Source organism: Micromonospora psammae, assembly GCF_036902725.1.
In the GTDB taxonomy this organism is placed as follows: domain Bacteria; phylum Actinomycetota; class Actinomycetes; order Mycobacteriales; family Micromonosporaceae; genus Micromonospora.
Genome location: NZ_JBAKHM010000009.1, coordinates 1 through 114577 on the forward strand (window position 1 = coordinate 1; position 114577 = coordinate 114577).

Sequence of the window (114577 nt, forward strand, 5' to 3'; positions counted from 1 at the left end):
CAGCCAGCGGGCCCGGCCGAACCAGGTGCCGACCAGCAGCCCGAGGCCGATGGTGGCCAGCGCGGCCGGCTACTTCGCGGCGGCGAGGCGGCGTACGGCCCGCGCGGCGCGAACGGCGCCCGGTAGCCGCCGGGCGCCGGCGCCGCGACCGGCGGCACCGGGGGTACGGAGAGCGGCGCGCCCGTCGTCGCCTGCGCTCCGGCGGTGGGCGGCCAGACCGGCGCCGGGGCGGACTGCCGGTCCGCCGGGGCGGGGAAGCCGGTGGGCGCCGGGGACCAGGCGGGCAGCTCCGCGGTGCGGTCCAGCGGCGCCGGGACGGGCAGCGGGACGGCCGGCGGGACCGGGTCGGGCGCGGGCGCGAAGAGGCGGGGTGCCGGGTAACTGACCGGCGGCACCGGGCCGGGCGGGGTGGCCGCCGGGGCCGGCGGGCCGCCGTCCGGGGCCGGCACGCCGCCGGGCCGGCCGTCCCGGTTGAGCAGGAGCGCGCCGCCGATGAGGATCGCCGTGCCGAGCAGGACGGCCCGGAACGCGTCCGTGACGATGTAGCCGAAGCTGACCGCGACCAGGATGCTCAGCACGATCACGGTGACCGGGGACATGCTGGACCGCCCCCGGCCGAGCATCGACTCCACCGGTGAGGCGCTGTCGCCCTCGCCCGGGATGACCAGCCAGGCGGCGACGTAGACCAGGATGCCCACCCCGCCGAAGAAGCCGAGCACGGCGAGGATCACCCGCCACAGCACCGGGTCGGTGCTGGTGGCCCGGCCGATGGCGGCGCAGACGCCGGCCAGGTAGCGGCCGTCGCGGGGACGGACCAGGCCGTACCGCGAGGTGAAGCTGGCCCCGCCCGACGGTGGCGGGGTGACGTGGTCCCCGGGTGGCGGCGGCGCGGCGTCCCCACCGAAGGGCGACGCCGACCAGGCCGGGCCGGCGGGGGCGGGCGGTGGCCCGGCCGACCCGCCCGCGCCGGGGCGGTGCGACTGGGCAGCTTCCTCGGTCATGTCTCGATCCTGCTGCGTCGTCCGCCCGAGCGTCCTCAGGACCCGACCCTGACCCCACCCTGAGATCCGCGGGGGACGAATGTCGGGGGCGTCCCCGTGGTCGGGGACGCGGGCCGCGTGTGACGATCGGACCCGACGCCGGTACGCACCGGTGCCGTCCACCCCACCCTCCGTGACAGGGGAGCCGACATCAGCACCGTGATCCAGCCGCCCCGCCTCTACCGGGCGCCCGAGCGCCGGCTGGCCGCCGGCGTGGCGGCCGGCATCGCGGACCACCTCGGCATCTCGGTGCTGCGGGTACGGGTCGCGTTCATGGTCCTGCTCGGGCTCAGCGGGTTGGGGCTGCTGCTCTACGCCGCCTTCTGGGCGGTGGTCCCGCTGCGCCCCGGTGACACCACCGTGCCGCCCCGGCGGGACCTCGGCCAGCTGCTGCCCTTCGTGGCGATAGGGCTGGGCGTGCTGCTGCTCCAGGTGCTGGTCTTCGACTCGGTGGGCGCGGCGGGCACCGCCGGCTGGCTGGTGGCGATCATCGCGGTGGGCGCCGGGGTGATCTGGCACCAGTCCGCGCCGGAACGCCGCCGGCAGTGGGGCGACTCGATGCCGGTGCCGTGGCTGGGCGCGGTGGTGGAGGAGAGCGACCGCCGGGCGTTCGTGCTCCGCTTCGTCGGCGGCGGGGTGCTGGTCGCGGTCGGCATCATCGGCGTCGCGGCGGTCTACTCGCCGGTGCAGAACTTCGACGCCGTGGTCAACGGCGTGATCTTCGCGCTGGTCGGCCTGGCCGGGGTCGGTGTGGTGGCCGCCCCGGTGGTGTGGCGGACGTACAACCAGCTCCGCTCGGAGCGGGAGGGGCGGATCCGGGAGCAGGAGCGCGCCGAACTGGCGGCGATGGTGCACGACCAGGTGCTGCACACCCTCGCCCTGATCCAGCGCAACGCCACCGACGTCAAGACGGTGCAGCGGTTGGCGCGGGGGCAGGAGCGGTCGCTGCGCAACTGGCTCTACAAGCCCACCGCCTCGCCGACCGAGCGCCTCGCCGCCGCGCTGGAGCAGGCCGCCGCCGAGGTGGAGGACACCTTCGCGATCACCGTCGAGGCGGTGGTGGTGGGTGACCGGGAGACCGACGAGCGGGTCGGCGCCCTGGTGGCGGCGGCCCGGGAGGCCCTGGTGAACGCCGCCCGGCACGCCGGGGTGCAGACCGTGTCGCTCTACGCCGAGGTGGAGCCGGAGCAGGTGAGCGTCTTCGTCCGGGACCGGGGCAAGGGCTTCGACCCGGATACGGTGGAGGATCACCGGCACGGCGTCCGCGGGTCGATCGTCGGGCGGATGAAACGGCACGGCGGTCGGGCCGAGATCCGGTCCGGGCCGGGGGAGGGGACCGAGGTCCGGCTGATCCTGCCGATCACCGGCAACGGCTCCACGGCGGAAAGGGACAGATGATGGCGGAGCAGTCGATGGAACCGGTAGCGGAGGCGGGCGCGCGGAGCGGGCGGCTGCGGGTGTTCCTCGTCGACGACCACGCCATGTTCCGGGCCGGCGTCCGGGCCGAGCTGGGCGCGCACGTCGAGGTGGTCGGTGAGGCGAGCACGGTGGCCGAGGCGGTCAGCCGGATCGCCGCGACCGGGCCGGACGTGGTGCTGCTCGACGTGCACATGCCCGACGGCGGTGGGCGGGCGGTGCTGGACGCGATGCGGCGTACCCACCCGCAGGTCAAGTTCCTGGCGCTCAGCGTCTCGGACGCGGCCGAGGACGTGATCGGGCTGATCCGGGCCGGTGCCCGCGGGTACGTCACCAAGACCATCTCCCCGGACGAGCTGACCGCCGCGATCCGTCGGGTCGCCGACGGGGACGCCGTGTTCAGCCCGCGGCTGGCCGGGTTCGTGCTGGACGCCTTCGCGGCCCGCCCGGACGCCCCGGTCGCCGACCCGGAGCTGGACCAGCTCACCAACCGGGAACGGGAGGTGCTGCGCCTGCTGGCCCGCGGGTACGCGTACAAGGAGATCGCCAAGGAGCTGTTCATCTCGATCAAGACGGTCGAGACGCACGTGTCGAACGTGCTGCGCAAGCTCCAGATGTCCAACCGGTACGAGTTGTCCCGTTGGGCGGCGGACCGGCGGCTGGTCTGAGTTCCCCGCAATCGGGACGCAAGGTCCGACAGACCCCAGGGGCTGACAAGAGATCAGTTCATGTCGCATAATGCCCCGTCGCGTTCTCGCGAGCGGGTGGTGCGACACCCCGCGGGAACGGCGACTGATGCCGGCCCGCCGGGAGCGGGCCCACCCCTGGGGAGAGGTGCACGAATCTGATGTTCGGACAACGTGGACGGCGCTGGGCGGGGATCGCCACGGCGCTCGTCGCCGGCGGCGCGATGGTGCTCGGGACGGCCGCTCCGGCCGCCGCCGAGGAGCCGACCAAGGGCGTCGCGCGGGCGGTGGAGGGCACCGGCGTGGTGCTGAAGCTGGCCGGGAAGACGCTGCCCACCTCCGCGCTGGCGCTCGAGCTGAAGGACGGCACCGTGCCGGTCTTCTGCATCGACTTCCACACCCCGGTGGCGCGCAACGGTGAGTACACCGAGGGCACCTGGGGTCAGTCGGAGGTGAAGAACCTCGGTCGCGTGCAGTGGGTGCTCACCCACGGCTACCCGAACGCCGAGCGCGCCGAGCTGCTGGCCCGGGCCGGGGTCACCCTGCCCGACGGGTTGGCGGAGAAGCGCCGGGACACCCTGCTGTACTTCGGCACCCAGACCGCCGTCTGGCACTTCAGCGACGGCGTCGAGCTGGGCGACTGGGAGCAGGGCCTGACCACGGCCGCCGAGTACGAGGTGATCGAGAAGATCCACGACTACCTGGTGAAGAACGCGACCGACCAGCCGGAGCCGAAGGCCGAGCTGACCCTCGACCCGGCCGCCGCCGCGAGCGCCACCGCCGGCGGCCGGGCCGGGCCCTTCACGGTCAAGGGCCCGGCGGGCGACATCGCGGTGCAGGTCTCCGGCGGCAGCGCCGTCGACGCCGAGGGCAAGCCGGTCACCACGACCACCAACGGTGCGCGGTTCTGGCTGACCTCCGCCGACGCCGGCAAGGTCACCGTGACTGTTTCCGCCCAGGATTCGGTCTCCTTCGGCCGGGTCTTCCTCTTCTCCGGCGGCAAGGACGCCAAGCAGAAGCTGATCCTCGGTGGCAGCGCCGGGTCCACCGTGACCGCCAGGGCCACCGCCGACTTCGCCGCCGCCCCGACCACCCCGGCGGCCACCCCGTCGACCCCGTCGGCGTCCCCGTCGCCGGCCACGCCGGTCGAGTCGGCCTCGCCGTCGGCCCCGGTCGAGAGCCCGGCGCCGTCCACCTCGCCGGCGAGCAGCGGCGGTGGCCTGCCGCTGACCGGTTCGCCGATCGCCGCCGCCGCCCTGGCCGGGGTGGCGCTGCTCGCCTTCGGCGCGGTCGCCGTGCTCCTGGTCCGCCGCCGTCGGGTGCGCTTCACCGCCTGACCCGTTCGTCCCGGCTCCGGCCCCGGCACCCGTGCGGTGCCGGGGCCGGCTGCGTCGGTGGGACCGGAGCGGGGTGTCCGGCCCGGATCAGGCCGGTGGTCGTCCCGCCCGGAGGGTCCGCGTGGGTTGCCGGCGTCGTCCCTGGTGAGAATCAGGTACCGGACCTCGGCGCTCTCCTCCACCCGGCCGGCGATGGTGCCCGCGCAGCCGACACCGGCATCCCCCGGATGGGCGAAAACGGCCGCCGCCCGGTGGACGTCCCAGGGTGCCCGGAACGGCGGCGGGGGAGCCCGCCGGACCTCGGCGCGGGGGTGACGAGTCGATGTGGTGATGTACTGTCGTACCTGCTCAGAGGGGTGCGACCGGGGCACTTCATGATCTTTTCTCAAGTATCGGCGACGTGGCGGCCAACTAACGGCTTGATAACGGCACCTTCACGGAACCGGCCGATCAGTGTCACAGTGGCAGCACCTCACCCTTGGCGCGAGGCACCCCGCATGTTCCGCCGATCACGACGCCGCTTCTCGAGGCGGCCCGTGATGGTCGAGCCTGCGTGGCGTTCCGCGCGAGGGGTGTGGCCGCCCGGCGAGTCGGCACCCCAGGGGTGTCCCGATTTCTCTGCGGTGAAACCGGTGATCCGTGTCACAGGATCGCCGGAAGGCGTCACCCCATACGTGCGTGAAACCCACGACGGTTCCAGGTTCAGAAAGAGGAGGCCCCTCGGAATGAGAGTCTCGAAGCGGGCGACCGGCGCCCTCGCGGTCGGCGTTGCCGCCGCGCTGGTCGCCACCGGTTGCTCGAGCAGCGAGGGTGGCGACGGCAACGCCGCCGCGACCAAGGACGGCGCGATCTCCGTTCACGGTGTCCAGCCGGAGAACCCGCTGGTGCCGGCGAACACCACCGAGACCGGTGGCGGCAAGATCATCGATGTCCTGTGGACCGGTCTGGTCGAGTACCCGAACGACGGTGGGGCCCCGCGCAACGCGCTGGCGGAGTCCATCGAGACCAAGGACTCGAAGGTCTTCACCATCAAGATCAAGAAGGGTACCAAGTTCCACGACGGTACCGAGGTGAAGGCGAAGAACTTCGTCGACGCCTGGAACTGGGCCGCCTACACGCCGAGCGGCGCCGCGAACGGCAGCTTCTTCGCCGACATCGCCGGCTACGCCGACGTCACCTCCGAGGACCCGGACGCCGAGGGCCCGCAGAAGGCCCCGGAGCCGAAGGCCAAGACGATGTCCGGCCTGAAGGTCGTCGACGAGCAGACCTTCGAGGTCACCCTCTCCGCGCCGACCGCGGTCTTCCCGACCAAGCTCGGCTACAGCGCCTTCATGCCGCTGCCGGACGCGTTCTTCACCCAGAAGGCCGAGGACTTCGGCAAGAAGCCGATCGGTAACGGCCCGGTGAAGTTCGTGGCTTGGGAGGACAACGTCCAGATCAAGCTCACCCGCTTCGAGGACTACACCCTGCGCGACAAGGTGAAGGTCAAGGACGTCACCTTCAAGCTCTACCAGAGCGAGGACGCGGCCTACGCCGACCTGCTCTCGAACAACCTGGACTTCATGGAGGTCCTCCCCACCGCGGCGCTGGCCGGCGACAAGTGGAAGACGGACCTGGGCGAGCGGGCCCGTTCGACGGTCACCCCGACGACGGCCTTCATCGCCTTCCCGATCTACGACAAGCGCTTCCAGAACCCGAAGCTGCGCAAGGCCGTGTCGCTGTCGATCAACCGGCAGGACATCTCCGACAAGATCTTCTTCGGCACCCGCAAGCCGGCTGACAGCTGGGCCAACCCGCTGACCCCGGGCGCGCCGTCCGGCAACTGCACCGCCTGCAAGTTCGACGTCGCGCAGGCCAAGCAGCTGCTCCAGGAGGCCGGTGGCTTCCAGGGCGAGATGGTCTTCTACTACAACGCCGACTCCAGCCACAAGGACTGGATGGAGGCCGTCGCGCAGCAGGTCAAGACCAACCTCGGCATTCAGGCTCGCGCCGAGGGCGTGCCGACCTTCGCGGTCTTCCGCCAGAACATCAACGCCCACAAGATGACCGGTCCGTACCGTGCCGCCTGGCAGCAGGACTACCCGGACATCGAGAACTGGGTGAACCCGCTCTACGTCAAGGGCGGCTCCTCGAACGACGGTCTGTACAGCAACACCGAGGTCGACGCCATGGCCAAGGCCGCCAGCGGTGCCCCGAGCCTCGAGGCCTCGCACCAGCAGTTCGCCGAGGTGCTCAAGAAGGTCGACGCCGACGTGCCGACCATCCCGGTGTACTTCTACGGGCAGCAGTCGGGCTTCTCGGAGAAGATCAAGAAGCTCGAGCTGACCAACGTCGGCGAGCTGGACCTCTCCTCGGTCGAGCTCTGATCCGAACGGTCTGACCCCGGGTCGGGCTCGCCACATCCGGTGGGCCCGACCCGGGGCCGTTCCGCGAGCGGGTGTTACAACATCCTCCCTCGCACTTGTCTCCATCGTGTCGGCCGTCCGACGCGCCCCCTGTCTGGAGGACCACCCCATGGGCCGTTATCTGGTGAGACGGCTGCTCCAACTCGTGCCGGTCTTCCTCGGCACGACGTTCCTGATCTACTGGCTCGTCTGGTCCGTGCCCGGCGACCCGTTCGCCGGCAAGTGCGGTGAGCGCCGCTGCCCGGACGAGTACATCGCGACCCTGACCGAGAAGTACCAGCTCGACCAGAGCATCTTCGTGCAGTACGCCACCTACATGAAGAACCTCCTCCAGGGGGACTTCGGTACGACGTACAGCGGTCGGTCGATCAACGACATCATCGCGACGGCGTACCCGAACACGCTGAAGCTGGCCCTCGTCGCCCTGGCGATCGAGGCGATCATCGGCCTCACCGCGGGTGTGCTGAGCGGCCTGCGTCGCAACGGCTTCCTGGACAACCTGGTCCTGGTCTCGTCGCTCTTCCTGATCGCGCTGCCGGTCTTCGTCGTGGGCTTCGTGCTCCAGTGGACGTTCGGCGTGCAGTGGGGCATCGTCAGGGCGACCGTCTCCGCGGAAATGCCGTTCTCCGAGCTGATCATTCCGGGCTTCGTGCTGGGCAGCGCCTCGATGGCGTACATCGCGCGGGTGGCGCGGACGAGCATCGCCGAGAACCGGCGGGCCGACTACGTGCGCACCGCGATCGCCAAGGGTCTGCCGATGCGCCGGGTGGTCGGGGTGCACCTGCTGCGCAACTCGCTGATCCCGGTGGTCACCCTGCTCGGCACCGACCTCGGCGCGCTGATGGGTGGCGCGATCATCACCGAGGGCATCTTCGGCATCAACGGGATCGGTCGACAGGTCTACCGGTCGATCGTCACCAAGGAGAGCGCTACCGTTGTCTCCATCGTGGTGGTGCTGGTGCTGGTCTACCTGCTGATGAACCTGCTGGTCGACCTGCTCTACGCCGCCCTGGACCCGAGGATCCGTTATGAGTGACCCGTCTGCCGCGTCGATCGTCAGCACCCCCCGGCCGGAGCAGCCGACCGAGATCGGTGCCCCCACCAACGCCGGGCTGCCGGAGAGCGCCCGCAAGGAGAAGCCGCGCGGCCTGCTGGGCGACGCCTGGCGCGACCTGCGCCGCAAGCCGCTCTTCTGGATCTCCTCCGCGTTCATTGTCCTTTTTGTGGTGATGGCCGCCTTCCCGTCGCTCTTCACCTCCGGTGACGCCGTGAACGGGTCGCTCTCGCGCAGCCTCGGCAAGCCCTCGTCGGAGGCCCTCTTCGGCTACGACGTGCAGGGCCGGGACGTCTTCGCCCGGACCATCTACGGCGCCCGCGCCTCGATCCTGGTGGCCCTGCTCTCCGTCATCGGCACCATGTTGATCGGCGGGATGATGGGCATCATCTCGGGTTACCGGGGTGGCTGGGTGGACGCGCTGCTCTCCCGGATCGCCGACGTCTTCTTCGGCCTGCCGTTCGTGCTCGGCGCCATCGTCATCCTGACCACCTTCAACGGGTCGGGCACCAGCAACAGCGTCTGGCAGATCGAGGGCCTGGTCATCGCCTCCCTGGTCGTGCTGAGCTGGCCGGTCGTGATGCGGCTGATGCGCTCCTCGGTGCTGGCCACCAAGCAGGCGGACTACATCGTCGCCGCCCGGGCGCTCGGCGCGGGCACCGGCCGGATCATCCTGAAGCACCTGCTGCCCAACTCGCTGGCGCCACTGCTGGTGTACTCGACGATCATGGTGGGTTCGTTCATCGGCGCCGAGGCGACGCTGTCGTTCCTGGGGGTCGGGCTGAAGAGCCCGGTGGTCTCGTGGGGCATCATGATCAGCGAGGCGCAGAACTACCTCCGGGTCGCGCCCAACCTGCTCTTCTTCCCCGCCGCGTTCCTCGTCACCGCCGTGCTGAGCTTCGTCATGCTCGGTGAGGCCGTCCGCGAGGCCCTCGATCCGAAACTCCGCTAGGGGAGATTGAGTTGTCCGACATTCTCGTGTCCGAGCAGTCCGCGCCCGGCGCCGACGGATCCGGCCGCCCGTCCGGCCGGCTGCTCGAGGTCGACGACCTGCGGGTGGAGTTCCGTACCCGGGACGGCGTCGCCAAGGTCATCAACGGAGTCACCTACCACGTCGACGCGGGTGAGACCCTCGCCGTGCTCGGCGAGTCCGGCTCCGGCAAGAGCGTCACCGCGCAGACCATCATGGGCATCCTCGACATGCCGCCCGGGTTCGTCACCGGCGGTCAGGTGCGCTTCCACGGCAAGGACATGCTCACCATGTCCGACGAGGAGCGCCGCCGCATCCGCGGCGAGGGCATCGCGATGATCTTCCAGGACTCGCTCTCCGCGCTGAACCCGGTCTTCACCGTCGGGTTCCAGATCGCCGAGCAGTTCCGCATCCGCCGCGGCATGAGCCGCGCGGACGCCAAGAAGCGCGCGATCGAGATGCTCGACCAGGTCAAGATCCCGAACGCCAAGGGCCGGTTCAGCAACTACCCGCACCAGTTCTCGGGTGGTATGCGGCAGCGCGCGATGATCGCGATGTCGCTCGCCCTCGACCCCGAGGTGCTGATCGCGGACGAGCCGACCACCGCGCTGGACGTGACCGTGCAGGCCCAGATCATGGACCTGCTCGGCGAGCTCCAGCGGGAGCGGCGGATGGGCCTGATCCTGATCACCCACGACCTCGGCGTGGTCGCCGACGTCGCGGACCGGATCGCGGTCATGTACGCCGGTCGGATCGTCGAGGAAGCCGACGTGTACGACCTGTACGCCAAGCCGGCGCACCCGTACACCCTCGGCCTGCTCGACTCGATCCCGCGGATGGACGAGAAGGGGCAGGAGCTCCGGACCATCAAGGGCCTCCCGCCGAACCTGATGAACATCCCGCCGGGCTGCCCGTTCAACCCCCGCTGCCCGATGGCGCAGCCGGTGTGCCGGGAGAAGGTCCCCCCGCTGCTGCAGATCGGCGCCGGTCGCGCCAGCGCCTGCCACTTCGCCGAGGAGCTGGTGAACCGTGACTGAGAACATCCTCGAGGTCCGTGACCTGGTCAAGCACTACCCGGTCACCCAGGGCATCGTGTTCAAGAAGACCGTCGGTCACGTCAAGGCCGTCGACGGCGTCTCGTTCGAGTTGAAGGCCGGCGAGACCCTGGGCGTGGTGGGCGAGTCCGGTTGCGGCAAGTCGACGCTGGCCCGGGTCCTGATGAACCTGGAGAAGCCGACCGCCGGCAACGTGCTCTACAAGGGTCAGGACATCTCCAAGCTGTCCGGCGGCGGGCTGCGTCGGCTGCGCCGGCAGATCCAGCTGGTCATGCAGGACCCGTACACGTCGCTGAACCCGCGGATGACGGTCGGCGACCTGATCGGCGAGCCGTTCGAGATCCACCCGGAGGTGGCGCCGAAGGGCAGCCGCCGGGACAAGGTCAAGGAACTGCTCGACCTGGTCGGCCTCAACCCGGAGCACATCAACCGGTACCCGCACCAGTTCTCCGGCGGTCAGCGCCAGCGCATCGGCATCGCCCGGGCGCTCGCCCTGCGGCCCGAGATCATCGTCTGCGACGAGCCGGTCTCGGCCCTGGACGTGTCGATCCAGGCGCAGGTGATGAACCTGCTGGAGAAGCTCCAGGCGGAGCTCGGCCTGTCGTACATCTTCATCGCCCACGACCTGTCGGTCGTGCGTCACCTCTCCGACCGGGTCGCGGTGATGTACCTGGGCAAGATGGTGGAGGTCGGCACCGAGGACGAGATCTACGAGCGGCCGACCCACCCGTACACCCAGGCGCTGCTCTCGGCCGTGCCGGTGCCGGACCCGACGCTGCGGGAGAACAAGGCGATCATCCGGCTCACCGGTGACGTTCCCTCCCCGGTCAGCCCGCCCTCGGGCTGCCGGTTCCGCACCCGCTGCTGGAAGGCGCAGGACGTCTGCGCCGAGCAGGTGCCGCTGCTGGAGATCCGGCCGGGCTCGGACCACACGAGCGCCTGCCACTTCGCCGAGAAGCGGGAGATCGTCGCCACCCACGGCGCGTGACACCCTCCGGACCGCCTGCCGCCGTCGACCCGACGCCGGCAGGCGGTTCGGCGTATCCGGGCGGCTCGCCCGGCCGGCGCCGACCGGCGACGGTCGGGTGGGTCAGGCCCGTCGTGGGCGGCCCCCGGTACGCCTCACAGCGGTCCCCGCCCCGCGCGGAGCAGCAGCAGCGCCAGCTGGGTGCCGTCGGCCCCCAGCTCCCTGCGGAACCGTTCCAGGATCTCCCGCTCCCGGGAGAGCACCAGTCGGGTGCCGCCGGAGGCCATCCGGGTCGCGCCGACCTGCTGGGAGAGGCCGGCCCGCTCCTGCCACAGCTCGATCAGGGTGCGGTCGATCTCGTCGATCCGCTCCCGGATTGCCACGATCCGTTCGGCGGCGGCCGCGTCCTCGGTGCCGGTCCGGGCGTCCACCGGACGGGCCGGGGCGGCGGACGCCGCCACCTGCGGGTTGGAGTCGCCCTCCGGCCGGGACTGCGTCACGCTGCCGCTCTGCTCCGCCACGTCTGTCATCATCGCCGTACCCCTCGGGTGTCGGGCCCGGTGCCCGGATCCCGGGACGAAAAAGCCCCGGGCTCTCCGAGCCCGGGGCTTTTCGCAGGTCTGTCGATCAGGCGCGACCTACGGCTGCCGGACTCCCGGTGCCGTAGTAAAAGTAGAAGCGCTGACCGAACACGCCGTCGAGTATGCCGCGCGGGGCGCGACCCCCGCAAGCAATCCCGTCAGCCGAGGCGGGTGATGCGGTCGGCCGGCCCCGGGGCGACCGGTGCGGCGGCGAGGTACGCGATCAGCGCGTCGACGTCGAAGCCCCGCGCCGTGGTCCGGCCGGTGCCCGCCGTCAGCTCGGTGAAGCCGTCCCCGCCGTTGGCGAGGAAGTCGTTCGTGGTGACCCGGTAGTCGGCCGCCGGGTCGACCGGGGCGCCGTTCAGCGCGAGCGCGCTGACCCGGGAGCCGGCCGGGGCGGTGCTGTCGTACGAGTAGGTCAACCCGGCGGAGACCTGGAGGATCCGCTGGGTGGTCTGCCCGTTGAAGCCGACGAACTGCTGCTCCAGCACGTTGCGGAGCTGGGCTCCGGTGAGGGTCTGGGTGACCACCAGGTTGTTGAACGGCTGGACGGTGAACGCCTCGCCGTAGGTCACCTCGCCCGGCGCCTCGCCGCCGGGCGACGCCCCGTACGACAGGGAGGCCCGGATGCCGCCCGGGTTCATCAGCGCGACCTGCGCGCCGTCGCCCCTGGTGTACGCCAGCTGCGCGTCGGCGATCACGTCACCGAGCGGGCTCTCGCCGTTCGGGCGGGCGTCCCGGACGATGTCCGCCGAGATCCGGCCGACCACCCGGTTGGCGATCGGCGCGACCGCGGCCCGGTACTTGTCGGCGAGCGCCTTGGCGCCCGGGTCGACCAGCTCCGGGTTGCGGACGTAGACGCCGGGGGCGCTCTGCTGCCAGGTGCCGTCGGCGTTGCGGACGCCGTTCTCGACGACCACGTTGCGGGCGGAGATGCCGGTGAACCGGCCGCTGTCCCGGTCCAGCGAGTAGTCGATGTCGGTGACCAGTTGGCCGTTGCTGCCGGCGCTGGTGACCACGCTCCGCGCGCCCGAGGAGTTCGGCAGCGAGCAGGAGTAGAAGCGGTGCGTGTGCCCGGAGACCACCAGCCCGAACTCCGGCCGCAGGCCGCGCACGATGTCCACCACCGGGCCGGAGAAGTTGGCGCAGTCGGAGACGCCCGGGGGGCTCGGCGGGGGCGACTGGGCGCCGCCCTCGTGCACCAGCAGCACCATCGCGCGGACGCCGAAGAGCTTGAGCAGGCCGCCCCACCGGTTGGCGGTCGCCACCTCGTCCCGGAACTCCACCGAGGTGATGCCGGCCGGGTTGACGATGCCGGGGGTGCCCTCGAGGGTGACCCCGACGAAGCCGACCGGTACGCCGTCGACGAAGCGGACGTCGACCGGCGGCAGGATCGGCAGCCCGGTCTTCTTGCTGATCGTGTTGGCGGCCAGGTAGGTGAACCTCGCGCCGGCGAAGCCGTCGCCGTCGGCGCAGCCGTCGACCGGGTGGCAGCCGCCCTTGTCGATCCGGATCAGCTCGTCGACGCCCTCGTCGAACTCGTGGTTGCCGACCGAGCTGATCTCCAGCCCGATCTCGTCCATCAGTTCGATGGTGGGCTCGTCGTGGAAGGCGGCGCTGACCAGCGGGGTGGCGCCGATCAGGTCACCGGCGCCGACGGTGGTGGTCTCGCGGCCCTCGGCGGTGGCCTCGGCGCGTAGCTTCTTCAGCCAGGTGGCGAGGTATTCCACGCCGCCGGCGGGGGTGCCGTTGACCGTGGCGCCGCTGCCGCCGGGCGGGTCGATGGCGCCGTGGAAGTCGTTGTAGCTCAGGAAGTTGCCCTTGACCTCGCCACCGGTCGCGGCGGCGTAGGAGACGGCGACCGGGGTGAGGGCGGTCGCCGGGTCGGCGCCGACGGGTTGCGGTCCGGGGCGGCCGGTGCCGGGCAGGGTGGCCACGACGGCCAGCGCGAGGGCCGGTACGGCGAGATGGCGCAGCACGGCCCGACCGCGCGAGCGCGGTTGACTCATGGTTGTTCTCCCAGGTCCGTTGCGGGGGAGCGGGCGGGGGTTTCACCGTCATCGTTCCCGTTCGGTGACGAACGCGCCAGGGGTGGCGCCGTGACAGGTTTCGTCCCACCTCCGCCGGGCCGGTGACGGTGACCTCGCCCGGGCGTGCGCGGGCGGGAAGTGTCCGGCCGGCGGCATAGACTCGCCGTGCGATGCATCCTCTCTTCGACATCCCCGTGTCCCCGCCCGCGCCCGAGCCGGCCCGTGCCCCGTCGCGCCGGCCGGGGTCCGCCGCCGCGCACCTCGACCCGCAGGCCCTGGTCGAGGGTCTCAACGGCCCCCAGCGGGACGCGGTGACCCACGCCGGCTCGCCGCTGCTGATCGTGGCCGGTGCGGGCTCCGGCAAGACCCGGGTGCTCACCCACCGGATCGCCTACCTGCTCGCCGCCCGGGACGTGCATCCGGGCGAGATCATCGCGATCACCTTCACCAACAAGGCCGCCGGTGAGATGAAGGAGCGGGTGGCCCACCTGGTCGGGCCGCGCGCCCGGCTGATGTGGGTGTCGACCTTCCACTCCGCCTGCGTACGCATCCTGCGCGCCGAGCACGAGCACGCCGGGTTGAAGTCGACCTTCTCGATCTACGACGCGGACGACTCGCGCCGGCTGATGCAGATGGTCGCCCGCGAGCTCGACCTCGACCCGAAGCGCTACCCGGCGCGCGGCCTGGCCGCCCAGGTCTCCAACCTCAAGAACGAGCTGGTCGACCCCGAGGAGTTCGCGACCCGGGCCAAGGGGCCCAACGAGCGGGCGCTGTCGGAGGCCTACACGCTCTACCAGCGGCGGCTGCGCGAGGCGCACGCGCTGGACTTCGACGATCTGATCATGACGACGGTGCACCTGCTGCAGTCGCACCCGCACGTCGCGGAGAGCTACCGTCGCCGGTTCCGGCACGTCCTCGTCGACGAGTACCAGGACACCAACCACGCCCAGTACACGCTGATCAAGGAGTTGGTCTCCGGCACCGAGGGGATCGAGCCGGCGGAGCTCTGCGTGGTCGGTGACGCCGACCAGTCGATCTACGCGTTCCGCGGTGCGACCATCCGCAACATCCTGGAGTTCGAGCGGGACTTCACCGACGCCCGGACGATCCTGCTGGAGCAGAACTACCGCTCCACCCAGACGATCCTCAACGCGGCGAACGCGGTGATCGACCGGAACACCTCGCGCAAGCCCAAGCGGCTGTGGAGCGACGCCGGGGCCGGCGAGCAGATCGTCGGCTACGTCGCCGACACCGAGCACGCCGAGGCGGACTGGGTGGGCCGGGAGATCGACCGGCTGGTCGACGACGGGGAGACCCGCCCCGGCGACGTCGCCGTCTTCTACCGCACCAACGCCCAGTCCCGGGTCTTCGAAGAGGTCTTCATCCGGGTCGGCCTCCCCTACAAGGTCGTCGGCGGGGTGCGCTTCTACGAGCGCAAGGAGGTTCGCGACGCGCTGGCCTACCTGCGCGCGGTGGTCAACGACGACGACACGGTCAGCCTCCGCCGCATCCTCAACACCCCGCGTCGCGGCATCGGCGACCGGGCCGAGGCCTGCGTAGAGGCGCTCTCCAGCCGGGACCGCATCTCCTTCGGCGCCGCGCTGCGCCGGGCGAAGGACGCGCCGGGCATCTCGACCCGGGCGGCCAACGGCATCGGCGACTTCGTCGCGCTCCTCGACGGCGCGCGGGAGCTGGCCGAGACCGGCACCCCGGAGGAGGTGCTGGAGGCGCTGCTGACCCGCTCGGGCTACCTGACCGAGCTGGAGGAGAGCCTGGACCCGCAGGACGCCGGCCGGGTGGACAACCTCCAGGAGCTGGTCAGCGTCGCCCGCGAATACACCGAGCGGGTCGAGGCGACCGGAGCCGAGGGGGAGCGGGCCACCCTGGCCGGCTTCCTGGAGCAGGTGGCGCTCGTCGCCGACGCCGACCAGATCCCCTCCGACGACCCGGACCATCAGGGCGTGGTCACCCTGATGACGCTGCACACCGCCAAGGGGCTGGAGTTCCCGGTGGTCTTCCTGACCGGCCTGGAGGACGGCGTCTTCCCGCACCTGCGCTCGCTGGGCGACACCCGCGAGCTGGAGGAGGAGCGCCGGCTGGCCTACGTCGGCATCACCCGGGCCCGGCAGCGGCTCTACCTGTCCCGGGCGGTCACCCGCTCGGCCTGGGGGCAGCCGGCCTACAACCCGCCGTCGCGGTTCCTGGAGGAGCTGCCGCCGGAGCTGGTCCGCTGGGAGCGCACCGAGGGGTCGTACACCTCGTGGGCCGGCGGGGGCGGCGGCGTCGGTGGCCGCGCGGACCGCGCGCCCGGCGGGCGTGGCGGCTTCGCCGGGGGTACGCCGAAGGCGGCGCAGCTGGCCAAGCGGCTCGGCGTCGACGGCAGCCGGTTGGCCACCGCCAGCGAGCTGCCGCAGGGCCCGAAGGTGTCCGCCGGTGACCGGGTCAACCACCAGCGGTACGGGTTGGGCCGGGTGCTCGCGGTGGAGGGGCACGGGCCGGGCGCGCGGGCGCAGATCGACTTCGGTGACCAGACCATGTGGCTGGTGCTCCGGCACGCCCCGATCGACAAGCTCTGACGACGGAGGGGCCCGACCCGGCACAGCCCGGGTCGGGCCCCTCTTCGCGTCGCCGTGGCTCAGCAGCCCACTCTGAGGCCCCGGGCGCGCAGGAACGGGCCCGGGTCGATCTGGTTCCACATCTGGCCCTGGTGCACCTCGAAGTGCAGGTGCGGGCCGGTGGAATCGCCGGTGGAGCCTTCCAGGCCGAGGGTCTCCCCGGCGCCGACCTTCTCACCGACGCTGACCTTCGCGGTGCTCAGGTGCGCGTAGTGGGTCAGGTAGCCGTTGCCGTGGTTGACCACGACCGAGATGCCGTAGCCGTCGCCGACGTCGCCGGCCTTCTCCACGGTGCCGCGGAAGGCGGCGCGGACCGGCGTGCCGGCGGGCATCGCGAAGTCGATGCCGGCGTGCAGCGTGCCCCACCGCGGCCCGTAGCAGGAGGTGATCTCGGCGCCCTTCATCGGCATGACCCAGGACGGTCTCGGCTTCGCCGTCCTGGTGGCGGTCGGCCTCGGCGTGCGCGTGGCCTTGCGCGAACGGGTGGCCGACGGGCCGGGGGTCGGGTCGGCCGTGGTGTGGCTGGGCCTGGCCCACGGGCGGTCCGGGGTGGCCGACTCGCGGGTGGAGCGGTCGGCCCGGTCGGCGGCCTCGGCGCGGGTCCGGGCGTCGAGGGCGACGGCAGTGGGGGTGGGGGAGTCCTCCCGGTCGAGCACGACGGTCGAGACGCCGACGAGGCCGAGGCCGACCAGCGCGACCGCGCCGAGGACGAGGCTCCGTCCTCCGGGCCGGCGCCGCCCGTGCCGGGCCGGGACGGACAGGGTCTTCTCGTTCGGGGTGTTGCTGTCTTCCTGCACGACGGACCTTCAGTCTGGGGGGCGGGGACCTGCCCATCCTGGGTGTCGGCCGGGTCGTCGGCGGGTACGGGTGCGGGTGGGCGACCGACGGACGCCGGGGCCGGTGTCATGGTTCCTGCCGCTCTCGGCCCGGACGCCCCGGATCGTCATCCTGTCGGCCTGTGCCCCCGGTCACATCGCTCGGTGTGACCCAGCAGACTTCCGGCAAAGAAGAACCGCCCGGATCGTTCGATCCGGGCGGTCAACGGGCGATACGTAGCGTCAGGAAGCCGCTACCTCGCTGTAATATGCCTCGACTTGCAGCTTGATGTCCACTCCGCGCTCCTGGAGCCACGGCACCGGGTCCAGCGGCTCGCCCTTGACATGGATCTCCAGGTGGAGGTGGGAGCCGTACGAGTGGCCGGTGTTGCCGACCAGTCCGAGCTGGTCGCCGGCCTTGACCTGCTGCCCCTCCTGGACGCTGACCGACTGGGAGTGGCCGTAGATGGCCTCGCTGCCGTCCGCGTGCTGGACGATCACGGCGTAGCCGTAGCCGCCGAACCAGCCGGCCTTGGTGACGGTGCCCGAGTGGATGGCGACGTACGGGGTGCCCTCCGGCGCGACCAGGTCGATGCCGGTGTGCAGCTTGCCCCAGCGCATGCCGTACGGGGAGTTGAAGTCGTAGCCCTGCAGGGGCAGCAGCCACGGGTCCTGCTCGGTGGAGCTGACCTGCGCGTCCCGGTTGGTGTCACGGGTGGCGCGGTCGGCCGCGTCGGCGCGGGCCGCCACGTCCTGGTTGGTGATCGACGCCTGCTTGAGCTCGTCGAGGACCGACGGGCTGACGCTCTTGGCGTCGGGCATCGCGCCCGCGCCGAGCGCGACGATGCCGGCGCCGACGAACGCGGTGGTGACGACTGCGGCGTAACGGCTCCGCGGGGGGGTGGGTACGCGGCGGCGACCGCGATATCTATCGGGCTCAGACGACAGGCGCTGGCGCACGCACACCCTCCGTTGTCGGGGATCCGATGCGGTCGGCCGGCGTCCGGGGAAAGCCCCGGTGAACGTCGGTCGGCCGCGTCGTCACCCGTCGGTGGACCTGATGACAACCGTGGACACGTTAGCCGTCCGCCGCTCCCGTCACAAGCGCAACCGCCGAAACGTCGAGTCTTTCTGTCCCTTTCCGTCCTTCCTTGTCATAGCTTGGGGCACCGGACGGCTGTCCCTGCAACTGCCCGTTCGTTGCCCAGAGTGACCGATCGGCGGAGGTGTCCGCCTTTTCGCGGGGCTGGCCGGGAGGTAAGGGTGCGGGGCGGATTTCCCGCCCCGCGCCGGGCGGGTTACCGTTCGTTCAGGTGATAGCCGCGGAGCCCGCGAAAGGTGTGCTGATGAGCTCTCGTATCCGGGTCGTCGTCGCGAAGCCGGGCCTCGACGGCCACGACCGCGGCGCCAAGGTGGTGGCGCGCGCACTCCGCGACGCCGGCATGGAGGTCATCTACACCGGCCTGCACCAGACGCCGGAGCAGATCGTGGAGACCGCCATCCAGGAGGACGCGGACGCGGTCGGGCTCTCCGTGCTCTCCGGCGCGCACATGACGCTCTTCCGCCGGGTGCTGGAGCTGCTCGGCGAGCGGGACGCCCGCGACATCGTCGTCTTCGGTGGCGGCATCATCCCGGACGCCGACATCCCCGAGCTGGAGCAGCTCGGCGTCGCCAAGATCTTCACCCCGGGCGCGACCACCGGGTCGATCGTCGAGTGGGTCCGGGCGAACGTGGCCCAGGCCGTCGCCTGACCCACCCCCGACGTACCGAAATGGCGGTGTCCCGAACCGGGACACCGCCACCTCGCTGTTCTAGGGTCGATCACGGCGTGGGCCGGACCCCGGACAGGGGGAAGGGCCGGACGCACCCCTCACACGCCCGGCCCTTCTATGCACGATGCCCCGCCGCCACCCCTCGACCGACAGGGCATCGGCCGCTCCCGTCTTCGCGCTGTTCAGCGCTCCGACATCAGACTCAACGACGCCCCCACGGTGGGGTTACGCGGCTTGCGCGACAACCTCCGCCGCGGCCCGCGGGCCCGGCGGGTCGCGCCCGACGCGCTGTGCATTACCGCACACCGTGCACCCGCTCGGTTGCCTGCGGTGCCCATCTCGCTAGGCTGCCGCCAACGGCCTGTTCCAACTGTTGGCAGGCGTCAAGGAAGTTTCCACAACGCTGGTGAGCGGCGCGACGGCGCGCCGCGGAGACGGGACGGGACGCGCAATCGTGGACCTGTACGAGTACCAGGGGCGGGACCTGTTCGAGCGGCACGGGTTGCCCGTGCTCGCCGGCGGCGTCGCCACTACCCCGGAGGAGGCCCGCGCGATCGCCGAACGCCTCGGCGGTCGGGTGGTCGTCAAGGCGCAGGTGAAGGTCGGTGGCCGAGGCAAGGCCGGCGGCGTCAAGCTGGCCGAGGGCGCGGAGGAGACGGTGGCCCGCGCCACCGACATCCTCGGCATGGACATCAAGGGTCACACCGTCCACAAGGTCATGATCACCGTGACCGCGGACGTGGCCGAGGAGTACTACTTCTCCTACCTGCTCGACCGGGCGAACCGCACCTTCCTCTGCATCGCCAGCGTCGCCGGCGGCATGGACATCGAGCAGGTCGCCGCCGAGACCCCCGACAAGGTGGTCAAGGCCCCGATCGACGCCGTCAAGGGCGTCGACGAGGCGAAGGCCCGCGAGATCGTGACCGCCGCCGGCTTCCCGGCCGAGGTCGCCGACCAGGTGGTCGACGTCGCGGTCGGGCTGTGGAAGGCGTTCGTCGCCGAGGACGCCACGCTGGTCGAGGTGAACCCGCTGGCGAAGACGGGCGACGGCGAGCTGCTGCTGCTCGACGCCAAGATCACGCTGGACGAGAACGCCGCGTTCCGGCACCCGGACCACGAGGCCCTGGTCGACCAGGCCGCGGTGGACCCGCTGGAGCAGGCCGCCAAGGAGAAGGACCTCAACTACGTCAAGCTCGACGGCGAGGTCGGCATCATCGGCAACGGCGCGGGCCTGGTCATGTCCACTCTCGACGTGGTGGCCTACGCGGGCGAGCGGCACGGCGACGTCAAGCCAGCCAACTTCCTCGACATCGGCGGTGGCGCGAGCGCCGCGGTGATGGCCAACGGTCTGGAGATCGTGCTCTCCGACCCGTCGGTCAAGAGCGTCTTCGTCAACGTCTTCGGTGGCATCACCGCCTGCGACGAGGTCGCCAACGGCATCATCCAGGCGCTGGCCCTGCTCGAGCAGCGCGGCGAGAAGGTCACCAAGCCGCTCGTCGTCCGCCTCGACGGCAACAACGCCGAGGCCGGTCGGGCGATCCTCGACAGCGCGAACAACCCGCTCGTGCAGCGGGTCGACACCATGGACGGCGCGGCCGAGCGGGCCGCCGAGCTGGCAGCTGCGGGGGTCTGAACATGGCTATCTGGCTGACCAAGGACTCGAAGGTCATCGTTCAGGGGATGACCGGTTCCGAGGGTTCGAAGCACACCCGGCGGATGCTCGCCGCCGGCACCAACGTCGTCGGCGGCGTCAACCCGCGCAAGGCGGGCCAGACCGTCGACTTCGACGGGACCGAGCTGCCGGTCTTCGCCTCCGTCGCGGACGCGATGAAGGAGACCGGGGCCGACGTCACCGTCATCTTCGTGCCGCCGCAGTTCACCAAGGGCGCCGTGGTCGAGGCGATCGACGCCGCGATCCCGCTGGCCGTGGTGATCACCGAGGGCGTCCCGGTGCACGACACCGCCGCCTTCTGGGCGTACAACGTGTCGAAGGGCGAGCAGACCCGGATCATCGGGCCGAACTGCCCGGGCATCGCCTCGCCGGGCGCCTCCAACGCCGGCATCATCCCGGCCGACATCACCGGCTCCGGCCGGATCGGCCTGGTCAGCAAGAGCGGCACGCTGACCTACCAGATGATGTACGAGCTGCGCGACATCGGCTTCTCGACCTGCGTGGGCATCGGCGGTGACCCGATCATCGGGACCACCCACATCGACGCCCTCGCCGCCTTCGAGGCCGACCCGGAGACCGACGCCATCGTGATGATCGGCGAGATCGGCGGCGACGCCGAGGAGCGGGCCGCCGAGTTCATCAAGGCCAACGTCACCAAGCCGGTGGTCGGCTACATCGCCGGCTTCACCGCGCCCCCCGGCAAGACCATGGGGCACGCCGGCGCGATCATCTCCGGCTCGGCGGGCACCGCCGAGGCGAAGCAGGCGGCCCTGGAGGCCGTCGGCGTCAAGGTCGGCAAGACGCCGACCGAGACCGCCAAGCTGATGCGGGAGATCATGTCCGGCCGCTGAGCCGGGCGGACCGGCCGCTGGGCGGACGGCTGGACGAACCAGCCGGCCGCCGGGGCGGCCGACAGGGCTACCGAGGGGGTCGACCGGCGACGGTCGGCCCCCTCAGTTGTCGTCCCAGAGCGGGTAGGTGCCGGTGGCCCGCCAGACCGCGGAACCGATGATGTTGATCACGCCGAAGGCGATCGCCAGGTAGCCCAGCACCGGTGACTGGTGGAACCGTTTCGCGTCCCGGATCGACAGGTAACCGAAGACGATGCCGAGGATGCCGCAGCAGAGCAGGCCGGTGATGATGCCGAGCACGCCCCAGAGCGTGGTGCGGTCCCGACCGGCCGCCGGCGGTGGCGGGGGCGGCGGGTACGGAGCGTTCACGGCTTCCTCCCAGCGGTCGGTGCCGCGACTTCGGTCGCGTCCTGCGCCGAGGCTAGACCGGGTCGGGGCCCTGAAACCGGTGGATCACGGAACTCGCCGGGGCCGCCCGGGGCCGCCGGGCAGCCGCCGGCCGCCCGGCGTGCCAGAGTAGACCCGATGTCCTCGGTCACCCCTGATCAGCCCCGCCGCGCCGGCCCGGTCGTCCGCGCCGACGCCCGACCGACCGACCGTGCCGTGCCGGGCCCCCGGGTGCCGGCCCCCCGCCGGCCGGAGCCGTCGCGCGGCCGCGCGCCGCTCGCTGTGGCCGCCGGGGTCGCCGCCGGCTGGGCCGCGCTCACCTCGTACCTGCCGGTCGCCCTGGTGCTGGGGCTCGTCCAGCTCAGCGAGGACGCCGGCTCGGTGACCGGCGCCCTGCGCGCGGGGCTCGCCGGCTGGCTGCTCGGCCACGGGGTGCCGCTGGAGACCGGCGCCGGCCCGCTCGGCCTCGTCCCGCTGGCGCTCAGCGGGCTCGCGTTCTGGCGGCTGACCCGGGCCGGCGTGCACACCAGCCGGGCCATCGGCGCCCGCGGCGGCCGCTCACCCCGCCAGGCACTCACCGCCGCGGGCGCGGTCGGCGTCGGGTACGCGCTGCTCGGCGCCCTCGCCGCGGTGCTGGTCGGCACGGCCGGCCTGAGCGTGTCCCCGATCCGGGCCGGCGGGACGTACGCGATCTTCGGCGCCCTGGCGGCGCTGATCGGCGCGGGCCGCACCACCGGGGTCGCCGGGGTGCTCGCCGCGCGGACGCCGACCGTGCTGCGCGACGGGGTGCGCACCGGACTGGTGGCGGGGCTGCTGCTGCTCGGCGCCGGTGCCGGAGCGGCCGGACTGGCCGTGGCGACCGGCGGGGGAGACGCCGCCGACATGATCGCCGCCTACCGGACGGGGGTCGCCGGCCAGGCCGGCATCACCCTGGTCAGCCTGGCGTACGCGCCCAACGCCACGGTCTGGTCGACCGCCTACCTGCTCGGGCCCGGATTCGCCGTCGGCGCCGGCACCGCAGTCCGCACCAGCGAGGTCTCGGTGGGCGCGCTGCCGGCCGTACCGCTGCTCGCCGGCCTGCCCAGCGGCCCGGCCGACGGGTTCGGCGCCGCGCTGCTCGCGGTGCCGGTGCTGGCCGGCATGGCGGCGGGCTGGCTGCTCGGCCGCCGGCTGCTCCGCCCGGCCGCCCGGCCGGAACCCCCCGCCGCCCGACCCGACCGCACGGAGCTCGGCTGGCCGGCGCTGCTCGGCCCGGCGGCGCTCGCCGGCCCGGTGGTCGGCCTGCTCGCCGGTCTCGCCGCCGCCGCCTCCGGTGGGCCGCTCGGCGGTGGCCGGTTGGCCGAGATCGGCCCGGTGCCCTGGCAGGTGGCGGCCGTGGCGACCGCCGTGGTGATGGCCGGCGCGCTGCTCGGCGCCGCCGCCGCCAAGGTGCTCGACCGGCCCGGCCGCGGCTGACCCGCCCGACCGGGCGTCGTGCGACCTCGGCATGCCGAAGGGGCGCCCCGGGACGACCCGGGACGCCCCTTCGCGTGGCGCCGACTCAGGAGTTCGGCAGGGCCAGGCCGAGGGCGAGCAGCCCGATGTGCAGGATGCCCAGCAGCAGGCCGACGCCGCCGCAGATCAGGCCGGTGAGGGCCTGACCGGGGTTGGTCGCCAGCCCGCGGGTGGCCTTCTGCCGAGCCAGCCCGCCGGTGACCAGCCCCGCGATGCCCAGTGGAATGCCCAGATAGCAGCAGACCAGCGGGATCGAGGCGATGCCCAGGATCATCGACACCAGGCCGAGGGTGTTGTCGCCCTGCTGCGGGTACCCGGCATTCGGATAGATCGGCAGGCCGTACGGCTGCTGGCCGTACGGGTCCGGGTAGGACGGCTGCCCGTACGGCGGCTGCTGCCCGTAATGCTGCTTCGCGACGGCGTACGGGTCGTACGGTTGCTGGGCCCAGGGCGCCTGCGGCGGCGCGTACGGGTCCGGCTGCTGCCCGTACGGCGGCTGACCGTACGGCTGCCCCGGAGCGGGCTGCTGACCGTACGGGTCCTGGCCGGGGTGTCCGGGCTGCATGTCGGGTGCTCCTCGGTCCGGGATCGTCAGTAGCTGCTGCTGGTGCTGCCGCCCATGGCGCCCAGCGCGCCGCCGAAGATGCAGCAGAGCAGGACGATGACGAGCCAGATGCCGCCGATGATGAAGGCCAGCTTCGACCACTTCTTGGACTCGGCCGCGGCAGCCTGCGCGCCGGCGTAGTCACCCTGCTGGAGCAGCGGGTTGACCTTGGAGGCGTTGATGATCGCCGGGATGGCCAGCGGCCAGAAGAGGAAGATGGCGACGATCGACGGCGTCATGTTGTTGTTGATCGGCTGCGGCTGCTGGGGGTTCGGGTAGCCGGGCTGCATCGCGGGGGTGCTCCTCGTCGACATCGGTACGTGTGGCGTACCGGTTCAGTGGTGAAGGGTCACGGCGACGGGCGGGTGCCGGCCACCGGGCGACGGGCAGCGTATCGCGCCGGGGCCACCCGGGAGATCACCCGAATCGTCGCTGCCCGACCGATGGGCGGGCCGACCTGCCCGATAGGGTTGGCCGCGTGACCGAGCCCGCGTCCGTCGCCCGCCTCGTCGTCCTCGTCTCCGGGTCCGGCAGCAACCTCCAGGCCCTGCTCGACGCCGCCGCCGACCCCGCGTACGGGGCCCGGGTGGTGGCGGTCGGCGCCGACCGCGAGGGGATCGCCGGCCTGGACCGGGCGGCCGCCGCCGGGGTGCCGACCTTCGTCGAGCGGGTGAAGGACCACCCGAGCCGGGAGGACTGGGACGCCGCGCTCACCGCGCACGTCGCCGAGCACAAGCCGGACCTGGTGATCAGCGCCGGCTTCCTCAAGCTGGTCGGGCCGCACTTCCTGGCCGCCTTCGGCGACCGCTACCTGAACACCCACAACACCCTGCTGCCGGCGTTCCCCGGCATCCACGGCCCCCGGGACGCGCTCGCCTACGGCGTCAAGGTCACCGGGGCCACCCTCTTCTTCGTCGACGCCGGGATGGACACCGGTCCGATCGTCGCGCAGGTCGCCGTGCCGGTGCTGGACGACGACGACGAGGAGGCGCTCACCGAGCGCATCAAGGAAGCCGAGCGGCGCCAGCTCGTCGAGCAGGTCGGTCGCCTGGTCCGCGAAGGTTGGACCATCACCGGAAGAAAGGTCACGGTTCCGTGAGTTCCACTCAGGACGAGCGCCGCCCGATCAGGCGGGCACTGGTCAGCGTCTACGACAAGAACGGTCTGGTCGAGCTGGCCCGGGCGCTGCACGACGCCGGAGTGGAGATCGTTTCGACCGGTAGCACCGCGTCGACGATCTCCGGCGCGGGTGTGCCGGTGACCCCGGTGGAGCAGGTGACCGGCTTCCCGGAGATCCTCGACGGCCGGGTGAAGACCCTGCACCCGAAGATCCATGGCGGCCTCCTCGCCGACCTGCGCAAGGACTCGCACGCCGCCCAGCTCGACGAGCACGGCATCGCCGGGATCGACCTGCTGGTCTCCAACCTCTACCCGTTCCAGGCCACCGTCGCCTCGGGCGCGTCGCAGGACGAGTGCGTCGAGCAGATCGACATCGGCGGGCCGGCGATGGTCCGGGCCGCGGCGAAGAACCACGCGTCGGTCGCGGTGGTGACCGACCCGGCGGCGTACCCGGCGCTGCTGGCCGCGCTCGCCGAGGGCGGCTTCACGCTCGCCCAGCGCAGGGCGCTGGCGGCGCGCGCCTTCGCCGATATCGCCGAGTACGACGTGGCGGTCGCCGAGTGGTGCGCCCGGGAGCTGGCCCCCGAGGCCGACGGGTGGCCGCGGTTCGCCGGGCTGACCCTGCGCCGGCAGGCGGTGCTGCGCTACGGGGAGAACCCGCACCAGGCCGCCGCCCTCTACGCCGACCCGGCCAGCCCGTCCGGGCTGGCCCAGGCCGAGCAGCTGCACGGCAAGGAGATGTCCTACAACAACTACGTCGACGCGGACGCCGCGTGGCGGGCGGCCAACGACTTCCCCGACCAGCCGGCGGTGGCGATCATCAAGCACGCCAACCCGTGCGGCATCGCGGTCGGCGCCGACGTGGCCGAGGCGCACCGCCGGGCGCACGCCTGCGACCCGGTCTCCGCGTTCGGCGGGGTGATCGCGGTGAACCGGCCGGTGAGCGTCGAGCTGGCCCGGCAGGTCGCGGAGATCTTCACCGAGGTGCTGGTCGCGCCGGAGTTCGAGACCGGCGCCCGGGAGATCCTCCAGGCCAAGAAGAACATCCGGCTGCTGCGGGCACCGGAGTTCCGGCCGCTGCCGGCGGAGTGGCGGCAGGTCACCGGTGGCGTGCTGGTGCAGCTGCGCGACCGGATCGACGCCGAGGGCGACGATCCGGCCAACTGGCGGCTGGCGACCGGCGAGGCGGCCGACGAGGCGACCCTGCGGGACCTCGTCCTGGCCTGGCGGGCGGTCCGCGCGGTGAAGAGCAACGCGATCCTCCTGGCCCGGGACGGCGCCTCCGTCGGCGTCGGCATGGGCCAGGTCAACCGGGTGGACTCGGCGCGGCTGGCGGTCAGCCGGGCCGGCGCGGACCGGGCCCGCGGCGCGGTGGCGGCCTCGGACGCGTTCTTCCCGTTCGCCGACGGCCCGCAGATCCTCATCGACGCGGGCGTGAAGGCGATCGTGCAGCCCGGCGGCTCCATCCGCGACGAGGAGACCATCGCCGCCTGCAAGGAGGCCGGCGTCACGATGTACCTCACCGGCACCCGCCACTTCTTCCACTGATACCGGCTCCGAGCGGCCCCGTCCCCGACCGGGGACGGGGCCGCCGCGTTCCGGCGTTCTTCACCCGTTCGCCGGCCCGCAGGTCCTCGCGGGGCAGGACCAGCATCACGGCGACCCGGATGTGCCGGACCACCCGACAGGTCGTGCGCGACGAAGATGTACGACAGCCCGAACGGAACGTCACCGTCGCCGTCGGCGAACCGTCGGCCGCCCGACATGAGACGATCTGGTCGTGACGGCGACGATCCTGGACGGCAAGGCCACCGCGGCGGAGATCAAGGACGAGTTGCGTACCCGGGTGAAGGCGCTCGCGGAACACGGCGTCACCCCGGGACTGGGCACCGTCCTGGTCGGCGCCGACCCCGGCTCCCAGGCGTACGTCAACGGCAAGCACCGGGACTGCGCCGAGGTGGGCATCGCCTCGATCCGCCGGGAACTGCCCGCCGACGCCACCCAGCAGCAGGTCGACGAGGTGCTCGCCGAGCTGAACGCCGACCCGGCCTGCCACGGCTACATCGTCCAGCTACCGCTCCCCGGCCACCTGGACACCCAGCGGGCGCTGGAGATGATCGACCCGGACAAGGACGCCGACGGCCTGCACCCGGTCAACCTCGGTCGGCTCGTGCTCGGCTACGACGGCCCGCTGCCGTGCACCCCGCGCGGCATCGTCGAGCTGCTCCGCCGGCACGACGTCGCGCTGCGCGGCGCCACGGTCGCCGTGGTGGGCCGGGGCAACACGGTCGGCCGCCCGCTCGGCCTGCTGCTGACCCGACGCAGCGAGAACGCCACCGTGACCCTCTGCCACACCGGCACCCTGGACCTCGTGGCGCACACCCGGGCCGCTGACATCGTCATCGTCGCCGCCGGCGTCCCCGGCCTGCTCACCGCCGACATGATCAGTCCCGGCGCGACCGTCGTCGACGTCGGCATCACCCGGGTGATCGGGCCGGACGGCAAGGGCCGCTACACCGGTGACGTGGACCCGGAGGTCGCCGAGGTGGCCGGCAAGGTGGTGCCGATGCCCGGCGGCGTCGGCCCGATGACCCGCGCCATGCTGCTGACCAACGTGGTGGAGCGCGCCGAGCGCGGCTGACCCGGGCCGAACCGGGCGCGCGTGACATCCGCCCCATCCCGGCGATGGCCGCCGCCCCTGGCCCGATCGGTGCCACGATGACTGATACGGTCCGGAAAACCGACTGGTATCAGGGAGTGGGACGACCATGGGTAAGAAGGTCACTGTCGTCGGGGCCGGCTTCTACGGCTCCACCACCGCACAGCGCCTGGCCGAGTACGACGTCTTCGACACCGTCGTGATCACCGACATCGTGGAGGGCAAGCCGGCGGGTCTCGCGCTGGACCTCAACCAGTCCCGCGCGGTCGAGGGCTTCGAGACCAAGGTGGTCGGCGTCACCACCGGCCCGAACGGCGAGGGCTACGAGGCCATCGAGGGCTCGGACGTCGTCGTCATCACCGCCGGCCTGCCGCGCAAGCCGGGCATGAGCCGGATGGACCTGCTGGAGACCAACGCCAAGATCGTTCGGCAGGTCTCCGAGAACGTCGCCAAGTACGCCCCGAACGCCGTCGTCATCGTCGTCTCCAACCCGCTGGACGAGATGACCGCGCTGGCCCAGCTCGCCACCCAGTTCCCCAAGAACCGGGTGCTCGGCCAGGCCGGCATGCTCGACACCGCCCGGTTCACCAACTTCGTCGCCGAGGCGCTCGGCGTACCGGTGAAGTCGGTGAAGACGCTGACGCTGGGCTCGCACGGCGACACCATGGTCCCGGTGCCGTCGAAGAGCACCGTCAACGGCAAGCCGCTGCGTGAGGCGATGCCGGCCGAGCAGATCGAGGAGCTGGTCGTCAAGACCCGCAACGGTGGCGCCGAGGTCGTCGCGCTGCTCAAGACCGGTTCGGCGTACTACGCCCCGTCGGCCGCCGCCGCCCGGATGGCCAAGGCGGTCGCGGAGGACTCCGGCGAGGTCATGCCGGTCTGCGCCTGGGTCGACGGCGAGTACGGCATCGCCGGCGTCTACCTGGGCGTCGAGGCCGAGATCGGCGCCCAGGGCGTCAAGCGCGTGGTCGAGACCGACCTGGACGCCGACGAGCTGGCCAGCCTGAAGGAGGCCGCCGAGGCGGTCCGCGCCAAGCAGGCCGACGTCGCCAACATGTGATCCACCAGCACCACCCGAAGGGGGCACGCCGGCACACCCGGCGTGCCCCCTTCCGCATCCCCGTTGAGGCGCGGGCGCGGGCGCGCGGCGCGGAGGCGCGGCGCGGGCCGCGAAGATCACGCTCGAACATGGAAGTAGTGGCCTCCTGTCGCCTGGGAGGCCACTACTTCCTGGAACGAGCACGATCTTGCGGATGCCCGGACCGCTCCCAGCGTTGATCAAGAAGTTTGCGTCGGAAACGCGGCCTGGGACGACGCAAACTTCTTGATCAACTCGAAGGTTCGCGGTGCGCGCGGTGCGCGGTGCGGGGGTGCCGGGGGTCAGAGGGGGGTGAAGGGGGTGCCCAGGTGGGGGGTGGCCAGGTGGGTGGGGCCGGGGGTGGTGGCGAGGGTGTGCAGGAGGGTCGTACGGGAGGTGCGGGCGGTCGCCGGGTCCTCCTCGTGGGCGTAGGCCAGGGTGGGGTCGACCAGCTGCACGGCGTGCACCAGCAGGTCGCCGGTGAGCAGGAGCCGTTCGTCGCCGGCGTCGACCAGCACCGACTGGTGGCCGGGGGTGTGCCCCGGGGTGCTCAGCAGGCGTACCCCGGGGGTGAGCGGGGTGTCGCCGTCGACCACCCGGAGCCGGCCGGCGGCGCGCAACGGCGCGACCAGGCCGGCCGGTAGTCCCGGGTTGATGGTCTCCATCACGTCCAGCTCGGCCCGCTGCACCAGGTAGTCGGCGTTCGGGAAGTACGGCCGGCCGGGGGTGCCGGTCACCGCCCAGCCGATGTGGTCGCTGTGCAGGTGGGTGAGGACCACGGTGCCGACGTCGGCCGGGTCGATGCCGGCGGCGGCCAGTTCGGCGGGGAGCCGTCCCGGCACCGGGGCCCAGCTCGCGGCGGGAGACCCGGCCGGGCCGATGCCGGCGTCGACGAGGGTCACCGGCCCGTCCCCGACGCGCAGCGCGAAGCTGCGGAACGGCAGCCACCACTGCCCGTCCGCGGTGACCGACGCCGGATCGCGCCGGTCGGCCTCCCGCCAGTGCGCTTCGGTGGCGTCCGGGAACGCCTCGGTGCGGGATTGGAAGAACGGCCCCTCGCCGTCGGTGAGTGCGGTGACCGTGATAGACCCGAGGTTACGGCTCAGTGGCATCGGGCGATGGTGCCAGTGATCCCCGCGCCGGGCATCCGGTTATCCGCCTCGACCGAGGCCGGCTGGGGGCCGCCGGCGAGTTTCCAGTACGCTCGTACTGCTTGAGCACGTGTCCCCCGAGAGGAGCGCCGGCCGATGGCGAAGATCAAGGTAAACAACCCGGTCGTGGAGCTCGACGGCGACGAGATGACCCGGATCATCTGGAAGCAGATCCGGGAGCAGCTGATCCTGCCCTACCTCGACGTCGACCTCCACTACTACGACCTGTCGATCCAGCACCGCGACGAGACCGACGACCAGGTCACCGTCGACGCCGCCAACGCCATCAAGCAGCACGGCGTCGGCGTCAAGTGCGCGACCATCACCCCGGACGAGGCCCGGGTCGAGGAGTTCGGCCTGAAGAAGATGTGGCGGTCGCCCAACGGCACCATCCGCAACATCCTCGGCGGCGTCGTCTTCCGTGAGCCGATCATCATGTCCAACGTGCCGCGGCTCGTCCCCGGCTGGACCAAGCCGATCATCATCGGCCGGCACGCCCACGGTGACCAGTACAAGGCCACCGACTTCGTCGTCCCCGGCCCGGGCAAGGTGACCGTCACCTACACCCCGGCCGACGGCTCCGCCCCGATGGAGATGGAGGTCGCCAACTTCTCCGGCGGCGGCATCGCCATGGGCATGTACAACTTCGACGAGTCGATCCGGGACTTCGCCCGCGCCTCGTTCCGGTACGGCCTGGACCGCAACTACCCGGTCTACCTGTCGACCAAGAACACCATCCTCAAGGCGTACGACGGCCGGTTCAAGGACATCTTCGCCGAGGTGTTCGAGAACGAGTTCAAGTCCGACTTTGAGGCCGCCGGCATCACCTACGAGCACCGGCTGATCGACGACATGGTCGCCGCCGCGCTCAAGTGGGAGGGTGGCTACGTCTGGGCCTGCAAGAACTACGACGGTGACGTGCAGTCCGACACCGTCGCGCAGGGCTTCGGCTCGCTCGGCCTGATGACCTCGGTGCTGCTCTCCCCGGACGGCCGCACCGTCGAGGCCGAGGCCGCCCACGGCACCGTCACCCGGCACTACCGGCAGTGGCAGAAGGGCGAGAAGACGTCGACCAACCCGATCGCGTCGATCTTCGCCTGGACCCGTGGCCTGGCCCACCGGGGCAAGCTGGACGGCACCCCGGCGGTCACCGAGTTCGCCGAGACCCTGGAGCGGGTCTGCGTCGAGACCGTCGAGGGCGGCCAGATGACCAAGGACCTCGCGCTGCTCATCTCGCGCGACGCCCCGTGGCTGACCACCGACGAGTTCATGGGCGCCCTGGACGAGAACCTGGCGCGCAAGCTCGGCGCCTGATCGCCGTACCGCTTCACCGACCGAGCCCGCCGGCGTCCGCCGGCGGGCTCCGTCGTACCCGGGACCCGGCGGGTCGCGGGGTTCGCGCGGGGGGACGGCCCGACAGGCCGCAAACGGTGGGCGCGGATCGCCCCGGCGTCACCGTCGGGGAGGTGGGTCGTTGAAGCGGGTGGACGTGATGCCAGTCGCGTCCCGAAGGGTTGACTTCGGTCGCCTCGCGGCAAGAGTGCCGACCAGCCAGCCTTCCCGGCTGTCGTGCACAGCCAGCCGTCCCTTCCCTGCGGGGGGCCCTGTCCCGGGCCCCCCGCGCCCTGTTTCCGGGCGCGACGTTCCGCCTCGGCGCGGGGTCAGGCGGCGCGGAGCAGTTCCGCCGCCCGCTCCGGGGCGATGTCGTTGATGAAGACGCCCATGCCGGACTCGGAGCCGGCCAGGTACTTCAGCTTGTCCTTCGCCCGCCGGATGCTGAAGAGCTGAAGATGCAGGTGGCCCAGCTCCCGGTCGATCCGCACCGGCGCCTGGTGCCAGGCCGCGATGTACGGCATCGGCATGTCGAAGAGCGCGTCGAAGCGGCGCAGCACGTCCAGGTAGAGCGGACCGAAGGCGTCCCGCTCGGCGTCGTCGAGCGCCGGGATGTCCGGCACCGGCCGGTGCGGCGCCACGTGCACCTCGAACGGCCAGCGGGCCGCCGCCGGGACGTACGCCGTCCAGTGCTCGTTCGAGGCGACCACGCGCTCCCCGGCGGCGCGCTCCGCGGCGAGCACGTCGGCGTAGAGGTTGCCGCCGCCGGTGCGCTCGGCGTGCCGGCGCGCCGCGGCCAGCAGCGACCGGGTCCGCGGCGTGACGAACGGGTACGCGTAGATCTGCCCGTGCGGGTGGTGCAGGGTCACCCCGATCTCCACGCCCCGGTTCTCGAACGGGAAGATCTGCTCCACCCCGGGCAGCTCGGAGAGCGCCGTGGTCCGGTCGGCGAGCGCCTCCAGCACCAGCCGGACCCGCGCCGGGGAGAGGCTGGCGAACGCGGCGTTGTGGTCGTCGGTGAAGCAGACCACCTCGCAGCGTCCCTGCCCGGGCCGGACCGGCGTGAACGGGGTGATCTCGGCCGGCTCCTCGGTGATCCGCTGGCTCAGCGAGGGGAAGCGGTTCTCGAAGACGGCCACGTCGTAGTCCGGCGCGGGGATCTCACTGAGCCGGTCGCCGCGCGACGGGCAGAGCGGGCACTGGTCCGCCGGCGGGAGGAAGATGCGGGTCTGCCGGTGCACGGCGACCGCCACCCACTCGTCGGTCAGCGGGTCGTACCGCAGCTGGGAGGCGTGCGGGGGAGGGGGCAGCTCGCGGCGGTCGGGCTGATCCCGGACCGCGTCGTCCCGCTCGTCGAAGTAGATCAGCTCGCGGCCGTCCGCCAGCTCCATCGCCGTACGCTTCACTGCGTCGTCCCTTCCGTGGTCGTCCGGCCCGTGCTCGGCACGATCACCAGCTCGCCCACCTTCTCGTCGAGTGTCCGGCACGCCTCGGGTGCCAACCGGTCGTCGGTGATCAGCACGTCCGCCGCGGCGAGCCCGACGATCGAGGAGATGCCGACGGTGCCCCACTTGGTGTGGTCGGCCAGCACGACCAGTCCGTCGGCGGCGGCGACCAGGGCCCGGTCGGTCTCCGCCTCCATCAGGTTGGGCGTGGTGAAGCCGGCCCGTTCGGTGATGCCGTGCACGCCGAGGAAGAGCAGGTCCAGGTGGAGCGAGCGGATCGCCTCGACCGCCAGCGGCCCGACCAGCGCGTCGGACGGGGTGCGCACCCCGCCGGTCAGGATCACGGTCTGGTCGGGGCGCCCGCCGGCGTGCAGGATCTCGGCCACCGGCAGGGAGTTGGTCACCACGGTCAGGCCCGGCACGTCGACCAGCCGGCGGGCCAGCTCGGCGGTGGTGGTGCCGGCGGAGAGGGCGATCGCGGCGCCGGGGCGGACCAGCTCGGCGGCCCGGGCGGCGATGGCGGCCTTCTCGGCGGACTGCCGGACGGACTTGGCGTGGAAGCCCGGCTCGTCGGTGGAGCCCGGGCCGGTGAGCGTCGCGCCGCCGTGCACCTTGGCCAGCAGGCCCTGCTCGTGCAGCGTCTCCAGGTCACGCCGGATGGTCATGTCGGAGACGCCGAACTCGGCGGCGAGGTCGGTGACCCGTACGCCCCCGGCCGCGCGGACCCGGTCGAGGATGGCGTCCTGCCGTTGCCGTGCCAGCACCGCTCCACCCCTCCGGCCGCCCGCGCACTCTCACGCGGTCAAACGTGTTCCAACAAGAATGAACACTAGCGCGCAGGAGTCACCAACGGAAGGAACCCCCTCCCGGGGTGATCAGGCGGACTGCAGCCGCGGCTCCACCCATCCGGTCTCGGTCAGGTGGTGCATCACCGACTGGACCGCCTCGTCGACGCTCAGCTCCGAGGTGTCGATCACCAGCTCGGCGTCGGTCGGCTCCTCGTACGGGTCGTCGATGCCGGTCATCCCGGTGAGCAGGCCGGCCCGGGCCCGCGCGTACAGGCCCTTGCGGTCGCGCCGCTCGCAGACCTCCAGCGGGGTCGCCACGTGGACCAGCAGGAACCCGGCCCCCGCCGCCAGCGCCATCTCCCGGGCCGCCGCCCGCGCCTGGGCGTACGGCGCGATCGGGCAGCAGATGCCGACCCCCCGGTGCCGGGCGATCTCCGCCGCGACCCAGCCGATCCGGCGGACGTTGGCGTCCCGGTCGGCCCGGCTGAAGCCCAGCCCGGCGGAGAGCTCCCGGCGCACGACGTCGCCGTCGAGCAGGGTCACCGTCCGGTCGCCCTGCTCACGCAGCGCGTCCGCCAGCCCCCGGGCGATGGTCGACTTGCCGGAGCCGGAGAGGCCGGTCAGGAAGACCACCAGGCCCCGGTACCGGCGCGGCGGCCGGGCCCGGGTCAGCTCCTTGGCCACCGCCGGTGGGGTGTGCCACTCGGGCAGCGGAAAGCCCCGGTCGAGCAGGTCGTCGATCTCGTCCTGGCTCAGCGCCAGCCGCCGGTTGCGCGGCGGGATGTCCTCCCGCCAGCGCCACTGCCCGTCCCGGTTGTCGTAGGCCAGTTCGCGCGGCACCAGCACCCGCAGCCCGGCGCCGGAGAGCATGCCGTCGGTGGAGAGCAGGTGGGTCACCCCGTACGAGGCGGAGATCCGGGCGCGCAGCAGCGCGTCGCCGATGTCGTCCCGGCCGCGGGGCATCGGCACCACGATCAGGGTGGCCGGGGGCATCCGGTCGCGGGCCGCGAAGACGCTGCGCACCAACGCCTCCGGCGGCAGCGCGCCGACGCCGTCCGCGCCGACCGGGATCATCACCAGCAGGTGGGCGGCGAGGGTACGGGCGGCGTGCGCGATCTGCGCCAGCTGCGGCCGGTGCAGCGGCCGGTCGGCGATCACCCCGAGCACCCGGCCCGGGGGCAGCAGCGCCCGGACCTCCTCCGGGGTGCGGCGCAGCCGCTGGAACGGGCCGTGCCCGCCGTCACCGAGCCGGCGTACCGTGCCACCCACCCCGGCCACGCCCTCGCGGGCCGTCCAGACGTCGGTGACCTCCAGCGCGGCCAGCGGGGCGCCCTCGCCGTCGGTCAGCACCAGGGCCCGGCGCAGCGGATCAGCCGGATCGAGCTTCTCGCCCAGCGCGGCCGGCACCTGGAGGGTCACCGGCACCGGCCACGGCGTGCCGTCGGCCAGCCGGCCCCGGCGCTGCAGCGAGACCAGGTCGGCGCGGGTCATGAAGCCGGTCAACGGGGCGTACGCCCCGGTCAGCAGCAGCTCCAGATCGGCCAGTTCCCCCAGGCGCGGCAGGTACGCCGGAGCGTCCCGAAGCACCTCGTCGGGCAGCACCCAGCCGTTGCTCATCCGCACCCCTCACTCGCCGACCGGCACACAGTTTCTCAGTCGACCGGCGATCGGTCGAGAGCGCCACTCCACTGGTGTCGGTCGGGCTTGGTCGCGGGGTCAGCCGACCGGGGTCAGCGGGGCGGCCCCGAACGACACCGAGAACCGCTTGCACCAGATCGAGACGCTGGTCAGCCCGGTCAGGTCAGTGCCGGCCGGGACGGCGTACGCCTGGTCGCCGCGGTTGCCCTTCAACCGGCCCAGCTCCACCCACCGGCCGTCGTCGAAGACGCCCCAGCCGGCCCGGCCGGTGCGGACCGGCTGGTCGGTCAGCCAGACCCGCAGGTCGGGACCGTTGGAGGTGTCCAGCCCGACCAGCTCCAGCCGGTGTCCGCCGTCGGCGCCCCGGACGATCCGGGCGGCGCCGGAGGTGTCGTGCTCGTGGGTGACGAAGTCGCCCCGGCTGACCAACGTGGGTCCGGCCGGCGCCGCAGCCGTCGCCGTCGGCGTCGTGGCGCCGGTCGACGGGGTGGCGCCGGTCGACGGGGTGGCGCCGCCGTCCACCTCGGTCAACTCCTCGCTGACCCGGGTGTCCGTCACCGCCTTCCACGGCTGGAACCAGTAGAGCCCGAGGGCCGCTCCGGCGCCGAGGACGGCGACGGCGACCCAGGTCAGCGGGGTGCGAAGCAGACGGGAGATCACCCGTCCAGTCTCCCGGGCCGCCGGCTCGGGGCACCGCACCGGCGGCCTTACGAACTTCTTACCCCTACTGGCGACATCAGGGGCGTGCCTGATGCGTACGGGTGCGTCCACTTCCTACGCTGTGACTCGTGACACTGATAGCGACCGAGTCGCTGACCAAGACGTACGGAGGCCGGGTCACCGCGTTGGCCGACCTCACCGTCGAGGTCGAGCCGGGGATCATCGGCCTGGTCGGCGCCAACGGCGCCGGTAAGTCCACTCTGATCAAGATTCTGCTGGGTCTGCTCGCGCCGACCAGTGGACGGGTCTCCGTGCTCGGCCTCGACCCGACCACCGATCCGGGGGCGGTCCGGGCCCGGGTCGGCTACATGCCCGAGCACGACGCGCTCCCGCCCGACCTCTCCGCCGCCGAACTCGTCACCCACCTGGGCCGGATCAGCGGCCTGCCCCGCACGGTGGCCCGCGAGCGGGCCTCCGAGGCGCTGCGCCACGTCGGCCTCCACGAGGAGCGGCACCGCGCCGTCGGCGGCTACTCCACCGGCATGAAGCAGCGGGTGAAGCTGGCCCAGGCCCTGGTGCACGACCCGGACCTGCTGCTGCTCGACGAGCCCACCAACGGCCTCGACCCGGCCGGACGCGACGCCATGCTCGCCCTGATCCACCGGATCGGCACCGAGTTCGGCATCTCCGTGCTGGTCTGCTCGCACCTGCTCGGCGAGGTGGAGCGGATCTGCGACACGCTGGTGGCCATCGACGGCGGCCGGCTGCTGCGCGCCGACCGGATCGACGCCATGACCTCGGCGACCGACGTGCTCGCCATCGAGGTCAGCGAGGGCACGGACGACCTGGCGGCCCGGCTCGACGCGCTCCACCTGCCGGTGACCCGGGACGGCCGGATGCTGCTCGTCCCGCTCGCCGACGAGGCGACGTACGACCTGATCCTCAATGCGGTCGCCGAACTGGACCTGCCCCTGCACCGGCTGGACCAGCGCCGGCACCGGGTGGCCGAACTCTTCGCCACGAGGGAGCCCAGCCATGTCTGAGCCGACCGGCGTCATCCACGACATCGGGTACCAGCGCTACACCGGCCCCCGGCTGGGCCGCCGGCACGTCTTCGGCGCGCTCTACCTGCACGGCCTGCGGACCGTCTTCGGGTTCGGGCGAAGCGCCAAGGCGAAGATCTTCCCCTGGCTGGTGGTCGCGATCGTCACCGTGGTGGCCGCCGGGGTGACCGCGGTACGCACCCAGATCGGCGAGGTGGTGATGACGTACGCCCAGTTCGCCGACGCGATGAGCTGGCTGGTCATCTTCTTCGTCGCGGTGGCCGCCCCCGAGCTGGTCTCCCGTGACCTGCGCAGCGGCGTGCTGCCGCTGTACTTCTCCCGGCCGCTGCCGCGCGGCGACTACGCGCTGGCCAAGCTGCTGGCCCTGGTCTCCGCGCTCTGGCTGCTGCTCGGCGGCCCGCAGCTGGTGATGTTCCTCGGCGCCGCGTTCACCACCGGCAACGGGATGCGCGGCGTCTGGGACGAGCTGCTCGACCTGCTGCCGGGGCTGCTCTACGCCGGGCTCTGGGCGGCGGTCTTCGCCTCGATCGGCCTGCTGGTCGCCTCGATCACCGGCAAGCGGGCGTTCGCTGCCGGCGGCATCGTGGCGGTCTTCCTGATGACCACCCCGATCGTCGGCACGCTGTCGATCATGCCGTCCCGGACGGTGAACGAGCTGGCCCTGCTCGCCTCGCCGTCCACCCTGGTGCAGGGCGTCGGCATGTTCACCCTCGGCGACCTGCTGGTGCCCGCCGGCGAGGCCGACCGGATGATCGGCGACTTCGGCCCCGTCTACATCCTCGCCGCTGTGCTGCTGGTGGCCGGCTGCGTCGCCCTGCTGCTGCTGCGATACCGGAAGGTGGCCGCCCGATGACCACGCTCAGCGCCGGCGCCCCGCCGGTCGCCGTCTCCAGCACCCTCGACCTCGCCGGCGTCTCCCGCTGGTACGGCAACGTGGTGGCGGTCAACGACGTCACCATGCGGCTCGGTCCCGGGGTGACCGGCCTGCTCGGCCCGAACGGCGCCGGCAAGACCACCCTGCTGCACATGATGGCCGGGTTCCTCGCCCCGTCCCGGGGCGCGGTCACCCTGGACGGCGAGTCGACCTGGCGCAACCCGGAGGTCTACCGGCGGCTCGGGCTGGTCAGCGAGCGGGAGGCGGTGCACACCTTCCTCACCGCGTACGAGTTCGTGCTGGCCAGCGCGAAGCTGCACCGGCTGCCCGACCCGGCCGCGGCGGCCCGGCGGGCGATCGCCCTGGTCGAGATGGAAGGCGCGCAGGACCGGCGGATCGGGACGTACTCCAAGGGCATGCGGCAGCGCGCGCGGGTCGCCGCGGCGCTGGTGCACGACCCGCAGGTGCTGCTGCTCGACGAGCCGTTCAACGGGATGGACCCGCGCCAGCGGCTGCACATGATGGCGCTGCTGCACTCCCTGGGCGACGCCGGCCGGACGATCCTGTTCAGCTCGCACATCCTGGAGGAGGTCGAGCAGGTCTCCGGCACGGTGCAGGTGATGGTCGCCGGCCGGCTCGCCGCCTCCGGCGACTTCCGGACCATCCGCCGGCTGATGACCAACCGGCCCCACGTCTTCCTGGTCCGCTCCACCGACGACCGGGCGCTGGCCGTGGCGCTGATGGCCGAGCCGTCGGTGTCCGGCGTCGAGCTGGACCGGACCGGCCTGACCGTGAAAGCCGGCGACTACGGGGCGTTCACCCGGGCGCTGCCGAAGTTGGCGCTGACCAACGGCATCCGGGTCCGTCAACTGTTGCCCGAGGACGAGTCGTTGGAGAGCGTCTTCTCCTACCTGGTGGAGGCCTGATGTCGACCGTTACCTGGATCACCGCGCGCGGGCTCTTCGGCCGCCGGCGGTTCCTGCTGCTGCTCCCGTTGCCGCTGCTGCTGGTCGGGCTCGCCGTGCTCTGCCGGGCGCTGGCGGTGCCGGCGGCCGACTGGGGGCCGCCGGTACTGGTCGGTCTCGGCCTGGCCGTGGTGCTGCCGGTGGTGGCGCTGGTGATCGGCACCGGCGTGCTCGGCGCCGAGATCGACGACGGCACCGTGGTGCACATCCTGACCAAGCCGCTGCCACGCTGGCAGATCGTGCTGCCGAAGCTCGCCGTGGCGACCGGGGTCACCGCGGTCACCGTCGCCGTGCCGCTGCTCGTCGCGGGCGCGCTCGCCGAATCGGTACGCCTCGGCCTGGGGCTCGCCGCCGCCGCGGCGCTCGGCGCGCTGGCGTACTCGGCGCTGTTCCTGGCGCTCAGCCTGGTGACCCGGCGTCCGGTCCTGCTCGGCCTGGTCTACGTGCTGATCTGGGAGGGGCTGCTCGGCAACTTCGTCGGCGGCACCCGGGTGCTGTCGATCCAGCAGTGGGTGATCGCCCTCGCCGACCGGCTGGCCCCCACCGAGCTGCTGTCGACGACCGTCTCCGTCCCGGTCGCCGCCGTGCTGACCGGCCTGGTGGCGGTGGGCTTCACCGTGCTGGCGATCGACCGGCTCCGCTCCTACTCGATGGCCGGCGAGACGAGCTGACCGTCGGGCGCGGCGGGTCCGCGACCGGCACCGCGAGGCCCGGTGTGCCGGTGGCACACCGGGCCTCGCGGTCAGGCGGCTGTCAGGTGGTCACGGAGACGGTGACCGTGCCGATGACCACCCGGTGATCGGAGCAGGGACCGCCACAGGTGGTCGGAATGGCGAGAGAGTCGCCGCTGTACGTCCCGGCGATCCGGTCACCTCGGACGAAGATCAGGTCGATCTTCTTGCCCTGGTCGCAGAGCCCCTCGGTGTTGCCGTCGTAGACGGTGGTCTCGCCGTATCCGGGGCACCGGCCGTCGGTGTCGTCGAGTTCCCGGTAGTTGCCGGTGTTGCCACTGTTGTTCGGCGTGTTCAGGCTGGACGAGTACCAGGTGTTCAGCCGCCCGTAGTGCGGCTGCGCGTTGAAGTCACCCGCGATGAGGACGGTGTCACCGGCGGCGGCGAAGTTCTCGAGCCGGCTACGCACCTCGTCCAGCTGGGTCACGTTGATGTTCCGGCCGTTGATCACCGCGTTCGACGGGGTGATGTGTGTCGTGCAGAACCTCAGGTGCGGGCGGGCGGCGAGTGGCGCGCAGAGCAGTTTGCGCCGCTCGCTGGTGCCGTCCTCGGCCAGCGCGTAGCGGTTGGCGGCACCGAGCGGCGCCCGGCTGAAGATGGCGAGCCCGAACGGTTGGCCACCGCACGCGGTGTCGCTGTGCGTCTCGAACCGGGCGAAGTTGGTGTCGTCCTGAGGCCAGCCGGAAGCGAGCAGGTTCGCCTGCACGGCCTTGTACTGGTCCCAGCAGAGTTCGTTGAGTGCGGCGAAGTCGGCGGCCCGGTTCCGGATGGAGTCGGCAAGGGCCGGAATGAGGCCGTCGTTGGTGACGCCTCGGTGGAGGGTCCAGCCGGCGACGTTCCACGTCCAACTGGTGTAGCTGGCGTTGACCGTCGCCGCCCTGACCGGGGCGGCCACCCCGAGGACGACGAGCAGCCCGGCGGCGAGCCCGGCGACGAGTGTGCGAATGCGCATGATCCCCGTATTCAACGTGGTGAATGGTGATCGGAGATCATCGCACGCGTCGGTACCCTCGTCCACCCCGCGACGACCGTGGTCGCTGGCGGCTACGTCCCGCCCGCCTGCGCCTGCTGATTCCTCAGAAGGCGCAGGCGATGACGAGTTCCGGGGTGCGGTCGGGCAGCAGGTCCAGCTTGGCGATCCGGCCGGCCGCCTTGACGTCGTCGGCGACCAGGGTCAACCGGTCCAGCAGGTCCGCCGGGCCGAGCGCCTCGGCCAGCGGCACCTCCGCCTTCATGGAGAGCTTCCGCTCCGACTTGGCCCGGCGCACCTGGCTCAGCGCGTCGGCGGCCAGCCGCAGCAGCTCCGGCTCACCGGGGCTCTGGATCGCCCGGCCCACCTCGTAGGTGGTGGGCCACGTCGCGCGGTGCACCGAGCCGTACCGCCACCAGGACCAGACCTCCTCGGTCACGTACGGCAGGACCGGGGCGAAGAGCCGCAGCTGCACCGAGAGCGCGGTGGCCAGGGCGGCCCGGGCCGAGTCGGCTGCCGGCCCGGTGCCGTAGGCGCGTTCCTTGACCAGCTCGATGTAGTCGTCGCAGAACCGCCAGAAGAACGCCTCAGTGGCCTGGAGCGCCGCCGTGTGGTCGTAGGAGTCGAGGGCGGAGGTGGCGGTGGTGACCACGCCGGAGAGCTCGGCGAGCATGGCGGTGTCCAGCGGGGTGGTCGCCGGGGCGCGCAGGGCGTCCGCGGCGCCCAGCCCGAGGGCGAACTTCGACGCGTTGAGCAGCTTGGTGGCGAGCCGGCGGCCCACCTTCAGCTGCGCGGTGTCGAAGGCCAGGTCCATGCCGGGCCGCCCGTTGGCCGCCCAGTAGCGGACCGCGTCGGAGCCGTGCTGCTCCAGCAGGGCCAGCGGGGTGACCACGTTCCCCTTGGACTTGGACATCTTCTTGCGGTCCGGGTCGAGGATCCAGCCGGAGAGTTCGACGTCCCGCCAGGGCAGCGCGCCGAATTCCAGGTGGGAGCGGAGCACGGTGGCGAAGAGCCAGGTCCGGATGATGTCGTGGCCCTGCGGGCGCAGGTCCATCGGGAAGACCCGGCGGAACAGGTCCGGGTCGGTCTCCCAGCCGCCCACGATCTGCGGGGTGAGCGACGAGGTCGCCCAGGTGTCCAGCACGTCCGGGTCGCCGACGAAACCACCGGGCCGGCCACGTCGGGACTCGTCGAATCCGGGCGGCGGGTCACTGGACGGATCGACCGGCAGCATCGACTCGTCCGGTGTGAGAGGGTGGGCGAAGTCCGGCTCGCCAGCGTCGTCGAGCCGGTACCACACCGGCACCGGCACCCCGAAGAAGCGTTGCCGGCTGACCAGCCAGTCGCCGGTCAGCCCGCCGACCCAGTGGTCGTACCGGTGTCGCATGTGCTCCGGCAGCCAGCGCAGCTCGGCGCCGCGGGCCAGCAGCTCCGCCCGCAGGCGCTCGTCCCGGCCGCCGTTGCGCAGGTACCACTGCCGGGTGGAGACGATCTCCAGTGGCCGGTCGCCGCGCTCGTAGAACTTCACCGGGTGGGTGATCTCACGCGGCTCGCCGACCAGGTCGCCCGCGTCGGCCAGCAGCTGCACCAGCGTCCGCCGGGCGCCGTTCACGGTCTGCCCGGCCAGTGCCGCGTAGGGCTCCGCGGGCACGCCGGCCGGCGGCTCGGGCAGCAGCCGGCCGTCGCGGCCGATCACCACCCGGGTCTCCAGGCCCAGGTCCCGCCACCAGGTCACGTCGGTCAGGTCGCCGAAGGTGCAGACCATCGCGATGCCCGTGCCCTTGGCCGGGTCCGCCAGCGGGTGCGCGCGCACCGGCACCTCCACCCGGAAGAGCGGGGTACGCGCGGTCGAGCCCACCAGGTCCGCGTAGCGCTCGTCGTCGGGGTGGCAGACCAGCGCCACGCAGGCCGGCAGCAGCTCCGGGCGGGTGGTGTCGATCAGCACCTCGCGCCCGTCCGGCCCGGCGAAGCGCAGCCGGTGGTACGCCCCCGGCCGCTCCCGGTCCTCCAGTTCGGCCTGGGCGACCGCGGTGGCGAACCCGACGTCCCAGAGGGTCGGCGCCTCCGCCTGGTACGCCTCGCCCCGGGCCAGGTTCCGCAGGAACGCCCGCTGGCTGGTGGCCCGGGCGACCCGCCCGATGGTGGTGTACGTCAGGGACCAGTCGACGGAGAGGCCGACGCGCCGCCACACCGTCTCGAAGACCTGCTCGTCCTCGGCGGTCAGCTTCGCGCAGAGGTCCACGAAGTTGCGCCGGGAGATCGGCGTGGGGTTCCTCCGGGCCGCCTCGTCCACACCGGCGGCGGGCGGGACCCACGACGGGTCGTACGGCAGCGTCGGGTCGCAGCGCACCCCGTACACGTTCTGCACCCGGCGCTCGGTGGGCAGGCCGTTGTCGTCCCAGCCCATCGGGTAGAAGACCGTCCGGCCGCGCATCCGCTGGAACCGGGCCACCACGTCGGTGTGCGTGTACGAGAAGACGTGCCCCATGTGCAGCTCGCCCGACACGGTCGGCGGCGGCGTGTCGATCGCGTACACGTCGGACCGCTCCTTGGAACGGTCGAACGTGTACGTGCCCTCCTCCTGCCAGCGGCGCGCCCAGGTCTCCTCGAGCCCGTCCAGAGTCGGACGCTCGGGGACGCCGGTGCGGGCCGTCCTCGCCGTGTCGGTCATCCGTCGATCCTAGGCAGCGCGGATGCCGGGCAGCCACGAATTCGTCCCGTGTCCGTGACAGGTCGCGGACACCGCGCGACGGGGTGGGCCCGCCGGCGGCGCCGACCCCGACGAGCGGCCGGGGCGCGGCTAGACCAGCGAGTCCCGCCACTGCCGGTGCAGGGTGGCGTACCGGCCACCCGCGGTGGCGAGGAGGGCGGGCGGGCCGTCCTCCACGATCCGGCCGCCGTCGAGGACGAGCACCCGGTCGGCGGTCTCGACGGTGGAGAGCCGGTGCGCGATCACCAGCGCGGTGCGGTCCCGCAGCACGGTGGCGAGCGCCCGCTGGACCAGCCGTTCGGTGGGCACGTCCAGCGACGAGGTCGCCTCGTCCAGGATCAGCACCCGCGGGTCGGCCAGGAACGCCCGCGCGAACGCGACCAGCTGCCGCTGGCCGGCGGAGAGCCGGCCGCCGCGCCGGTGCACCTCGGTGCCGTACCCGTCGGGAAGGGCGGCGATGAAGTCGTGCGCGCCGATCGCCCGCGCGGCGGCCTGCACGGCCGCGTCGTCGGCGGCGGGGCGGCCGAACCGGATGTTCTCCGCGACCGTGCCGCCGAACAGGTGGTTCTCCTGGGTCACCAGCACCACCGCGCGGCGCAGCTCCGGGTCGGCGACGTCGCGCAGGTCGACCCCGTCCAGCAGCACCGCGCCGGCGTCCGGGTCGTGGAAGCGGGCGAGCAGCTTCGCCACGGTGGACTTGCCGGCGCCGGTCGGCCCGATCAGCGCGACCGTCTGTCCGGCCGGCACCACCAGGTCGAGCGCGGCGAGGATCGGCGCCTGCGGCCGGTAGCCGAAGGAGACCGATCGGAACGCCACCGCGCCCCGGCCGGGCCCGGGGGGCAGCGGCACCGGACGCACCGGTTCGGGCACCCCGGGCGGCTCGTCGAGCACCCCGGCGAGCTTCTCCAACGCCGCCGTCGCCGACTGCAACGAGTTGTAGAACTGGCTCAGCTCCTGCATCGGCTCGAAGAAGCGACGCAGGTAGAGCAGGAACGCGGCGAGCACCCCGACCTCCATCCCGCCGCCGAGCACCCGCCAGCCGCCGTACCCGAGCACCACCGCGACGGTGACGTTGCCGATCACCTTGATCCCCGGCGCGTACGTGGCGATCAGCCGGAACGCGCGCAGCGTGGCCCGCCGGTGCTCGTCGTTCACCGCCACGAAGATCTGCTGGTTGCGCGGCTCCCGCCGGAACGCCTGCACGGCGCGGATGCCGCGCAGCGACTCGACGAAGTGGACGATGACCAGCGCGACCGCCTCCCGGCTGCGCCGCCAGGCGTCGGCGGAGGCGCGGGCGAACCAGCGGGACAGCAGGAACAGGAAGGGGAACGCCAGCAGGGTCACCGCGGCCAGCGGCAGGTCCAGCCAGAGCAGGATGCCGGCCACCGACAGCACCGTCAGCGCCGCCACCACCAGGCTGTCCAGCCCGCCGTCGACCAGTTCGGCGATCGCGTCGAGGTCGCTGGTGAGCCGGGAGACCACCCGTCCGGAGGTGTAGCGCTCGTGGAAGGCGACGGAGAGGGTGAGGAAGTGGCCGTACACCCGCTGGCGCAGCTCCAGCAGGACGGCCTGGCCGATCCGCGCGGAGAGGGTCAGGAAGCCCCGCCGCGCGGCGTACTCGGTGCCGGCCGCGACGGCGAACGCGGCGGCGACGGCGGTCAGCGGTCGCGGGTCGCCGGCCCGCAGCGGCGCGATGGCCCGGTCGATGCCGAGCATGACCAGGTACGGCCCGGACATGGCGGCGGCGTTCTGGGCGAGCAGCAGCGCGGTGGCCAGCCCGAGCGTCCGTCGGTGGGGGCGCAGCAGGTCGGCGAGGAGGGCCCGGCTGTGGCCGCGCAGCCGGGCCACCGCCTCGGGTGAGGTGTCCTCGGCGCGGCTGCGGTCGGCCTCCGGGTCGGTGGCGATCCCACGCCACCGGGACAGGTCCGTCCCGGCGGGCGGCGGTGGGCCGGGTGGCGCGGCGGGGGCGCGTTGGCGGGGCGGCCGGGCGCTCACGAGCACACCAGCCCGCGCTCCCCGGCCGACGGTTCGGCGGAGAGCACCGCCCGGTACGCGGGCACGGTGGCGAGCAGTTCGGAGTGCCGTCCGACCGCGACGATCCGGCCGCCGTCGAGCAGGGCCACCCGGTCGGCCAGCGCGACGGTCGACGGGCGGTGCACGACCAGCAGCGCGGTGGTCTCCCGCAGCACCCGCCGCAGCGCCGCCTCGACCAGCGCCTCGGTCTGCACGTCCAGGGCGGAGAGCGGGTCGTCCAGGACGAGTACGGCGGGGCGGCCGAGGACCGCCCGGGCCAGCGCGAGCCGTTGCCGCTGTCCGCCGGAGAGGGAGAGCCCCTGCTCGCCGACCCGGGTGGCCAACCCCCACGGCAGGTCGTACGCGAAGTCGGCCTGGGCCAGCGCGAGCGCCGCCCGGACCTCCTCCTCGTCGGCGTCCGGGCGGCCCAGGGTCAGGTTCTCCCAGACCGACATGGAGAAGAGCGTCGGCTCCTCGAAGGCCACCCCGACCAGCCGGCGCAGCGAGCCCAGCCGCAGCTCGCGCAGGTCGCGCCCGTCCAGGGTGATCCGCCCGCCGGTGACGTCGTGCAGCCGGGGGACCAGGGAGAGCAGGGTGCTCTTGCCGGCGCCGGTCGCGCCGACCAGGGCGAGCGTCTCGCCCGGCTCGACGGTCAGCTCGATTCCCCGCAGCACTTCGTCGGCGCTGCCCGGGTAGCGGAAGGAGACCTCCTCGAAGCGCAGCCGGCCGCGGACCGCGGCGCGCGGCAGGGGCGCCGCGTGCGGCGCGTCCACGATGGTCGGTGGGGCGTCCAGCACCTCCTGGATCCGGTCGGCCGCGGTGGCGGCCTCCTGACCGTTGGCGATGATCCAGCCGAGCGACTGCACCGGCCAGGTCAGCATGAGCTGGAGGCTGACGAACGCGACCAGCTCGCCGATGCTGAGGGTGCCCCGGGCGGCCAGCGCCGCGCCGCAGACCAGCACCACGCCGAGGGTCAGGTTGGGTACCAGGTCGAACAGCGCCGAGGTGCGCGCCAGCAGCCGGGCCTTGCCGATCCCGGTGTCGTGCAGCGCCCGGGCCCGCCCGGCGAACCGTTCGGCCAGCTCCGGCCCCCGCCCGTACGCCTTCATGGTGCGCAGCCCCTGAGCGGTCTCCTCGACCAGGGTGGCCACGTCGCCCTGCTGGTCCTGCATCCGGCGCGACGCCGCGTGGTAGTGCCGGGCGAACCGCCGGCTGACCAGGAACAGCGGTACCGCGCTGGCCGCCACCAGCAGGCCCAGCGGCGCGTGCAGCCGGATCAGCAGCACCACCACGGCGACGTAGGTGGCCACGTTGAGCACGAGGAAGAAGAGCCCGAAGGAGAGGAACCGGCGGATCACCGACAGGTCGCTGATGGCGCGGGAGAGCAGCTGGCCGGAGTGCCACCGGTCGTGGAAGCCGGCCGGGAGGCGTTGCAGGTGGGCGTAGATGTCGGCGCGGATCGCCGCCTCCATGCCGACCGAGGAGGAGGACTGCGTCCACCGCCGGATGAAGATCAGCACCGCCTCGGCGAGGCCCAGCAGCAGGGCGAGGGCGCCGAGCCGGAGCAGGCCATCCGCGTCCTGCCGGGCGATCGGCCCGTCGACCACCCGCTGCACCACCAGCGGCACGGCGAGGCTCGCGGCGGTGGCCGCCAGGCCGGCGAGCAGCAGCCAGCAGAACTGGCCCGCGTACGGGCGCAGGTAGGGGCGCAGCCGCCAGAGGTTGCGCAGCGGGCGCGACCGGACCGCCGCCCGGGGGGTCGGGTCGCCGTCGCGCTGCGCGGGCACTACCCGACGGTAGCGTCAAGTGGGAGCGGTGCCACTGTCAGCTTCCCGTCAGCCGCCCCTCATGGGCGAGGAGCCAGCGCTTAACCTCCAGCCCCCAGCGGTAGCCGCCGAGGCTGCCGTCGGTGCGCAGCACCCGGTGGCAGGGGACGAAGAGCGCGGCGGCGTTGCGGGCGCAGGCGGCGGCGGCCGCGCGGATCGCGGCGGGCCGCCCGGCCAGCCCGGCGAAACCGGTGTACGTCACCGGCTCGCCCGGTTTCACGTCGCGCAGCACCTGCCAGGCGTGCGCCATGAAGACGCCGCCGGTGTGCTGCTCCACCGGCACCGCGTCGATGGCGGTCAGGTCGCCGGCCAGGTACGACCGGACGGCGACGGTGACCGCGCCGAGGTCGGCCCGGTGCCGCAGCGGCCCGCGCAGCCCGGGGTGCACCAGGGGGAGCAGGCTCTCCGGCTCCGGGGTGAAGCCGGCGGCCCGGACGGCCCCGTCCGGACCGGCCAGCACGGCCAGCGGACCGGTGGGGGTGTCGATGAGGGTGCTGTCGATGGTCATGCTGCTCTCCAGAGTCGGATCACCGCGTACGACCGCCAGGGGCGCCAGCGGTCGGCGTACGTGTCGAGGGTCTTGGGGTCGGTGGGCAGGCCGAGGGCGGCGGCGCCGCGGCGTACCGCCAGGTCGGTGGGGAGCAGGACGTCCGGGTCGCCGAGCGCGCGCATGGCCACGTAGCCGGCGGTCCACGCCCCGATGCCGGGCAGCGCGGTCAACCGCCGCACGGTCTCCTCCCGGTCCCCACCCGGCTCCAGGTCGATCTCGCCCGCCGCGACGGCCCGCGCCAGCCCCCGAACCGTCTCCCGCCGCGCCCCCGGCATTCCGAACGCCCCATCCGGCAACCCCACCACCTCCCCGGCGCTGAGGAACCCCCGCAACCCCCCGCTCCCACCCCGTTGATCATGAAGTTGTCGCCGCGACACGCCGCCGTCGTGGGCGACAACGTCATGATCGACCGGGAGGGGGGAGGAGGCGGCGGCGGTGAGGAGGCGGGTGAGGGTGGTGCGGGCGGAGCGGACGGAGACCTGCTGGCCGATGATCGCGCGGAGCGCCATCTCGAAGCCGTCCACGGCGCGCGGGAGGCGCACCCCGGGCTCCGCCGCCACGGCGGGGGCCAGGGCCGGGTCCGCGGCGAGGGTGGCGTCGACGGCGTGCGGATCCGCGTCGAGGTCGAACAGGCGGCGGCAGCGGGCCACCGCAGGGGCAAGGTCGCGCATGTCGGCCAGCCGCAGCGTCGCCCAGACGTGGCCGTCCGCGGGGGCCAGCGCCGCCTCCGCCGGGCCGTGGGGCAGCCGCAACCCCCGGCGGTACGTCCCGTCGCGCACCTCCTCCACGCCCGGCAGCGCCCGGTGCGCCAGGAAGTCCAGCAGCGCCTCGGCGTGCAGCGGCGGCCGGTACGCCAGCCGCAGCGTGATCGTCCCCGCGCCGCCGGCCGCCGGTTGCCGCCCCCGTGCCGTGCGCAGCTCGGAGGGGGAGGCCGCGTACACCTCCCGGACCGTGTCGTTGAACTGCCGCACACTGCCGAAACCCGCCGCGAAGGCGATCTCCGCCAGGCCCAGCCCGGTCGTCTCGATCAGCGTCCGCGCGGTCTGCGCGCGCTGCGCCCGGGCCAGCGCCAGCGGGCCCGCACCCAGCTCCGCGCTCAGCATCCGGTGCAGGTGCCGCTCGGTGTAGCCGAGCCGGGCGGCCAGCCCCGGCACGCCGTCCCGGTCCACCACCCCGTCGGCGATCAGCCGCATGGCCCGGCCGACCACGTCCGCGCGGACGTCCCACTGCGGCGAGCCGGGCGCGGCGTCGGGACGGCAGCGGCGGCAGGCGCGCAGCCCGGCGCCCTGCGCTGCGGCGGCCGACGGGAAGAACCGGACGTTCTGCCGCTTCGGCGTCATCGCCGGACAGGACGGCCGGCAGTAGATCCCGGTCGACGTGACGCCGGTGTAGAACCAGCCGTCGAAGCGCTGGTCGCGGCTGTCCACGGCCCGGTAGCACCGTTCGAAGTCCAACTCCACGCCACCGATGATGCCCGCAGCTCAGGGCGGGTGGCTCGCGGGAATCGGACCTGAGCGTGGTGACGCCCGACGCCCCGGGCCGTGGTCGGCCCGGGGCGTCGTTGGGCGATCAGCGTGGCGACGGGCTGCCGGGTGGCACCGGCGACGGCCTGCCGGGCGGTACCTCGGTGCCGACCGGGCTCGGCACCGCCGTCGGTGGGGTCGGGGCGGGACGGGCGGGACGGGCCGGACCCGACGGCTTCCCCGGCGCGGGCGCGGCGGGGCTGGGTGTCGCCGCCGGCCGGGGTGCCGCCGGAGTGGCCGGGCCGGGAAGCGGTGGCCGTGGTGCGGGTGTCGCCTCCGAGGTCGGCTCGGCCGGGCGGGGCGGCGGGGCGGTGGGGGCGGCCGGCTGCGGCGTCTCCGAGCTGGTCTGGGCGACGGCGAGCGGGGCGGCGATCAGGACGGCGGCGAGCGTGCCCACCGCGCCCATCGTCACCGTGGCGCGGCGACGGGTCCGGGCCCGTCGTTCCGCCGGCTGCAACTGGTCCTGCACTGTCGGTGCCTCCTCGGCAAGGTCGGTCAGGGTGGTGCGGATCAGGTCTTCGAGGGGGGACGTCATCGCCGTACCTCCAGGAGTTCGACGTCCGGCAAAAGCTGGCGCAGCCGGGCCACCGCTCGGTGCGTACGGCTGCGGACGGTGCCGACCGAGCAGCCCAGCGCCTGGGCGACCTGGGTCTCGGTGAGGTCCTCGTAGTAGCGCAGGACCACCACGGTCCGCTGCGCCGGCGGCAGGTGCCGCAGCGCCGCCCGCATGGCCAGCCGCAGGTCGGTGCCGCCGCTGGGATCGGCGGCGGGCACCTCGTGCGCCCCGGTGAGCAGCGACTCCCGGTACCGGCGCAGCCGTCGCCACCAGCTCACCTGCTCCCGGTACATGACCGTGCGCAGGTAGCCCTCCGGGTCGGCGTTGCGCAGCGTGCGCCAGCGCGGGATCGTCCGCGCCAGCGCCGACTGGAACAGGTCCTCGGCGGCGTGCCGGTCCCCGGTGAGCAGGTACGCGACCCGCATCAGGGCCGGCGTCCGGCTGGCCACGAACTCGGCCAGCCGGGCCCGGTCGTCCTCGTCCACCCGGCCTCCCCGATTTTGGTTTGTCACAGATACAGACGCCGCAGGCCAGCGCGGCTATCCATTGCGGGGCAGAGGATTCCGGCCCGGAAAAGTGTCGGTAGTGGTCGGTAGCGTCCCGCCACCAACTCCAGAAGGGTGCGGCGATGGCGAGCGTGGCCGGGCGAGGAGCCTCCCGGTCCGGGCGGGCGCGGCTCGACCGGTCGGTGGCGCAGGGCCTCTATGACCGGATGCGGGTGGTGGCCCCGGCCGCCTTCGGCGCGATCGAGCGGGACCGGGCGGACGACCCGGCCCGGCCCTTCGCCGACACGGCCTGCGGGCGGCTCGCCGCGTCCCTCGACGCGCCCGGCCTGCGGGCCCTCGGCATGTGGGCGCACCACTGGTGCATGCGGCACTACGACGACGACACCCGGGTCGGCCTGCGCCTGGTGCGCGAGATTGCGGGCCGCCCCGGCCTGGGCTGGACGGTCGACGAGGTGCGCTGGATGCTCGGCGAGTCGGAGCTGGCCGGCCCGGCCGCCGCGCACCGGTTCACCCTGCCGGTCGCCGCCGCCGCCGAGCTGCCCGCCGGGGTCGACCTGCCCGCCAGCGCCGGGCCCGAGGCCGGGTCCACCGGGAGCGGCTGGCGCCTGGCGGGCTGACCCGCCGGCCGGTCGCGACGGGGCCTCGACGGCGACCAGGACGGCGTCATCAGCGGCCCTGGCGGCTGCTGCCCGCCACCGCCGGGGTCGCTTCCCGACCGGGCCGCGTCCGCTGCCGCACGATGGCGCAGGATGGGGTGCCACCCGTCCCGCCGGAAGGATCGACGTGCCCGCCAGCGAACCGACCATCGTCGCCACCAGCATGGGCTTCTCCAGCCGCCGCCGTGGCCCCTGGGACGCGCGGCCCGGGCCGGTCTTCGACCTGATGGCGGAGCTGGCGCAGGCCGGGGACGCGCCGAAGATCTGCTACCTCAACCAGGCGGTCGGCGACCAACCCACCTCGTTCACCGTCTTCCACGGCGCCTTCGCCGGCACCCGGTTCCGCCCCTCCCACCTGGCGCTCTTCCCGATGCCGAACGTCGACGACGTCCGCGCCCACCTGCTCGCCCAGGACGTCGTCTGGGTCGGCGGCGGCAGCGTAGCCAACCTCTGCGCGGTGTGGCGGGCGCACGGCCTGCCCGAGATCCTGCGCGAATGCTGGGAGGCCGGCGTGGTGCTCGGCGGGGTCTCCGCCGGCTCGATCTGCTGGCACGCCGGCGGCGCCACCGACAGCTTCGGCCCGAAGCTGCGCGGCTTCACCGACGGGCTGGGCTTCCTCCCGTACGGCAACGGGGTGCACTACGACAGCGAGGCGGAGCGCCGCCCGCTGATGCACCGGCTGGTCGGTGACGGCACGCTGCCGGTCAGCCACTGCACCGACGACGGGGTCGGGCTCGTCTACCGGGGCACCCGCCTGGTCGAGGCGGTCGCGGACCGCGCGGGGGTCTCCGCGTACGAGGTCGCGCCGGACGGCGACGGCGGCGTCCGGGAGACCCGGATCGAGCCCCGGCTGCTGACCGGGCCGGCCTGACGGTCAGGTCGTCTCGGCCCGCTCGGCCCGCTCGGCCCGCTCGGCCTGGCGGCGCCGGGCGGCGTCGAAGACCTGGGCCAGCTCCGCGGCGTCCTCCCCGGCGTGGTGGGTGTGCGGCACGTCGGTCAGCCCCAGGTGGTGCTTGATGCTGCCCTTGCGGCTGGCCGCCCACTCGCCGCCGGTCAGACCCATCCAGAAGCTGCGCAGGTCGACGCCGGAACCGGTCGCGCCGAACGGGCTGCGGCCGGTGAACCGGACGAAGTACCAGTGCACGAACATCCCGTCCCACACGGCGGGCGCGGCCAGGAAGACCGGGCGGCCGATCCGGCGCAGCCCGTTCACCCACCGCGCGGCGGCGCTCATCGCCTCCTCCGCGGTGGGCGCCTCCCGCAGCAGGCGGTCCCGGTCGAGTCCGGAGACGGCCAGCGCCGCCGGCACGAACTCGTCGGAGATCGGCTTCAGCTCGGTGTAGAAGGTCAGGTCGGGCCGGCCGGCCACCGCCATGCCGAGCGAGATCATGCTGTACGGGCCGGGGATCGGGCCGTCCGCCTCGACGTCGACGGCCACGTACAACTCGGGCAGCTTGTCGGTCACCCGCGGAGGCTAGCAACGCGCCGAGGGTTCGCGGTCGCCCTTTTCCGCCCGATGCCGGGCCTGCCTGCCCGCGGCCGGTGGTGACCGGCGTAAGCTGGCCCGTCGTGAGTCTCTCCATCGGCATCGTCGGCCTGCCCAACGTCGGCAAGAGCACCCTGTTCAACGCGCTGACCAAGAACGACGTGCTCGCGGCGAACTACCCGTTCGCCACCATCGAGCCCAACGTCGGTGTCGTCGGGCTGCCGGACGAGCGGCTGGGGAAGCTCGCCGAGATCTTCTCCTCGCAGAAGGTGCTGCCCGCGCCGGTGTCGTTCGTCGACATCGCCGGCCTGGTGCGCGGCGCCAGCAAGGGGCAGGGCCGGGGTAACGCGTTCCTGGCGAACATCCGTGACGCCTCGGCGATCTGCCAGGTGGTGCGCGCCTTCTCCGACCCGAACGTGGTGCACGTCGACGGCAAGGTCTCCCCGGCCGACGACATCGAGACGATCAACACCGAGCTGATCCTCGCCGACCTCCAGACCCTGGAGAAGGCCCTGCCGCGGCTGGAGAAGGAGGCCAAGCTCCGCAAGGACCGGGCCGCCGCCGTCACCGCCGCGAAGAAGGCCGTCGACCTGCTGGACAGCGGGGTCACCCTCTATGCCGGCGCGGCGCGCGCCGGCATCGAGCTGGAGCACCTGCGCGAGCTGCACCTGCTCACCACCAAGCCCTTCCTGTACGTCTTCAACGTCGATGAGGCCGAGCTGGCCAACGACGAGTTCCTGGACGAGCTGCGCGCGCTGGTCGCCCCCGCCGAGGCGGTCTTCATGGACGCCAAGATCGAGTCCGAGCTGGTGGACCTGCCCGAGGAGGAGGCCCGCGAGCTGCTGGAGTCGATCGGGCAGCACGAGCCGGGCCTGGACCAGCTGGTCCGGGTCGGCTTCCGCACGCTCGGGCTCCAGACGTACCTGACGGCGGGGCCCAAGGAGGCGCGGGCCTGGACCGTCCCGGTGGGCGCGACCGCGCCGGAGGCCGCGGGCGTCATCCACAGCGACTTCCAGCGCGGCTTCATCAAGGCCGAGGTGGTCTCCTACGCCGACCTGGTCGAGGCCGGATCGATGGCGGCGGCGAAGGCCGCCGGCAAGGTCCGGATCGAGGGCAAGGAGTACGTCATGCAGGACGGCGACGTGGTGGAGTTCCGCTTCAACGTCTGAGTCCGGCCCGTTCCCGGAGGCCAGGACGGTGTGGCATCGCTCTGGGGCACGTCGGGGGCACAGCCCCCACGCGTCATCGACCGCGCGGCGGGTGCGCTCCTCCGAGTCCGGCGGCGTAGTCGACGTCCTGGACGCGCAGCGCGAGCAGCTCGCCGAGACGGAGCCCGAGGCCGGGCGAGCACTTTGGATCGGTCAGTCGCCCACGCCGGTACCTCGGAGGGCACGACGGCGGCGAGGCGGCGCGAGCAGACCGGCGATGCAGCTACGCGGCCGCCGAGGTGAGGCCGACTGTCGGTAGTCGTTCCCGTCGGCTTGAGGGAGGCCGTAATGCCGCTGGGTTCTGGCTCGGTCGGTTGCCGGTGGCACAGCGGCTTGCAGCACCGGTTCGTCGTCGGGACGTAGGCTCCCGGCGTGACCGTCTACGACATCGCGGCGCGGCTGCCTTCCATCGATGTGTTGCGCGAGCGCTGCAAAGCCCTGGCGATGCTCGATGCGATCGTCGGGGGCGACTACTACGCCTACGACCGCGAATGGGGCGAGGACGAGGCGGCGTCGATGCGCAACGGCAGCGGCGAGGAGTACGACATCGTCTTCACCGCCGACGGGGTATTCGTCAGGGGTGTCTACCACGAGTCGCCGATGTTCAACTACACCGACGGGCGGCTGTGGCCGGGCCTCATCGACGGACTGCCTGAGCAGTTCCAGACGCAGGTACACGAGCCTGCGTTCTGTCGGCAGGACGGCACTCTCGATGCCACCTTCGTTCTCTGGCGGCGCACGAACGACGAGCGGTGGCATGTCGGCAACGACATCGACTTTTCACCTGCCGACGACGATGAGGTCGACCCGGACGGCTCATGGCTGCTCGAGATCCTCTGCGACGACATCGTCTCGGAGTACATCGAGCACGCCAAGGATGTCTACGAAGTCGACTTGGATCCCGCTGGGGTTGAACACGTCGTTGCGCTCCGCCCACTGACCGACGCAGCCGTCAGCGCGCTCAATCCGGAAGTTGAACTGGCCGACCTGCGCGAGAAGGCAGAGGAGTACGGCTACCCGACCACGGCGGGGTAGACCCCCGGCTCCACCCGCACGAACCTGCCGCGATCGCCGTCCTGTCACCGGAGATGAGGGCTGCGGCCAAGCGGTGGAATCGCCTGTCAAGCATCTGGTGGGACGCCACTCCGTCTCTCTACGTTGTTCCCGAGCCGGCAGCTGACCTGCTCGGCTATAAGCACGGCTTGGCACACTTCCCGGCGACTCCGAACCGGCCCCGAATCCTTCACCGGCTGACTGGGCGGCGTCCGGCTATGCCATGAAGGGCTCGCCTCGCCGAGGAGTTCTTCGACGGCCGCGCGCCGGCGCAGCCAGCACCGGCCGACACGCTGCTCGCCGCGCCTTCTTCACAGCCACGGTCCTATCTCACCTCAGTAGAAACCGGATTGAGCAGGAAGAGGTCTGCGTACTCGTGCCCGGTATAGCCCTCTACCTCAGCAGTGATACGAAGCTTCTGCCCCACGCCAATGGTGTCGGGGATGTTCGAGCCCGTGAGGCGCAGATCGCTGGTGATGTTGACGTCACTGAACCTGAAGTTGGGCCCAGTCACTCCCGACCCGATGCTATCGCCGGCGAAGACCAAGATGTCGTACCGCGTCTTGGAATCGCCGAGACGGTTCATTGCAGCGATGGTGCCATCGAACTCGATGGTTCGGCCCTGGTACTTGGCCCCGAACTCCTTGAACAGGTCGTAGTCATCAACCGCTGCCAAGAGCGCTGCGAAGTCCTCGTTGTTTTCCACGGTCAAGACCGCCTCGGCCTCGGGCTCGGCAGACGCAGGTTTCGGCTCAGGCGCGGCCTCTACCGGCTCTTGCCCTGCCGAGGCTTCCGTCGTGGCGGCAGCCGGCGGCGTCGGCGCGTTCTTCTCGTTGATCGCTCCGATAGCGATGATGATGGCGAGAACGGGCAGCAGACCAGCCGCAACCCGAAACCCGATCTTCTGCTGCTTCGTCAGCGGCGGCCTTTGCTTGCTCACATTTGGAGCCTAGCCGCGTTGTCAGCGGCCCATCTGCGGCCCTTCCGGCGAGCTGTCGGGGCTCTGAGCGCTCGTCGCATCTCCTGCGCCCTGTTCCGCTTCAATGTAGGACCCACCGCCGACCGTGCAGGTTGTTGGAGCTGGTCAAGCACCTGTGTCACGTGGAACTGCGCTGGATCGAGTGGGCGCCCCTGACCGGCGAGTAGGCGCGCGGGCCGTCAGGCTGGCGGGCGGGTCAGTTCGACCTCGTCGGCAGGCAGGATCTCGACGTCGCCCTTCGCGTCGCGGATCTCCAGCACGGGTACGCCCTCGTCGAGCTGCATCGCCCGGCGCTCCCTGCCGCTGGGCATTCGCGCGACGACCGACGCGCCCGGCGGCACCTCCACCTGCCGGCGCTGCGGCATCTGACGTACGCGAGTTCCCATCGGCCGGCTGGTCGTGACGACGCCCTCCGACCTCAGCAGCGCGATCGCCATCCGTACCGCGTCTCGGCCGATTCCAAACTCCTGAACGAGGCGGGTCTCGCTTCCGACGGACGCGCCAGGCGGGAGTTCGCCGGACTCGATCCGCTCGCGCAGCAGATCAGCGAGCTGCACGTAGACAGGCGTGTGGGAACGCGGATCGATGGTCATGGCATCAGCCTTGGGGGCCCTGTGGCCTTGGTGCCTTGTGGCTATATGGCTACATCGCTATAGTCGCAGTGACGGTCGGTGCTCGGGTGGAAACTCCAGGGTGCCGTCGAGCGGCCCTGCTGTCGTATCGCTGAAGCTGCGGTGGCAGGGCGGGGTGGTCCGCCCGCGCGCGGCGGGCGGGTGCGGCCACCCCTTCCATGTCCCAGGACGGAGAGGTGGACGAGCGTGCGTGTCCTGTTCCGACGGCGCGGCCGGAACCAGCGACCGGAGCGAGCCGGCCGGCCCGGCGGCAACTACCGCTCCTCGTCGTGCGTCCCGTTGCTGCCCTGGCAGGTACGGCAGCGACGGTTCCGGCTGACCGGGTTCGGCCGGCGTGGACTCGACCCGGACGAGGTGCGGCTCTTCCTCGACCGGGTTGCCGGCGACCTCGACGCCGCCCACCGGGCACTGCGGGAGAGCCGGCTGGAGACCGCCCGGATCAAGGACGCGCTGCGCCGCTGGCAGTCCGAGCAGGCGCGGCGCGCCAACGCGGGCCGGCGCTGATGGCCGACCGGGAGCGGTTCGTCGTACACCTGCCGGTGCGGGCGGCCGACCTGGCCGGCGCGGTCCGACTCGCCCGGGTGGTGGCCCGGTGGGCGTGCGTGCTCGCCCCGGCCGACCCGGGGGAGACCACGGTGTCGGCCGAGGACGAGCAGGGCGTACGCCATCGGGTCTTCTGCGACCTGCGAATACCCGGTGGCCGGCGGTGCCTGCTCCGGGCCGACCACGATGGACCGTGCTCCCGGCGACTTGCCCGACGCTGACTCCGGGGGGTCGGCGGGGGTTCTCGCCACCCGGCTAATCTCGGCGTGATGCGCGTCCTCTTCTTCAACAATCCGATGCCCGGGCACTTCCTGCCCCTGCTCCCGTTGGCCCGTGCCCTGCGGAGGCAGGGGCATGCCGTTGCCTTCGTCAGCGCCGCCGGCATGGCCGCCGCCGTCGAGCCGGAGGGTTTCGAGCTGATCACCGCCGGTCCGACGGCGGACGTGGTGATCGGCGAGCTGGCCCGCCGTACCGGCACCAACATCCTGGTCAGCAGGACACCCGAGCTCGTCGGGGAGTTCTTCGCCGGGGTGCGCGTCGACCTCTCGGTGGACGAGGCGCTGGCCGGCGCGCGCACCTGGACGCCCGATCTGATCGTCTCTGAGCACCTCGACTTCGTGGGGCCGCTCGTCGCGGCCATGCTCAAGGTGCCGTCCGCGGTGCTGGCCATCGACCCGGCGCTGGAACCGGACGCCCTGGCCGCCCTGGCCGCGGCGGCGCACGCCCGGTATCTCGAGCGCGGTCTGGAGGCGCCGGACCACGCGCCGTCCGGCCGCTGGCTGCTGGACCTCTGCCCGCCGAGCCTGCAGCGCGGCGGTGCCCTGCCGCCCCTCGACCGCATCGCGCTGCGGCCGGAGCCGCACCAGGCTCCCGAAGGCACGCCGCGCGCGCCCCGGGTTCCGGGTACCGGCCGGCCCCGGGTACTGGTCAGCCTCAGCACCGCCCCGGGGGCACCGTCCACGCTCGGCCCGATCCTCCGGTCGCTGAGCGCCCTCGACATCGATCTGGTGGCGACGACCGGCGGTCGCCCGGCCGAGGAGTTCGGAGTGGAGCCGGGACGGGTCGAACTGGTCTCCTTCCTGCCGGCGGCGGAGCTGCTGGACGGCGTCTCGGCCGTAGTGCACCACGGCGGCTCCGGCACCACCTTCGGTACGGCGGCCCGCGGCGTCCCCGCCGTCGTCGTGCCCGGAATGGAAGGGCAGGAGCGCCAGGCGAGACGCCTACAGGCCGCCGGAGCCGGGCATGCCCTGCCGATCGGGGAGCAGGAGCCGGAGGCCGTCGCGGACGCGCTCGCCCGGCTGCTCGCCGAGCCCGCGTTCACCGTCGCGGCGCAGCGCCTCCGTGACGAGATCGCCGCCATGCCGTCGGCTTCCGAGGTGGCCGAACGCCTCACCGCGTACGTCTCCGAATAAGGGGCGGTGGCGCGCGTCGGCACGGCCGGGCCGGCGCGCGCATCGACCCAAGCGAAGATCCGCGACATTCTGTACGCCTCGAAGGCAGCCAGCCCGCAACGGGCCGTAGGCGTTGCCGCCAGGCCGCGCCGGCCGCTGCTCCATCGACGATCATGTCGGCATGAATTCACCTGGCCCGGATTGCGACCGGCTCGGGCAACTGCGCGGTCAGAACTCCGCCGATTCCCGACGGCCCGTCTGCCTCCGGTGGCGATGGACTCGCGTTACCACTTCTCCCGCCACCACACCGCTAGCATCGCCGCGGCCCCTACGAAGACTGTGCATCCAAGACCACTGCAGAGCAGTAGAGCAACGGCGCCGAAGAAGCCGAAGTCCCCGTAGTCCACGGCCCGACCATACGCTCACGGCAAGGTCGTGCCCGACCCGTGCCCGTACTGGTCAACGCCATGTCGATTTCCATGCCTCCGGATGCCGTCCCGGCATCGCCAGCGAAGGCCCGAGTGAGGACGCGACCATGATGAGCGGCAACGACGCGTGGGTGGCGAGCCTGCCCTTCTCATCGGGTACCTCGCTTGCCGGACGGCTCTCCATGCTGGGCGGGACGCTCGCCCTGACCGACGAGGACGTCACCTTCACGCCACTGGCCGGCCTTGGACGCGTCCGACGGATCGCGCTGACGGACATCGAGAGTGTCACCGCCTACGCGGACAGGCCACCACGGCTGCGCATCGCCACAAAGAGGAACAGAGCCGTGGTGCTGATGGTCGCGCCAACCCGGAAGACGGCGGTGTGGTCGCAGGACACCTCGGCCCGGGATGACGCGATCGCCGCGATCAACGCTCGCCTCGCTGGCAACTAGGTGCGTACCGGCGTACTGGTGATCGGAGGCGGCGGGTGGACGACGCGATCGAGGCCCGCCGCCCCGAGCCGGTGGAGTACTACGACGCGTGCATCGAGCGGCTCGGCGACCTCGCCGACTGGTTCTCCCGAGGCTGGCACGCCTATCAGGAGCCACACGTGTGGGCCGACCTCTGAGCCGCTCGGCCGTCGGGGACCGGTGACGCCGGGCGGGCTACTCCCCGGTGAGTCCGTCCACCGACTCCCGGATGAGGTCGGCGTGGCCGACGTGCCGGGCGTACTCCTCGATCAGGGTGATCAGGATGTAGCGCAGGCTGGGTGACTCACCGCGCGAGTTGACGAACCGGCCCAGCTGGTCGAGGCCGCCGTCGGCCAACGCCTCGTCGATGGTGACGCGGGAGCGGGCCACCGCGTCCCGCCAGAGCGTACGGAGCTGCTCGGGGGTGTCCTCGGCGGCTGAGCGCCAGTCCCAGTCCGGGGCGGCGTCCCAGTCCACCGTGTTCCACGGGGGGCCCGGCTGCGTGCCCTTGAGCCACTGCGCCAGGGTGGAGTCCTCGACGTTGGCCAGGTGCTTGAGCAGCCCGCCCAGGGTCATCGACGATGCGCCGACGGTCGCCCGCAACCCGGCCGCGTCCAGTCCGTCGCACTTCCACGCCAGGGTCGCGCGCTGGCGCTCCAGGAAGCCAAGGAGGGTGGCGGCCTCGTCGGCCGCGAGCGGAGGCTTCGGGCGGCCCTGTTCGTCCCGGTGGGTCATGGACGGTGAGTGTAGGTGCCGGGTCCGACGATCGGTGTCCCTGCTCTGCCTGCTCAAAGCGCCGCCGTCGGGCGCGTCACGAGGTCGCCTTTCGGGCCAGCGACTTCGGCGGCACGAGCACGTGGTCGACGCCGGGCAGCCGGCAGACCTGCTCGGCGAGCTTCTCGTCGTTGGCCCGTACGACCGCCGGGCGGTCGGCCAGGGTCAGCACCAGCACCTCCGGCAGGTCCGCCGGCTTGGCGGACGCGACGATCTCCGGCTTGATGTCCTGGTACATCTCCTTGAGCCGCTCGTACCCCTCCTCCCGGCTGCGCAGGCGGACGCCGCTCGCCCCCGGTACCGCCCGCAGCCGGGCCTCGATCGCCTGCTTCTCCCGCGCGGAGGCGCCGTCGGTGAGGAACACGTCGACGTCGAGGACGACGTGGGTCGCCACCCGGCCGCCGTAGTCGACCACGCAGTCCTTCACGGACTCCTGGATCTTCTTTCCCCGGAAGACGACCGAGTCGACCCCGTCGAGGGCGCGCAGGTCGGCGCGGAGCGGCCCGGAGTAGGTGTGCTCGAAAGCGGCCCGGTCGGGCAACCGGAACCTGAAGGACTCCGGCAGGCTTTCCGGCTTGACCGAGTCGAGCAGGTCCGGCTCGTCCGCCAGGTCCTTCCTCATCGCCTCGTACGCCTGCTGATGGTCGACGAAGGTGAGGTCCGTGATGTCCGGGACCGCCCGCAACCGCGTCTCGACCGCGCTGGTCTGCGACGCGGTGGCCTCGGGATCCAGGAACACCGCGACGGTCAGGTTCTCCGGCCGGTCCTCGATCGGCGTCTCGCCGGGGGTGCAGCCGGAGAGCTGCGCGGCTGTCAGGAGGCCGACCAGGAGCAGAGCCGATCTACGCATGACGGGCACCCTAGCGAAGCGTCGGCCCGCCGTGGGGTTCGCGACACCTCGACCAACGTGGAGGACGGCGGGCACTCAGCCGCGTCGACTACTCTCCGACTGCCCGCCAATGCGGACACGGGAGAGGAAACAGGCGTGACCAGGGAACGGAGCAGGCCGACGTCCACGGAGGAGCACCGCCCCGCCCCACCCGGAACGACGGAGCCGACCGGGGACGAATGGGAGCCCTGGGCGCGGCCCGAGCAGCCGCGCGGCCGGTTGAGCCGGTGGGCCGTCGCCACCTTCCTCCTCGGTCTGTTCGGCGGGGTGCTCGCGCCGATCGCCGGGGCCGTCGCCCTGCGCCGGATCGCCCGTACCGACATGCGGGGCCGGGGCCTCGCCGTCGCCGGCCTGCTGCTCGCCGGGGTCTGGGCGCTCGCTTTGGTCCTGGTCTGGACCCAGGCCGGCCCGCGCGTCGACCCCGCGGCCGGCGTCCGGGGGCTGCGGCTGGGGGAGTGCTTCCGCGCTCCGAACACCCCCACGGGTACGCCGACCGCGCCCGACACGATCACCGAGGTGCGCTGCACCGAGCCGCACGACGCGGAGATGATCGGCGACTTCCCGGCCTACGAGCGGTACGCCGACGAGCCGTACCCGGGCACGGCCGTGCTGTCCCGGCGGGCGGAGGCGACCTGCGGGCAGCGGCAGCGCAGCTACGTGCTCGACCCACTCTCGCTCCCGACGGACGTGCGGCTGCGCTGGTACGTCCCCTCCCGGGTCCAGTGGGCGTCGGCGCCGAAGCTCACCTGCTACCTCGCCGTCCCGGCGTCGTTGACCCGGCCGCTGCGGGCGGACGCCACCGTGCTGCGGCCCGAGCAGCTCGCCTACCTGACGGCGGCGCGGGACTACACCGAGTTGCGGGCGGACCTGGTCGCCCGGGCGCCGTCCGCCCCCGTCACCGAGCTGCGCGAGGCGGTGCGGCGGATCGAGGTCGCGCACACCCGGATGGGTTTCCAGTTGCGGGCCGGGAGTTGGCCGGAGCCGGCGCGAGCGGCCGTGGCGACGCTGATCGCCGGGATGGAGCAGGCGGAGCCGGCCTGGCGGGACGCCGAAAAGGCGGCCGGACGCGACGATTTGCTCAAGGTGGTCACGGAGATCCAGCGGCACCCGGCTCCGGAGGTCGAGTCGGCCGTGCGGCAGGCCCTGGGGCTGCCCGTTCAGCAGGGTGATCCGGTCCGGTGACGCGGCGACCCCGCCGCCCGTGGTGCGGGTGGCGGGGTCGACAGGACCGGCTGGTTCAGTGGTTGGCGCGCGGGTCGGCGTCGCGGCTGCGGCTGCCGGACTTGGCCAGGCCGCGGCTCACCAGGTAACCGATGGTCAGCAGGGTGATGTACCACCAGGCCTTGTCGGCGGCGAAGTAGTCGCCGCCGTCGTTCACGGAACGGTCACCGACGGCGTTCGAGGCGATCAGCACGCCGATCACGGAGAGCAGGTAGACGGCCAGCTCGGTGGTCTTCCACGAGGGCTTGGTCTCGTCGCCGTGCCGGTGCGCGGGCCGCACGTCGTGCCCCACGTGGTCGGCGTGGTGGTCGGCGGTGCGGGTGGTGCTCGTGGGCGTGGTCATGATCAGCTCCAGAATATGTTGTTTCGAGGGGGTCCGTCCTCTACGGGCTGGTTGTTCCCTCCCGCGCCGAAACAACTACCCTGGGCGGGTTATTAGAAACATCAATTCTCAGGAAGTTCACAGAGCGTCGCCCGGGTGGGTGACGGCCGCTCGGCCGGCGTGAACCAGGACGTTCCGCCGAGCGCGCCGAGGGGCGCCCGGCTCTAGGCTGAGGTCACGCCGGCGGCCGGTCGGCGGGAACGGGGGCCGGGATGGGCGGTGTCCGCGCGTTGTCGCAAGCCTGCCGCACCGGTGCCCACGGGCGGCGGGACCGGCCCGGGTCCGATCAGGATGCGGTGACCGCGCGGTACGCGTCCTCGATGCGGGCGGCCAGCAGGACCTCGCCCTCGCTCAACGGCTCACCGTCGCCGTGGCCGACCCGGATCAGGGTCTGCTCGTCCCGGCGGCTGATCTCGGGACGCAGCCGCAGCGCGTCCGCGACCACCTTGACCCGTTCGGTCAGCGCCGCGTGCTGGGTGTCGTCCATGACGAGGACCCGTCGGATCTGCTCACCGTCCCGGGTCCACCCGGTGAGGAGGGTGAGCGCGTCACTGAGGTAGTCGTGCTTCGCCCGGCTGCTGAACAGCACGCGCATCACCGCACCTCCCAGGCGTCGTTGCCGGCTTGTGGCCAAATCGTCGCCGTCCCGTGTCCTCGTGGTGTTACACAGTCTGTCCGCGCCCGGAAGGTGTGTCCACGGCCACACTTCCGAACTCTGCTGACCTACCGGTCGGGGACGGTACCCAAACCGACGATTGATCTGGCACGCTGGACGGCCGTGCAGACCGAACAGGTAAGCGGTAACGGACATGCCGAGCGGCGTGAGCCGAAGGTCGTCGTCGGGGCGGCGATCATCTCCGACGGACGGGTGCTGGCCTGCGCCCGTACCGCGCCACCGGAGGTGGCCGGCAGATACGAGTTCCCCGGCGGCAAGGTCGAGCCGGGCGAGAGCGAGACGGCCGCGCTGATCCGCGAGTGCGTGGAGGAGCTGGACGTACGCGTCGAGATCGGCGACCGGGTCGGCCGGGATGTCCGGATGGCCCACGGCCGTTCGGTGCTCAAGGTGTACGCGGCCCGGCTGCTGCACGGCGACCAGCCGCGGGCGCTGGAGCACTCCGCGATGCGCTGGCTCTCCGCCGAGGAGCTGGACACGGTGCCCTGGCTGCCCGCCGACGAGCCCATCGTCGCCGCCCTCCGTCCCCTGCTCATCCGCGACTGACCCACCGCTGTCGGCCCCGGCCGCCGCGACGGCGGCGGGGACCCGGACGCGCGGGGGGAAAACGGACGGGGGCCGGCGGCAGTCGCCGCGGCCCCCGTCGATGCTGTCCCGGTCAGTGCTTCTCGTCCTGGCTCGGGTGCGCGAAGTTGAGGTGCTCCGGAGGCAGCGGGAAGGTGACGTCGTCTCCGAACGGCGACGGGGCCGCCGCCCGGTCGAAGGTCAGCTCCGTCAGGGGCAGCTTGCCGCTGCCGTCCACCGCCGGGGCGGTGGGGTGCGGAACCTCCCGGTGCCAGTTGACGCCCTTCTGCGCCTGGACCTCGGCGCGCGAGTCATGCGACCCTCCCGCGTGCGAGTGAACCCCAGCCTGACCAGCGCCGCTGTGCACCACGGACCCCTTTCCCGCGCTGCCCGCGGTGCTCTGCCGGGGCGTCTCGCCCCGCCGGAAGATCTTGCTACCAAGCCACACAAGGGGATCGTACCTGCGGTCGACGACCCGCTCCTTCATGGGGATGATCCCGTTGTCAGTGATCTTGATGTGCTCCGGGCAGACCTCGGTGCAGCACTTGGTGATGTTGCAGAGACCCAGTCCCTGCTCCTGCTGCGCGTACTCCTTGCGGTCGGTCCGGGTGTCCAGCGGGTGCATGTCCAACTCGGCGGCGCGGATGAAGAAGCGCGGCCCGGAGAAGGCCTGCTTGTTCTCCTCGTGGTCGCGGATGACGTGGCAGACGGTCTGGCACAGGAAGCACTCGATGCACTTGCGGAACTCCTGCGAGCGCTCCACGTCGACCTGCTGCATCCGGTAGTCGCCGGGGGCGACGTCGGCCGGCGGCGCGAAGGCGGGCGTCTCCCGGGCCTTCTCGTAGTTGAACGAGACGTCGGTGACCAGGTCGCGGATCACCGGGAAGGTGCGCAGCGGGGTGACCGTCACCGTCTCGTCCTCCTCGAAGGTGGACATCCGGGTCATGCAGCTCAGCCGCGGCTTGCCGTTGATCTCCATCGAGCAGGAGCCGCACTTGCCCGCCTTGCAGTTCCACCGGCAGGCGAGGTCCGGCGCGTCGGTGGCCTGGAGCCGGTGGATGACGTCGAGGACGACCTCGCCCTCGTTCACCTCGACCGCGTAGTCCTGCAGGTCGCCGCCGGTCTCGTCGCCCCGCCAGATCCTGAACTGTCGCTTGTCTCCCATTACTTGCCCGCCTCCTCAGCGAGGGCGTCGAAGTCCGCGAGCTCCTCGTCGGTCAGGTACTTGGACAGCTCGGCGCGATCGAACAGGCCGATCAGCTCCGCTCGCATCTTCGGCAGTGGCTTGTGGTCCAGCCGGACCGTGTCGCCGTCCAGCGAGCAGACCAGGTTGAACCGCCGCCACTTCGGGTCCATCGCCGGGAAGTCCTCCCGGGTGTGCCCGCCGCGGGACTCCTGCCGCTCCAGCGCCGCCTTCGCGGTGCACTCCGAGACCACCAGCATGTTGCGCAGGTCCAGCGCCAGGTGCCAGCCGGGGTTGTAACGCCGGCCGCCGGCCGCGCTGACCTTGGCCACCCGCTCGCGCAGCTCCGCCAGCCTGCTCAACGCGTCGACCAGCTCGTTCTCCCGGCGGATGATCCCGACCAGATCCCCCATCACCGCCTGGAGGTCCTGCTGGAGGGTGTACGGGTTCTCGCCGGTGTCCCGCTGCAACGGCGCGAGGGCCGTCTCCACCGCCGCCTCGACCGCGCTGATCGACACCTTCGGGCGCGCAGGCAGCAGGTCGGCGTACGACGCCGCGTGCCCGCCCGCCCGCTTGCCGAAGACCAGCAGGTCGGAGAGGGAGTTGCCGCCGAGCCGGTTGGAGCCGTGCATGCCGCCGGAGACCTCACCGGCGGCGAAGAGCCCGCGCACCGTGCCGTACGCGGCGCCGGAGTCCGGGTCGACCTCCACCCCGCCCATCACGTAGTGACAGGTGGGGCCGACCTCCATCGGCTCCTTCGTGATGTCGACGTCGGCCAGCTCCTTGAACTGGTGGTACATCGACGGCAGGCGGCGGCGGATCTCCTCGGCCGGCTTCCTGGTGGCGATGTCCAGGTAGACGCCGCCGGCGGGCGTACCCCGGCCGGCCTTGACCTCGCTGTTGATCGCGCGGGCGACCTCGTCCCGGGGGAGCAGCTCCGGCGGGCGCCGGTTGTTGTCCGGGTCGGTGTACCAGCGATCCGCCTCCTCCTCGGTCTCCGCGTACTGCTTGCGGAAGACGTCGGGGACGTAGTCGAACATGAACCGCTTGCCGTCGGAGTTCTTCAGCACGCCGCCGTCGCCGCGGACCGACTCGGTGACCAGGATGCCCTTCACCGAGGGCGGCCAGACCATGCCGGTCGGGTGGAACTGGAGGAACTCCATGTTGATCAGCGTCGCCCCGGCGCGCAGCGCCAGCGCGTGACCGTCCCCGGTGTACTCCCAGGAGTTCGAGGTCACCTTGTACGACCGGCCGACCCCGCCGGTGGCCAGCACCACGGCCGGCGCCTCGAAGAGGACGAACTCGCCGGACTCCCGGTAGTAGCCGAACGCGCCGGCCACCCGGTCGCCGTCGAGCAGCAGCTCGGTGATGGTGGTCTCGGAGAAGACCTTGATCCGGGCGTCGTACGAGCCGAGGTCCCGCTTGTCCTCCTGCTGAAGGGAGACGATCTTCTGCTGGAGGGTGCGGATCAGCTCCAGGCCGGTGCGGTCGCCGACGTGCGCCAGCCGCGGGTACTCGTGGCCGCCGAAGTTGCGCTGGGAGATCTTCCCGTCCTTCGTACGGTCGAAGAGCGCCCCGTACGTCTCCAGCTCCCAGATCCGCTGCGGCGACTCCTTCGCGTGCAGCTCGGCCATCCGGAAGTTGTTGAGGAACTTGCCGCCGCGCATGGTGTCCCGGAAGTGCACCTGCCAGCTGTCCCGAGGGTTCACGTTCCCCATGGCGGCCGCCGCGCCGCCCTCGGCCATCACGGTGTGCGCCTTGCCGAAGAGCGACTTGGAGATGATCGCGGTCTTCTTGCCGGCCAGCCGGGCCTCGATCGCCGCGCGCAGGCCGGCGCCGCCGGCCCCGATCACGACGACGTCGTAGTGGTGTCGTTCGATTCGCGTCTCAGTCATGTCCAGGGGCCCTTAGTTGATGAACCGCAGGTCGGTGATCCAGTTGGCGGCCACCGCCATGACGTAGAAGTCGGTCAGGGCGAGGGTGCCGAGGGTGATCCACGCGAGCTGCATGTGCCGGACGTTCAGCCAGGACACGCCGGTCCAGGCGCGGTAGCGCAGCGGAGCCTTCGAGAAGTGCTTGAGCCGCCCACCGATGATGTGCCGGCAGGAGTGGCAGGAGATGGTGTACGCCCAGAGCATCACCACGTTGACCAGCAGGACGATGTTGCCCAGCCCGAACCCGAAGCCCTTCGGCGAGTGGAAGGCCAGGATCGCGTCCCAGGTGTTGATCAGCGAGATGATCGCGGCGGCGTAGAAGAAGTAGCGGTGCAGGTTCTGCCCGAGCAGCGGGAACCGGGTCTCGCCGCTGTACGCCTTGTGCCCGTCCGGCACCGCGCAGGCCGGCGGCGACAGCCAGAAGGACCGGTAGTACGCCTTGCGGTAGTAGTAGCAGGTCAGCCGGAACAGCAGCAGGAACGGCAGGGTCAGCGCGGCGTCCGGGATGATCCACCAGCCGGGCAGGAACCGGCCGAAGTGCGAGGCGCCCTCGATGCACCGCTCGGTCACGCAGGGGGAGTAGAACGGGGTCAGGTAGTGGTAGTCGTCGACCCAGTACCACTTGTGCATGAAGACCCGGACCGTCGCGTACGCGACCCAGGCGCTGAGCCCGAGGAAGGTGAGCAGTGGGGCGAGCCACCAGCGGTCGGTCCGCAACGTCTTCGCCGCGATGGCGGCGCGCGCCCGCGCCAGCGGCCTCGTTGCCGTTGATGTCATTCGAGTCGTCTCCCTGACGGCGCCCTCGCGGGCGGCGGATCACGTTCCATTCGGTCAGCGGACCGGTGGGACTGAGGTCCACTGTCACGTCTTTGCGCACACCAACGACCGCTCCGACGAATCGGCGCAGCTAAGTGACACACGTTACGCCGATCTTCGCGGGCCGGCCGCGCAACGCAGTGTCCCGTGTGTCCCGCGGGTTGGAAAGACCCGCACCATGATCAATGTCGGGAGGCGGGGAGAGATCGCCTCCGCTCGACACCCGGGGGTCCGCCCCGACGCCGGCGGCGACCGGTCAGCCGGAGGCGCCGCCGGTGAAGTTCCAGGACGCCAGCCGCAGCGCCGGGGACTCCCACCACGCCCCGTCGAGCCGGTCCGGCTGGCGCACCGGCCGGCGGCCCAGGCCGCGCACCGCGCCCGGCGCCAACGCCCGGGAGTACGCCTCGGTGAACCGGAGGTCGCGGACCGCCCGGGTCGGCACACCGTCCTCGACCAGCCACACCCCGTTGCGGGTCAGGCCCGTGATCACCAGGGTCTTCGGGTCCAGCACCCGGGTGTACCAGAAGTCGCTGACCAGCAACCCCCGCTCCACCCCGGCCACCAGCGCGGCGGTGTCCGGGTCGGCCACCGCGCCGGCCACGCCGACCGGTCCCGCCCCGGCGGCGCCGCCGGTCGGCTCACTCGGCGGGTCGCCGGCGTCGTCGTCGGTGGCGCCCAGGAGGCGGAGGTTGCGGGGGAGCGGACCGAAGGTGGCCGCGCCCGGCATCCCGTGCCCGGTGGACTCCGCCCCCACCTCGGCGCCGCTGCGCCGGTCGTGCGCCACCGCGCGGGTCACCCCGGCCTCGACCAGCGTCACCGCGCGGCGGGCGGTGCCCTCCAGGTCGTACGGGAGGGCGGAGCCGTGCAGCGGGTCGTCGACCAGGGTCACCGCCGGATCGAACTGGGCCGCTCCCGGCCGGGCGAAGGACTGGCGCTCGGCGTACCGCTTGCCGTTGAAGCCGTACCAGGCGAGATTCTGGAGCAGGTCGGCGACGGCGGCCGGTTCGAGCACCACCTCGTACCGGCCCGGGGGCAGTTCGACCGGGTCGGCGGCGGCGCGGGCCTTCGCCGCGGCCCGGGCGCCGAGGGCGGCGCCGTCGAGGTCGGCGAGCCGGTCGACGCAGAGCCGGGCCACCCCGTCCGCGCCACCGGTCCGGGCGATGCCGTCCATCGCCGCCTCGGCCGTGCGGCCGATCGCGGTGTGGCCCGCGGAGTTGGCGAACGCTCCCCGGCGCGACGAGATCCGGCAGTAGCCGGCCGCCTCCAGGCCGCCCACCGCGTCCACGAAGGCGCGGACCCGCTCGGCCAGGTCGGCGGGTTGGGCGTGCTCCGTCGGGCCGTCGGTCGGTGGGGCGGACGGCACCGGCGTGGGTGGGGTCAGCCCGGGCCAGGCCGGGTCGGGCGGGCAGAGCCGGGCGGCCGCCAGGGTCCGCTCGACCAGCCCGGTCAGCCCGTCGGCGTCGACCCGGCTGCTGCTGCCGGCGGCCGTCCGGCCGTCGACGTGCAGGTGCAGCCGCACCGCCCGGCCCACGTCGGAGACGTTCTGGTGGATGAACGAGTTGGCGAACCGGGTCAGCGCCTGGTGGTGCTCGACGACGGTGACCTCGGCCTGCGCCCCGGGGCCGGCGAGGCGGCGGACCAGCTCCACCACCCGGGCGGCGTGGTCCGACCCGGTCCCGGTCATGCGCGTACCCCCACCCGGACGTCGCGGAACCGGGCCGGCGCCGACGGGTGGCCGGTGTGTCCGATCTGGCCCGGCTGGCCCTTGCCGCAGTTGGGCGTCCCCCACGGCACGATCTCCGAGGAGAGCATGTCCATCGAGCGCCAGAAGAGCGGGCCGATGCCGGTGTAGGTGGGGTTGCGCAGCATCCGCCCGCGCCGCCCCTTCTTCACCTCCCAGCCGACCTCGCAGCCGAACTGGAAGTTGAGCCGCCGGTCGTCGATGGACCAGGACCGGTTGACGTCCATCAGCACCCCGTCGTCGGTCGCCGCGATGATCTCGTCGAGGGTGTGCGGGCCCGGTTCCAGGCCCACGTTGGTCATCCGCACCATCGGCAGCCGGGCCCAGCCGTCCGCCCGTACGCTGCCGCCGTGATCGAGGCCGGCGACGGCGGCCGAGTCCCGCCCGGCGAGCACGCCCACCCAGCGCCCCTCGCGGACCGCGTCCCGCCGGACGGCCGGCGAGCCCTCGTCGTCGAAGCCGAAGCTGCCCAGCGCGCCCGGGATGGTCGGGTCGATGGTGACGTTCATCAGCTCGGAGCCGTACCGCAGCGAGCCGAGCTGGGCCAGGTCCAGCCAGGAGGTGCCGGCGAAGGCGGCCTCCCAGCCGAGGATCCGGTCCAGCTCGATGGCGTGCCCGACGGACTCGTGGATCTGGAGGGCGAGCTGCTCGCCGCCGAGGATCAGGTCGGTCTCGCCGGCCGGGCACTCGGGCGCGGTGAGCAGCTCCCGGGACTCCTCGGCGATCCGCGCCGCGTGCGCGGCCAGGTCCAGCGACTCGACCAGCTCCCAGCCGGTGGTGCCGTACTGGCCGCGGTAGCTGGGGTAGGAGCGGCGCTGGGTCTCCCGCTCGCCGATCGAGGTGGCGGAGACGCCGCCGCCGCACTCCCGGATGCGCTGGTCGATCCGGTGCCCCTCGCTGGAGACGAACCACTTGACGGTGTCCCAGATCTGGTAGAGCCCCTCGGCGAGGTCGGCGCCGTGCGCCCGCATCGTGGCGGTCGCCCCGACCAGCAGGTCGCCCTTGTCCGACAGCGCCACCCCGAGCGGGTCGACCCGGCACTGCGAGGCCCAGGTCGCGATGGTCGGCTCGCTCGGGACCAGGTCGATCGGCGGGCCGGGGACCCGCGCGCTCGCGGTGGCGGTCTCCGCGGCGCGCCGGCCGGCGTCGCGGACCATCCGCTCCGACAGCTCGGGTACGGCGTGGAAGCCCCAGCTCGACCCGACCAGCGCCCGGACGCCCAGCCCGATGCTCTCGTCCTGGGTGAGCTCCTCGATCTCGCCATTGCGGGCCGACATGGACTCGTAGCGGCGGTGCATCACCCGGGCGTCCGCGTACCGGGCGCCCGCGTCGAGGGCGGCCTGCACGGCGGCCGACGCCGCATCGAACTCGGTCATGTGCCCGACCCTAGGCGAGCGGACCGACATCCGTCAGGGCAGCAGCTCCTTCGGCCGAATGGTGGCCCGAACCGGTTCGGTCAGCTCCAGCGTCTCGCCGACCTTGGCCACCGACTGCTCCACGTAGTGCCGGCCCTGCCGTCGGTAGAGGTGCAGGGTGCCGTTCTCCTGCTCCACCAGGAGGTACCACTCGATACCTGCGGTGGCGTAGTAGTGCATCTTGAGCACCTTGTCGGTGGCCGCGTTGCTCGGCGAGATGATCTCGCAGACGAGGCGGACGTCGTTCGCCTCGATGTTGACCTCGTCGAAGTCGATCTCACCGGTGATGACGAGGTCGGGGATCGTGATGCGGCCGGGCTTGAGTCGGACGTTGACCGCCTCCAGGACCCGGAGTCGCGCTTCGCGAGCCGGCTGTCGCAGGACGGCGCGAAGCTCGCCGGAGATGTTCTGGTGACGTGGAGTCGGGGCTGGGGTCACGTGGAGGCTCCCGTCGAAGAGTTCGACGCGCTGTTGCGTCTCGCCGAGGGCGAGGTACTCCTCTTCGGTCCACGGTCCCTCGTGGTCGAACACCGCCGCGGTCATGGTCACCTCCACCTCGTGCCGGCGGGAATCCTCCCGTGGGTGCCGCCTCCATGGTCGCACCCGAGGTGCGACCGTGCGGGCACGACATCGAGTCGCCGGGGTGGATGTCCTGGTGAGGACTGTTCACGCCCGTTGTCGACTCGTTACGCTGTGGCCCGCTGACAGCTCCGCCTTTGTAGCTTATTTTCGCCCTCGTGAGTTTGTTGTAGGTTATCTACAACCCGAGGGAGGCGGTCGTGGACAGTCCGGAACCGGCGCCGTCCGGCCGATCCGACGTGCCGGAACAGCGCGCCGCCGAGGGCCCCTACCTGCGGGTGGAGGACCTGCGGGTGCGCTTCGACACCGAGGACGGCGTGGTCCGCGCGGTCGACGGGGTGTCCTTCTCGGTCGAGCGGGGCCGCACCCTCGGCATCGTCGGCGAGTCCGGCTCGGGCAAGAGCGTCACCTCGCTGGCCGTCCTCGGCCTGCACGACCCCCGGCGGACCACCATCACCGGGGAGATCTCCCTCGGCGGCCGGCAACTGGTCGGCCTCCCCGAGGAGGAGGTGCGCCGGCTGCGCGGCCGGGACATGGCGATGATCTTCCAGGATCCGCTCTCCGCGCTGCACCCCTACTACACCGTCGGCAGGCAGATCGCCGAGGCGTACCGGGTGCACCACCCGAAGGCCGGCAAGCGGGAGGCCCGCCGGCGGGCGGTGGACATGCTGGGCCGGGTCGGCATCCCGCAGCCGGCCAAGCGGTTCGACCAGTACCCGCACGAGTTCTCCGGTGGCATGCGGCAACGGGCGATGATCGCGATGGCCCTGGTCAACGACCCGGACCTGGTGATCGCCGACGAGCCGACCACCGCGCTGGACGTGACGGTGCAGGCGCAGATCCTGGACCTCCTCGCCGATCTCCAGGCCGAGTTCCGCTCGGCGATCATCCTGATCACCCACGACCTGGGCGTGGTCTCCCAGGTGGCCGACGACGTGCTGGTGATGTACGGCGGCCGCGCGGTCGAGCAGGGCAGCGTGGAGCAGGTGCTGCGACGTCCGCAGCACCCGTACACCTGGGGGTTGCTCTCCAGCGTGCCGTCGTTGCACGGCGACGCGGACGCGGACCTGGTGCCGATCCCCGGCAACCCGCCCTCGTTGATCAACCTGCCGTCGGGGTGCGCGTTCCATCCGCGCTGCCGCTACGCCGACCGCAACGGCGACCGGTCGTCCACCGAGGTCCCCGAGCTGCGGCCGGCGGGCGCCCCCGGTCACCTGGTCGCCTGCCACCTCTCCGCCGACCAGCGGACCGTGCTGTACGCCGAGGACGTCGCGCAGGTGGGGGTGGCCCGGTGAGGAACGCAGCGAAGCGGAGTCCCGCAGTCGCGAACGAAGGGCTGCTCCCGTGAGCGCGAGGAACGCAGCGAAGCGGAGTCCCGCAGTCGCGAACGAAGGGCGGCTCCGATGACCGGGACCGAGACCGAACCGCTGCTGCGGGTGCGCGGGCTGGCCAAGCACTTCCCGGTGCGCAGCGGCCTGCGGAGCAGGGGACTGGTGCGGGCCGTCGACGGGCTCGACTTCGACGTGCGGCCGGGGGAGACCCTGGGCCTGGTCGGGGAGTCCGGCTGCGGCAAGACCACCACCGGCCGGATGCTGGTGCGGCTGCTGGAGCCGACCGCCGGCTCGATCGAGTTCGCCGGGCGGGACATCACCCACGCCGGGCGCCGCGAGCTGCGTCCGCTGCGCCAGGACCTCCAGATCATCTTCCAGGACCCGTACGCCTCGCTGAACCCGCGCCACACCGTCGGCCGGATCGTGGCGATGCCGTTGCAGGTCAACCGGATCACCCCGCCCGGCGGGGTGAAGAAGCGGGTGCAGGAGCTGCTGGAGCTGGTCGGGCTCAACCCGGAGCACTACAACCGCTACCCGCACGAGTTCTCCGGCGGGCAGCGGCAGCGGATCGGCATCGCCCGCGCGCTGGCGCTGCGGCCCCGGCTGATCGTCGCCGACGAGCCGGTCTCGGCGCTGGACGTCTCGATCCAGGCGCAGGTGGTCAACCTGCTGCGGGACCTGCAACGCGAACTCGACCTGGCGTTCGTCTTCATCGCCCACGACCTGGCCGTGGTCCGGCACTTCTGCCAGCGGGTCGCGGTGATGTACCTCGGCAAGATCGTGGAGATCGGCGACCGGGACGACATCTACGAACGGCCGCAGCACCCGTACACCCGGGCGCTGCTCTCGGCGATCCCGGACGTGACGGCGCTCGGTCCCGGCGGCCGGATCCGGCTCACCGGGGACGTGCCGACGCCGCTGGACCCGCCCTCGGGTTGCCGGTTCCGCACCCGGTGCTGGAAGGCGCGGGACGTCTGCGCCACCGAGGAACCCGCCCTGGTCGCCCGGGACGGCGGCCGACAGTTGACGGCCTGTCACTTCCCGGAGAGCGGCCCGGTCGGCGCGGCCGATCCGGTCGGCCCGGTGGACGTGAGCGGCGTGAGCGCCGAGGAGGTGGCGAGGTGAGCCTGTCCCCGGTCGAGGGCGTGGCGCTGGCCGAGATCGAGTCCGGCGGCGACGGTGCCGCCCCGAAGCAGAAGGCCGTCGTCGGCCGCTCGCCCGGGCAGCTCGCCTGGCTCCGGCTGCGCCGGGACTCCACCGCGGTCGTCAGCGGGTCGATGCTGGTCTTCTTCGCGCTGGTGGCGCTCGCCGCGCCGCTGATCGAGCTGCTCTACGGGATCGGGCCGGGCGACCAGTTCCAAGGCAAGCTGGACGGGTTCGGGATGCCGCTCGGCTACGCCGGCGGGGTGTCGGCGGACCACTTCTTCGGCCTGGAACCCGGGCTCGGTCGGGACATCTTCATCCGGATGGTCCACGGCCTGCGGACCTCGCTCTTCATCGCCTTCACCGCGGCGGTGGTCACCACCACGATCGGCGTCGCGCTCGGCGTCCTCGCCGGCTACCTGGGCGGCCGGGTCGACGCGGTGATCAGCTGGATCACCGACCTGGCGCTGGCCATGCCGTTCCTGATCGTCGCCCTGGCGTTGACGCCGACCCTGGTGCTGCGCTTCTACGGCGAGCGGGAGGAGGTCTCCTCGGTCTTCGGGGTGGTGGTGCTGATCGTGGTGTTCGCGGTCTTCGGCTGGACCAGCACCGCCCGGCTGGTGCGGGGCCAGGTGATCACCTTGCGCGAGCGGGAGTTCGTGGAGGCGGCCCGGGCCAGCGGCGCCGGGCTGGGGCACATGCTCTTCCGGCAGTTGCTGCCGAACATCTGGGCCCCGATCCTGGTGGCGTTCTCGCTGGCGGTGCCGCAGTACGTCACCGGCGAGGCGGCGCTGTCCTTCCTCAACGTCGGCCTCGGCGAGGAGACGCCGAGCTTCGGAAAGATGATCTTCCGGAGCCTGAGCTACCTGGAGACCGACCCGGCGTACGTCTTCTTCCCGGGCATCACGATCTTCGCGCTGGTGCTGGCCTTCAACCTCTTCGGGGACGCGCTGCGCGACGCGCTCGACCCGAAGTCGTCGCGGTAGGGGTGTGCCATGGCCCGGTTCCTGATCAAGCGGATCTTCTCCGCCGTGCTCACCCTCTTCGTGGTGAGCGTGCTGACCTTCCTGATGTTCTTCGCGCTGCCCCGCGACCCGGTCAGCGGCATGTGCCCGAAGAACTGCAACCCGGAGCGGCTGGAACGGGTCCGCCAGGAGTTGGGTCTGCGCGACCCCCTGGTCACCCAGTACGCCGGCTACATGAAGGGCATCTTCACCGGTCGGGACCTGGGCAGCGCCCAGGGTGGCCGGTGCGACGCCCCCTGCCTGGGCTGGTCGTACGTCACCAACGAGGCGGTCTCCGACACGATCGCCCGGGTGCTGCCGGTGACGCTGAGCATCGTGATCCCGGCGGCCGTCCTCTGGCTGCTGCTCGGGGTGGGGCTCGGCATGGTGTCCGCGCTGCGCCGGGGCACCTGGCTGGACCGGGCCGCGATCGGCTTCTCGCTGGCCGGCGCCTCGTTGCAGATCTACTTCGTCGGCGCGGTGCTGATGCTGGTCTTCGTCTACACGCTGGCCTGGCTGCCGGTGCCCGGCTACACCTCGATCTTCACGGACCCGCTGGAGTGGGCCTCCGGGCTGGTGCTGGCCTGGCTGGCGCTGGCGTTCCTGTTCTCCGCGATCTACGCCCGGTTGTCCCGGGCGCAGATGCTGGAGACGCTGTCGGAGGACTTCGTCCGGACCGCGCGGGCCAAGGGCCTGGCCAAACGCACGGTGTACGGGCGGCACGCGCTGCGCGCGGCGATCACCCCGGTGGTGACCATCGCCGGCCTCGACGTCGGCGGGGCGCTGGGCGGCACGGTGATCACCGAGACCACCTTCGGCCTGAACGGGATGGGCCGGACCGCCGTCGAGGCGGTCCGCGCCGGCGACCTGCCCACCATCATGGCCACCGTGCTGATCGCGGCGGTCTTCGTGGTACTGGCCAACCTGCTGGTGGATCTGCTGTACGCCGCGATCGACCCGCGGGTCCGGCTGGGCTGACCGTCGTCCGTCCTCGTCCCCGTCGGACGTCGACCGGTCGGGCGCGTTGAAAAGTATCGACAACTGTTACACAATTCGTAGGTTTTTTTCTTTACGATCCTCGGGACGTCGGCGGTACACCCGCCGGACCGGACGGGCACAGGTGGAGGAGGCAGGAGATGCGACCACGCGTGACGGCCGCCGCGGGCGGTGCGATCGCCCTGGTGGTGGCGCTGGGTGCGTGCTCGAAGAACACGGGCGAGGGCACCACGGTGGACACCAACCGGCAGCAGACCGGGGTCATCGCCACGGACCCGAAGGAGTCGATGGGGCCGGCCGCGGAGGTGAGCGGCGCGCAGAAGGGCGGCACGTTCACCATCATCCGGGAAACCCCCATCACCCACCTGGACCCGCAGCGGACGTACTCCTTCGCCGGCCTGATGGCCAGCCCGCTCTTCTCCCGCTACCTGACCACGTGGAAGGACGACGGCAAGGGCGGCCTGGTCCTCGTCGGTGACCTGGCCGAGACGCCTGGCACCAACGTCAACAACGACTGCAAGGTCTGGGAATACAAGATCAAGGACGGGGTGAAGTTCGAGGACGGCAGCCCGATCACCGCCAAGGAGATCGCGTACGGCATCGCCCGCTCCTTCGACCCCGACCTCTCCGGCGGCCCGACCTACCTGCAGGAGTGGCTCGCCGACAGCCCGCAGTTCGACACCAAGTGGGACTTCAAGAAGAACAAGACCTCGCTGCCGCCGGGCCTGACCACCCCGGACGACAAGACGCTGCGCTTCGAGTTCGCCAAGCCCCGCTGTGACCTGCCGTTCGCGGTCTCGCTGCCGACCACCGCACCGCTCAAGCCGGAGAAGGACACCGGGGTCAACCTGGACACCCAGCCCTTCTCGTCCGGGCCGTACAAGGTGGCGAAGAACCAGGTCGGCGTGCAGCTCACCCTGGACCGCAACCCGAACTGGGACCCGAAGACCGACCCGGTGCGCCACCAGTACCCGGACCAGTTCGTCTGGAGCTTCGGCCCCACCGAGGACGCCGCCAACAACCGGGTCATCGCCGACAACGGCGCCGACCAGAGCGCGCTCGCCTGGAACTTCGTGCCGGCCTCGCTGGTGGCCAAGGTGGCGGGGGACGCCTCGCTCAAGTCCCGCACGATCCTCTCCCCGACGCCGAGCGCCAACCAGCTGGTCATCAACACCCAGCGGGTCAAGGACCTGAAGGTCCGCCAGGCGCTCAACTACGCCATCGACCGGGACGGGCTGATCAAGGCGCTCGGCGGCCAGACCGTCGCCGCCCCGCTGACCACCCTGATGCCGCCGGCCACCATCGGCTACCAGGCGTACGACGCCTACCCGGCGGGTGCCAACGGCAACGTCGACAAGGCCAAGGAGCTGCTCGGCGGCCAGACGCCGGAGCTGGTCCTGGGCGCGGCGGACAGCACCCGTGAGCAGCAGGAGGCCGTTCAGGTCAAGGCCAACCTGGAGCGCGCCGGCTTCAAGATCACGATCCGGAACATCCCGGACGACGCGAAGCTCGACGAGATCAAGAAGAAGGACAACCCGTGGGACCTGTACTTCGGGTCCTGGGCGGCCGACTGGCCGAGCGGCGCGTCCATCCTGCCGGTGCTCTACGACGGCCGCACCATCAAGGCCGAGGGCAACAGCAACCAGTCGTACGTCAACGACCCGGCGATCAACGCCGAGTTCGACCGGATCCTCGCCCTGGAGCCGGCGAAGCAGGGCCCCGAGTGGGCCAAGCTCGATCAGCGGATCATGAAGGAGCTGGCCCCGGTGGTGCCGCTCTACGTCGACGTCGCCTACAACGTGCACGGGTCCAAGGTCGGCGGAGTCTTCATCTCCAGCGTCTTCGGCTACCCGTCCTTCGTGAACGCGTACGTCAAGCAGTGACCTGCCACTGACGAGGCGCGCCGCAGGCCAGGGTCCTCTCCCGACAACGTGGTCGGGAGGGGACCCTTCCGCTTGACGAGCCGGGGCAACGGTACGGAGAAGCTGACCTGCCTCTTGTCCGCGAAGCTCGCACCGACCGATTCACCAGCGGCCAGCAGGCCGATTGCGCTGGCTGAGCCATCCGCAAAGCGTCGGCCCGCGCGGTTGGTGACATGATCCAGCGGTGGTTGAGGCGGTTCGATGGTTCCCGGACGAGGTCGGTCGTAACGAGGGGGAAGTCGCTTTCCTGGAGCGGCTTCGGCGGGAAGCATCCGGCTGGGACGTCGAAGGGCTCTCGCCGGAGGACGACACGTCGTCGCAGCTGTGGCTGGTGCCGCTGTACCTCGACGTTGATGTTCCAGGGCTCACCATCCGGCGCCGCACCCTGCAGGTTGGCTACTGGACGGGTGGGCCGCTCGGACAGGCACTCCAAGGTGTCTGGGGCGACGACTACCTTCTGGATGACCACGACGGCAACGATCCCGAGGACCTGACCGTGGTCGGAGTGCGGGCCAGCCATGAGGACTACGCGGAGTGGGCCGGCGCCTGGCTGCTGCGCCAGTTGCAACGACCTGTCGTGCGGGAGGAGTGGCTGGCCGGGGATCGCGTGGTCGCTGCCACCTGGCGGCTGGACGATACCGGCCGTGTCCTCGCCCGTCATGGCAGCAGTTCCCGCCGCTTCCTGCGCCGCCGCGCTGACCGTGTTGTCGCGGTGAGGTGAGCTTCGCGATGATCGCCGAGCCGGGATGGTCTGCCGGGCGTGGGTTCAATGAGCCGGCAGCAGCGCTGCTTGACGGATATGTCCTTGGTAAGGCTGTTCCGCAGGCTTTTCGCGCCGGTGAACAGCAGGATGCGGCGGCAATCCGGTTGGGCGCCGGCTTCGGCGGTGCGTAGCAGCCACCGGCCCAGCCCCTGACCTCGCAGGTCGGGCACGACGGCGAGCCGACCTAGCCGGCCCTCACCAGGTGGGTGCGGAGGAAGTCCAGCTCCAGCCGGAGCAGGCGCTCGGACAGCCCGTCGGCGGCCTGGTGGGTGGCGCCGGTCAACGGCAGCACCGCGTGCGGACGGCCGGTGGCCAGCAGCGCCGCCGACAGCCGCAGCGTGTGCGCGGCCACCACGTTGTCGTCGACCATGCCGTGCACCAGCAGCAGCGGCCGGGCCTGCTCCGTGGCGAGGACCGGCTCGGCGGCCAGCTCCACCAGCGAGTGGTGCCCGTAGACGTCGATCCCGTCGTCCGGCAGGCCCAGGTAGCGCTCGGTGTAGGCGGTGTCGTACAGGTGCCAGTCGGTGACCGGGGCGCCGGCGATGCCGCACCGGAACAGCTCCGGGTGGCGCAGCACCGCCAGCCCGGCCAGCCAGCCCCCGAACGACCAGCCGCGCACCGCCACCCGGTCGAGGTCGAGGTCCGGGTGCTTGCCGGCCAGCGCGGTGAGCGCGTCCACCTGGTCGGTCAGGATCACGTCGGCCATCCGCCGGTGGATCGCCTTCTCGAACGAGGGCGCCACCCCGGGGGTCCCCCGGTTGTCGATGGTCACCACCGCGAAGCCGGAGTCGGCCCACCACTGCCGCTCCAGCCAGGCCGACCGGGCCGCCACCACCTCCTGGTGCCCCGGCCCGCCGTAGATGTCGAGCAGCACCGGCAGCCGGGTGCCCTTGACGTGGTCGGTGGGGTAGAGCACCGCCGTCGGCAGCCGCCGGTCGGTCACCCGCACCAGCACCGGGCGCGGCGCGTACGGCGGGCTGGCGGCGAACGAGCGGAGCTGGGCCACCTCGCGGTCGCCGCGCCAGACCGACCAGCGGGTCCCTGGGTCGTCCAGCGACGCCGTGCCGACCACCAGCACGTCCGCGCCGACGGCGGCGGTGTGCCAGCCCGGGGTGCTGCTCATCCGGCGGGCCTCCACCCCGCCGCCGATCACCGTCCGCACCCGGTACAGGTGACGCTGGCTCGGCTCGCCCTCGCTCGCCTCGACCAGCAGGTCGGCCGGGCCGTTGCCGACCGGCAGCCGGCCCACCACCCGGCGTACGTAGAGCGAGGGCGGGGTGAGCAGGGTGCCGTCGGCGAAGAGGCAGCGGGCGTCGTACCCGTCGTGGGCCAGCTCGCCGCCGACCAGCACCCGCCCGTCCGGCAGGTGGGCCGGGGTGCCCGGGATCGGCTCCACCCAGCGCGGGTCGGCCAGTTCGGCGTGCACCTGGGTCTCCCCGGTGCGGTGGTCGATCGCCAGCACCAGGCCGTGCTGCTGCGAGCGGCGCAGCACGGTGATCAGCGGCCCGCCCTCGGCCCAGCCGACCGACGCCAGGTAGGGGTAGGTCTCCCGGTCCCAGTGCACGTCGACCCAGCCGCCGTCGAGGTCGAGCAGGTGCAGGCTGACCTCCGCGTTCGGGCCGCCGGCCAGCGGGTACGCGACCGAGGTGGGCGGACTCGCCGGGTCGGCCGGGTCGTGCAGGTGCCAGCGGGGCAGGCGGGACTCGTCGACCCGGGCGGCCAGCACCGAGCGGCCGTCGGGCGCCCACCAGTAGCCGCGGAACCGGTGGAACTCCTCGGCCGCGACGTGCTCGGCCAGCCCCCACGTCACGCCGGAGTCCTCGCCGGCCAGCATGGTGTCGGTGCCGTCCGACTCGACCACCCGCAGCTGGCCCCGGCGTACCCCCTCGGCGGCGTCGGTCACGTACGCCAGCCGCTCCCCGGTGGGGTCGGGCCGCGGGTCGATCACCGGCCCGACGGTGGCCACCTCGACCACGTCGCCGTGCACCAGGTCCGCCCGGAACAGCCGCCCGGCCAGCGGGAACACCGCCACCCGACCGGCCGCGTCGAGGGCGTACGAGCCGATGCCGGCGGCGCTGAGCCGCTGCCGCTCGCGCAGCGCCCGCTCACCCGGGGCGAGCGCCGTCGGGTCGGCCTCCGGGCCGAGCAGCGCGGCCGGCTCGGCCACCAGCCGCTCCTCGCCGGTGGCGACCTCCAACGACCAGAGGGCCTCCGCCGGGTCCTCCGGGCCACCGGACCGGAGGAAGACCACCCGGGAGCCGTCCTCGGCCACGGAGACGGCGCGCGGGGCCCCGTGGCTGAACCGACGGGTGCGGGCGGCCAGCTCGGGAAAGTCCACAATCCGGATCGTAGAGCGGCGTCGGGCGTGATGTGGCCGACCTGGGCGGACGCGTCGAGACCGGCGGCCGGGGACCGCCGGTTAGAGTGACGGGCGTGACGACGCTGCCCGACCGCCGCCTCCTGCTGGTCCACGCGCACCCCGACGACGAGTCGATCGGCACCGGGTCGACGATGGCCCACTACGCCGCCACCGGAGCCCACGTCACCCTGGTCACCTGCACCCTCGGTGAGGAGGGCGAGATCCACGTGCCGGAGCTGGCGCAGCTCTCCGCCGCCGAGGCCGACCAGCTGGGCGGGTACCGGATGGGTGAGCTGGCCGCCGCCTGCGCCGCGCTCGGCGTCACCGACCACCGGTTCCTGGGTGGCGCGGGCCGCTACCGGGACTCCGGGATGATGGGCCTGCCGACCAACCAGCACCCCCGGGCCTTCTGGCAGGCCGATCTCGACGAGGCCGCCGGGCACCTGGTGGAGATCATGCGGGAGGTACGCCCGCAGGTGCTCGTCACGTACGACCCGAACGGCTTCTACGGCCACCCCGACCACATCCAGGCCCACCGGGTGGCGATGCGGGCGGTGGAGCTGGCCGCCGCCGAGGGCGTGGCCCCGGCGAAGGTCTACTGGACGGCGATGCCGAGCAGCGTGCTGGAGGCGGGCATGACGCACTTCGCGGAGTCGGCGGACAACCCCTTCGCCGGCATCGACAGCGTCGAGGACCTGCCCTTCGGCACCCCGGATCCGCAGATCGCCGCCCGGCTCGACGCCACCGAGCAGCACGCCGCCAAGGAGGCGGCGATGCGGGCCCACGCCACCCAGATCCCGGCCAACTCCTGGCTCTACTCGATCGCCGGCAACTTCGGCGCCGAGTTCATGGGCGTGGAGTACTTCACCCTGGCGGTGGGGGAGAAGGGGCCCGGCAGCGGCCCGTACGGCTGGGAGGACGACCTCTTCGCCGGGATCGTCACCGGCGGGGCGGACCGGTCCCCCGTCGCGGCGGCCGGCCTCCGGTGACCCTGCCCGCCCCGCCGATGCCGGTCGTCGAGGAGGAGAGCCCCCCGCCCCCGCCCCCCGGCCGGTTCACGCGGCTGTTCGACCTGGCCCTGCGGGTGGCCGGTGGCCTGGTCTCCCTGCTCGGCGGGGTGCTCGCCGCCCTGCTCGGGCTGCTCTTCTCCACCGTCCGGGTGGGGGGACAGCTGGTCGGGGTGTCGGTGCCGGTCACCATCGCCGCCGCGATCGCGCTCAGCTGGTTCGCGTACGCGACGGTCGGCCGTAAGTGGGCGGTGGCGCTGCCGGCGCTGCCCTGGTTCGTGCTGATGTCCGTGGCGGCGGTCCGCTCCGACGAGGGTGACCTGCTCGTCGCCGGTGACAACTGGGTCGGGCTGGGGATGATCACCGCGGGGGCGATGACCTTCGCGGTGATGGCGTTCCGGCAGATCCTGGGCCCGCCGCAGCGACGTCACGACGGGTGATGACGGGGCGCCGGTGGTGGTGGTAGATATTCCTGCCAGGAGGCCCGCCGACGGGGCGGCCGGTACGGCGGGAGGCGTGCGATGAGGGAGCGGTGGCGCGCGATCGGTGTGCTCGCGGGAGCGCTGTTCGCGGTCAACGTGGTGGCCCGGTTGACCACCGAGTTCGGCTTCGACGGGAACGACACCGCCCAGTCCGTGGTCTCCCTCATCATGTTCCTGGTGATCGGGGCGATCCTCGCCGGGGTGGTCTTCGTCCGGGGCCGGGTCGAGCCGGTCGCCGAGTGGGGCGGCGTCGTCGGCGCGGCGATCGGGGTGGCGCTGCTGCTCACCATCCTGGTGGGGCCGCTGCTGGTGGGTGACAGCCCGATCCCGGACAACGGCGGTCTCTTCTTCGCCCAGTTCGGCCTCTACCTGCTCGCCACCGGCGCGGGGGTGGCCCTGGGCTACCTGGTGCTCACCGCCCTGGGGTGGGACCACCGTTCGCAGCAGCTCAAGCGGTACGCCGAGCGCACGGCCACCAAGCCGCCCCGCGTCGTCCGCCGCTGACCCGCCGGGCCGCCCCTCAGTCCGGGGCGACGCGGGTCAGGTAGGTGTGGTGGGTGGTGAAGCCGAGCCCCTGGTAGAGCGTCACCGCGGGGGTGTTGCGCTGTTCCACCTGAAGGAAGGCGTGCGTCGCCCCCTCCGCCACACCCCAGTCGACCAGGGCGCGGACCACCCGGCCGGCCAGCCCGCGCCGCCGGGCCTCGGGTACCACCTCGATCAGGCTGAGCCCCAACCAGCGGCGCTGCCCGGTGACCGTGCCCCGGCCGATCGCGACGAGCCGGCCGTCGGCGTACACGTGGGCGAAGCGGACCCGGTCCACGGCGGTGAGCACGTGCCGGGCGGCGTCCGGCAGGCCGCCCTTGCGGCCGGCGGCGATCGCCAACCAGTCGTCGGACGGCGCGGCGGCCAGCCCGACCGGCGGCGCGTCGACGGGGGCCGGTGCCGCCGGCGGCAGCGCGGCCAGCGCCACGGTCTGCACCAGCACCGGCGGGCGGGCGCCCCAGCCCCGGGCGTCCAGTTCGGCGCCGACCGGCGCGGCCAGCGGCAGCGGGGTGTTCACCATCGCCTGCTGGCCGTGGTCGGCGTACCAGCTTTCCACCGCGTCGAGCGCGGCGGGCAGGGGACGGTCGGGGTCGCCCACGGGCAGGGCCGAGTTGGCCCGGCCCGACCAGCCCGCGGCGGCGCGCAGCAGCCAGTCACCGAGCCGGCCCCGGACCGGGGCGGGCCACGCCTCGTCGGAGGCGCGCTCCAGCTCCACCACGGCCCCGGCGGTGGGCCGCCGGGTGGGCGGCACCCGCTTGGCCCGGTGCACCTCCGCCACCGGCACCCGCAGCCGGCCGCGCGCGGTGGCGAGAGTGAGATGGGTCTCGGTCAGCTCGACCAGTTCGCCGAGGGCGTCCGTGAAGAGGGGCCGGCCCTCGCGAATCCCCACAATGCGGCGGACCACGATCCGGTGTCCCACGTCCTGCTGTCTGAGCACGATCGACCTCCTCCCCGGCGAGATACTAGGCTCTTAGCGTCGCGGTGATCGCGACGAGTCTTGCGGAGGAGAAGACCGGTGACCTACATCATCGCCGAGCCGTGCGTGGATGTGCTCGACAAGGCATGCATCGAGGAGTGCCCGGTCGACTGCATCTACGAGGGCAACCGGATGCTCTACATCCACCCCGACGAGTGCGTCGACTGCGGTGCCTGTGAGCCGGTCTGCCCGGTCGAAGCCATCTTCTACGAGGACGACGTCCCGGAGCAGTGGAAGAACTACACCGGGGCCAACTACGAGTTCTTCGAGGACCTGGGCTCGCCGGGCGGGGCGTCGAAGATCGGCAAGGTGGAGAAGGACGCGACCTTCGTCGCGGCCCAGCCGCCGCGCGGAGAGGGCCACTGAACCGGCCCGCGCCGGTCTCGTCGCGCCTGCCCGAGTTCACCTGGGACACGCTGGACGCCGCGGCCGCCCTGGCCGCGGCGCATCCGGACGGTCTGATCAACCTCTCGATGGGCACTCCGGTCGACCCGGTGCCCCCGGTGATCCGGCAGGCGCTGGCGGACGCGGCCGACGCACCCGGCTACCCGCTGACCGCGGGCACCCCGGCGCTGCGTGACGCCATCGCGGCCTGGGTCGCCCGGGCCTGCGGCGCGGGCGTCGACGGGCTGGGGGTGCTGCCCACGATCGGCTCCAAGGAACTGGTCGCCTGGTTGCCCACCCTGCTCGGCGTCGGCCCCGGCGACGTGGTCGTGGTGCCCTCGGTGGCCTACCCGACGTACGAGGACGGGGCCCGGCTCGCCGGCGCCACCACCGTCCGCGCCGACTCGCTGACCGCGGTGGGTCCGACCTCCCGGGTACGCCTGGTCTGGGTCAACTCGCCCGGCAACCCGACCGGTCGCGTGCTGCCCGCCGTCCACCTGCGCAAGGTGGTGGACTGGGCCCGGGAGCGGGGCGCGGTGGTGGCCAGCGACGAGTGCTACCTGCCGTTGGGCTGGTCGGCCGAGGCCGAGCCGGTCTCGGTGCTCTCGCCCGAGGTCTGCGGCGGGTCGTACGACTCGGTGCTGGCGGTGCACTCGCTCTCCAAGCGCTCCAACCTGGCCGGTTACCGGGCCGGCTTCGTGGCCGGCGACCCGGCCCTGGTGGCCGAGCTGCTCAAGGTCCGCAAGCACGCCGGGATGATCGTGCCGGCGCCGGTGCAGGCGGCGATGGTGGCCGCGCTGGGCGACCAGGCGCACGCCGACGAGCAGCGGGAACGCTACCGGGCCCGGCGGGAGACGCTGCTCGCCGCGTTCACCGGGGCGGGCTTCACAGTGGAGCACTCCGAGGCCGGTCTCTACCTCTGGATGACCCGGGGCGAGGACTGCTGGGACACCGTCGACTGGTTGGCCCGCCGGGGCATCCTGGTGGCCGCCGGGGTCTTCTACGGCCCCGGTGGCGCTCGGCACGTCCGGGCGGCGCTGACCGAGTCCGACGCGCACGTCGCCGCCGTCGCGGCCCGCCTCGCCGGATCCTGACCGCGGTCCGGGCGGCCGACCCACGGGGCCGGCCGCCCGGCGGCGTCAGCCGTTGATCCGGCGGAAGACCCGCAGCAGGGTGTCCCGGCTCTGCTTCTCCAGCAGCTCGCTGGCCATCAGCTCCTGCATGGTGACCACCCGCCCGTCGTGCAGGCTCAGCTCCGCCTTCAGCGGCACCTCCCGCTTGACGTCCACCGAGACGATCTCCTCGTACGGCAGGAAGGCGTGCCGGGTCGCCAGCTCCGCGATCGGCACCGAGCCGACCAGCGCGCGCAGCCGCTTCTCGCCCTGGCTCGCCTTGCCCGGGTTGACGATCAGGATCAGCCCCCGGTCGAGGATGAGCACGTCGTGCTCCTTGCCCTCGATCTTGATGTTGGCCAGCGCGCCGATCAGGTCGGCGTCCCGCCCGGAGACCCGGTCCTCCACCACCGTCGCACCACCCGGGTCGATGCCCAGCGCGGCGAGACGGGCCAGCGCCTCGTCCAGGGTCTGCGGCGCGACGGCCAGCTTGGCGACCTCGGCCAGGTCCCACGGCTCCCCGTCCGCGCCGACCAGCTGGGCCGGGCCGGACCAGGAGAGCTGCCAGTGCGCGCGGCCGGAGCGGATCGCCGCGTTGTCCAGCAGCGTCTCCATCGGGCCGGCGAACCGGACCGCGGCCTCCTTGCGGGTGGCGTCGCCGAAGAACTGCTCGGCGAACTCGCCCAGCCGACCCGAGCGCACCAGGTCCAGCACCGTCGTCAGGCCGGGCCCGGTCACGCCGGTGAACCGGCCCGCCGCCCGGTAGATGCCGTCCGCCTGCTGCTGCACCGAGGCGGCCAGCGCCGCGGCGATGAACTGGGCCCACGGCAGCACCTGCCGGCTGCCGTGCTCGACCACGGCACCCTGAAGCTGCCGACCCGCGGTGGCGATGTCGGCGAGCAGCAGCGCGGCCGGCCGGTCGTCCGGTGCGACCGCTCCCGCCGGCAGGGCCGTCATCGCGGCGACCCGGATGCCGATCGGCGGGTGGGTGTCCCACGGCGACGGCTCCCCGTCCGGGGCGTGTTCCCGCAGCTCGGCGATCTCGTCCCGGCGGGCGTGCAGCAGCTGGCCGAAGCCGCCGAAGAGGTCGTCCGGCGCCAGCCCGGCCGACCAGCCCGGCTCCACGTACCGTCGCATGTAGAAGCCCCAGGCGGCGTCGAGCGCGGGCAGCGTGCGCAGCGCCGAGGTGGCGGCCTCGTGCCCGGCCAGCAGCACGGAGGACCGGTCGGCCTCCAGCTCCTGCCGGCGCGACGCGGCGTTGTCCACCATCAGGTAGAGCTTCGAGTAGCCCCGGAAGACCCAGCCGATCGGGTTGCCCCGGCCGATCCGCTGGACGGTCTCCTCGATTGCCAGCCGGCCCCGGTACGCCACCCCGCCGAGCCGGGTGTGCTTGCCGGAGTAGTGGCCGAGCTCGTGGGCGAGCACCGAGCGGAGCTGGTCCAGCCGCATCGCCTGGAGCAGCGGCAGTCCGACGTAGAGGGTGCGCCGGCCGCCGATCAGGCCGAGCAGTCGACTCTGCTCGCCGACCGCCGCGTTCACCTCGGGCACCAGCCGGATCTCGTCCGGGGCGCGGGTGCCCACCGCGGCGGCCAGCTCCCGGACGGTGCTCCACAGCCCCGGCGCGTCGCGTTCGGAGAGGATCAGGCCGGGCGCCGGCTCGTTCCGGGTACGGATCGCGCGCCAGAGTCCGACGGCCACCGCTCCCAGCGCGATGACCAGGGGCAGCAGCAGCTTGCCGGTGAGGGCGCCGCTGGTGTGGCTGTACAGCCAGGCCCCGAGCGCTACGACGGCGGCGAGCTGCAACAGTGCGACGACGTAGAAGCCGATCAACATGACCACCGAGGCGAGCGCCCGGTACGTCGCGGACATCTTGGTTCCTTCCCCCGCTGTGAGGCCGCCTCGGATTGACGGGCGGCGGAGGGGACCGTACGACGTGGATCTTCGCCGGACAACCCCCTTCCGGTCCGCCCGGTCCACCTCTACGATCTGCCGGGTCGTCACCTCGCCGGTGAGAGGACGCCCTGGCCGCCGAGGACTGACCGGCGTACCGGCCGGGCCGATATCCTCGGCCCGGACCTGGTGGAGGCCCGAGGGCCCCGCACCCCCTAGCCGGAACAGCGAGGTGCGCCGATGGTGGACAGGGTCGGTGCGCCGGTGCGGGCCGCGGTGGTGGGCACCGGCCTGATCGGCGGCTCGGTGCTGCTGCGGTTGCGCGCCGCCGGCCTCGACGTGGCCGGCTGGGATCCCGACGCGGCCACCCGGGAGCAGGCGCGCCGAGCGGGCGTACCCGCCCCGGACCGGCTGGTCGACGCGGTGGCCGACCGGGACGTGGTCTTCCTCTGCGGGCCGCTGCCCACCCTGCCGGAGACGCTGGTCGCGGTGGCGGCGGCGACCGGTGCCGGGTGCGTGCTGACCGACGTCGGCAGCACCAAGGGCGAGGTGGCCGCCTTCGCCGCCGCGCGTGGGCTGACCGACCGGTTCGTGCCCGGCCATCCGATGGCGGGCACCGACCGGGCGGGCCTCACCGCGGCGGCGCCGGACCTCCTCACCGGGGCGGCCTGGGTGCTCTGCCCCGCCCCCGGGCCGGCGCTGGCCGCCTTCCGGTGGCTGACCGCCCTGGTCGTCGACGTCTTCGCCGCCCGGGTGGTGCCGATGCCCGCCGACCGGCACGACACCGTGGTGGCGCTCGCCTCGCACGTCCCGCATCTGCTCGCCGGCGCGCTGGCCGGGGCGGCCGACCGGTCGCCGCTGCGCGACGCGGTGCTCGGCCTGGCCGCCGGCAGCTTCCGCGACGGCACCCGGGTCGCCGGCGGCCCGCCGGAGCGCACGGCGAACATGCTGCTGGCCAACCGGGCGGAGACGCTGGCCGCGCTGGGGTCGGTCACCGCCGTCCTGGACGAGCTGGCCGCCGCCCTGCGCGCCGGTGACCGGGACGCGCTCACCGCCCGGCACGCCGAGGGTCGGGCCGCCCGGGCCGCGCTGGCCGGTCGCCCGACGGTGTCGCTGCGCCGTCGCTTCCCGCCGGGCGGCGGGGACGAGGAGCTGGCCTTCCTGCTGGAGTTGGGCGCGTCCGGCGGGCACCTGGACGGGTGCCGCGCCGACGCCGACGGGGTGACGTACTCGGCCCGCCGGTTGCCCGAGGGCGCGGGCGGCCCGGCGGCCCCGCCGCTAGGGTGAGGGCGTGACGGACGGACCGGTCGTGGCGGTGCGCGGTGCGGCGTACCGGGAGGTGCCGCCCGAGCTGGCCCGGTTCCACGTGACCGTGCGGGCCCGCGAGCGCGACCGCGAGGCCACCCTGACCCGGCTCGCCGAGCGGTCCGCCGCGGTGCGGGTGCTGCTCGCCGAGCACCAGCCGCCGGTCGATCGCCGGGAGACCGGCGAGCTGTGGGTACGTCCCGAGACCAGCCGGTCCAATGAGCGGGTGGTCGGCTACCGGGGCAGCGTGACCACCACCGTGACGGTCACCGACTTCAGCACCCTCGCCGAGCTGATGCTGCGCCTGGCCGACCAGGAGCAGGTGGAGGTCGCCGGCCCGCAGTGGTCGCTGCGCCCCGACAGCCCGGCCCACCGGGAGGCCCGGCACGCCGCGATCGCCGACGCGCTGCACCGGGCCCGGGAGTACGCCGAGGCGCTCGGCGCCCGGGTCACCGCCCTGCTGGAGCTGGCCGACCCGAACGAGGAGTACGGCTTCGCGTCCGCCGGCGGCGCCGCGTGGCGGGCCAAGGGTGAGCCGGCCGAGCTGGAGCTGGATCCGCCGCCGCAGACCGTGCACGCCGTGGTGCGGGCCCGGTTCGCCATCAGCGAGCCGGTCCTGGGCTGATGGCCGAGGTGCGTAGCGTCTCGCTCGACGAGCTGGTGGCCCGGGCGAGGGCCCTGGCCGACGCCGGTCCCCGGCAGCTGCTCGGCATCACCGGGCCGCCCGGTGCGGGCAAGTCCACGCTGGCCGAACGGCTCGTCGCCGCGGTCGGCCCGGCCGCCCGGCTGGTGCCGATGGACGGCTTCCACCTGGCCCAGGCGGAGCTGGTCCGGCTGGGCCGCGCCGACCGCAAGGGCGCGGTGGACACCTTCGACGCCAACGGGTACGTCTCGCTGCTGCGCCGACTGCGCCGGCTGGAGCCGACCGCGGTGTACGCACCGCTGTTCCGCCGTGACCTGGAGGAGCCGATCGCCGGCGCGATCGAGGTGCCGCCCTCGGTGCGGCTGGTGGTCACCGAGGGCAACTACCTGCTGCTCACCGACCCGCCCTGGGACGAGGTGCGGTCGCTGCTGAACGAGGCCTGGTTCCTCGACCTGGACGTCCAGCGGCGGCTGCACCGGCTGGTGGCCCGGCACGAGGCGTACGGACGGTCGCCGGAGGCGGCGGTGGCCTGGGCGCACGGCAGCGACGAGGCCAACGCCGCCGTGGTGGCCGGTTCCGCGGGTCGCGCCGACCTGGTGGTCCGCCTATCCGACCCGCTGCCGGGGTGACGGGGCGGTCCGGCGCAGCAACCGGGCCACCAGCGCCCGCTCGCGGACGAACTCCGGCGACTCCGGGTAGCCGCTGTGGTTGCGGATCGGCGGGTCGACGACCTCGCCCCCGCTGGGGTGCAGCGCCTCCGGGTCGGCGACCGGGACGTCCCGTTCGCCGGCGCTGACCGGCCAGCCGAGCGGGTCGGTGTCCCGCCAGAAGTTGGTCCAGGCGACGGGGCCGGAGGGCCAGGTCAGGGTGGTGGCCAGCGCCCGGAGCCGCTCCGGCCCGAAGTACGCCGGGAAGACCCGCCCGTAGAGCCGGGTCAGCTGGCAGCCGTACGAGAAGAACCAGATCCGGCGCCGCCAGCGGGACGGCAGTTGGAGCAGCGTCGCGGCGCAGATGACCGTTCCCTGGCTGTGCCCGGAGAGGATCACCCCGTCCACCCGGCGGGGGTCCTCGTCGGCCAGCGACAGCAGGCCGGCGACGCGGGTCTGCAGCTCGGGCACCGCCCTCTCGGCGTAGCTCGGTGGGGCGAGCGGGTGGGCGGCGCGGGGCCAGAAGGTGCCGATGTCCCAGATCACGCCGGCCGAGCGCCGGACGGTGTCGTTGCGGTAGACCAGCAGACCGAGGGCGGCGACGACCGCGGGCAACCAGCCCAGCATGGTGCCGCCGATGTCGGCGACGGTGTGTACCACGTCCCGCCAGTCGCCCGTGCTCTTCGGGCTGGGCCGGTTGCGGGAGAGGGCGGCGGCGCAGCAGAGGGTCACCAGCACCGCCGACACGGTGGCGAAGCAGCCGATCAGCCGGACGGCGTGCTCGCCGACCAGCCGGTGCAACGCCTGGAACTTGCTGACCTCACGGCAGCGCCGCAGGTCGTGGGCGGAGAGCACGGTGCCGGGGGTGGTGAGGGCGGCGTACTCCTGGCGGCGCAGCCGGTGGAAGAGGAGCCCGGCGCGCAGCCCGGTGACGGCGACGGCGAGCGCGGCGACGGCGAAGGCCAGGCCGGCCCAGAAGACGGCCAGGGGCGGCACGATCGTGGAGTACCGGCTGGGTGTGCCCCCGTTGTCGAGCCGGTCGGTGACCCAGTAGAGCAGGCCGGCGCAGTAGGAGATGGCCATCATCCAGCCGAATCCGGCGAGCAGGGCCGCGCCGCGGCCACCCCAGGCCAGGTCGGTGTGTGCGCCGAGCGGCTGCTCCTCGGTCTGGGGCCGGGTACGGGGGAGCAGCAACCCGGTCGCCGCGATCCCGATCGCCAGCACGGCCAGCATCCAGGTCCGCAGCCCCGTCGGGGCGGGTGGCGCGAAGGGCGGCGCGGCGTCGACCCAGACCGCCCCGAGGGGCAGCAGGACGGCCCCGGTCAACGGGGCGAGCAGCCCTCGGCGCCCGGAGCGGGCGACCGCGCCGATCGTGATGAGCAGCAGCACCTGGTAGGTGGCGAGCCAGGCGACGCCCGGGTCGTACCCGGGCAGCGACCGGTCGGTGAGGCAGCCGGCGATCCCCGGGTCGCGGACACACCCGGCGGGGGGCCGGTACTCGGCCAGTGGTCGGCCGGCGGGACCGTCGGGCAGCAGCAGGAGGGTGAAGGTGCCGGCCACTCCGAGCCCGGTGAGCAGGCCGACGGCCGCGCTCCACCGGCCCAGCGGGGTGGCTCCGCCGCGCCGGCTCAGCCAGGGGTGGCCCACCGCGACCACCGCGATCACCACGACCGCGGCGAGGGCGGTGACGGTCGGCCAGGCGACGGCCGCGCGGACGCCGCGCGGTGGGTCCATGGCGAGTGCCGCCCCGAGCGGCACCGCCGCGGCGATCACCGCTCCGGTGCACAGGTGGAGCACGGCGGCCCGCCGCAGCTGGCCCTCGCCGCCCCAGAAGGTGGGGTCCTGGAGCGGGCTGGTGGCGGGTTCCCGCCGCTCCGGTTCGGGCTCGCCGTCGCCGGGCCCGGGGTGGGGTTCGGCGGGCAGTTCGGCCTCGTACTGGTAGGTGCGCCAGGCCACGACGCCGAGCACCGCGAGCATGGCGAGGGGGAGGAGCAGGCCGACGGCGAGCGCCCGGCTGCCCTCCCGCCACCAGGCGTGGGCGAGGAACTCCCACGGGCCCGGCAGGTGGCGCAGGCAGTCCCGGTCGACGCACTGCCAGGCGACCAGGTCGACCCCGATGCCGGTGGCGGTGACGACCAGGGTGCAGGTCAGGCTGAGACAGAAGAGCCGGATCAGCCACGCGGTGATGCCGGACCGGCTGCCCCAGCGCTCCTGGTCGGGGTCGGGCGGGATGCCGGGCCGCGCGTAGAGCGCGACGTTGGCCAGGGTGAACGGCAGCAGCAGGGTCCACAGGGCACGTTCGACGTCGCGCACGGTCCGCGCGCCGGAGGTCAGCTGCCCCCAGCTGTACGCCTCGACCGTGCTCGCGTCGTCCGGGTCGGCCGCGGTGGACCGGTAGAAGCCGGTGACCGCGTCCCCGGCGACCAGCCGGGGTTGCGGGCCGTTGCCGCCCGGTTCGGGGCGCAGGCCGAGGAGCTGATCGGGTGGGGTGTTGGAAACGCCGTGCACCCGTAGTTCGAGCACCCGTTCGTCCATGCCTGCCCCCTGGTGAAACCTCCACTACCCAGGGTGCCTGACGATGACGGTATCGCCCACTGTCGGAATTACTGTTTTGCCAGCTCAAACCCCCTATTCGAGGGTGCGTACCGGCTTGGCCGGGTTGCCCACCGCGACCACGTTGGGTGGCAGGTCCTTCGTCACCACGGCGCCCGCGCCGACCACGGTGTTCGCCCCGATGGTGACGCCGGCGAGCACGATGACGCCGCCGCCGAGCCAGACGTTGTCGCCGATGGTGATCGGCTTCGCCGCCTCCCACTTGTCCCGACGGGGTCCCGGCTCGACGGGGTGGGTGGGGGTGAGCAGTTGCACGTTGGGTCCGATCTGGACGTCCGCGCCGATGGTGATCCGGGCGACGTCGAGGAAGACGGCGTTGAAGTTCACGAAGCTGCGCGGGCCGATGTGGGTCTGCCAGCCGTAGTCGCAGTGGAACGGTGGGCGGATCCAGGTGTCCTCGCCGAGCGAGCCGAGCAGTTCGCGCAGCGCGGCCAACCGTCCCTGCGGGTCGGTGGCGGGGCTGGTGTTGAAGCGTTCGGTGAGCTGGGCGGCCCGGTCCAGGTCGGCGATGATCTCGGGCTCGTTGGCGATGTACGGCTCGCCGGCGAGCATTCGTTCCCTCATGGACGTCACCGGCCGATCATCCCTGACCGAGCCGGCGCCGGATGCCGGGACCGTCATATTCCGGACTTCATTTTGCATACCCGGTATGTAATCCTAGTTCCGTCAATGTGACTCCCGTCTATAACGACGCCCTACGAGGAGGATCCGTTGCACCGAAGCAGAAGAAGAACCGTCGCGCTCGGTCTGGTGTTCGGCCTGGCGCTCGGCGCCCCGGGCACCGCATCGGCCGCCGTACCATCGGCCCCGGCCGATCCCGCCCGATCGGCCCGGCCCGCCGGGTCGCCGCCGACGGCGACCGGGGCGTCGACCACTGTCACCCTGCTCACCGGGGACCGGGTCACCGTCACCGCCTCCGGCGACGCCGCCGTCCGGCCCGCCGCCGGCCGTGGTGACGTGCGCTTCGTGGTACGCCGGGAGCGCGGCCACCTCACCGTCGTGCCACAGGACGCCCTGCCGCTGGTCCGCTCCGGCAAGGTGGACCGTCGGCTCTTCGACGTCACCGAGCTGATCTCCGCCGGCTACGACGACGCCCGCCGCGACGACCTGCCGCTGCTGGTGTCGTACGCCTCGGGCGAGGCCCGGCGCGGTGGGGCCGCGCTGCCCGGCACCCGGGTGACCCGGGACCTGCCGGCGATCCGCGGCGCGGCCCTGACCGCCGGCAAGTCCAGCACCAACGCCGTCTGGGCGGCGGTCACCGCCGGCTCCGCCGGCAGCCGGCTCGGCGCGGCGGGGGGCGTCGAGCGGATCTGGCTCGACGGCCGCCGTCGGGTCACCCTGGACCACAGCGTCCCCCAGATCGGGGCGCCCACCGCCTGGTCGGCCGGCTTCACCGGCAAGGGGGTCTCCGTGGCGGTGCTGGACACCGGCGTCGACGCGGCCCATCCCGACCTGGCCGGCAAGCTGGCCGAGGCGCGCAACTTCACCGAGGCCCCCGACGGCCGGGACACCGTCGGGCACGGCACCCACGTCGCCTCGACCATCGCCGGCAGCGGCGCCGCGTCGGGCGGCAAGTACAAGGGCGTGGCGCCGGACGCCACGCTGCTCGACGGCAAGGTCTGCGAGGACCTGGGGTGCACCGAATCGGCGATCCTGGCCGGCATGCACTGGGCCGCCGTGGAGAAGCGGGCCGCCGTGGTCAACATGAGCCTCAGCGGCTGGGACTTCCCGGAGGTCGACCCGCTGGAGGCGGCGGTCGGGACGCTGACCGCGCAGACCGGCGCGCTCTTCGTCACCGCCGCCGGCAACGACGGCTCCGACGGCTCGGTCGGCTCGCCAGCCAGCGCCGACGCGGCGCTCGCCGTCGGCGCGGTGGACCGGGACGACCAGCTCGCCGACTTCTCCAGCCGCGGGCCCCGGGTCGGTGACGACGCGATCAAGCCCGACATCACCGCGCCCGGCGTGGACATCGTCGCCGCCCGGGCGGCCGACGGCTTCATCGGCGAGCCGGTGGGGGAGAAGTACCTCCGGCTCTCCGGTACCTCGATGGCCACTCCGCACGTGGCCGGCTCGGCGGCGCTGCTCGCCCAGCAGCACCCGGACTGGAAGGCCGGCCAGTTCAAGTCGGCCCTGATGGCCGCCGCGAAGCCGCACCCGGCGCAGACCACGTACCAGCAGGGGGCCGGCCGGGTCGACCTGACGCGGGCGATCGCCCAGCAGGTGACCAGCGACCCGGTGAGCGTCTCCTTCGGCCGCGCGCTCTGGCCGCACGACGACGACACGCCGATCACCCGCACGGTGGCCTGGCGCAACGCCGGCCCGACCGCCGTCACGCTCGACCTGACCACTGAGATCACCGGTCCGGGTGGCCGGCCGGCGCCGGCCGGCATGTTCCGCCTCGGCGCAACCCGGGTGACCGTGCCGGCGGGCGGCCGGGCGGAGACCACCATCACCGCCGACACCCGGCTCGGCGGCGTCGACGGCTACTGGACCGGCCGGGTCGTCGCCCGCTCCGGCGCCACCGTCGCGGTGACCCCGGTGGCGGTGCACCGGGAGGTGGAGAGCTACACCCTGACGCTGACCCACCGCGACCGGTCCGGCAAGACGACGGGGGACTACCACACCAGCCTGGTCGGGCTGGACCGCTTCGACGTCCGGGACGCCTACGACCCGGACGGCGTGGCCCAGGTGCGGCTGCCCAAGGGGCGCTACGGCCTGAGCGCGCTCATCTTCGAGCCCGCCCCCGAGGGCGAAGCCGGCGGGCTCACCATACTGGCCCAGCCCGAGCTGACCGTCGACCGCGACCTCACGCTCACCGTGGACGCCCGGCGGGGCAAGCCGGTCCTGACCACGGTCCCGAAGCGGGACGCGGCGCCGCTGCTGATCGACGTCAGCGCGGTCTTCTACGCCGACGAGGGCAGCATCTACGGCTTCGGGCTCTGGGCCGACAGCTTCGCCGGCCTGACCACCGCCCAGCTGGGCAGCCGGGTCTCCGCCGACCGGTTCGTCTCCACGGTCAGCAGCCAGTGGGCCGACCGGGAGGCGGCGAGCAGCCCCTACCTGTACGCGCTGAGCGAGGCGATCCCGGGCCGGATGCCCACCGGCTTCGTCCGGCACTACCGCAAGGGCGACCTGGCCACGGTGGTGCACCGCTTCCGGGGTGGCTATCCGGGGATGACCGCCGAGCGGATCGTCATTCCGGAGCTGGAGTACAACACCGGCGCTTCGGCGGTCATCCTGCCGATCGAGGTGCCCGGCCAGCGGGTGGAGCACTACAACACCAGGGGTGTGAAGTGGGAATCCGAGATCGACTTCGGGACGCGGGACGAGGAGGGCTGGCTGGACGCGAAGGCCGCGCTCTTCTCCACCCCGACGGCGTACCGGGCCGGACGGACCGTCCAGGAGGACTGGAACCAGGCCCCGTACTCGCCGTCGTTCCCGGCCCCGCGCTGGCCGGAGGAGAGCGTCACCCGGACCGGTGACACGATCCGGGTCGGGTTGCCGATGTTCAGCGACGCCGCCGGGCACCCGGGTGGGTCGCTCACCGACGCCGAGCGGACCGCCCTGTGGCGCGACGGGAAGCTGGTCGGCGAGAGCGAGTACGCCGGCTACGGCCAGTTCACCGTGCCGCCGGGCGCGGCGGACTACAAGCTGGCCACGTCGGCGAAGCGCAGCTTCACCGACCTGAGCACCGAGGTGGAGTCCACCTGGACCTTCCGCTCGGCCCACGTCCGGGGTGACACCCCGGCCCGGTTGCCGCTGATGGCGGTGCGTTTCGCCCCGCCGCTGCGGACCGACAACAGCGCCCCGGCCGGTCGCAGCTTCCTCGTCCCGGTCGCGGTGGAGCGGCAGCCCGGCGCGCCGGCCGCCCGGGTGGCGAAGCTCACCGTCGACGTCTCGTACGACGGCGGGAAGACCTGGCGCAAGGCGGGCCCGGTCCGCGTTCCGGGCAAGGGCTGGGTGGCCGTGCTGGTGCACCCGCACGGCAAGGGGTACGCGTCCCTGCGGGCCACCGCCCGGGACACCGACGGCAACACGGTGACCACGCGGATCATCCAGGCGTACCGCCTGAGCTGAGCCGGACGTCCGGGTCCGCGGCCTCGACGGCGCGGACCCGGACGGTCCCGGTCAGTCGTTGGCGTGCAGGGCGGCGTTCAGCTCGATGCCCTTGCCGGTGCGCGGCTTCGCCTCCAGCGCCCCGGTGACCGAGTTGCGCCAGAACAGCAGCCCGTCCACGCCGGAGAGTTCGCGGGCCTTGACCACCCGGCCGTCCGGCAGGGTGACCTTCGAGCCGGCGGTGACGTAGCAGCCCGCCTCCACCACGCAGTCGTCGCCGAGCGAGATGCCGATGCCGGCGTTCGCGCCGACCAGGCTCCGCTCGCCGATGCGCACCTTCTCGGTGCCGCCGCCGGAGAGGGTGCCCATGATCGAGGCGCCCGCGCCGATGTCGGAGCCGTCGCCGACCACCACGCCCTGCACGATCCGGCCCTCGACCATCGAGGTGCCCAGCGTGCCCGCGTTGAAGTTGCAGAAGCCCTCGTGCATCACCGTGGTGCCGGAGGCCAGGTGCGCGCCGAGCCGGACCCGGTCGGCGTCGGCGATCCGCACCCCGGCCGGGACCACGTAGTCGGTCATCCGGGGGAACTTGTCCACCCCGTACACGGCGAGGTGGCGGCCGGCGGCCCGTTCGATGACCCGCAGCTCGTCGACCCGCTCCGGCGGGCACGGCCCGGCCGACGTCCAGGCCACGTTGGCCAGCTTGCCGAAGATGCCGTCGAGGTTGAGCTCGTTGGGCCGCACCAGGCGGTGGGAGAGCAGGTGCAGCCGGAGGTACGCGTCGGAGGCGTCCTTGATCGGGTCGTCCAGCGAGCCGATCACGGTGACCACCTGGACGGTACGCAGACCGGGCAGCGCCCGCTCGCCGACCGCGCCAGGTGGCAGGTCGAGCACGTCGGCCTCGTCCTCCCCGGGGACCAGCGGCAGCTCGCCGAGTCCCAGCTTGCCGGTCGGATACCAGGTGTCGAGCACCTGCTCGTCAGCGGTGATGGTGGCCAGGCCGATGCCCCAGGCGGGTACTGCGGACGTCACTGTTCTACCTTTCGTTCGCGACTGCGGGGCTCGCAAGCTCACTCCTCGCGCTCACCGAATTTGACGGTACCGTGCCCAGCATGGAGAACCCGCTGACCCCCGAGGTCCTCGCCGATCCGGTGGCGCTGACCCGCGCCCTGGTCGACATAGAGTCCGTCTCCCTCAACGAGAAGGCGATCGCCGACTGTGTCGAGCAGGTGCTGCGGACCGTGCCGCACCTGACCACGTTCCGGCACGGCAACACCGTGATGGCCCGTACCGACCTGGGGCGGGCATCTCGGGTGGTGCTCGCCGGCCACCTGGACACGGTCCCGTTGAACAACAACTTCCCGTCGACCATGCGCGGCGACCTGATGTACGGCTGCGGCACCTCCGACATGAAGTCGGGGGTCGCGTTCGCGCTGCACCTGGCGGTCAGCCTGCCGGACCCGCGCTACGACGTGACGTACTTCTTCTACGAGGCGGAGGAGATCGAGTCGCGGTACAACGGGCTCTTCCTGGTCTCCCAGGAGCACCCGGAGTGGCTGGAGGCGGACTTCGCGGTGCTGCTCGAACCGACGTACGGGATCGTCGAGGCCGGTTGCCAGGGCACCATGCGGGCGGTCGTCACGACCCACGGCGAGCGCGCCCACGCCGCCCGGTCCTGGCACGGGGTCAACGCCATCCACGGCGCCGGCGAGGTGCTGCGCCGGCTGGGGGCGTACGAGGCGCGGCGGGTCACCATCGACGGTTGCGACTACCGGGAGGGGTTGAACGCCGTCCGGATCAACGGCGGGGTGGCCGGCAACGTGGTGCCGGACCACTGTGAGATCGAGATCAACTACCGGTACGCCCCGGATCGCGACCCGGTGGCGGCCGAGGCGCACCTGCGCGAGGTCTTCGCCGGGTTCGACCTCGCGGTGACCGACGCCGCCGCGGGCGCGCCCCCCGGTCTGGAGTCACCGGCGGCGCAGGAGTTCCTCGCGGCGGTGGGCGCGGCGCCGATCGGCAAGCTGGGCTGGACGGACGTGGCCCGGTTCGCGGCGATGGGCATCCCGGCGCTGAACTTCGGACCCGGTGACCCCAACCTGGCCCACCACAAGGACGAGCACGTCGAGCTCACCAAGATCCGCGACGGGGCCGCCACCCTGCACCGCTGGCTGGCCTCCGCCTGACCCCCGGGTCGGGTGATCGGAAGGTTCGCGTCGCCGGGGAGTGTCCCGGGGACGCGGACCTCTCGATCGCTCCCCGGCCGGCCGGCGTCAGACGGTGGTCAGCAGCGGGTTGTCGGTGGGGCCGGCCGGGGCCGGGGTGGGCTCGTCGGAGGACTCCAGCTCCCGGGCGCGGCGGCGCTCGGCCACCACGTCGCAGATGCGTCGCTGCATCTGTCGGCGGATCCGGATTCGTTCGTTGCTGCTGATCATGCTTGCTCCTCCCCCGAAGGTGCGCCCCGGGGCATACCCGGTATGTGAATAGTAAGACGTGCGGGCGACAGAATTAGTTGCCCAAGATCTCAAAAATTCTGCCGGCTTCCCGGCCAGCTCACCCCCGGGTCACCGCTCCACTACGGTGGCTCCCATGAGCCAGAGCAACGGACGGCAGCCGGGCCGCGATCCGGAGCGGCACCGGGGCGCCGTGACGCTGCGCCGGGGTGCGATCCCGACCAGCACGGCCGATCAGCGACTGCTCGACTCGCGCGGTCGTGGCGACTGGAAGACCCGGGACGCCTGGCGGGCGCTGCGGATCCTCTCCGAGTTCGTCGAGGGCTTCGACACCCTGGCCGACCTGCCGCCCGCGGTGAGCGTCTTCGGCTCCGCCCGCAGCCGACCGGAGAGCCCGGAGTGCCGGATGGCCGAGGAGTTGGGCGCCGCCCTGGCCCGGGCCGGCTACGCCGTCATCACCGGCGGCGGGCCCGGTGTGATGGAGGCGGCCAACCGGGGTGCCAGCGACGCGGGGGGCCTCTCGGTCGGGCTGGGCATCGAACTCCCCTTCGAGCAGGGGATCAACGACTGGGTCGACCTCGCCATCGACTTCCGCTACTTCTTCGCCCGCAAGACCATGTTCGTCAAGTACGCCCAGGCGTTCGTCGTGCTGCCCGGCGGCTTCGGCACCATGGACGAGCTCTTCGAGGCGCTCACCCTGGTGCAGACCGGCAAGGTCACCCGCTTCCCGGTGGTGCTGATGGGCACCGCGTACTGGCGGGGACTGCTCGACTGGTTGCGCGACACCATGGCCGCCGAGGGCAAGATCGGCGCGGTCGACCTGGAGCTGATCTGCCTGACCGACGACGTGGCCGCCGCGGTCCGGCACATCGTGGAGGCGGAGGCGATGCTCTCGGCCGAGCAGGAGGCGGTCCGCGAGGAGTCCGTCGCCCTGACCGCCGCCGAGCAGCGGGTCGCCCGCCGGGCGTCCGCCGCCGGCGAGCGGGACACGAAGGGCTGACCGGTGGCGGCGATCTGTGTCTTCTGCGCCTCCTCCCGTACCCTCGACCAGCGCTGGCTGGACCTGGCGGCCGAGACCGGCGCGGAGCTCGCCCGGCGCGGACACACGCTGGTCAGCGGCGGCGGCTGCGTCGGCATGATGGGGGCGCTGGCCGACGGCGCGCGCGCCGCCGGCGGACGCACCGTCGGGGTGATCCCGCAGGCGCTGGTCGACCTGGAGGTCGCCGACCTGGCCTCGGACGAGCTGCTGATCACCGACACCATGGCCAGCCGCAAGACGCTGATGATCGAGAAGTCGGACGCCTTCCTGACCCTGCCGGGCGGACTGGGCACCCTGGACGAGCTCTTCGAGGTCTGGACCACCGCGACGCTGGCCCTGCACGCCAAGCCGATGGTGCTGGTGGACACCGACGGCTTCTACCGCCCGATGCTCGACTGGCTCGCGGCCCTCGCCACCCAGACCTTCCTCAAGCCCGCCGGCCTCGATCTCCTCACCATCGCCGACTCCGTACCCACCGCCCTCGACACCCTCGAATCCCAGCTCACCTGAGCCCCCGGCGGGTCTTCCCGCCGATCATGAAGCTGACGGTGGAGTCGATCTCCCGCACCGCCGCCAAGTTCATGATCGACAGGGGTCGACGGGGGAGGGGCGGGGGGTGTCGTACCGGCGTGGTGGGATGAGGGGGTGCAGGGGTACCGGCTGGTGCGCCGGCCTGCCGGACCGGCCCGCGACGACGGGCGGTCCGCCGCGACCGTTCGGGGGGACGGTCGGCCGGGCGGGCCGAGCCAGCGGGACGGCGGTTCGGGTGCGCGCACCGAGGGGGAGCCGCGGTCCGGGGGGCCGGCGGGCGCTGCCGCGTACCCGGACGGCCGGTTGGCCGACCCGCTCCAGGCGGAGGTCGTCGCCCACACCGACGGGCCGATGCTGGTCCTCGGCGGTCCGGGCACCGGCAAGACCAGCACCCTCATCGAGGCGGTCGCCGCCCGGGTGGCCGAGGGCGTCGACCCGGAACGCGTGCTGGTGCTCACCTTCGGCCGCCGCGGCGCCACCGACCTGCGCCACCGGATCGAGGCGCGGATCGCCGGTGCCGGGCACCGGGTGGTCCGCGAGCCGCTGGTGCGGACCTTCCCCGCGTACGCCTTCGGCCTGCTCCGCCGGGCCGCCGCCGAACGGGGCGAACCGTCACCCCGGCTGCTCACCGGCCCCGAGCAGGATCTGATCATCCGCGAGCTGCTGGAGGTGGTGGGCGAGGAGCCCGGCGACGACCCCGTCGGCTGGCCCGAGGACCTCCGCCCCGCCCTGCGTACCCGGGCCTTCGCCGCGCAGCTGCGGGACCTGCTGATGCGGGCCGCCGAACGCGGGGTGGGCCCGGTCGAGCTGGCCCGGCTGGGCGAGCGGCTCGGCCGCGCCGACTGGCCGGCCGCCGCCCGCTTCCTCCGCGAGTACGTCGCCGTCCTCGCGCTCCGCGACGTCAGCAACCGCGGCTCCGTCGCCTACGACCCGGCGGAGCTGGTCCGGGCCGCCACCGGCATGCTGCGCGACGACCCCGAGCTGCTGGAGGCCGAGCGCCGGCGGTTCGCCCACGTCTACGTCGACGAGCTGGCCGACACCGACCCGGCCCAGCAGGATCTGCTGGCCGTGATCGCCGGCGGGGGCCGGTCCCTGGTCGCCTTTGCCGACCCCGACTCCTCCACGTACGCCTTCCGCGGCGCCGACCCGAGCCTGGTGGGCGCCTTCCCGCACCGCTTCCGGACGGCCTCCGGGGCGCCCGCGGCGCAGGTGGTGCTCACCACCTCGTACCGGGCCGGGGCGGGGCTGCTCGGCGCGACCGGGCGGCTGGCCCGCAAGCTGCGCGGTCCAGCCACCCACCGGCGACTGCGTCCACTGCCGGACGCGCCGCCCGGCTCGGTCGAGGTCCGGACCTTCCGCTCCGGCACCAGCGAGGCCGCCTGGCTGGCCCACGCGCTGCGCTCCGCGCACCTGCTCGACGGGGTGCCCTGGTCGGAGATGGCGGTGCTGGTCCGCTCGACCAGCCTGCACCTGCCGTCGCTGCGGCGTGCCCTGCACACCGCCGGGGTGCCGACCGTGGTGCACGGCGAGGACCTGCCGCTGCACCTCCAGCCGGCGGTGGCGCCGCTGCTGCTCCTGCTGCGCTGCGCACTGGAGCCGGAGCGGCTGGACGAGGAGTCGGCCGTCGCGCTGCTGCACTCGCCGCTGGGCGGCGCCGACCCGCTGGCCGAGCGGCGGCTGCGCCAGGGGTTGCGTGCGCTCGCGCTGGCCGGGGGCGATCGCCGGCCCTCCGGGGAGCTGATCGTCGAGGCGCTGCGCGACCCCGCCGAGCTGGCCGGGATCGACCGGCGCTGGGTGGAGCCGGCCCGTACGGTCGCCGAGCTGCTCGCCACCGCCCGGGACGCGGCGGCCGCCCCCGGGGCCACCGCCGAGGACGTGCTCTGGGCGGTGTGGCGGGCCAGCGGGCTCGCCGAGCGCTGGTCGGGTGCCATCAACCGGGGCCGGGCCGCCACCGGCGAGCACGAGACGGCGCAGCGCTGGCGGGCCGAGGCCGCCGACCGCGACCTCGACGCGGTGCTGGTGCTCTTCGACGCGGCGGCCCGCTTCACCGACCGGCTGCCCGGCGCGCGGACCGAGGTCTTCCTCGACCACGTGCTCGGCCAGGACCTGCCGGCCGACACCCTGGCCGCCAGCGCCGACCGGGGCGACGCGGTCCGGCTGCTCACCGCGCACGCCGCCAAGGGCCTGGAATGGGACCTGGTCGCGGTCGCCGGTGTCCAGGAGGGCGTCTGGCCGGACCTGCGGCTGCGCGGCAGCCTGCTCGGCTCCGAGCGGCTGGTCGACGTGCTCGCCGGCCGGGCCGAGGGCGCCGGCGTCCGGGCCAGCCTGGTCGGGCAGACCTCCGCCCTGCTCGACGAGGAGCGCCGGCTCTTCCACGTCGCCGTCACCCGGGCCCGGCGCCGGCTGCTGGTCACCGCGGTGGCCTCGGCCGCGGTGGGTGGCGACGACCACGAGGAGCAGCCCAGCCGCTTCCTGCACGAGCTGGGCGTCACCGAGCCGCCCGCGACCGGGGCGGGCGGCCCCGCCCCCGACCCGACGCCGTCGGGTCCGCCACCGGAGCGACCGGGCGACGACGCCACCCCGACCGGCCCGGCGGGAGACCGGTCCGCCGACGTCACGCCGGCCGTGGACGACGCCGAGCCCCACCGGCCGGGGGAGCTGCCGGTGGGGCGCCCGCCCCGCGCGCTCACCCTCTCCGCGCTGGTGGCGGAGCTGCGTACCGCGGTCACCGACCCGGCGGCGTCGCACGCCCGGCGGCGCGCGGCGGCGGCCGAGCTGGCCCGCCTCGCCGCCGCCGGCATCCCCGGCGCGCACCCCGACGACTGGTGGGGGTTGCGTCCCCTCTCCGACGACCGGCCGCTGGTCGACGAGGGCGATCCGGTGCGGGTCACCCCGTCGGCGATGGAGAGCGCGCTGCGGTGCAGCCTGCGCTGGCTGCTGGAACGGCACGGCGGCAGCGGACCGGCCAGCGCCGCGCAGGGCGTCGGCAACCTGGTGCACGCCGCGGCGATGCTCGCCGAGGACGCCAGCGCCGACCGCACCGCGCTGCTGGAGTACGTGGCCGCCCGGTTCGACGCGATCGAGCTGGCCGCCCGCTGGATGGTGGGCCCGGAGCGGACCCGCGCCGAGGCGATGGTGGACAAGCTGCTGCGCTGGCTCGCCGGCAACCCGCGCCGGCTGCTCGCCATCGAGCACGAGTTCGCCGTCCGCCTCGACGACCCGCAGCGGCCGATCGAGCTGACCGGCCGGGTGGACCGGCTGGAGGTCGACGCCGACGGCCGGCTCGTGGTGATCGACCTCAAGACCGGCAAGTCCACCGCGGTCACCGAGCGGGAGGTGGCCGAGCATCCGCAGCTCGGGGCGTACCAGGCGGCGGTGGAGGCGGGCGCGTTCGCCGAGTACGGCGAGTCCTCCGGCGGCGCGGCGCTGGTGCAGCTCGGCACCGGGGCCAGGGACGCCAAGGAGCAGGCCCAGGCCGCCGCGGGGGAGGGCCCCGAGGCGGGCTGGGCCACCGCCCTGGTCCGGCGCACCGCCGATACGATGGCCGCCGCCACCTTCGCCGCGGTCGCCAACTCCAAGTGCCGGGTCTGCCCGGTGCGTACCAGCTGCCCGGTCTCCGGGCAGGGGCGTCAGGTCGTCGAGCCGCCAGCCACCCGTCCCCCGGAGGGCCCGTGAGCGCCGAGATGCCCCAGTGACCCAGCCGACCCTCTTCAGCACCGCCGCCCCGGCGCCCCGGTCCGCCGACGCCGGCCCCCGCTACACCCCGGTGGAGCTGGCCAAGCTGCTCAAGCTGCCCGCGCCGACCCGGGAACAGGCGGCGATCATCGCCGCCCCGGTGGAGCCGCTGCTGGTGGTGGCGGGCGCCGGCTCGGGCAAGACCGAGACGATGGCCGCCCGGGTGGTCTGGCTGGTCGCCAACTCGTACGTCCGGCCGGAGCAGATCCTCGGCCTCACCTTCACCCGCAAGGCGGCCGGCGAGCTGGCGCACCGGGTCCGTACCCGGCTCGACCAGCTGGTGCGGCGGCTGGGTCGGCGTGGGCGCGACCCGCTGGACGACCCGTTGGCCGGCGAGCCCACCGTCTCCACCTACCACTCGTACGCCGGCCGGATCGTCACCGAGCACGGCCTGCGCGCCGGGTACGAGCCGACCACCCGGCTGCTCACCGAGGCGTCCCGCTGGCAGCTGGTCGACCTGCTGGTGCGCAACTACGACGGCGACATGTCCGAGGTCGACCGGATGCCCAGCACGGTCACCGACGCCGTGCTCGCCCTCGCCGGTGAGCTGGACGAGCACCTGGTCGACCCGGACGTCCTCGCCGCGTGGACCGGCCGGTTCTTCGCCGACGTGCAGTCCCGCCCCGGCCGGATCTACGCCGACGTGCGTAAGGCCCTCGCCGTCCAGCAGACCCGGCTGAAGCTGCTGCCGCTGGTGCGGGCGTACACCCGGCGCAAGGACGACTTCGAGGCGATGGACTTCGCCGACCAGCTCGCCCGCGCGGCCCGGGTGGCCCGCGACCACCCCGGGGTGGGCGTCATCGAGCGGGACCGCTTCCGGGTGGTGCTGCTCGACGAGTACCAGGACACCAGCCACGCCCAGGTGGTGCTGCTCAACGCGCTCTTCGGCGGCGGCCACCCGGTGACCGCCGTCGGCGACCCCTGCCAGTCGATCTACGGCTGGCGCGGCGCCAGCGCCGGCACGCTGGAGCGGTTCCCCACCGACTTCGCCCGGGCCGACGGCACCCCGGCCGAGGTGCTCAGCCTGACCACCAGCTGGCGCAACCGCCCGGAGATCCTCGGCGTGGCCAACGCGCTCTCCCTGCCGCTGCGCGCCGCCGGCGCCCGGGTGCCCGAGCTGCACGCGGCGATGAGCGTCCGGGACCCGATCCCGCACCGCAGCCCCGGCGGCCACGCCGCCGGCACCGTGCACTGCGCGCTGCTGCACACCTACGCCGACGAGGCGGAGTGGATCGCCGACAGCGTGCTGGCCGCCTGGCGGGGTGCGGCCCGGATGCCCGGCGCGCTGCCCGAGCACATCCCCGTGCCGTCCCGTCCCACCACCGCCGTCCTGGTCCGGCTGCGCAGCCAGATCCCCGCGATCGAGGCGGCGCTGCGCGCCCGGGGCCTGCCGGTCGAGGTGGTCGGCCTGGGCGGCCTGCTGGACACCCCCGAGGTCCGGGACGTGGTCTGCACGCTGCGGGTGCTCGCCGACCCGACCGACGGAGCGGCGCTGCTGCGGCTGCTCACCGGGGCGCGCTGGCGGATCGGCCCGCGTGACCTGGTGGCGCTGCACCGCCGGGCCCGGGCCATCGCCAGGGCGCGGCGGCAGCTCACCGGCGACGACGGGTCGGAGATCGTCGTGGACGCCCTGGACGAGGCGACGCTGGTGGAGGCGCTGGCCGACCTCGGGCCGGCGCAGGCGTACTCCGACCAGGGTTACGCGCGACTGCGGTCGTACGCGATGGAGCTGGCGCTGCTGCGCTACCGGCTGGACCAGACGCTGCCGGAGCTGATCGCGGACATCGAGCGGACCATCGGCCTGGACGTGGAGGTGGCGGTGCGGGCCGGCCGGGACGGCACCGGCGACGCCGGGCTCGCCCGCGGCCACCTGGACGCCCTCGGCGATGTGGCGGCCCGGTTCAGCGGGGAGACCCCGGGGGCCACCCTCGCCGGCTTCCTGGCCTTCCTGGCCGCCGCCGAGGACGAGGAGCGCGGCCTGAGCCCCGGCGAGGTGGAGGTGGTCGAGGGCGCGGTCCAGGTGCTCACCGCGCACGCCGCGAAGGGCCTGGAATGGGACGTGGTGGCCGTCGCCGGACTGACCCGCGGCGTCTGGCCGGGGCCGGTGCGCAACTCCGACCACTGGCTGGGCGGGCTCGGCGTGCTGCCGTTCCCGCTGCGCGGCGACGCCGACGGCCTGCCCGAGCTGGGCCTGGCCGAGGCGGAGGACCAGCGCGGGGTGGCCCGGGCGGTGTCGGAGTTCACCGACGCCTGGCGGGCGCACGACGAGCGGGAGGAGCGCCGGCTGGCGTACGTGGCGGTGACCCGGCCCCGGCGGCTGCTGCTCTGCTCCGGCTACTGGTGGGGGGAGGGGACGAAGCGGTTCCGTGGGCCGTCGGTCCTCCTGCGCGAGGTGCACGACGCCTGCCTGGACGGCGCGGCCGGGCACCTGGTCGACCAGTGGGCGCCGGAGCCGCCCGGCGACGCGGTCAACCCGACCGCGGAGGTGGTGCTGCGCGCCGAGTGGCCGGCGGACCCGCTGGGCGTACGCCGGCCGGCGCTGGCCGAGGCCGCCGCGTTGGTCCGCCGCTTCCTCGCCGACGGGCAGGACGTCGCAGCACCGTCACCGGCCGGTTCGGACGGTGACGGCGCGGTCGATCCGCTCGCCGACGACCCGGAGGTGGTCCGCTGGCGGCAGGAGGCCGACCTGCTCCTCGCCGAGCGGGCCGAGCTGCTGCGGCGGGCCGAGGCGGTCGAGGTGGCCCTGCCCGGGCACCTGTCGGTGACCCAACTGGTCGCGCTGCGTCGTGACCCGGAGGCACTGGCCCGGGCGCTGCGCCGGCCCATGCCCACCGAACCCAACCCGTACGCCCGCCGGGGCACCGCCTTCCACACCTGGCTGGAGCAGCGCTTCGGCGCCGACCGGCTGCTCGACGTGGACGAACTGCCGGGTGCGGCGGACGCGGACGCCGCCGGAGACGAGGCGCTCACCGAACTCCAGGAGCGCTTCCTGGCCAGCGAGTGGGCCGAGCGGGTGCCGGTGGAGGTGGAGGTGCCCTTCGCCACAGTGATCGCCGGCGTGGTGGTGCGGGGCCGGATGGACGCCGTCTTCGCCCGCCCCGGCGGCGGGTGGGACGTGGTGGACTGGAAGACCGGCCGCCGGCCCACCGGGCGGGAGGCGGAGGTGGCGGCGGTGCAGCTCGCGGTCTACCGGCTGGCGTGGGCGGAGCTGGCCGGGGTGACGGTCGACCGGGTGGGCGCCGCGTTCCACTACGTCCGGGAGGGCGTCACGGTCCGCCCGGCGGACCTGCTGGACGCCGACGGGCTCACCGCGCTCATCGCCGGAGTACCGGAAATCCCGGATGGGGGTGGCGCGACGGCCAATCCGTGGTAGGTTGGTCTTGTTGCAGTTTTGGTTACCAGAGACTCTGTGTGCGCCTGGCGGGAATTGTGGCCCCAGGCGCTCTTTGTTGTGTCCGGAGTTCTCCGGGCGGGGCGACCAGAAGCGACAAGCGATTCGCGCATGCCCGCGCGGAGCGCTCCTCTTCGAGCCCGCAACAGGTGCGGGTTCGACGTTCCGTCAAGGAGACGAAACACATGGCTATTGGCACCGTGAAGTGGTTCAACGCTGACAAGGGCTTCGGCTTCATCACCCCGGACGGCGGCGGCGCTGACGTCTTCGCCCACTTCTCGGCGATCCAGTCCTCCGGCTACCGGAGCCTGGACGAGAACCAGCGGGTCGAGTTCGAGGTCACCCAGGGCCAGAAGGGCCCGCAGGCGGAGAACATCCGCCCGCTCTGATCTTCGGATCACCCTGCACCATCCATCACACCCTCCGGTGTGGTGAACGGGACCGGTCCGCCGCGCCACCCCTCGCTCCGGCGGGGCGGCGCGCTGCGGCGGACCGGCCCGTACCCTTTCGGTTCGTGCTTGTGAGTCCCGGTGGACGAGTCCTCCGGTGACAGCGCCCTTGAGGCGCCCTCCCTCGACACGTGCCGCGTCGAGGAAGGCATTCCGCATGACCATGACCATTCCCACCTTCGCCGCCACCGGCCTGGCTGCCGAGCTGGTCGCCGAGCTGGCGGCGCAGGGCATCTCCGAGCCGTTCCCGATCCAGGCGGCGACCCTGCCGGACTCGCTCGCCGGCCGGGACGTGCTCGGTCGGGGCCGCACCGGCTCCGGTAAGACCCTCGCCTTCGGGCTTCCGCTGCTCTCCCGCACCGCCGGCCGTCGGGCCCGGCCGGGTCGCCCGCTGGCCCTGGTGCTGGTGCCGACCCGGGAGCTGGCCCAGCAGGTCACCACCGCCCTCGCCCCGTACGCCCGGGCGCTCGGGCTGCGCTGCGCCACCGTGGTCGGCGGCCTGTCGCTCCAGCGGCAGGCGGACGCGCTGCGCGCCGGCGCCGAGGTGGTCGTGGCCACCCCCGGCCGGCTGCACGACCTGATCAACCGCGGTGACGCCCGGCTCGGTGAGGTCGCCGTCACGGTCCTCGACGAGGCCGACCAGATGGCCGACATGGGCTTCCTGCCGCAGGTCACCAAGCTGCTGGAGCAGGTCGACCCGAACGGCCAGCGGATGCTCTTCTCCGCCACCCTGGACGGCGGCGTGGACCGGCTGGTCCGCCGCTTCCTGACCAACCCCGTCTCGCACTCGGTCGACCCGGGCACCGCCACGGTGACCGCGATGACCCACCACGTGCTGCACGTCGACGCGGTCGACAAGCCCGCCGCGCTCACCCAGATCGCCGCCCGCGAGGGCCGCACCATCCTGTTCATGGGGACCAAGCACCGCGCCGACCGGCTGGCCCGCCAGCTGCTCTCCAAGGGGGTACGCGCCGCGGCCCTGCACGGGGGCAAGTCGCAGCCGCAGCGCACCCGGATCCTGGAGCAGTTCCGCAACGGCCAGATCACCGCCCTGGTGGCGACCGACGTGGCGGCCCGGGGCATCCACGTCGACGGTCTCGACATGGTGGTCAACGTGGACCCGCCGACCGAGGCGAAGGACTACCTGCACCGGGGCGGTCGTACCGCCCGGGCGGGGGAGTCCGGCAGCGTGGTCACCCTGGTCCTGCCCGAGCAGCGCCGGGACGTCTCCCGGCTGATGAGCGTGGCCGGCATCAAGCCCCAGTCCACCCAGGTACGCCTCGGCGACGAGGCGCTGGCCCGGGTCACCGGGGCCCGGGAGCCGTCCGGGGTGCCGGTGACCATCGTCGCCCCGCAGCCGGCGCCGGCCGCGCGGGTGCGTACCGGTGGCGGCGGGGAGGGCACCCGGGCCGCGCACCGCACCTCGGGCCGCTCCCGGCGCCCGCGCCGCCCGCGTATCGCCTGACGCTCCGCGACACCTCGGATCCTGGCGGGGACCGACCCTTTCGAGGGCCGGTTCCCGCCAGGATTCTCTGCTCTGTGGACCGGGTGTGGTCGGGGTGTCGCGCCTGGTAGTGGTTGCGCTGGTTGAGTCGGTAAACAGGCCCGATTGGGTCCGATCGGTGACTGTTCCGCACGGTGCGCCTCGTCGAAGCTGATCCCGGGGGGAAGATCCGGCCGCTACCGGCCGGCCACGGGAGGGGTGACCATGGCGGGCGACGCCGGCTCGGGGGCGGTGCGCGAGCTGCTGGTGGTGCTCGCGGTGGCAGGCGCTGGCCTGTTGCTCGCCATGGTCGCGGCGTTCGCTCCGTGGCACCCGGGGCCCGGCGCGGTGGCACCCGCCGGGCTGGTCGAGCTGCAGGCGCCGGCCGGCGCGGTCACCGCCGCCGGCAACGTCTCCACCGGCTGAGCGGCCGGTCAGCGGCGTACCGGGCGGTCGGTCCGGCTCCCGGGCGCGGAGCCCTCGGCGAGCAGGTCGGCCAGGGTGGTCCGGTCGACCACCGTCGCGATCGCGCCGGCCACCGCCAACCACACCTCGCCCAGCCCGCTGGCCACCCTGTGGTAGCCGGCGTCCTCCGCCGGCCGGCCCCGCACCGTGGTCAGCGAGCCGCCGACGGCGCGCAGCACGTCCCCGACGGTGATCTCCACGGCGGGGCGGGTCAGCGCGTACCCGCCCTCGGTGCCCCGGTGGCTGTGCAGCAGCCCGGCCCGACGCAGGTCGAGCAGGATGCCCTGGAGGAAGCTGAGCGGGATGCCCTGCGCGGCGGCCAGGCTCGCCGCCTTGACCAGCCCGCCGCCGGCCTGCCCGCCGCCGCCGGTTCGGGCGGCGGCGACGGCGAGCATTGCCCGGAGTGCGTAGTCGCTGCGTGCGGAGACGTACACGAGTCAGTCGCCGGCCTGGTCGAGGACGCCCCAGCGGCGACGGATCGCCTTGTCGGCGGCGCCGAAGGCCGCGTCCACCAGCAGGCCGACCACCAGGATGACGATCATGATGGCCATCAGCCGGGGTGAGTCGGAGAAGTCCCGGGCGTAGGTGAGCTGGGCCCCGATGGAGGTCTTCTCGGCGATGACGACCAGCAGCTCACCGGCCATCAGGCTGCGCCAGGCGAACGCCCAGCCCTGCTTCAGCCCGGCGACGATGGCCGGCAGCGCGGCGGGCGCGATGACGTACCGGTAGAGGTTGAGCCCCCGGGCTCCGAGGTTGCGGCCGGCCCGGATCAACAGCGGCGGCACGTAGTCCACACCGTGGATCACGCCGTTGGCCACGGAGGGGGCGGCGCCGAGCACCACGACGAAGAAGATCGCCTCCTCGCTGAGCTGGAAGAGCACGATGGCCAGCGGGAACCAGGCGATCGACGGCATGGTCTGGAGGGCGGTGATCATCGACCCGAGCGCGGCCCGCAGCACCCGGACCCGGGCGACCCCCAGACCCAGCACCAGGCCGACCGCGACGGCGACGGCGAAGCCCATCAGGGCCCGCCGTCCGGTCGTGGCCAGCCCGTCCCAGAGCGCGGCGGTGAACAGGTAGTTCCACAAATCGGCGAAGACGGTGCCGGGGGCGGGCAGCGCCCACGGATCCTTCCACTCCAGCCAGAACGTCCCCTGCCAGATGCCGACGGCGAGCGCGAGCGCGGCCGCCTTCGGCCAGGTGGCGGCCCAGAGCCGGGCCGCCCGGGAGGTCTCCTTCTCCCGACCGGCGATCTCCAGCGCGTCCAGGCCGCTGATCTCGGCGTCGCTGCGCGCGGTGGTGATGAGGGTGTCACTGGCCATGGCGGCCCACCTCCGTACGGAGCCGGTCGGTGACCTCGGCCGCGATGGCGGCGATCTCGGGGGAGTCGATGCGCCGGGGCCGGGGCACGTCCACCGAACTCGACCAGATGATCCGGCCGGGCCGGCTGCTGAGCAGGATGATCCGGTCGGCGAGCCGGGCCGCCTCGCGGACGTTGTGGGTGACGAAGAGGACGGTGAGCTTCCGCTCGGACCAGATCCGCTCCAACTCGTCGTGGAGGATGTCCCGGGTCATCGCGTCGAGCGCGCCGAACGGCTCGTCCATCAGCAGCACCGGGGTGTCCAGGGCGAGGGTGCGGGCCAGCGCGACCCGCTGCCGCATGCCGCCGGAGAGCTCGTGCGGGCGCTTACGGCCGAACTCCGCCAGGTGGACGGTGCGCAGCAGCTCCGCCACCCGGTCCCGCCGGGCGGCCCGGGGCACCCCGCGCAGCTTCAACGGCACCTCGACGTTGGCCTCCACGGTCAGCCAGGGGAAGAGCGCCGGCTCCTGGAACATCAGCCCCGGCCTGGCGTCGTCGGCCACCGAGATGGTCCCGCCCTGCGCCCGGTCCAGGCCGGCCACCAGGTTGAGCAGCGTGCTCTTGCCGCAGCCGGAGGCGCCGACCAGGCAGACGAACTCACCCGGCGCGACGTCGAGGCTGACCCCGTCCAGGGCGAGGACGGCGTTCGTCCCGCGTCCGTACACCTTGGTCACGCCGGAGAGCGCGACCGCGGTGGTCGCGCTCGCCGGCGCCGTCGTGGTCGACGTCATGGCTGGGCGACCTCTCCCTTGCCCAGGCCCTTGAGCACCTCGTTGAGGTACCTCAGGTCGTAGAGGCCGTCGAGGCTGACCGGCTGGGTCAGCTCGACCGTGACCGCGTGGTCGAGCCCGGCCTTGAGCGAGGACGCGATCGGGTCGTTGGTGAACTCCAGCGTCGGCCAGGCCTGCTTGATCAGCTTCACGTCCAGCGGCTTCCCGCTGATCTTGGCGATGTGGTCGGAGATCGCCTGCTGGGACTCGTCCGGCCGGGTGTTGACGAACTCGTTGGCGGCGACCTGCCCCTCGACCAGCTTCTTCACCACCTCGGGGTGTTCCCTGAGGAACCGGGTGCTGACGATCAGGTTGGTGATGACGAACCTCCGGTCCGGCCAGAGGTCGCGCTCGTCGACCAGCACCTTGCCGCCGGCGTTGACCAGCCGGGAGACGAACGGCTCGGGCACCCAGGCGCCGTCGATCGCGCCGCTGGTGAAGGTCTCCACCGTCTGGGAGTTCTCCTGCGGCACGACCTTGACGTCGCCGCCCCCCTCCTTGGTGGTTTTCAGGCCCTTCTCCCGGAGCCAGTGGCGCAGCGCCACGTCCTGGGTGTTGCCCAGCTGCGGGGTGGCGACCTTCCTGCCGCGCAGCTGCTCCACCGAGGTGATCTCGGGCTTGACCACGAGGGCCACGCCGCCGGAGGCGGCGCCGGAGACGACCCGGACCGCCTGGCCCTTGGACTTGGAGAAGGCGTTCACGGTCGGGTTCGGGCCGATGTACGTCGCGTCGAGCGCACCGGAGAAGATCGCCTCGATGGCGGCGGGGCCGGCGTTGAAGGTCTTGGTGTCCAGCTTGACGCCGGTGCCGAGTTTCTCGGTGAAGATGCCCTTCTCCACGCCGACCACGGCCGGCGCGTGGGTGATGTTCGGAAAGTAGCCCAGGCGGAGGGTGACCGGGCCGGAGCCACCGGCGCCGGGGTCCTCGTCGCCGCACGCCGCGGTCGTCCCCGCCGCCGCCACGCCGATGACGGCGAGGGTGACGAGGGAGACCGACCGACGGAAGGGGAGCCGTCTCATCGTCCATCCAATCCGCAGTATTCCTACTTAGTTGGTAGGAAGACTGGGGCAGGGCTCGGGCTGCGTCAAGACCCATCCACGATCCGGGACGCGCGTTCCGGGAATGTCGGCAATTCCCACCTGCACGGTAGGCATGGCGGCGTCGGTCGGACCCCGGCGGAAGGCTCGGTCGGTGACCGGGTGAGCCCCGCCACCGCCGCCCGGCACCCGGGCGCGTGACCACGGCCGGTCGCTGCGCGGAGGACGCCGGTGCCGCCGGTGCCGACGCGCTAATGTCGATCACGTGCCGACGCGCAGAGCGAGAATCCCAGCTACGAGATACCCCGTCGAACGGTTCACCCTCGACAACGGCCTGCGAGTGGTGCTCACCCCCGACCGCAGCGCCCCGGTCATCGGGGTCGCGGTCGTCTACGACGTCGGCATCCGCTCCGAGCCCGAGGGCCGCACCGGCTTCGCCCACCTCTTCGAACACCTGATGTTCCAGGGCTCGGAGAACCTGGAGAAGCTCGCCCACTTCCGGCACGTGCAGGGCGCCGGTGGCACCTTCAACGGCTCCACCCACCTCGACTACACCGACTACTACGAGACGCTGCCGAGCAGCGCCCTGGAACGGGCGCTGTTCCTGGAGGCCGACCGGATGCGCGGCCCCCGGCTGACCGAGGAGAACCTGCGCAACCAGGTCGACGTGGTCAAGGAGGAGATCCGGGTCAACGTGCTCAACCGGCCGTACGGCGGGTTCCCCTGGCTGACCCTGCCGCCGGTCATGTTCGACACCTTCCCCAACGCGCACGACGGCTACGGCTCCTTCGTCGACCTGGAGTCCGCCACCGTCGCCGACGCCGCCGACTTCTTCCGCCGCTACTACGCCAGCGGCAACGCGGTCCTCGCCGTCAGCGGCGACATCGACGTGGCCGAGGCCACCACGCTGATCGAGCGGCACTTCGGCGATGTGCCGGCCCGCCCCGCGCCGAAGCGCCCCGACTTCGCCGAACCCGACCTGACCGCCGAGCGGCGCACCTCGTACACCGACAAGCTGGCGCCGCTGCCGGCGGTGGCCGGGGCGTGGCGGGTGCCCGACCCGCTCGGCGACCTCACCGCCTACCTGCCGTACGTGGTGCTGGCCGAGGTACTCACCGACGGTGACGCCTCCCGGCTGGTGGAGCGGCTGGTCCAGCAGGACCGCACGGTCACCGGCCTCGGTGGCTACCTCGGCTTCATGGGTGACCCGTTCGACGTGCGCGACCCCACCGCGCTGCTGCTCCAGGCGCACCTGCCGCCGGGCGGCGACGTGGACAAGGTGCTGCGCACCATCGACGAGGAGCTGGACCGGCTGGCCACCGACGGGCTGACCGACGGCGAGCTGGCCCGCACCCAGGCCAGGATGGCGACCCACCTGCTGCGGGAGACCGACGCGGTGCTCGGCCGGGCCCTCCGGATGGCGGTGCTGGAGCAGCAGCGCGGCGAGCCGGGCCTGCTCAACGAGCTGCCCCGGCTGGTCGGCGAGGTCACCGAGGAACAGGTCCGGGCCGCCGCCGCCACGCTGCGGCCGGAGCGCCGCGCGGCCATCGAGGTCATCGCCGGAGGTGCCAGGTGAGCGCGAGGAGTGAGCCGGGTCTGCGAGCCCCGCAGTCGCGAACGGAGGAGGTTCGGTGAGCGCGAGGAGTGAGCCGGGTCTGCGAGCCCCGCAGTCGCGAACGGAGGAGGCTCGGTGAGCGCGAGGAGTGAGCCGGGTCTGCGAGCCCCGCAGTCGCGAACGGAGGAGGCTCGGTGAGCGCGAGGA

101 protein-coding genes and 2 pseudogenes are annotated in these 114577 nt (G+C 72.9%); 57 read left to right on the forward strand and 46 right to left on the reverse strand.

Annotation, left to right across the window (positions count from 1 at the left end; translation table 11 throughout):
- Positions 1-1001, reverse strand: a pseudogene (locus tag V6U79_RS13290) (PspC domain-containing protein); the annotation flags it as partial.
- 198 nt (positions 1002-1199) lie between these two features.
- Here V6U79_RS13290 and V6U79_RS13295 point away from each other — a divergent pair.
- The 8 genes from V6U79_RS13295 (at position 1200) to V6U79_RS13330 (ending at position 10951) form a co-directional block, all read left to right on the forward strand.
- Complete coding sequence (locus V6U79_RS13295) at positions 1200-2438, forward strand: PspC domain-containing protein (protein WP_334533859.1); 1239 nt, start codon at positions 1200-1202, stop codon at positions 2436-2438.
- Positions 2438-3124, forward strand: coding sequence for a response regulator (locus V6U79_RS13300; RefSeq protein ID WP_334533856.1), 687 nt, complete (start codon positions 2438-2440; stop codon positions 3122-3124). Before V6U79_RS13295 ends, V6U79_RS13300 begins: the two co-directional genes overlap by 1 nt.
- 179 nt (positions 3125-3303) lie before the next feature.
- Positions 3304-4479 carry a thioester domain-containing protein gene (locus V6U79_RS13305; protein ID WP_334614826.1) on the forward strand — a complete coding sequence of 392 codons (1176 nt, stop codon included), beginning with the start codon at positions 3304-3306 and terminating at the stop codon, positions 4477-4479.
- 725 nt (positions 4480-5204) lie between these two features.
- Positions 5205-6845 (forward strand): peptide ABC transporter substrate-binding protein, encoded by a 1641-nt coding sequence (locus V6U79_RS13310; RefSeq protein ID WP_334533850.1) that lies wholly within the window; start codon positions 5205-5207, stop codon positions 6843-6845.
- A gap of 148 nt (positions 6846-6993) precedes the next feature.
- On the forward strand, positions 6994-7920 hold the full coding sequence (locus tag V6U79_RS13315; RefSeq protein WP_334533847.1) for an ABC transporter permease: 927 nt from the start codon (positions 6994-6996) through the stop codon (positions 7918-7920).
- On the forward strand, positions 7913-8890 hold the full coding sequence (locus tag V6U79_RS13320) for an ABC transporter permease (RefSeq protein WP_334533844.1): 978 nt from the start codon (positions 7913-7915) through the stop codon (positions 8888-8890). Before V6U79_RS13315 ends, V6U79_RS13320 begins: the two co-directional genes overlap by 8 nt.
- A gap of 26 nt (positions 8891-8916) precedes the next feature.
- On the forward strand, positions 8917-9945 hold the full coding sequence (locus V6U79_RS13325) for an ABC transporter ATP-binding protein (RefSeq protein WP_334533865.1): 1029 nt from the start codon (positions 8917-8919) through the stop codon (positions 9943-9945).
- Positions 9938-10951 (forward strand): ABC transporter ATP-binding protein, encoded by a 1014-nt coding sequence (locus V6U79_RS13330; protein WP_334614827.1) that lies wholly within the window; start codon positions 9938-9940, stop codon positions 10949-10951. Before V6U79_RS13325 ends, V6U79_RS13330 begins: the two co-directional genes overlap by 8 nt.
- Positions 10952-11085: 134 nt before the next feature.
- Here the strand turns inward: V6U79_RS13330 and V6U79_RS13335 are convergent, their stop codons facing one another.
- Both V6U79_RS13335 and V6U79_RS13340 read right to left on the reverse strand, forming a co-directional pair.
- Positions 11086-11463 (reverse strand): chorismate mutase, encoded by a 378-nt coding sequence (locus V6U79_RS13335; RefSeq protein WP_334614828.1) that lies wholly within the window; start codon positions 11461-11463, stop codon positions 11086-11088.
- Between the two features lie 206 nt (positions 11464-11669).
- A complete protein-coding gene (locus tag V6U79_RS13340) occupies positions 11670-13520 on the reverse strand; it encodes a bifunctional metallophosphatase/5'-nucleotidase (protein ID WP_334614829.1) in 1851 nt (616 codons plus the stop codon).
- Between the two features lie 191 nt (positions 13521-13711).
- On the opposite strand from V6U79_RS13340, the gene pcrA reads away from it, so the two are divergent.
- On the forward strand, positions 13712-16117 hold the full coding sequence (gene pcrA, locus V6U79_RS13345) for a DNA helicase PcrA (protein ID WP_334533831.1): 2406 nt from the start codon (positions 13712-13714) through the stop codon (positions 16115-16117).
- 59 nt (positions 16118-16176) lie between these two features.
- Here the strand turns inward: pcrA and V6U79_RS13350 are convergent, their stop codons facing one another.
- Positions 16177-16953, reverse strand: a complete 777-nt coding sequence (locus tag V6U79_RS13350) for a M23 family metallopeptidase (protein WP_334614830.1) — start codon at positions 16951-16953, stop codon at positions 16177-16179.
- A 261-nt stretch (positions 16954-17214) separates the two neighbouring features.
- The gene (locus tag V6U79_RS13355; protein WP_334533827.1) at positions 17215-17931 is read right to left on the reverse strand and encodes a M23 family metallopeptidase; all 717 of its coding nucleotides are present in this window, start codon (positions 17929-17931) and stop codon (positions 17215-17217) included.
- A 386-nt stretch (positions 17932-18317) separates the two neighbouring features.
- On the opposite strand from V6U79_RS13355, the gene icmB reads away from it, so the two are divergent.
- From icmB to sucD, 3 genes are all read left to right on the forward strand, one after another.
- A complete protein-coding gene (gene icmB / locus V6U79_RS13360; RefSeq protein WP_334533824.1) occupies positions 18318-18722 on the forward strand; it encodes a coenzyme B12-dependent isobutyryl CoA mutase small subunit in 405 nt (134 codons plus the stop codon).
- A 475-nt stretch (positions 18723-19197) separates the two neighbouring features.
- On the forward strand, positions 19198-20376 hold the full coding sequence (gene sucC, locus V6U79_RS13365; protein WP_334533821.1) for an ADP-forming succinate--CoA ligase subunit beta: 1179 nt from the start codon (positions 19198-19200) through the stop codon (positions 20374-20376).
- A 2-nt stretch (positions 20377-20378) separates the two neighbouring features.
- A complete protein-coding gene (gene sucD / locus V6U79_RS13370) occupies positions 20379-21266 on the forward strand; it encodes a succinate--CoA ligase subunit alpha (protein ID WP_334533818.1) in 888 nt (295 codons plus the stop codon).
- Between the two features lie 102 nt (positions 21267-21368).
- Here sucD and V6U79_RS13375 read toward each other — a convergent pair whose 3' ends face one another.
- Positions 21369-21635: a DUF4190 domain-containing protein gene (locus V6U79_RS13375; RefSeq protein WP_334533815.1), complete on the reverse strand. Its 267-nt coding sequence runs from the start codon at positions 21633-21635 to the stop codon at positions 21369-21371.
- 156 nt (positions 21636-21791) lie between these two features.
- Here V6U79_RS13375 and V6U79_RS13380 point away from each other — a divergent pair, with 156 nt between their 5' ends.
- Positions 21792-23108, forward strand: a complete 1317-nt coding sequence (locus tag V6U79_RS13380) for a cell division protein PerM (protein WP_334614831.1) — start codon at positions 21792-21794, stop codon at positions 23106-23108.
- A gap of 85 nt (positions 23109-23193) precedes the next feature.
- Here V6U79_RS13380 and V6U79_RS13385 read toward each other — a convergent pair whose 3' ends face one another.
- Both V6U79_RS13385 and V6U79_RS13390 read right to left on the reverse strand, forming a co-directional pair.
- A complete protein-coding gene (locus V6U79_RS13385) occupies positions 23194-23712 on the reverse strand; it encodes a hypothetical protein (protein WP_334614832.1) in 519 nt (172 codons plus the stop codon).
- Between the two features lie 26 nt (positions 23713-23738).
- Complete coding sequence (locus V6U79_RS13390) at positions 23739-24041, reverse strand: CD225/dispanin family protein (RefSeq protein WP_334614833.1); 303 nt, start codon at positions 24039-24041, stop codon at positions 23739-23741.
- Between the two features lie 188 nt (positions 24042-24229).
- On the opposite strand from V6U79_RS13390, the gene purN reads away from it, so the two are divergent.
- The 4 genes from purN (at position 24230) to mdh (ending at position 28589) form a co-directional block, all read left to right on the forward strand.
- Entirely contained in the window at positions 24230-24850 is a 621-nt protein-coding gene (gene purN / locus V6U79_RS13395) for a phosphoribosylglycinamide formyltransferase (RefSeq protein ID WP_334534529.1), read from the forward strand.
- A complete protein-coding gene (purH, locus tag V6U79_RS13400) occupies positions 24847-26418 on the forward strand; it encodes a bifunctional phosphoribosylaminoimidazolecarboxamide formyltransferase/IMP cyclohydrolase (RefSeq protein WP_334534528.1) in 1572 nt (523 codons plus the stop codon). Before purN ends, purH begins: the two co-directional genes overlap by 4 nt.
- A 232-nt stretch (positions 26419-26650) precedes the next feature.
- Positions 26651-27511, forward strand: coding sequence for a bifunctional methylenetetrahydrofolate dehydrogenase/methenyltetrahydrofolate cyclohydrolase (locus V6U79_RS13405; protein ID WP_334614834.1), 861 nt, complete (start codon positions 26651-26653; stop codon positions 27509-27511).
- A 127-nt stretch (positions 27512-27638) separates the two neighbouring features.
- On the forward strand, positions 27639-28589 hold the full coding sequence (gene mdh, locus V6U79_RS13410; protein WP_334534526.1) for a malate dehydrogenase: 951 nt from the start codon (positions 27639-27641) through the stop codon (positions 28587-28589).
- A gap of 320 nt (positions 28590-28909) precedes the next feature.
- On the opposite strand, the gene V6U79_RS13415 is transcribed toward mdh, so the two are convergent.
- Positions 28910-29719, reverse strand: coding sequence for an MBL fold metallo-hydrolase (locus V6U79_RS13415; protein WP_334614835.1), 810 nt, complete (start codon positions 29717-29719; stop codon positions 28910-28912).
- 135 nt (positions 29720-29854) lie between these two features.
- Here V6U79_RS13415 and V6U79_RS13420 point away from each other — a divergent pair, with 135 nt between their 5' ends.
- On the forward strand, positions 29855-31072 hold the full coding sequence (locus V6U79_RS13420) for an NADP-dependent isocitrate dehydrogenase (RefSeq protein ID WP_334534113.1): 1218 nt from the start codon (positions 29855-29857) through the stop codon (positions 31070-31072).
- 347 nt (positions 31073-31419) lie between these two features.
- On the opposite strand, the gene galT is transcribed toward V6U79_RS13420, so the two are convergent.
- The 4 genes from galT to V6U79_RS13440 form a co-directional block, all read right to left on the reverse strand.
- Positions 31420-32496 carry a galactose-1-phosphate uridylyltransferase gene (galT, locus tag V6U79_RS13425; protein ID WP_334614836.1) on the reverse strand — a complete coding sequence of 359 codons (1077 nt, stop codon included), beginning with the start codon at positions 32494-32496 and terminating at the stop codon, positions 31420-31422.
- Complete coding sequence (locus V6U79_RS13430; RefSeq protein WP_334614837.1) at positions 32493-33299, reverse strand: DeoR/GlpR family DNA-binding transcription regulator; 807 nt, start codon at positions 33297-33299, stop codon at positions 32493-32495. Before V6U79_RS13430 ends, galT begins: the two co-directional genes overlap by 4 nt.
- 111 nt (positions 33300-33410) lie before the next feature.
- On the reverse strand, positions 33411-34940 hold the full coding sequence (gene cysC, locus V6U79_RS13435; protein WP_334614838.1) for an adenylyl-sulfate kinase: 1530 nt from the start codon (positions 34938-34940) through the stop codon (positions 33411-33413).
- A gap of 99 nt (positions 34941-35039) precedes the next feature.
- Positions 35040-35621 (reverse strand): DM13 domain-containing protein, encoded by a 582-nt coding sequence (locus V6U79_RS13440; RefSeq protein WP_334614839.1) that lies wholly within the window; start codon positions 35619-35621, stop codon positions 35040-35042.
- A 128-nt stretch (positions 35622-35749) separates the two neighbouring features.
- On the opposite strand from V6U79_RS13440, the gene V6U79_RS13445 reads away from it, so the two are divergent.
- The 4 genes from V6U79_RS13445 to V6U79_RS13460 are packed head-to-tail and all read left to right on the forward strand — an operon-like array spanning position 35750 to position 39195.
- Positions 35750-36664, forward strand: coding sequence for an ABC transporter ATP-binding protein (locus V6U79_RS13445; protein WP_334614840.1), 915 nt, complete (start codon positions 35750-35752; stop codon positions 36662-36664).
- A complete protein-coding gene (locus tag V6U79_RS13450) occupies positions 36657-37538 on the forward strand; it encodes an ABC transporter permease (protein ID WP_334614841.1) in 882 nt (293 codons plus the stop codon). The genes V6U79_RS13445 and V6U79_RS13450 overlap by 8 nt, the downstream gene beginning before the upstream one ends.
- Positions 37535-38485: an ABC transporter ATP-binding protein gene (locus V6U79_RS13455; protein WP_334534134.1), complete on the forward strand. Its 951-nt coding sequence runs from the start codon at positions 37535-37537 to the stop codon at positions 38483-38485. Before V6U79_RS13450 ends, V6U79_RS13455 begins: the two co-directional genes overlap by 4 nt.
- Positions 38485-39195 carry an ABC transporter permease subunit gene (locus tag V6U79_RS13460; protein ID WP_334534136.1) on the forward strand — a complete coding sequence of 237 codons (711 nt, stop codon included), beginning with the start codon at positions 38485-38487 and terminating at the stop codon, positions 39193-39195. Before V6U79_RS13455 ends, V6U79_RS13460 begins: the two co-directional genes overlap by 1 nt.
- Positions 39196-39277: 82 nt before the next feature.
- Here V6U79_RS13460 and V6U79_RS13465 read toward each other — a convergent pair whose 3' ends face one another.
- The 8 genes from V6U79_RS13465 to V6U79_RS13500 all read right to left on the reverse strand — a co-directional run bounded on the left by V6U79_RS13465 (position 39278) and on the right by V6U79_RS13500 (position 49888).
- Positions 39278-40207 carry an endonuclease/exonuclease/phosphatase family protein gene (locus V6U79_RS13465; protein WP_442933770.1) on the reverse strand — a complete coding sequence of 310 codons (930 nt, stop codon included), beginning with the start codon at positions 40205-40207 and terminating at the stop codon, positions 39278-39280.
- A gap of 124 nt (positions 40208-40331) precedes the next feature.
- A complete protein-coding gene (gene valS, locus V6U79_RS13470; RefSeq protein WP_334614842.1) occupies positions 40332-42896 on the reverse strand; it encodes a valine--tRNA ligase in 2565 nt (854 codons plus the stop codon).
- Positions 42897-43025: 129 nt separating this feature from the next.
- Positions 43026-44858, reverse strand: a complete 1833-nt coding sequence (locus tag V6U79_RS13475) for an ABC transporter ATP-binding protein (protein WP_334614900.1) — start codon at positions 44856-44858, stop codon at positions 43026-43028.
- Positions 44859-44926: 68 nt separating this feature from the next.
- The gene (locus V6U79_RS13480) at positions 44927-46735 is read right to left on the reverse strand and encodes an ABC transporter ATP-binding protein (RefSeq protein ID WP_334534142.1); all 1809 of its coding nucleotides are present in this window, start codon (positions 46733-46735) and stop codon (positions 44927-44929) included.
- A 37-nt stretch (positions 46736-46772) separates the two neighbouring features.
- Positions 46773-47282, reverse strand: coding sequence for a methylated-DNA--[protein]-cysteine S-methyltransferase (locus V6U79_RS13485; RefSeq protein ID WP_334534145.1), 510 nt, complete (start codon positions 47280-47282; stop codon positions 46773-46775).
- A complete protein-coding gene (locus tag V6U79_RS13490) occupies positions 47279-48784 on the reverse strand; it encodes a DNA-3-methyladenine glycosylase 2 family protein (RefSeq protein WP_334614843.1) in 1506 nt (501 codons plus the stop codon). Before V6U79_RS13490 ends, V6U79_RS13485 begins: the two co-directional genes overlap by 4 nt.
- Positions 48785-48893: 109 nt before the next feature.
- A complete protein-coding gene (locus V6U79_RS13495) occupies positions 48894-49382 on the reverse strand; it encodes a hypothetical protein (RefSeq protein ID WP_334614844.1) in 489 nt (162 codons plus the stop codon).
- Entirely contained in the window at positions 49379-49888 is a 510-nt protein-coding gene (locus V6U79_RS13500; protein WP_334533486.1) for a SigE family RNA polymerase sigma factor, read from the reverse strand. The genes V6U79_RS13495 and V6U79_RS13500 overlap by 4 nt, the downstream gene beginning before the upstream one ends.
- A 143-nt stretch (positions 49889-50031) precedes the next feature.
- Between V6U79_RS13500 and V6U79_RS13505 the strand changes: the two genes are divergently transcribed.
- Both V6U79_RS13505 and V6U79_RS13510 read left to right on the forward strand, forming a co-directional pair.
- Positions 50032-50526 carry a hypothetical protein gene (locus V6U79_RS13505; RefSeq protein WP_334533488.1) on the forward strand — a complete coding sequence of 165 codons (495 nt, stop codon included), beginning with the start codon at positions 50032-50034 and terminating at the stop codon, positions 50524-50526.
- Between the two features lie 166 nt (positions 50527-50692).
- Positions 50693-51436, forward strand: a complete 744-nt coding sequence (locus tag V6U79_RS13510) for a Type 1 glutamine amidotransferase-like domain-containing protein (RefSeq protein ID WP_334533491.1) — start codon at positions 50693-50695, stop codon at positions 51434-51436.
- Between the two features lie 3 nt (positions 51437-51439).
- Here V6U79_RS13510 and V6U79_RS13515 read toward each other — a convergent pair whose 3' ends face one another.
- The gene (locus tag V6U79_RS13515; protein ID WP_334533494.1) at positions 51440-52030 is read right to left on the reverse strand and encodes an exonuclease; all 591 of its coding nucleotides are present in this window, start codon (positions 52028-52030) and stop codon (positions 51440-51442) included.
- A gap of 104 nt (positions 52031-52134) precedes the next feature.
- On the opposite strand from V6U79_RS13515, the gene ychF reads away from it, so the two are divergent.
- Together ychF and V6U79_RS13525 are read left to right on the forward strand one after the other, a co-directional pair.
- Positions 52135-53220 carry a redox-regulated ATPase YchF gene (ychF, locus tag V6U79_RS13520; RefSeq protein WP_334533497.1) on the forward strand — a complete coding sequence of 362 codons (1086 nt, stop codon included), beginning with the start codon at positions 52135-52137 and terminating at the stop codon, positions 53218-53220.
- Between the two features lie 411 nt (positions 53221-53631).
- Positions 53632-54294: a hypothetical protein gene (locus V6U79_RS13525; RefSeq protein WP_334614845.1), complete on the forward strand. Its 663-nt coding sequence runs from the start codon at positions 53632-53634 to the stop codon at positions 54292-54294.
- Between the two features lie 343 nt (positions 54295-54637).
- Here V6U79_RS13525 and V6U79_RS13530 read toward each other — a convergent pair whose 3' ends face one another.
- Both V6U79_RS13530 and V6U79_RS13535 read right to left on the reverse strand, forming a co-directional pair.
- Entirely contained in the window at positions 54638-55252 is a 615-nt protein-coding gene (locus tag V6U79_RS13530; protein WP_334533503.1) for a DUF4839 domain-containing protein, read from the reverse strand.
- Positions 55253-55470: 218 nt separating this feature from the next.
- Entirely contained in the window at positions 55471-55884 is a 414-nt protein-coding gene (locus V6U79_RS13535) for a GntR family transcriptional regulator (protein WP_334614846.1), read from the reverse strand.
- A 225-nt stretch (positions 55885-56109) separates the two neighbouring features.
- On the opposite strand from V6U79_RS13535, the gene V6U79_RS13540 reads away from it, so the two are divergent.
- From V6U79_RS13540 to V6U79_RS13560, 5 genes are all read left to right on the forward strand, one after another.
- Complete coding sequence (locus V6U79_RS13540) at positions 56110-56427, forward strand: DivIVA domain-containing protein (protein WP_442933771.1); 318 nt, start codon at positions 56110-56112, stop codon at positions 56425-56427.
- A complete protein-coding gene (locus tag V6U79_RS13545) occupies positions 56427-56687 on the forward strand; it encodes a hypothetical protein (RefSeq protein ID WP_334614847.1) in 261 nt (86 codons plus the stop codon). The genes V6U79_RS13540 and V6U79_RS13545 overlap by 1 nt, the downstream gene beginning before the upstream one ends.
- A 48-nt stretch (positions 56688-56735) precedes the next feature.
- Positions 56736-57878 (forward strand): glycosyltransferase, encoded by a 1143-nt coding sequence (locus tag V6U79_RS13550; RefSeq protein ID WP_334614848.1) that lies wholly within the window; start codon positions 56736-56738, stop codon positions 57876-57878.
- A gap of 514 nt (positions 57879-58392) precedes the next feature.
- The gene (locus tag V6U79_RS13555) at positions 58393-58737 is read left to right on the forward strand and encodes a hypothetical protein (protein ID WP_334614849.1); all 345 of its coding nucleotides are present in this window, start codon (positions 58393-58395) and stop codon (positions 58735-58737) included.
- 35 nt (positions 58738-58772) lie between these two features.
- A complete protein-coding gene (locus V6U79_RS13560; RefSeq protein WP_334614850.1) occupies positions 58773-58913 on the forward strand; it encodes a hypothetical protein in 141 nt (46 codons plus the stop codon).
- 37 nt (positions 58914-58950) lie between these two features.
- On the opposite strand, the gene V6U79_RS13565 is transcribed toward V6U79_RS13560, so the two are convergent.
- Complete coding sequence (locus V6U79_RS13565) at positions 58951-59490, reverse strand: DinB family protein (RefSeq protein WP_334533516.1); 540 nt, start codon at positions 59488-59490, stop codon at positions 58951-58953.
- Positions 59491-59566: 76 nt separating this feature from the next.
- Positions 59567-60379, reverse strand: a complete 813-nt coding sequence (locus tag V6U79_RS13570) for a permease-like cell division protein FtsX (RefSeq protein WP_334614851.1) — start codon at positions 60377-60379, stop codon at positions 59567-59569.
- Positions 60380-60514: 135 nt separating this feature from the next.
- Between V6U79_RS13570 and V6U79_RS13575 the strand changes: the two genes are divergently transcribed.
- Positions 60515-61600, forward strand: coding sequence for a septum formation family protein (locus V6U79_RS13575; protein WP_334614852.1), 1086 nt, complete (start codon positions 60515-60517; stop codon positions 61598-61600).
- A gap of 55 nt (positions 61601-61655) precedes the next feature.
- On the opposite strand, the gene V6U79_RS13580 is transcribed toward V6U79_RS13575, so the two are convergent.
- Together V6U79_RS13580 and V6U79_RS13585 are read right to left on the reverse strand one after the other, a co-directional pair.
- Complete coding sequence (locus V6U79_RS13580; RefSeq protein ID WP_334533524.1) at positions 61656-61982, reverse strand: hypothetical protein; 327 nt, start codon at positions 61980-61982, stop codon at positions 61656-61658.
- Positions 61983-62307: 325 nt separating this feature from the next.
- The gene (locus V6U79_RS13585) at positions 62308-62616 is read right to left on the reverse strand and encodes a pterin dehydratase (RefSeq protein WP_334614853.1); all 309 of its coding nucleotides are present in this window, start codon (positions 62614-62616) and stop codon (positions 62308-62310) included.
- 183 nt (positions 62617-62799) lie between these two features.
- Here V6U79_RS13585 and V6U79_RS13590 point away from each other — a divergent pair, with 183 nt between their 5' ends.
- Entirely contained in the window at positions 62800-63240 is a 441-nt protein-coding gene (locus V6U79_RS13590; protein WP_334533529.1) for a (deoxy)nucleoside triphosphate pyrophosphohydrolase, read from the forward strand.
- 112 nt (positions 63241-63352) lie between these two features.
- On the opposite strand, the gene V6U79_RS13595 is transcribed toward V6U79_RS13590, so the two are convergent.
- From V6U79_RS13595 to V6U79_RS13620, 6 genes are all read right to left on the reverse strand, one after another.
- On the reverse strand, positions 63353-64423 hold the full coding sequence (locus V6U79_RS13595; RefSeq protein WP_334533532.1) for a succinate dehydrogenase/fumarate reductase iron-sulfur subunit: 1071 nt from the start codon (positions 64421-64423) through the stop codon (positions 63353-63355).
- Entirely contained in the window at positions 64423-66336 is a 1914-nt protein-coding gene (locus V6U79_RS13600; RefSeq protein WP_334533535.1) for a fumarate reductase/succinate dehydrogenase flavoprotein subunit, read from the reverse strand. The genes V6U79_RS13595 and V6U79_RS13600 overlap by 1 nt, the downstream gene beginning before the upstream one ends.
- Positions 66337-66348: 12 nt before the next feature.
- A complete protein-coding gene (gene sdhC, locus V6U79_RS13605; RefSeq protein ID WP_334533538.1) occupies positions 66349-67152 on the reverse strand; it encodes a succinate dehydrogenase subunit SdhC in 804 nt (267 codons plus the stop codon).
- A gap of 295 nt (positions 67153-67447) precedes the next feature.
- Positions 67448-68875, reverse strand: coding sequence for a TldD/PmbA family protein (locus V6U79_RS13610; RefSeq protein ID WP_334614854.1), 1428 nt, complete (start codon positions 68873-68875; stop codon positions 67448-67450).
- A complete protein-coding gene (locus V6U79_RS13615; RefSeq protein ID WP_334533544.1) occupies positions 68872-70308 on the reverse strand; it encodes a TldD/PmbA family protein in 1437 nt (478 codons plus the stop codon). Before V6U79_RS13615 ends, V6U79_RS13610 begins: the two co-directional genes overlap by 4 nt.
- A gap of 33 nt (positions 70309-70341) precedes the next feature.
- On the reverse strand, positions 70342-70890 hold the full coding sequence (locus V6U79_RS13620) for a Uma2 family endonuclease (RefSeq protein ID WP_334614855.1): 549 nt from the start codon (positions 70888-70890) through the stop codon (positions 70342-70344).
- Between the two features lie 275 nt (positions 70891-71165).
- On the opposite strand from V6U79_RS13620, the gene V6U79_RS13625 reads away from it, so the two are divergent.
- From V6U79_RS13625 to V6U79_RS13650, 6 genes are all read left to right on the forward strand, one after another.
- Positions 71166-72221, forward strand: coding sequence for an ABC transporter ATP-binding protein (locus V6U79_RS13625; protein WP_334614902.1), 1056 nt, complete (start codon positions 71166-71168; stop codon positions 72219-72221).
- A gap of 108 nt (positions 72222-72329) precedes the next feature.
- Positions 72330-73382: an ABC transporter ATP-binding protein gene (locus tag V6U79_RS13630; protein WP_334614856.1), complete on the forward strand. Its 1053-nt coding sequence runs from the start codon at positions 72330-72332 to the stop codon at positions 73380-73382.
- Entirely contained in the window at positions 73379-74386 is a 1008-nt protein-coding gene (locus tag V6U79_RS13635; RefSeq protein ID WP_334614857.1) for an ABC transporter permease, read from the forward strand. The genes V6U79_RS13630 and V6U79_RS13635 overlap by 4 nt, the downstream gene beginning before the upstream one ends.
- A gap of 9 nt (positions 74387-74395) precedes the next feature.
- Positions 74396-75382, forward strand: a complete 987-nt coding sequence (locus V6U79_RS13640; protein WP_334533556.1) for an ABC transporter permease — start codon at positions 74396-74398, stop codon at positions 75380-75382.
- 158 nt (positions 75383-75540) lie between these two features.
- Positions 75541-77283: an ABC transporter substrate-binding protein gene (locus tag V6U79_RS13645; protein WP_334533559.1), complete on the forward strand. Its 1743-nt coding sequence runs from the start codon at positions 75541-75543 to the stop codon at positions 77281-77283.
- A gap of 223 nt (positions 77284-77506) precedes the next feature.
- Complete coding sequence (locus tag V6U79_RS13650) at positions 77507-78043, forward strand: hypothetical protein (protein ID WP_334533562.1); 537 nt, start codon at positions 77507-77509, stop codon at positions 78041-78043.
- 95 nt (positions 78044-78138) lie between these two features.
- Here the strand turns inward: V6U79_RS13650 and V6U79_RS13655 are convergent.
- Positions 78139-78273 (reverse strand): annotated as a pseudogene (locus V6U79_RS13655) (GNAT family N-acetyltransferase); the annotation flags it as partial.
- Positions 78270-80423 carry a S9 family peptidase gene (locus V6U79_RS13660; RefSeq protein WP_334614858.1) on the reverse strand — a complete coding sequence of 718 codons (2154 nt, stop codon included), beginning with the start codon at positions 80421-80423 and terminating at the stop codon, positions 78270-78272. The pseudogene V6U79_RS13655 and the gene V6U79_RS13660, both read right to left, overlap by 4 nt.
- Positions 80424-80509: 86 nt before the next feature.
- Between V6U79_RS13660 and mshB the strand changes: the two genes are divergently transcribed.
- The 3 genes from mshB to V6U79_RS13675 all read left to right on the forward strand — a co-directional run bounded on the left by mshB (position 80510) and on the right by V6U79_RS13675 (position 82437).
- A complete protein-coding gene (mshB, locus tag V6U79_RS13665) occupies positions 80510-81433 on the forward strand; it encodes an N-acetyl-1-D-myo-inositol-2-amino-2-deoxy-alpha-D-glucopyranoside deacetylase (RefSeq protein WP_334524575.1) in 924 nt (307 codons plus the stop codon).
- Between the two features lie 17 nt (positions 81434-81450).
- Complete coding sequence (locus tag V6U79_RS13670) at positions 81451-81891, forward strand: hypothetical protein (protein ID WP_334614859.1); 441 nt, start codon at positions 81451-81453, stop codon at positions 81889-81891.
- An 81-nt stretch (positions 81892-81972) separates the two neighbouring features.
- Positions 81973-82437, forward strand: a complete 465-nt coding sequence (locus V6U79_RS13675) for a hypothetical protein (protein ID WP_334614860.1) — start codon at positions 81973-81975, stop codon at positions 82435-82437.
- Positions 82438-82453: 16 nt separating this feature from the next.
- On the opposite strand, the gene V6U79_RS13680 is transcribed toward V6U79_RS13675, so the two are convergent.
- Positions 82454-83413 carry a GNAT family N-acetyltransferase gene (locus V6U79_RS13680; RefSeq protein ID WP_334614861.1) on the reverse strand — a complete coding sequence of 320 codons (960 nt, stop codon included), beginning with the start codon at positions 83411-83413 and terminating at the stop codon, positions 82454-82456.
- A gap of 78 nt (positions 83414-83491) precedes the next feature.
- Between V6U79_RS13680 and fdxA the strand changes: the two genes are divergently transcribed.
- On the forward strand, positions 83492-83818 hold the full coding sequence (gene fdxA / locus V6U79_RS13685; protein ID WP_250798677.1) for a ferredoxin: 327 nt from the start codon (positions 83492-83494) through the stop codon (positions 83816-83818).
- Positions 83815-84930, forward strand: coding sequence for a succinyldiaminopimelate transaminase (gene dapC, locus V6U79_RS13690; RefSeq protein ID WP_334614903.1), 1116 nt, complete (start codon positions 83815-83817; stop codon positions 84928-84930). Before fdxA ends, dapC begins: the two co-directional genes overlap by 4 nt.
- 45 nt (positions 84931-84975) lie before the next feature.
- Here the strand turns inward: dapC and V6U79_RS13695 are convergent, their stop codons facing one another.
- Positions 84976-86817 (reverse strand): M48 family metallopeptidase, encoded by a 1842-nt coding sequence (locus V6U79_RS13695; protein ID WP_334524565.1) that lies wholly within the window; start codon positions 86815-86817, stop codon positions 84976-84978.
- A gap of 261 nt (positions 86818-87078) precedes the next feature.
- On the opposite strand from V6U79_RS13695, the gene V6U79_RS13700 reads away from it, so the two are divergent.
- From V6U79_RS13700 to V6U79_RS13710, 3 genes are read left to right on the forward strand one after another with little or no spacing between them, the layout of a single operon-like run.
- Positions 87079-88125: a prephenate dehydrogenase gene (locus V6U79_RS13700; RefSeq protein ID WP_334524562.1), complete on the forward strand. Its 1047-nt coding sequence runs from the start codon at positions 87079-87081 to the stop codon at positions 88123-88125.
- Positions 88126-88129: 4 nt separating this feature from the next.
- Positions 88130-88768, forward strand: coding sequence for an SIMPL domain-containing protein (locus V6U79_RS13705; protein WP_334524559.1), 639 nt, complete (start codon positions 88130-88132; stop codon positions 88766-88768).
- Positions 88768-89415, forward strand: coding sequence for a nucleoside/nucleotide kinase family protein (locus V6U79_RS13710; protein ID WP_334614862.1), 648 nt, complete (start codon positions 88768-88770; stop codon positions 89413-89415). Before V6U79_RS13705 ends, V6U79_RS13710 begins: the two co-directional genes overlap by 1 nt.
- Here the strand turns inward: V6U79_RS13710 and V6U79_RS13715 are convergent.
- Complete coding sequence (locus V6U79_RS13715) at positions 89392-91968, reverse strand: hypothetical protein (protein WP_334524553.1); 2577 nt, start codon at positions 91966-91968, stop codon at positions 89392-89394. The genes V6U79_RS13710 and V6U79_RS13715 overlap by 24 nt on opposite strands.
- Positions 91969-92061: 93 nt before the next feature.
- A complete protein-coding gene (locus V6U79_RS13720; protein ID WP_334524551.1) occupies positions 92062-92619 on the reverse strand; it encodes a sugar O-acetyltransferase in 558 nt (185 codons plus the stop codon).
- A 138-nt stretch (positions 92620-92757) separates the two neighbouring features.
- Between V6U79_RS13720 and V6U79_RS13725 the strand changes: the two genes are divergently transcribed.
- Positions 92758-96123, forward strand: coding sequence for a S8 family serine peptidase (locus V6U79_RS13725; RefSeq protein WP_334614863.1), 3366 nt, complete (start codon positions 92758-92760; stop codon positions 96121-96123).
- 51 nt (positions 96124-96174) lie between these two features.
- Here V6U79_RS13725 and dapD read toward each other — a convergent pair whose 3' ends face one another.
- Positions 96175-97134, reverse strand: a complete 960-nt coding sequence (dapD, locus tag V6U79_RS13730) for a 2,3,4,5-tetrahydropyridine-2,6-dicarboxylate N-succinyltransferase (protein WP_334614864.1) — start codon at positions 97132-97134, stop codon at positions 96175-96177.
- Positions 97135-97214: 80 nt separating this feature from the next.
- Between dapD and dapE the strand changes: the two genes are divergently transcribed.
- Positions 97215-98288, forward strand: coding sequence for a succinyl-diaminopimelate desuccinylase (gene dapE / locus V6U79_RS13735; RefSeq protein WP_334524541.1), 1074 nt, complete (start codon positions 97215-97217; stop codon positions 98286-98288).
- Between the two features lie 87 nt (positions 98289-98375).
- On the opposite strand, the gene V6U79_RS13740 is transcribed toward dapE, so the two are convergent.
- Positions 98376-98537, reverse strand: a complete 162-nt coding sequence (locus V6U79_RS13740; protein ID WP_334524538.1) for a hypothetical protein — start codon at positions 98535-98537, stop codon at positions 98376-98378.
- Between the two features lie 154 nt (positions 98538-98691).
- Here V6U79_RS13740 and V6U79_RS13745 point away from each other — a divergent pair, with 154 nt between their 5' ends.
- The 7 genes from V6U79_RS13745 (at position 98692) to V6U79_RS13775 (ending at position 109609) form a co-directional block, all read left to right on the forward strand.
- On the forward strand, positions 98692-99555 hold the full coding sequence (locus V6U79_RS13745) for an LOG family protein (RefSeq protein WP_334614865.1): 864 nt from the start codon (positions 98692-98694) through the stop codon (positions 99553-99555).
- Between the two features lie 3 nt (positions 99556-99558).
- Positions 99559-100104, forward strand: coding sequence for an LOG family protein (locus V6U79_RS13750; RefSeq protein ID WP_334524532.1), 546 nt, complete (start codon positions 99559-99561; stop codon positions 100102-100104).
- A gap of 135 nt (positions 100105-100239) precedes the next feature.
- Entirely contained in the window at positions 100240-103800 is a 3561-nt protein-coding gene (locus V6U79_RS13755; RefSeq protein WP_334614866.1) for an ATP-dependent helicase, read from the forward strand.
- Positions 103801-103816: 16 nt separating this feature from the next.
- Complete coding sequence (locus V6U79_RS13760; RefSeq protein WP_334614867.1) at positions 103817-107233, forward strand: ATP-dependent helicase; 3417 nt, start codon at positions 103817-103819, stop codon at positions 107231-107233.
- 203 nt (positions 107234-107436) lie between these two features.
- Positions 107437-107640, forward strand: a complete 204-nt coding sequence (cspE, locus tag V6U79_RS13765; protein ID WP_007464836.1) for a transcription antiterminator/RNA stability regulator CspE — start codon at positions 107437-107439, stop codon at positions 107638-107640.
- Between the two features lie 217 nt (positions 107641-107857).
- On the forward strand, positions 107858-109165 hold the full coding sequence (locus V6U79_RS13770) for a DEAD/DEAH box helicase (protein ID WP_334614868.1): 1308 nt from the start codon (positions 107858-107860) through the stop codon (positions 109163-109165).
- Between the two features lie 243 nt (positions 109166-109408).
- On the forward strand, positions 109409-109609 hold the full coding sequence (locus tag V6U79_RS13775) for a hypothetical protein (RefSeq protein WP_334524521.1): 201 nt from the start codon (positions 109409-109411) through the stop codon (positions 109607-109609).
- 8 nt (positions 109610-109617) lie between these two features.
- Here the strand turns inward: V6U79_RS13775 and V6U79_RS13780 are convergent, their stop codons facing one another.
- From V6U79_RS13780 to V6U79_RS13795, 4 genes are read right to left on the reverse strand one after another with little or no spacing between them, the layout of a single operon-like run.
- Positions 109618-110082: an RrF2 family transcriptional regulator gene (locus V6U79_RS13780; protein ID WP_334614869.1), complete on the reverse strand. Its 465-nt coding sequence runs from the start codon at positions 110080-110082 to the stop codon at positions 109618-109620.
- Between the two features lie 3 nt (positions 110083-110085).
- Positions 110086-110970, reverse strand: a complete 885-nt coding sequence (locus V6U79_RS13785; RefSeq protein ID WP_334614870.1) for an ABC transporter permease — start codon at positions 110968-110970, stop codon at positions 110086-110088.
- Positions 110960-111739 (reverse strand): ABC transporter ATP-binding protein, encoded by a 780-nt coding sequence (locus tag V6U79_RS13790; RefSeq protein ID WP_334614871.1) that lies wholly within the window; start codon positions 111737-111739, stop codon positions 110960-110962. The genes V6U79_RS13785 and V6U79_RS13790 overlap by 11 nt, the downstream gene beginning before the upstream one ends.
- The gene (locus V6U79_RS13795; protein WP_334614872.1) at positions 111736-112797 is read right to left on the reverse strand and encodes an ABC transporter substrate-binding protein; all 1062 of its coding nucleotides are present in this window, start codon (positions 112795-112797) and stop codon (positions 111736-111738) included. Before V6U79_RS13795 ends, V6U79_RS13790 begins: the two co-directional genes overlap by 4 nt.
- Before the next feature lie 283 nt (positions 112798-113080).
- On the opposite strand from V6U79_RS13795, the gene V6U79_RS13800 reads away from it, so the two are divergent.
- A complete protein-coding gene (locus V6U79_RS13800; RefSeq protein WP_334614873.1) occupies positions 113081-114391 on the forward strand; it encodes a M16 family metallopeptidase in 1311 nt (436 codons plus the stop codon).
- Positions 114392-114577 lie beyond the last annotated feature (186 nt).

Excerpts from the sequence above, each read along its gene's own strand:
- V6U79_RS13300 (WP_334533856.1), top strand. The coding sequence starts at position 2,438 with ATGGCGGAGCAGTCGATGGAACCGGTAGCGGAGGCGGGCGCGCGGAGC.
- V6U79_RS13305 (WP_334614826.1), top strand. The coding sequence starts at position 3,304 with ATGTTCGGACAACGTGGACGGCGCTGGGCGGGGATCGCCACGGCGCTC.
- V6U79_RS13310 (WP_334533850.1), top strand. The coding sequence starts at position 5,205 with ATGAGAGTCTCGAAGCGGGCGACCGGCGCCCTCGCGGTCGGCGTTGCC.
- V6U79_RS13315 (WP_334533847.1), top strand. The coding sequence starts at position 6,994 with ATGGGCCGTTATCTGGTGAGACGGCTGCTCCAACTCGTGCCGGTCTTC.
- V6U79_RS13320 (WP_334533844.1), top strand. The coding sequence starts at position 7,913 with ATGAGTGACCCGTCTGCCGCGTCGATCGTCAGCACCCCCCGGCCGGAG.
- V6U79_RS13335 (WP_334614828.1), bottom strand. The coding sequence starts at position 11,463 with ATGATGACAGACGTGGCGGAGCAGAGCGGCAGCGTGACGCAGTCCCGG.
- V6U79_RS13340 (WP_334614829.1), bottom strand. The coding sequence starts at position 13,520 with ATGAGTCAACCGCGCTCGCGCGGTCGGGCCGTGCTGCGCCATCTCGCC.
- pcrA (WP_334533831.1), top strand. The coding sequence starts at position 13,712 with ATGCATCCTCTCTTCGACATCCCCGTGTCCCCGCCCGCGCCCGAGCCG.
- icmB (WP_334533824.1), top strand. The coding sequence starts at position 18,318 with ATGAGCTCTCGTATCCGGGTCGTCGTCGCGAAGCCGGGCCTCGACGGC.
- sucD (WP_334533818.1), top strand. The coding sequence starts at position 20,379 with ATGGCTATCTGGCTGACCAAGGACTCGAAGGTCATCGTTCAGGGGATG.
- V6U79_RS13380 (WP_334614831.1), top strand. The coding sequence starts at position 21,792 with ATGTCCTCGGTCACCCCTGATCAGCCCCGCCGCGCCGGCCCGGTCGTC.
- V6U79_RS13385 (WP_334614832.1), bottom strand. The coding sequence starts at position 23,712 with ATGCAGCCCGGACACCCCGGCCAGGACCCGTACGGTCAGCAGCCCGCT.
- V6U79_RS13390 (WP_334614833.1), bottom strand. The coding sequence starts at position 24,041 with ATGCAGCCCGGCTACCCGAACCCCCAGCAGCCGCAGCCGATCAACAAC.
- mdh (WP_334534526.1), top strand. The coding sequence starts at position 27,639 with ATGGGTAAGAAGGTCACTGTCGTCGGGGCCGGCTTCTACGGCTCCACC.
- V6U79_RS13415 (WP_334614835.1), bottom strand. The coding sequence starts at position 29,719 with ATGCCACTGAGCCGTAACCTCGGGTCTATCACGGTCACCGCACTCACC.
- V6U79_RS13420 (WP_334534113.1), top strand. The coding sequence starts at position 29,855 with ATGGCGAAGATCAAGGTAAACAACCCGGTCGTGGAGCTCGACGGCGAC.
- cysC (WP_334614838.1), bottom strand. The coding sequence starts at position 34,940 with ATGAGCAACGGCTGGGTGCTGCCCGACGAGGTGCTTCGGGACGCTCCG.
- V6U79_RS13450 (WP_334614841.1), top strand. The coding sequence starts at position 36,657 with ATGTCTGAGCCGACCGGCGTCATCCACGACATCGGGTACCAGCGCTAC.
- V6U79_RS13455 (WP_334534134.1), top strand. The coding sequence starts at position 37,535 with ATGACCACGCTCAGCGCCGGCGCCCCGCCGGTCGCCGTCTCCAGCACC.
- V6U79_RS13460 (WP_334534136.1), top strand. The coding sequence starts at position 38,485 with ATGTCGACCGTTACCTGGATCACCGCGCGCGGGCTCTTCGGCCGCCGG.
- V6U79_RS13465 (WP_442933770.1), bottom strand. The coding sequence starts at position 40,207 with ATGCGCATTCGCACACTCGTCGCCGGGCTCGCCGCCGGGCTGCTCGTC.
- valS (WP_334614842.1), bottom strand. The coding sequence starts at position 42,896 with ATGACCGACACGGCGAGGACGGCCCGCACCGGCGTCCCCGAGCGTCCG.
- V6U79_RS13485 (WP_334534145.1), bottom strand. The coding sequence starts at position 47,282 with ATGACCATCGACAGCACCCTCATCGACACCCCCACCGGTCCGCTGGCC.
- V6U79_RS13495 (WP_334614844.1), bottom strand. The coding sequence starts at position 49,382 with ATGACGTCCCCCCTCGAAGACCTGATCCGCACCACCCTGACCGACCTT.
- V6U79_RS13505 (WP_334533488.1), top strand. The coding sequence starts at position 50,032 with ATGGCGAGCGTGGCCGGGCGAGGAGCCTCCCGGTCCGGGCGGGCGCGG.
- V6U79_RS13535 (WP_334614846.1), bottom strand. The coding sequence starts at position 55,884 with ATGACCATCGATCCGCGTTCCCACACGCCTGTCTACGTGCAGCTCGCT.
- V6U79_RS13545 (WP_334614847.1), top strand. The coding sequence starts at position 56,427 with ATGGCCGACCGGGAGCGGTTCGTCGTACACCTGCCGGTGCGGGCGGCC.
- V6U79_RS13550 (WP_334614848.1), top strand. The coding sequence starts at position 56,736 with ATGCGCGTCCTCTTCTTCAACAATCCGATGCCCGGGCACTTCCTGCCC.
- V6U79_RS13555 (WP_334614849.1), top strand. The coding sequence starts at position 58,393 with ATGATGAGCGGCAACGACGCGTGGGTGGCGAGCCTGCCCTTCTCATCG.
- V6U79_RS13565 (WP_334533516.1), bottom strand. The coding sequence starts at position 59,490 with ATGACCCACCGGGACGAACAGGGCCGCCCGAAGCCTCCGCTCGCGGCC.
- V6U79_RS13570 (WP_334614851.1), bottom strand. The coding sequence starts at position 60,379 with ATGCGTAGATCGGCTCTGCTCCTGGTCGGCCTCCTGACAGCCGCGCAG.
- V6U79_RS13580 (WP_334533524.1), bottom strand. The coding sequence starts at position 61,982 with ATGACCACGCCCACGAGCACCACCCGCACCGCCGACCACCACGCCGAC.
- V6U79_RS13585 (WP_334614853.1), bottom strand. The coding sequence starts at position 62,616 with ATGCGCGTGCTGTTCAGCAGCCGGGCGAAGCACGACTACCTCAGTGAC.
- V6U79_RS13595 (WP_334533532.1), bottom strand. The coding sequence starts at position 64,423 with ATGGGAGACAAGCGACAGTTCAGGATCTGGCGGGGCGACGAGACCGGC.
- V6U79_RS13600 (WP_334533535.1), bottom strand. The coding sequence starts at position 66,336 with ATGACTGAGACGCGAATCGAACGACACCACTACGACGTCGTCGTGATC.
- sdhC (WP_334533538.1), bottom strand. The coding sequence starts at position 67,152 with ATGACATCAACGGCAACGAGGCCGCTGGCGCGGGCGCGCGCCGCCATC.
- V6U79_RS13610 (WP_334614854.1), bottom strand. The coding sequence starts at position 68,875 with ATGACCGGGACCGGGTCGGACCACGCCGCCCGGGTGGTGGAGCTGGTC.
- V6U79_RS13615 (WP_334533544.1), bottom strand. The coding sequence starts at position 70,308 with ATGACCGAGTTCGATGCGGCGTCGGCCGCCGTGCAGGCCGCCCTCGAC.
- V6U79_RS13620 (WP_334614855.1), bottom strand. The coding sequence starts at position 70,890 with ATGACCGCGGCGGTGTTCGACCACGAGGGACCGTGGACCGAAGAGGAG.
- V6U79_RS13630 (WP_334614856.1), top strand. The coding sequence starts at position 72,330 with ATGACCGGGACCGAGACCGAACCGCTGCTGCGGGTGCGCGGGCTGGCC.
- V6U79_RS13640 (WP_334533556.1), top strand. The coding sequence starts at position 74,396 with ATGGCCCGGTTCCTGATCAAGCGGATCTTCTCCGCCGTGCTCACCCTC.
- V6U79_RS13645 (WP_334533559.1), top strand. The coding sequence starts at position 75,541 with ATGCGACCACGCGTGACGGCCGCCGCGGGCGGTGCGATCGCCCTGGTG.
- V6U79_RS13670 (WP_334614859.1), top strand. The coding sequence starts at position 81,451 with ATGCCGGTCGTCGAGGAGGAGAGCCCCCCGCCCCCGCCCCCCGGCCGG.
- V6U79_RS13675 (WP_334614860.1), top strand. The coding sequence starts at position 81,973 with ATGAGGGAGCGGTGGCGCGCGATCGGTGTGCTCGCGGGAGCGCTGTTC.
- V6U79_RS13695 (WP_334524565.1), bottom strand. The coding sequence starts at position 86,817 with ATGTCCGCGACGTACCGGGCGCTCGCCTCGGTGGTCATGTTGATCGGC.
- V6U79_RS13700 (WP_334524562.1), top strand. The coding sequence starts at position 87,079 with ATGGTGGACAGGGTCGGTGCGCCGGTGCGGGCCGCGGTGGTGGGCACC.
- V6U79_RS13710 (WP_334614862.1), top strand. The coding sequence starts at position 88,768 with ATGGCCGAGGTGCGTAGCGTCTCGCTCGACGAGCTGGTGGCCCGGGCG.
- V6U79_RS13715 (WP_334524553.1), bottom strand. The coding sequence starts at position 91,968 with ATGGACGAACGGGTGCTCGAACTACGGGTGCACGGCGTTTCCAACACC.
- dapE (WP_334524541.1), top strand. The coding sequence starts at position 97,215 with ATGGAGAACCCGCTGACCCCCGAGGTCCTCGCCGATCCGGTGGCGCTG.
- V6U79_RS13740 (WP_334524538.1), bottom strand. The coding sequence starts at position 98,537 with ATGATCAGCAGCAACGAACGAATCCGGATCCGCCGACAGATGCAGCGA.
- V6U79_RS13745 (WP_334614865.1), top strand. The coding sequence starts at position 98,692 with ATGAGCCAGAGCAACGGACGGCAGCCGGGCCGCGATCCGGAGCGGCAC.
- cspE (WP_007464836.1), top strand. The coding sequence starts at position 107,437 with ATGGCTATTGGCACCGTGAAGTGGTTCAACGCTGACAAGGGCTTCGGC.
- V6U79_RS13770 (WP_334614868.1), top strand. The coding sequence starts at position 107,858 with ATGACCATGACCATTCCCACCTTCGCCGCCACCGGCCTGGCTGCCGAG.
- V6U79_RS13775 (WP_334524521.1), top strand. The coding sequence starts at position 109,409 with ATGGCGGGCGACGCCGGCTCGGGGGCGGTGCGCGAGCTGCTGGTGGTG.
- V6U79_RS13785 (WP_334614870.1), bottom strand. The coding sequence starts at position 110,970 with ATGGCCAGTGACACCCTCATCACCACCGCGCGCAGCGACGCCGAGATC.
- V6U79_RS13790 (WP_334614871.1), bottom strand. The coding sequence starts at position 111,739 with ATGACGTCGACCACGACGGCGCCGGCGAGCGCGACCACCGCGGTCGCG.
- V6U79_RS13795 (WP_334614872.1), bottom strand. The coding sequence starts at position 112,797 with ATGAGACGGCTCCCCTTCCGTCGGTCGGTCTCCCTCGTCACCCTCGCC.